Origin of the sequence: Thiofaba sp. EF100, from assembly GCF_039822285.1 — a bacterium.
GTDB lineage: Bacteria > Pseudomonadota > Gammaproteobacteria > Halothiobacillales > Halothiobacillaceae > Thiofaba.
The window spans coordinates 725,860-835,809 of sequence record NZ_JBAJEY010000001.1 but is presented as its reverse complement, the minus strand read 5'-3'; the positions used below and the strand labels follow the sequence as shown (position 1 = coordinate 835,809).

The window sequence follows — 109,950 nt, the reverse complement described above, 5'->3', positions numbered from 1 at the left end:
GGGCTGTGGGCGCTGCATCACCTGGTGCCCGGTCGGCATCGACCTCACCGAGGAGGCGGCGGCGATCTGCGGGGAGGGTGAGGCATGAACCCCTACCTGCCGCGCGAGGCCGAGATCGTCGAGCGGATCCAGGAGACGCCGACCGTGTTCACCCTGCGTCTGCGCCTGGCGGACGGTGCGCCGTATGCCTTCGCGCCCGGCCAGTTCAACATGCTCTACCTCTACGGGGTGGGCGAGGTGCCCATCTCCATCGTCGGTGATGATGCGGGCGAGGGCCTCTTGACCCACACCATCCGCGCCGTGGGCCGGGTGACGCGCGGTTTGGCTGCGCTTGGGGCGGGGGATCGCATCGGCCTGCGTGGACCGTTTGGCCGGGGGTGGCCGCTCACCGAGGCGGAGGGGCGCGACGTGGTGGTGGTCACTGGCGGCCTCGGTTGTGCGCCCTCCGTATCCATCATCCACCGCATCTTGCGCCGGCGCGAACATTACGGTCGCCTGACCATCATCCAGGGAGTGAAGCATGCCGATGACCTGATCTGGCGTGCGCAGTACGAGGCCTGGGCGAAGGCACCCAAGGTGCGGGTGCTGCTCGCCGCCAACGTGGCCCCCCCTGGCTGGGGCGGGCATGTCGGCCTGGTGACGGCCCTGTTCGATCGGCTGGAGGTCGATGCGGGGCTCGCCATGGCCATGCTGTGCGGCCCAGAGGGCATGATGAAGGCCGCAGCCACGGGGCTCATCCGGCAGGGACTCGCGGAGGAGAACATCTTCCTGAGCATGGAGCGCAATATGCAGTGCGCGGTGGGGCATTGCGGCCACTGCCAGTTCGGCCCCCGCTTCGTCTGCAGGGACGGGCCGGTGTTTGCCTGGCCCGAGGTGCGCGACCTGCTCGGTACGAGGGGATTCTGATGGCCAAACCCAGCATCGCGGTGCACAAGTTCTCCTCCTGCGACGGCTGCCAGCTCGCCTTCCTCAACGCGGGCGAGGACCTGCTGACCCTCGCCGGACTGGTCGACATCTCCCACTTCCTCGAGGCCGGGATGGACGACGAGGAGGCCGAGGTGGACATCGCCTTTATCGAGGGCAGCGTTTCCACTCCGGAGGAGGTGGAACGCATCCACAAGGTGCGCGAGAAGAGCCGTTTCCTTGTCACCCTCGGCGCCTGCGCGACCGCTGGCGGGTTGCAGGCCCTGCGCAACCTGGATGAGTCCAACGAGGACTGGAAACGGGCGATCTACGCCCGCCCCGAGTTCATCCGCACCCTGGACCATGCCGAGCCGATCCGCGCCCATGTGCGGGTGGACTTCGAGCTCTGGGGCTGCCCGGTCAATGGCCGCCAGGTGTTGGCTGCGGTGCGCCAGCTGCTGTTCGGCGTGGCGCCCGTGGATACGCGCGACAAGGTCTGCATGGAGTGCAAGCGCCAGCAGGCCGTGTGCGTGATGGTCACCCAGGGCATGCCGTGCATGGGGCCGGTGACGCGCACGGGATGCGGTGCCCTGTGTCCGCGCTTCGGGCGCGACTGCTATGCCTGCTTCGGTCCGGCGGAGAACCCCAACACCGCCGCGCTGGCCCGCCGGCTGGAGGGGCTGGGGTTGCCGCCCGCCGACGTCGCGCGCCGCTTCTTGTTCATCAACAGCCAGGCCCCGGCCTTCCACGCGCAGGCGCTGGCCCACTATCGCCCGGGATTCGCCGATGAGTGAGCGCACGGTGTCCATCCACGTCCCGGCCCTCACCCGGGTGGAGGGGGAGGGGGCCTTGCGTCTGATCGTCGAACAGGGACGCATTGCGGAACTGGCGCTCGACATCTTCGAGCCGCCGCGCTACTTCGAGAAGTTCCTCGAAGGCCGCCGCCACACCGAGGTGCTGGATATCGTCGCGCGCATCTGCGGCATTTGCCCGGTCGCCTACCAGATGAGCGCGGCCAGCGCGCTGGAGGACGCCTTCGGTCTCGAGCCGGGGCCATGGGTTCAGGCCATGCGGAGGGTGTTCTACTGCGGCGAATGGCTCCAGAGCCATGCCCTGCACATCCACCTCTTGGCCGCGCCCGACTTTCTCGGCTACGGCAGCGCGGTGGCGATGGCCGCCGACCATCCCGAGGTGGTGCGCCGCGGCCTGTCCTTGCAGGGGCTCGGTAACGACCTGATCCGCCTGTTCGGTGGCCGCTCCGTGCATCCGGTCGGCGCCTGCGTGGGCGGCTTCCACCATGCCCCCTCCATGGCGGAGGTGGAAGCCATGCTGACCAGGCTGCGCGAGGCCCTGCCCGCGGCCGAGGCCCTCATCGGCTGGGCGGCCTCCCTGCCGCTGCCCGAGGATGCGCAGGATTTTGTCAGCGTGGCCTTGCGCCATCCTACGGACTATCCCATGGCGGTGGGGCGGATCGTTTCAAGCCAGGGACTGGATATCGCCCCGGCGGATTTCGAGGCGCACTTTGCCGAGGAACACCGTCCGCACTCGACCGCCCTGTTCGCCCTGCTGCACGGCGAGCCCTACCTGGTCGGCCCGCTCGCCCGGCTCAACCTCAACCTCGATCGCCTGCCGGTGGCCACCCGCGCCCTGCTGGAGGCGACCGGCATCCGTTTCCCCAGCCGCAACATGTTCCACAGCGTGGTGGCGCGCGCGGTGGAGATCCACCTCGCCCTGCTCGAGGCCATCCGTCTGCTGGAGGCCTACAGCCTGCCTGCATCCCCTCATGTCGAGGTGCGGCCGCGCGCCGGGGCAGGTTTTGGCGCAACCGAGGCCCCGCGCGGCATCCTCTGGCACCGCTACCTGCTCGATGCGGCGGGCATCGTCCGTGCCGCGCGTATCGTGCCGCCCACCAGCCAGAACCAGGCGCGCATCGAGGAGGACCTGCGCCGCAGCCTGCTCGCCTTCGGCCTCGATGCGCCGGACGATGCCCTGCGCCTGCGTGCGGAGACGGTGATCCGCAACTACGACCCGTGCATCTCCTGCGCCACCCATTTTCTCGAGCTCGACGTCGAGCGGCTTTGATCTCCTGCGAATGGGGGGATCGTCTCCTATAGTCCTGACTGTGATAACCGAGTGAGGAGATCAGCCATGCATCGCAAGACATTGATCGCGGCGGCGCTGAGCGCCGCCCTTGCCCTGGGTACCGTGCCCGTCATGGCGCAGGATGAGCCGGTGCATATCTACGGCGCGGACCTCATGACGGACCAGGAGAAACAAGACTATCTGCGCGAGCTGAAGGCCTGCCGTAACGCCGAGGAGCTTTCCGCCTTCCGCCTCGAGCATTATCGCAAGATTGCCGAGCGTGCCCGCGCCCGCGGTGCGACGCTCTCGGACTGGGCCGGTTACACCCCGAGCGACGGGGGACGCATCTTCGGCCTGGGGGACATCGTTTACGGCTGGCGTTTCATGACCGATGCCGAGCGGGCGGCCTACATCGACAAGCTGCGCGCCCTGCCCACGGCCGAGGAACAGCTCAAGTTCATGGTGGAGCATCATGCGCAGATGATGGAGCGTGCCAAGCAGCAGCGCGCCCCGCTCGCCGAGACGAGCGACCCATACGGCTACCAGATCTACGGCGCCGATCTCATGACGCCGGACGAGATCGCGCAGTACCGTCAGAAGCTTGCCGGATTGAAGACGGAGCAGGAGCGTGAACGCTTCTACCGTGAGCACTTCCGCACCATCCAGGCGCGCGCCAGGCAACAGCTGGCCGGGATCGCCGACTGGGGCGGCAACTCCATGACCGGTGCGGGCATCGGCCTTGGGGACATGATCTACAGCTGGCGGCTGATGAGCGAGGATGAATACCGCAAGAACGTCGACAAGCTGCGCGCTCTGCCGACCGCTGAAGATCAGATCCGCTTCATCGTCGACCTCCACAAGGAGATGCAGGCGCGCGCACGCGCCCAGGGCATCCGCCTGCCGGATGTCCCGGCGCCCTTCTGGTATTTCGCCGCCGAAAAGGGCAAATGAGCAGGGGGCCAAGGGAAGCGTGCTGACGTGCCCTGAGCCTTCCGGCGGGGAGAGGCGAGCCCTGCGTGTCATTGGTCTGGGCTCGCCCTTCGGCGATGATGCCGTCGGCTGGCGGGTGATCGATCAGCTGCGCGCGCGGCTCCCGTCAGGGGGGGGTGTGGAGTTCCTGGCGCTGGACCGGCCGGGGGTTGGTCTGTTGAACTTTCTGCAGGGCGTGGAGGCCGTGATCCTGATCGACGCGGTGTGCGGCGGTCAGCCCCCCGGCACCTTGTACCGGCTCACGCCCGAGGAGGCGGAACGCCTGCCCGCCGGGCTCTCCAGCCATGGTTTCGGATTGGCAGAGGCCTTGCGACTGGCGCGTGCCCTCCGTGTTCGTCCTGCCAGGCTGGAGATCCACGGCATCGAACTCGGCAAACTTACGGGTGAAGGCCTAAGCCCTGCGGTCGAGGCGGCGGCCAAGCGGCTTGCGGATCGCCTGCTGGGCCAGCTTAAAACAGCGCCCACAGACCGCTCCCAAGCACCCCTGCCCCTGCAAGGCGCGTGATGCCCTCCGGCAGCAGGCGGGCGAGCGTGAGGCCCGCAAGGTGCAGGCCGAGGGTGGTTGCTCCAAGACCGGTCAGGTAGGCGGTGAGGCCATCGGCCGGGCCCTCCGCCCCATGGGCCAGGCCGTGGGTCACGGCGAGCAGCACCAGCAGGGGCGCGGCGAGCAGGGGATGGGGGGTGACACGCATAGCCAGCATCAGGCCGAGGGCCAGCAGCGAGCTGGCGATGCCAGGCTCGATCCAGGGCACCAGGGACGAGCTACCGCCATGGCCCACGGCGGCCGCCAGCAGCATGGCGAGGGTGAAGCCAAGCGGCAGGGCAAGACGGGCCCATCCTGTGGCTGTGCCGGCCCACAGTCCGACGGCGAGGGCGGCCAGCAGGTGATCGAGGCCGAGCAGGGGGTGGATGAGCCCCGCCAGCCAGCCGCCGCCATGGTCGTGCAGGCCGTGGGCCTGGGCCAGCATGGGCAGGAACAAAAGCAGGGCAAGCAGCGGGAGGTGCATGGCAACGTTCTTCGGCTGGGGTCTTGCTACATTATTGTGTAGCAGGCCCCTTGGGGTTGCGAGAGGATGTGTTGTAGGAGGCCCGCCCCCGGGCCGATATCCCGGCGCTTGATCGTGGCGCGAGCCATGGATGGCTCGCGCGAGAATCAATCACAATAAGTGATTGATTCTCGGAGCCCGTCGCGGGCGTGTACCGCGACGAGGCGAGTTTCAAAAGGGCAGGACAGCCCTTTTGAAACAGTCTGGGGGGCGCCGCTCCCACATGGGCCACGCCCATGGAATGCCATGTCAACCGCTCCGTCCTTGTCGTGAGGAATCCTGCCCGGCGTGGTTTCGGAATTTTTGGATTAGACCCATGTGCCTCGCCATCCCCATGCAGATCGTCCGCCTCGAAGGCGATGTGGCCGTATGCCGCGCCAAGGGCGTGGAGCGCGAGGTCAGCCTGTTCCTGCTGCAGGGGCAGGAACTCGCGGTGGGGGACTTCGTCATGGTGCATGTCGGCTATGCCATCCAGAAGGTGGAGGCGGGAGCGGCGGGTGAGGCCTGGGCGCTGTGGCGGGCGATGCGTGAGGCGGGCGATGCATGAGCTCTCTATCGTCCGCGCCCTGCTGCGCCAGGTCGGCCGGGTGGCCGGGGCGCATGGGGGAGGGCCGGTGCGGCGGGTGACGGTGCGTCTTGGCCCGCTCTCCGGGGTGGAGCCGGCCCTGCTCGCCCAGGCCTTTCCCAAGGCGTGCGCGGGCACGGCTGCGGCAGGGGCGGAGCTTGTGATCGAGTCCGTGCCAGTGCGCGTGCAGTGCCGCGCCTGCGGCCATGTGGACGAGGCTGCGCCCAACCGCCTGCGCTGCCCGGCCTGTGGTTGCGCGGAGACCGTGCTCGTGGGCGGGGATGAATTGCTGCTGGTCAGCGTGGATCTGGAGGGGCGTTTGAATGTGTGACACCTGCGGCTGCTCGATCACCCCCGGCAACCGGGCGACCGCCGTCGCCACCCAGGCGGTGCCGGTGCTGGAAGGGCTCTTGGCGGAGAACGATCGCCTGGCCGCGCACAACCGTGAGCATTTTGCCCGACATGGGGTGCTGGCGGTGAACCTGATGTCCTCGCCCGGCTCCGGCAAGACCCTGCTCTTGGAGGCCACGGTTGAGGCCTTGCGCGGGGAGCTGGCCTGCGCGGTGCTGGTGGGGGATCTTGCCACCGACAACGATGCCCGGCGTATCGCCGCGCACGGGGTGCCCGCGGTGCAGATCGGCACCGGCCAGGCCTGCCATCTGGATGCGCACATGGTGCACGACGCCCTGCATGGCATGGACCTCTCCGGCATCGACATCCTGTTCATCGAAAACGTCGGCAACCTGGTCTGTCCGGCGAGCTTCGACCTCGGCCAGCACCACAACGTCGTGTTGCTCTCGGTCACCGAGGGCGACGACAAGCCAGCCAAGTACCCGGTCATGTTCCGCGCCGCCGACCTTGTGCTGATCTCCAAGGCGGACCTCTTGCCGCTGATGGAGGACTTCGATCCGGCGCGTGCGGAAGGGTATCTGCGTGATCTCGCCAGTCAGGCCCCTATGTTGACCCTCTCCGCCCGGCGCGGGGAAGGCATGGCCGCCTGGCTCGATGGGTTGCGTGCGCAGCATGCGGCCTTGCGCCGCCCCCGGCCTGCCGCCGCACGGCCGCATTTCGGCGTGCTCCGCGCATGAGCCTGAGCGCGCGGCAGTGGCTGGATCGCATCCGTGCCCTTCCCGTACCGGAGGGCGGCGTGCGGGTGATGAACGTCTGTGGCGGCCATGAGCGCACCATCACCCAGAGCGGCCTGCGCCACGCCCTGCCGGAGGGGATCGAACTGATCGCCGGACCCGGCTGCCCGGTATGCGTCTGCCCGGAGGAGGACATCCACCACGCCTTGCACCTCGCCCTCGAGCAAGGCGTGATCCTGGCGGCCTTCGGCGACCTGTTGCGGGTGCCGGTGAATGTTGTGAAGGGCGAGCCGCGTTCGCTGCTCGAGGCGCGCGCCTGGGGGGCGGAGGTGCGGGCCGTCGCCGCGCCGCAGGAGGTGTCGGCCCTCGCCCAGGCCCATCCCGGGCGGCAGGTGGTGTTTCTCGCCGCGGGCTTCGAGACCACCACGGCCCCCATCGCTGCCTGGCTCGCAGCGGGCGGGCTGCCGGACAATCTCACCGTGCTGCTCGCTGCGCGCCGCACCTGGCCGGCGGTGGCCTGGCTGCTCCATGGAGGCCCGCCCGGCTTCGACGCCCTCATCGCCCCGGGCCACGTGGCGGCGGTAATGGGGGCGGAGGAGTGGCGCTTCGTTGCCGAGCAGCATGGCCTGCCGGTGGCGGTGGCGGGATTTACCGCCGAGGGTATCCTCGCCGCCCTGCACGCGGTGCTGCTGCAGCGGACCGAGGGGCGGGCGAGGCTGGAGAACCTCTATCCGGAGGTCGTACGGCCGCAGGGCAATCCCATCGCCCGCCGCCTGCTGGATGATGGTCTGCTGACTGAGGACGCGCCCTGGCGCGGGATCGGCGTGATCCCCCGCTCCGGTTTCGCCCTGCCGCCTTCCTGGGCCGAGTTCGATGCCCGGCGCCGCTTTCCCGCGCTCGCGGCGCCGCGCCGGCGCGCAGGCGCGATGCCGCCCGGCTGCGCCTGCGCCGAGGTGGTGCTGGGGCGCACCCGCCCGCAGGGCTGCCCACTCTATGGCACGGCCTGTACCCCCAAGACACCCGTCGGGCCGTGCATGGTCTCGGACGAGGGGGCCTGCCACATCGCCTGGGCCGGGGGCGTGCGCCGGGCGGCATGAGGCAGGCTCGCCGCTTTCGCCTCGAAGGACGGGTGCAAGGCCGTGGCCTGCGCCCCGCCATCGCCCGCCTGGCCCGCGCGCTGGAGCTGGCGGGTGAGGTGGCCAATGTCGGTGGCCGGGTCGAGGGCGTGATCGAAGGGGAGGGGGAGGTCTTGGCGGCCTTTATTTCTCGTCTACGTCATGCGCTGCCCGGGGTCGGCCTGTGGGCCGAGCCGGTGGCCGCGACCGGTCGGGCAGGCTTTCGCATCCTCGAAAGCCTGCCCGGTGGGTGCGACACGGCCTTCGTGCCGCTCGACCTCCCCCCCTGTCCGGCCTGCCTGGGGGAGCTGCGCAACCCCTCCAGCCGACGGCATCGCCACCCCTTCATCGCCTGTGCCGAGTGCGGTCCGCGCTACAGCCTGTTGGCCGACCTGCCGTGGGATCGCGCACGCACCGGCATGGCGGCTTTTACCCTCTGCGCGGCCTGCCAGAGGGAGTTCGATGATCCCAACGAGCGCCGCTTCCATGCCGAGGCCATGGCCTGCCCGGACTGCGGGCCGCGCCTGGGGTTCGTGGACGGACGGGGCAGGGTGGACGGCGATGCGCTGGCACTCGCTGCCGCCGTGGCGCTCTTGCGCGCGGGCGGCATCCTGGCACTCAAGGGCGTGGGCGGCTATCAGCTGATGTGCGATGCGCGTAGCGAGGCGGCCGTCCGCCGCCTGCGCGAGCGCAAGCGCAGGCCAGGCAAGCCGCTGGCGGTCATGTACCCCTGGTCGGGTGCGGATGGGCTGGAACGGGTGAGCCGGGATTTCGAGCTGGATCGGGCCGAGGAAGAGGCTTTGACGTCCAACGCGCGGCCCATCGTGCTCCTGCGTCCGCGCGCCGTTGAAAGGCTCCTCGAAAAGCCATCGTGTGCTAATGGATGGCCCCCCTCCCCCCCCAGGGGGGAGGGCTGGGGAGAGGGGAAGGAGGGGCTTGCCACCCTCTCCCCCGCTTCCCTCAAGGGAGAGGGGAGAGGGGCTTTGGCTCCTTATCTCGAAGCGGGCCTTGCGGAAGGCATCGCTCCGGGGTTGGCCGAAATCGGCGTCATGTTGCCCTCCAGCCCGCTGCATCACGTGCTCTTGGATGATTTCGGCGGGCCGCTCGTCGCCACCTCCGGCAACCGCTCCGGTGAACCTTTGGTATGGGATGAGGCGGACGCCGAGGCGCGGCTCGCTAGCATCGCCGATGCCTTCCTCCACCACGACCGGCCGATTCTCAGGCCGGTGGACGATCCGCTGCGGCGCGTGATCGCAGGACGCGCAAGGCCCCTGCGTCTGGGGCGGGGGGATGCCCCGCTGGAGCTCGACGTACCGTTTGCCTTCGCAAGCCCGAGGCTCGCGGTGGGCGGGCAGATGAAGAATGCCGTGGCGCTGGGCTGGGGGCGCAGGGCCGTGCTCTCGCCGCATGTCGGCGAGCTGGACAGCCCACGTGCCTTGGAGCGCTTCGCGGCCACGATCGAGGGCTTGCAGGCGCTCTACGGGGTGCGGGCCGAGCGCATCGTGCATGACCGGCATCCGGGGTATGCCGCCAGCCGTTGGGCGCAAAGCCAGCCTCTGCCGTGCCTTGCGGTGCAACACCATGCCGCGCATGCCTCCGCCCTGTATGCCGAGCTCTGGCAGGCCCAGGGGGTGGAGCCCGGCGAGATGCTGGTGCTGGCCTGGGACGGGCTGGGGCTTGGGGAGGATGGCAGCCTGTGGGGGGGCGAGGCCCTGCTCGGCCGTCCCGGCCATTGGCGGCGGGTGGCCAGCCTGCGCCCCTTCCCCCTGCCCGGGGGCGAGCGCGCCGCACGCGAGCCCTGGCGCAGCGCGCTCGGGATGGTCTGGGCGACGGGGCTGGAGGTGGCCGGTCTTGCCCCGCCCGGGAGGGAGGTCGGACTGCTGCGTCAGGCCCTTGCGCGCGGCCTGAATACCCCGGCCACGAGCTCCATGGGACGCCTGTTCGACGGCGCGGCCGCCCTGCTCGACCTGTGCCGTGAGGCCAGTCACGAGGGCGAGGCGGCCATGCGTCTGGAGGCCGCCGCCGTGCCCGCCCGCCCGGTGCCGGGCCTCCCCCTCGTCTGGCAGGACGATGCCGAGGGGCTGCTGCGCCTTGACTGGACCCCGCTCGTACCCCTGCTGCGGGATGCCTCGCTTCCCGTGGCCGAGCGCGCCCGGGCCTTCCACGCCAGCCTGGCGAAGGCGGCCCTGGACCTTGCCCGTCGTCTGGCAGCCCCCATGCTGGGGGTGACCGGCGGGGTGATGCAGAATCGCCTCCTGGTCGAACTCATCCACGCGGGCGCTGCGGCGGAGGGGGTGGAGGTCGTCTTCCCATCCAGGGTGCCGGTCAATGATGCCGGCCTTGCTTTCGGCCAGCTGGTCGAGGCCCATTTCACGGAGCATGAGGCATGACGCAGATCACCTTGGCGCACGGCAACGGCGGGCGCCTGATGCGCGAGCTGATCGAGCAGGTCTTTGCCGAGCGGCTGGGCTCCCTCGCCCCGGACACCCGCCTGGATGCAGCGGAGCTGTCCTGGGCAACGGGGCGGTTGCTGGTGTCCACCGACGGCTTCACCGTCCAGCCGCTCGAATTCCCCGGCGGGAGCATCGGCAGCCTCGCGGTGCACGGCGTGGTCAACGACCTTGCGGTCAGTGGCGGGCGGGCCCGTCTCCTCACCCTCGCCGCCATCCTTGAGGAGGGGCTGGCCCTGGTGGTGCTCGAGCGGGTCGTGAATGACCTGGCCGAGGCCGCGCGGGCCTGCGGGGTGCGGGTGGTGGCGGGGGATACCAAGGTCGTGGCGCGGGGGGAGGGCAGCGGCCTCTACCTGACGGTGACGGGGTTGGGCGAGCGCCTGCCGGGGCCCGCACTGGGCCTGGACGCGATCCGTCCGGGGGATGCCGTGCTGGTCAGCGGCCCGGTGGGCGACCACGGCGCGGCGGTGATGCTGGCGCGCGAGGCCTTCGGTCTGCGTGCGGCCTTGAGATCGGACTCGGCCAGCGTGCTGCCGCTCGCCCAGGCAGCCATGGCGTTCGAGGGACTGCGCTTCATGCGCGATCCGACGCGCGGGGGACTCGCCACCGTGATGCACGAGATCTGTGCCGCCACCGGTCTTGGCGTGCGCCTGTTCGAGGAGGCCATTCCGGTGCGCCCTGAGGTTGCCGGGGTGTGTGAGCTGCTTGGCTTCGATCCGCTCTACCTGGCCTGCGAGGGCCGGGTGGTGGCGCTGGTCGCACCGCAGCACGCGCAAGCCCTGCTCGATGCGTGGCACGCCCTGCCGGAAGGCGAGGGGGCGGCCATCATTGGCCGCATCGAGCCTGCGCCTGCCTGGGTGGTGCTGGAGACGGAACTTGGCGAGCGGCTATTGCCGGAACTGGTGGAGGACCCGCTGCCGAGGATTTGCTGATTCACTCATTTCCAAGCCAGATCCACCGCCAGCCCGACGAACACCGCCATGCCGAACCACTGGTTGTTCTTGAACGCCGCGATACAGGCGACCGGCTCGCGTTTGCGGATCAGCCACTGCTGCCACAGGGCAAAGCCCGCGGCGGCCAAGAGGCCCGCGCCGTAGGCCCAGCCGAGCCCCGCACGCAGGCCGACCAGGGCGAGCAGCAGGAGGGTGGCGAGCTGAAGCCCGCCGATGATCAGGCGGTCGAAGCGGCCGAACAGGATGGCGGTGGATTTTACCCCGATCTTCACATCGTCCTCCCGGTCGGCCATGGCATACATGGTGTCGTAGGCCACCGTCCACAGCACATTGGCGGCAAACAGCAGCATGGCGGTGAGATCGAGCGTGCCCTTTTCGGCGGCATAGGCCATCGGAATGGCCCAGGAGAAGGCGATGCCAAGGTGCAGCTGCGGCAGGTGATGCCAGCGCTTCATGAAGGGGTAGCTCGCCGCCAGCAGCACGCCGACGATGGACAGCTTCAGCACCAGCGGGTCGAGCAGCCAAACCAGGCCGAAGGCGGCCAGTGCGAGCACGGCGAACACGGCGAGCGCCTCCCGGGGCTGGATCAATCCTGCGGCGAGGGGGCGTTCGCGGGTGCGGGCGACGTGGGCGTCGAAGTCGCGGTCGGCGTAGTCGTTGATGGCGCAGCCGGCCGAGCGCATCAGCACCACCCCGGCGACGAACACGGCAAGATTCAGCGGACTCGGCAGGCCGCCCGCGGCCAGCCACAGGGCCCACAGGGTGGGCCAGAGCAGGAGCACCCAGCCGACCGGGCGATCCAGCCGGGTCAGCTGGACATAGAGGCCAAGGCGTTGCACAAGCTTCGCAAACATGAGGGCATCGTTCGGATTGGGGGCCTGAGAGGGTATCATCCCGTGATCTTTCTGGAGTGATGCCGATGACCATCCGACGTTTCGAGGGCCACATGCCCACGCTTGAGGCCGGCGCCTGGGTCGATCCCACGGCCCTGGTCACCGGGCAGGTGCATCTCGGGCGGGATGCCTCGATCTGGCCGATGAGCGTGCTGCGCGGTGACATCAACCGCATCGAGATGGGTGATCGGACCAACGTGCAGGACGGCACCATCGTCCACGTCACCCACGCCAGCCGTTTCAACCCGCGCGGTGCGCCGGTCATCGTGGGCAGCGATGTGACGATCGGTCACAAGGCCGTGCTGCATGCCTGCACCATCGAAGATCGCTGTCTGATCGGCATGGGCTCGGTGGTGCTCGATGAGGCGGTGATCCGGCGCGAGGTGATCGTTGGCGCGGGCAGCGTGGTGCCGCCCGGCAAGGAGCTGGAGAGCGGTTACCTCTGGCTCGGCGCGCCGGCGCGCAAGGTGCGCCCGCTGACCGACGAGGAGCTGGAATACCTCGGCTATTCCGCCGACTACTACGTCGAACTGGCCCGCCGCCACGCCTCCGGCGAGGCCTGATGCCGCGGGCCGTGCGGGGATTGGCGATCGCGGCCTACGGGCTCCTGCTCTGGCTGGCCGCGCTGTGGCTCGCCTGGCTGCTGTTGGCGAAGGTCGATTTTCTCTATCCCATGGCCTATCGCCTGATCGACATCCCCGCCACCCTCAACACCTTTGTTCCGCAGAATCGCCATGGGCGGCAGGATTTCATCCGCACCGATGCCGCCGAGCATGCCCGCCTGTTCGCCGCCATCGCCGAGGCCGTGCGCCATGGCGGCCAGGGCTTGGAGGGGCTGCGCTACCATGACCCGCAGGGCCGCGAACTCGGGCGTCTCTTGACCGCGGACGAGGTCACGCATCTTCGCGACGTGGCGCATCTTATCGAGACGGGGGAACGCGCCGGTCTGCTGGCGCTCGCGGGCTGGGGCGGACTTGCGCTCCTGCTCAGCCTTGGGCGCGTTCCCGTTCCGCAGGCGGGGAGGCTTCTGGCCGGCAGTTTGGCCGGGCTCGCACTCCTTGCAGGCGCGCTGCTCGCCCTGGGGCCGGTTGAGGTCTTCTATGCCTGGCACCGCTGGGTCTTCCCGCCCGATCACCCGTGGTTCTTCTACTACCAGGACTCGCTCATGAGCAGCCTGATGCAGGCGCCGAACCTGTTCGGTTTCATCGGTGCCCTCTGGCTGGGCGCGAGCCTGATGCTCTTGTTAGCATTGAACGTCATGGCCCGCCAGGCGGGCCGGATCCTCATGCAAAGGAGATCGTCGTGAAAGCAGCATCCATCCTTGTTCTCGCCACCCTGCTCCTGTCCGCCTGCAACACCTTCGAGGGTATTGGCAAGGACATCAAGAAGGGGGGCGAGGCCATCGAGCGCGCCGCCAAGTAATTCGCCCGGCCTCGTCACTCGCCGCTGAACAGGAAGCCAAGATTCAGGGCGATGATGAGCAGCGCACAGGCCCAGGCCAACCCCACCATCCAGCGCGGGGCGGTCATGTCGCCCATCAGGGCGCGGTTGGAGACCAGGAGGATCAGGGGCAGCAGGGTAAACGGCAGCTGCATCGATAGGATCACCTGCGACAGCACCAACAGGCCGAGGGGCTTGGCGCTCGCGAGGATGGCGATCACCGCGGGGATCATGGTCAACAGCCGAAGCGTCAGGCGCAGCCTGGCGATGTTGACCGGGCGGCCGAGCAGGGGCTCGAACACGATCTGGCCGGCCAGGGTCGCGGTGGTCGAGCTGGCCACCCCCGAGGCCAGCAGGGCGATGGCGAAGGTCAGCGCGGCCGCCTCGCCGAACAGGGGCCCCAGGGTGACATAGGCCTGGTCGAGGTCGGTGATCAAGAGGCCCTGTTCGTGGAAGGCCGCGGCGGCCGTGATGAGGATGGCGGAGTTGACCATCCACGCGGCGAGCAGGGCGCCCACGGTGTCCCACTTGAGGATGCCGTAGATCCGGCGCTTGTCGTGGTTCGCGTCCCGCAGCCGGGTCAGCACCTGCGACGAGTGCAGGAAGATATTGTGCGGCATGACCGTGGCGCCGATGATCCCCAGCGCGATGAACAGGGCCGTGCTGTCGGTGATGGTGGCGTTCGGCAGGAAGGTGTGGGTGGCCACGGCGGCCATGTCGGGCTGGATGATGAGGAGCTCCACCACATAGCCCAGGCTGATGGTGGCGACGAAGGCGATGATGGTCATCTCCACCCAGCGGAAGCCAAAGCGCTCCAGCCACAGGATCAGCAGCACATCGAACACGGTCAGCACCACCGCGATCGGCAGCGGGATGTCGAACAGCATGTTCAGCGCCACCGCCACTCCAAGAAATTCCGCAAGATCGGTCGCCATCATCGCCAGCGCCGCGGTGGCGAGCAGCCCCTTGGCGCGCCAGCCTGCGTAGCGTTCGGCAATCAGCTGGGCCAGGTTCCGCTCCGTGGCTACCCCGAGCCGTGCGGCCAGCAGTTGCACGAGGATGGCGATCAGGCTGGCCAGGGTGATGACCCATAGCAGGGCATAGCCATAGCGGCTGCCGGCCTCGAGGGAGGTGGCCCAGTTGCCCGGATCCATGTAGCCCACGGACACCAGGAAGGCGGGCCCGAGATAGAACCAGAAGGGACGAACGATCGGGCGGTCTTGGACGCAGGGGATGTCGCTCATCAAATTAGGTAAGGCTAAAAATGGGATTTGGACAATCTAGGGCAAGCCGACGCGCCCGGTCAAATGCAGGAAAGTGATAAGGTTCATGCATTCTTCCTATCGTTGCCCTCCATGAGCAGCCGTGCCCTCCAGGACTATCTCAAGGCCATCTACAAGCTTGCCGGGGATACGGCGGAGCCGGTCTCGACCTCCGCCCTGGCCGAGCGGCTGAAGGTGGCCCAACCCTCGGTGAGCGGGATGGTCAAGAAACTGGCCGCCGAGGGGCTGATCGAGCACATCCCCTACCAAGGCGTGCGCCTGACCGCGACCGGGCGCCGGGTGGCGGTGGAGACCATCCGCCGCCATCGCATCGTCGAGCAGTTCCTGGTGCAGGTGCTGGGGCTGTCCTGGGACGAGGTGGACGCGGAGGCGGAGGTGCTGGAGCACAGCGTCTCGGAGCGGGTGGTCAACCGCATGTGGGAGGTGCTCGGCCGCCCGGCAAGCGACCCCCACGGCTCCCCCATCCCACCGCCGCATGAAGACCTGCATGAGCTGCGGGTCCTCTGCGCGCTGGTCGATGCCCCGCTGGGGCTATGCCTGCGCGTGGCCCGCCTGCACGAGCGACGGCCGGAGGAGTTGCGCTATCTCGGCGGGCTCGGGCTCGTGCCCGAAGCCTTGGTGTGGGTGGAGGAACGTGCGCCCTTCCAGGGTCCCTTGATGATCCGGGTCAACGGCGCCCTGCACGTCCTGGATGCCGGACTGGCCGCGGCGATCCTCGTCGAAGTGAACGACCAGGAGGAGGGTGCCGTGGAGAAGGCGTGAGTCCTTGGGGTGTGCTGAATCCCGTTAGAGCGCCACCGTCGTGACGATGGCGTGGATCAGGATCGACGGCGGCTCCTGGACGACCGGCCAGGCGACCGGCTCCACCGGCCTGACCTTGGCGCCGGTGGAGCCGTTTCCATGCCCGCGTCAGCCGCGCGCCTTCAGGAAGGCGACCTCGGAGGCATCGGTCCAGGGCTTGACCCGGTCGCGGAAGGCGATGAAGGAGTCGTAGACCTTCTTGGTCAGCGGGTCATGCTGGGCCACCTCGGCCAGCACCTCGGCGGAGAGCTTCTTGAGCTCCGCGATGACATCATCCGGCAGGTTGCGTACCTGCACGCCATGCTCGCGCTTGAGCGTTTCCAGCGCCTGATTGTTGCGTGCCATGAATTCGGCCAGCATGTCGGCGTTCACCACCTTGCAGGCGTTGAGCACGATGCTCTGCAGGTCTTTGGGCAGGGCCTCGAGGGCCTGCTTGTTGATGATCGCCTCCATGGTGCTGCCCGGCTCCTGCCAGCCCGGTGCGTAGTAGTACTTGGCCGCCTTGTACAGGCCGAAGGCGAGGTCGTTGTAGGGGCCGACCCACTCGGTCGCGTCGATGGTGCCGGACTGCAGCGCGGTGAACAGTTCGCCGCCCGGCAGGTTGACCGGGGTGCCGCCGGCGCGGCGGAGCACCTCGCCGCCGAGGCCCGGGATGCGCATCTTCAGCCCCTTGAGATCGGCAAGGCTGTTGATCTCCTTGTTGAACCAGCCGGCCATCTGCACGCCGGTGTTGCCGCACGGCATGGGGATGAGACCGAAGGGGGCGTAGACCTCCTGCCACAGCGCAAGGCCGTCACCGTAGAACAGCCAGGCGTTCATCTCCTGCGCGGTGAGGCCGAAGGGTACGGAGGTGAAGAACTGGGTCGCCTCGTGCTTGGCCTTCCAGTAGTAGGCGCCGCCGTGGCCGATCTGCGCGGTGCCGCGCGCGACGGCATCGAACACCTCCAGTGCCGGCACCAGCTCGCCCGCGGCGAACACCTTGACCTCGATCCGCCCGCCGCTCATCTCGTTGATGAGCCGGGCGAGGTTCTCGGCGCCGGTGCCGAGGCCGGGGAAGTTCTTCGGCCAAGTGGTGACCATCTTCCATTTGATCACCTCGGCGGGCTTGGCGTCGGCGTGACCGGCGGTCTTGGACTTGTCGCCGTTGCAGCCGGCGAGTGCGGCGGCGCCGGCGCCGAGGGTGAAGGTGCGGATGAAGTCGCGTCTGCGCATGGAGTCACTCCCTGGGGGCTCGATTCGGATCGGCGCAGTATCGCATGAGGGACGTTCAACCCAGAGGGGCCATGGGCGCTTCGGGTTCAGTCGTCCTGCCGGCGAAGCTCGTCCAGAAGGTCGAACAGCGCGTCGCGGTGGCTGAGCAGCTCGGGGATGAGTTGGCGCGCATCGTCCTGGCGATGGGCCTGCATGTGCTCCAACATCGCGCTGGCGGTGCGGTGGACGTCGTGATGCACGTCGTGCAGGCGGACAAAGGCCGGATGACGGCCATAGCGCGCTAGCCCCGGGCCGCCGTACCAGCGGCCGAAGGAGCACTGGCGGGGGTCGAGGATCACGCTTTGGGGCGGCGGCGCCCCTGGGGCTGATTCGACCCAGCCGAGCAGTTGATCCAGCCAGTTCTCGTGCGCCTGGCGGGCAAAAAGCAGGCCGAAGTGGCGGTCCGTCGTCGTGGCGGGGATGTCGGTCCGCCAGGCGGATGGACGCCGCCAGGTTCGGATCCAGTCCGGCAAGGCCCCGGCGGGCATGGGGCGGGCGATGCCATAGCCCTGGCCGCAGCGGCAGCCGAATTCGAGCAGGCGGTTGGCCAGTGGTGCGTCTTCCACGCCTTCCGCAATGACCGGCAGATCGAGCAGGTGCGCCATGTCGATGATGCCCTTGGCGATGGCGGCGTCGTTGGCATGCTCAAGAATGTTGCGCACGAAGCTGCGGTCGATCTTCAGGCTCTGTACTGGCAGCTGCTGCAGGTAGATCAGCGAGCTGAAGCCGGTGCCGAAGTCATCCAGCGAGAAACCGACGCCCATGGTCTGGCAGGCCAGGATGATCTCCCGCGCGCGCTGCAGGTCCGCCATCGCTGCGGTTTCGGTGATCTCCAGCACGATCTGGCCGGGATGGACGTTGCCATGCTGGCGCAGCAGGGCGCCGAGTTCCTCCACGAAATGCGCATCCAGGAACTGGCGCGCAGCGACGTTGATGCCGAGCTTGAGTCGCAGGCCGTGCTGGTTCCATTCCGCGAGCTGGCGCAGGGCGGCGCGGAGGATCCAGTGGCCGAGGCGCACGATCAGGCCGCTTTCCTCGGCCAGGGGGATGAACTCGCCCGGCATGCGCAGGCCATGGGAGGGGCTGTTCCAGCGGACCAGCGCCTCCGCGCCGGTGACCTCGCCGCTGACCATGTCGACCTGGGGCTGGTAGTGCAGTTCCAGTTCGTCCTGCTCGATCGCCGCCTCGAGTTGGGTGAGCAGTTCGTGGCGCTGGATGAGGTTCTCCTCCATCGCCTTGTCAAAGAACAGGTAGCGGTTGCGGCCGAGGGACTTGGCCTGGTACATGGCAATGTCGGCCTGCCGCAGCAGGGTGTCGAGGTCGGCGCCGTCGTCGGGGAACAGGCTGATGCCGATGCTGGCCGAAACCCGCACGAAGTCGTTGCCGATGGCGATGGGCTCTGCCACGGAGCGTATCAGCGCCCCCATCGGGCGCTGGAGGTCGTCCTCCTTGTGGGCATGGGAGTGGACCCCTGAGAGCACGAGGGCGAACTCGTCGCCCCCCATCCGGCTGACGATGTCGCTGCCGCGCAGGTTGGCAGTCAGGCGCGCGGCGATGACCCTGAGCAGCTGGTCGCCGGCTTCGTGCCCCATGCGGTCGTTGACCTCCTTGAAACCGTCCAGGTCGATCAGGGCCACGGCCAGCCGTTGCTTCTGGGCCGCGGCCTGGGTGAGCTGCCTGCCCAGGCGCTCGCGCAGTAGGCGGCGGTTGGGCAGGTTGGTCAAGGGGTCGTAGTAGGCGAGGGATTCGATCTCGCGCGCCTGGCGGATGGCATCCTCGGCCGCCTGCAGTTCGGTGATGTCCTGGATGAAGGCCGCAAAGCGGTGCCGGCCCTTGAGTTCAAAGCTGGCGAGGCCGATGCCGATGGGGAAGCTGGAGCCGTTCTTGCGCACGCCCATCACGGTGCGGCCGATCAGCGGGCGGTCGCCATGGCGGGCACTGAAGTCGGCTATGTAGCGGTCGTGTTCGGAGGCATAGGTGGAGGGCATGAGCATGCTGACGTTCTGGCCGAGCATCTCTTCGGGGGGGTAGCCGAACATGCGCGCCGCCGAGGGGTTGACGGTCAGCATGATGCCGCGCTCGTCGGTGGTGATGATGCCTTCGGTGGAGGTCTCGATGATGGTGCGCAGGTAGGCTTCCTGGTCCCGAAGTTCGATATTGCGCTGGATCACCTCGGCGCGCATGGCGTTGAAAGCCTCGCCCAGTTCCCGCATCTCGCGGCTGCCGCTGTGCGGCACGGCGGGGGTGATGTCACCCTTGGCGAAGCGGCGTGCGACCCGGGCCAGCTGCCGCAGGTCACGGCTGAGGCCGCGCGTGGTCAGCAGGGCCAGCAGCATTCCGAGCAGCAGCAGCGCGGCGCTGATCGCCATGCTGAACCAGAGCGAGGCGCGAAGCGAGCCCATCAGCGTGCCCATGGGCTGGACGGCGAACACGGACAGCGTCCGGTCCGGCCAATGGGGGTGCAGCTCGACGCGGCGCGCGCCGATCAGATGCTCGTGGCCGAGAAGGATGGGCTCGCCCCGGCCCTCGAACCAGGGGGCGAGTTCGGGGTGCTGGTCCTGGATGAGGTGACGCTGGCCCAGGTCGAAACCGAAGGTCAGGTCCCGCTCCGGGGCCAGGAGCAGGTCGCCCTCCTGGTTGGTGACGTAGAGCTGGGTTCCGCGGGGGGCGAGCGTGGCGAGGCGATCGAGCACGGGCCCGTAGGCCAGGTTGACGACGAGTATCCCGAACAGGGCGCCTTGGTCGGAATAGAGCGGGGTAGCCATGCGCAGCACGGGCGTGTGGGGCACCTCGATCCTGCCGTGTTCCTGGTTGAGGTCGACCCGGGACAGGTAGAGGGCCCCCTTGGGCAGGGCCAGGGTGTCGCGCACGTAGGGGCGGTCCCCCTTGGCCTGTAATTCGGTCGCGGGGATGCGTATGACCTGGCCGTCGCGGCGGTCGAGCCGCAGCAGCTCGCGCCCGCCTTCCGCCTGGCCGATCAGGCGGACCTGGATGTATTCGGGGTGGGTGCGCAGCAGGGCATCGAAGATGGCGGCCAGGTTCTCCAGTGCCGCGCAAGGTTCGTTCGGCCCCGGCTCTTTGGTCTGGCAGGCCCCGTCCGCCACCATGCGAGCAGAACGCACCTCGGCCAGCAGCAGGGTGTCTCCCCCCAGACCCTTGACGGAGTCTCGGATCACGTCCGCCGCACGGTCCAGCAGCGCTTCGAGGTCATCCCGCTGGTGGGCGAGCAGGTCCTGGCGCTGGACATGGTAGAACGCCGCCCCCGTGGCCAGCGAGGCAAGCAGCAGGAAACCGCCCAGCAGCAGCATCGTCTGCTGACCGAGGCTCAGGGGGCGCTTGGCGGTCCGGGCTGGGGTGGGCATCGGTGGGGCGTGGTGGCGACTCGGCAGGGGGTACGGGCTATATGGGGGCTGCCTGCCCGGAAGAATAATGAAAGTTTAGCCCTGGAATCGGGGTATGCACGCCCCCGGGGATGCCGTGGGGCGGCCTTGGTCAGAGTGGTGTGAGATTGGCATAGGCCAGCACCAGCCACTTGCTGCCCTGGCGGCCGAAGTTGACGTGCACCCGCGCCTGCGGGCCGGCGCCCTCGTGGCCGATGATCACGCCCTCGCCGAAGATGGCGTGCTGCACCGTCTGGCCAAGGCGCAGGCCGCTCTCGGCGGCGTCCATGGCGCGCACATGCTGCGGGGAGAGGCCCATCGGCCGCACCACCTGGGCGCGGGGGCGCACGTCGCGCAACAGGTCCGGGGGGATCTCGCCGAGAAAGCGCGAGGGCTGCGGGTAGAGGTCCTTCCCGTGCAGGCGGTGGCGCTCGGCGTAGGTGAGGACCAGCTGCTCGCGCGCGCGGGTGATGCCCACGTAGGCCAGCCGGCGCTCCTCCTCCAGCTTGGCGGGGTCCTCGCGCGACATCTGGTGCGGGAACAGCCCTTCCTCCAGGCCGACGATGAACACCAGCGGGAACTCCAGGCCCTTGGCGGCATGCAGGGTCATCAGCTGCACGCAGTCCTGGTGCGCCCCGCCCTGGGTCTCACCCGACTCCAGCGCGGCATGGCCGAGAAAGGCCTCGAGCGGGGCGAGCCCCAGGGCCTGATCCTCCTCGCTCAGGCTGAAGCCGCGCGCAGCATTGATGAGTTCCTCGATGTTCTCTGCGCGCATCTCGCCCCGGTCCGCATCCTTCTTGTGGAACTCCATGAGGCCGCTGGCTTCGGCTACGTGGGCCACCTGCTGCTCCAGCGGCAGGTCCTCGATGGCCGCCGCCATGGCGTCGAGGCCGAGCACGAAACCGCGGATGGCCGCAGCGGCGCGACCAGTGAGCTTGCCATCCGCCAAGAGCGCCAGGGCGGCCCCCCAGAGAGAGAGCCGCTGCGCACGGGCCGCCTCGCGCACCTGCTCCAGGGTTTTTTCGCCGATCCCGCGCGGGGGGACGTTGACCACGCGCTCGAAGGCGGCGTCGTTCTCGCGGTGCCGGGCGAGGTTGAGGTAGGCGAGCATGTCCTTGATCTCGGCGCGCTCGAAGAAGCGCAGGCCGCCAAAGATGCGGTAGGGCAGGTCGAAGCGGATCAACTGCTCCTCCAGTACGCGTGACTGGGCGTTGGAGCGGTAGAGGATGGCCACGTCCTGCAAGGGGTGCCCGGCTTCGTGCCAGGCACGGATGCGCTCGGTCACGAAGCGCGCCTCGTCCTGCTCGTTGAAGGCGGCATAGACCTGGATCGGCTCGCCCTCCTTGCCGTCCGTCCACAGATTCTTGCCGAGCCGCTCGTCGTTGTGGGCGATGACCGCATTGGCGGCCGCAAGAATGGTGGCGGTGGAGCGGTAGTTCTGCTCCAGGCGCACCAGATGCGTGCCGGGGAAGTCGCGTTCGAAGTGGCGGATGTGCTCCACCCTCGCCCCACGCCAGCCGTAGATAGACTGGTCGTCATCCCCCACCGCGAACACCTGCCCCTCACGTCCGGCCAAGAGGCGCAGCCAGCCGTACTGCAGGGCATTGGTGTCCTGGAACTCGTCCACCAGAAGGTGGGTGAAGCGGCGCTGGTAGTGTTCGAGCAGGGTGGGCGTGTCGCGCAAAAGCTCCAGGGCGCGCAGCAAGAGTTCGGCGAAGTCCACCAGCCCGCTCTGGCGGCAGAGCTGCTCGTAGGCCTCGTACAGCTCCAAGAGCTGGCGGCTGGCCGGGTCGAAGCCGGGCTGGATGGCGGAGGGACGCAGCCCCTCCTCCTTGCGGCCGTTGATGTAGCCCGCCACCATGCGCGGCGGCCAGCGTGACTCATCCAGGCCCCGCTCGCGCAAGAGGCGCTTGATCAGTCGGGTCTGGTCGTCACTATCGAGGATCTGGAAGCCCTGCGGCAGTCCGGCCTCCTGCCAGTGCGCACGCAGCAGGCGGTGGGCAATGCCATGGAAGGTGCCAATCCACATGCCGGAGGCCGCGTGACCGAGCAGCTGTTCGACCCGGCCGCGCATCTCGCCCGCGGCCTTGTTGGTGAAGGTGACGGCCAGGATGGCATAGGGTGAGACGCCCATCGCCTGCACCAGCCAGGCGATGCGGTGGGTGAGGACACGGGTCTTGCCGGAACCGGCCCCGGCGAGCACCAGGGTGGTGCGGGCGGGGCTGGTGATGGCTTCGCGCTGGGCGTCGTTGAGCGGGTCGAGGATGGCTTGAAGGTTCATCGCGGCATTCTACCGGGCATTTCAAGCGCGCGGGAAATGGCTTTAAATAGGCTTTAAATTCTTTTTATGAGGATGGCTTCCCATGGTTTCCATGCAACGTCGCGTGTTCGTCCTGGGGTTGGTCGGGGTGGGGCTGGCTGCCTGCGGGACGCCGCCGGATGTGCTGCCCAAAGGGTCGCCCGAGCAACAGGCCGAGGCGGTCCATACCACTTTGCAGCGTGTGGTCGAGGGCCTGGCGGCAGGGCAGGCGCGTGCCTTGATCGACCAAGGGTTGGTCTTTCTGCCCCTGCGCTGGCGCAGGCAGCAGAAGGAATATCAGGAGCTCGAAGAGCTGGGCAAGCAGCTTGCGGGGCGTAAAACCCTTGTGCTGGGGGATGTGCATGTCGATGGCCGCTGGGCGCTCATCGAACACGTCCTGGCCGATGGCGAACGGGTTGGGCCGGCCGATGCCCCGTGGTTTCTGCTCTATTTCAGCGGCCAGTGGCGCTGGCTGCCCGCCAGCATCATGAAGGATCAGGCCATCACCGGGATGATGGACAGCCATTTCGACCGCCTGTGGGCGGGCTGGCAGGCGGCGCATCCCAAGGCCTCGAGGCCGGGTGGTGGGTGAGCAGCCCCGCTGGCGACGATCGGAGCCTGCACCCTGCGAGGGGGTAGGAAAGCGCTGAACAAATGCCTCTCCCCCCTCTCCCTAACCCTCCCCCACCAGGGGGGAGGGGACGTGCCACATTCCAGGTTTCTCAGCATTTCCTTAGGTCCGGCCTCCGTGCAAATACCGCGCCTCGATCTCCTCGGGCGGTAGCGGCCGGGCGAAGTAGTAGCCCTGCACGAAGTCGCAGCCCAGCCGTGTGAGGGCTTCGGCCTGCTGGGCATCCTCCACCCCTTCCGCCAGGGTGGAAAAGCCGAGTTCGCCAGCCATCTGGATGATCAGGCGCGCCACGGCGTCGCCCTTGCCCGACTGGGTGACGGTGTCGACGAAGCGCTTGTCGATCTTGAGGATGTCGATCGGCATGTCAGCGAGGTAGCCGAGGTTCGAATAGCCGGTGCCGAAGTCGTCCAGCGCGATCTTGATGCCCAGGCCCCGCAGGCGGTCGAGGTTGCCGCGCACCATGGGGTTGTCGGTCATCATCATGCTCTCGGTGACCTCGATCTCGAGGGCTTCCACGGGCAGGCCGCTCGCGTTCAGGGCGCGCTGGACGATCCTGATGCAGTGCTCGTTCTCCAGTTGGGCGATCGACAGGTTGACCGCCACGCGCCAGCTCACGCCAAACGCCTCGCGCCAGGCCTGCATCTGCCGGCAGGCGGTGCGCAGCACCCAGTCGCCGATGCTGCCGATGACGCCGATCTCCTCGGCCAGTGGGATGAACCGTCCCGGAGGGATGGGGCCAAGCTCAGGATGCGGCCAGCGGAGCAGCGCCTCGGCGCCGATCACCTTGCCGTCGCGCAGGCTCAGCTGCGGCTGGTAGGCCAGTTGGAACTGCTCCCGCTCGATGGCCTCGCGCAGGGCTTGCTCCAGACGCAGGCGCTCCTCCGCATGGCGGGTCATGCTTTCGGTATGGAAGCGGAAGGCATTGCGGCTCTGCTTGGCCTGGTACAGGGCCACGTCGGCGTGGCGCAGCAGGTCATCGGGGTTGTCGGCGTCCTCGGGGTAGAGGCTGATGCCGATACTGGTGGTGATGTGCATGCTGCGCCCGGCGATCTCGAAGGGGGCGAGAAGGGCCTTCAGGATGGTCTGTGCGCGACGTGAGGCATCGTCGGCATCACCGCGCACCAGCATGACGAATTCGTCGCCCCCCATGCGCGCCACCGTGTCGATGGCGGGGGTGAGCTGGCGTAGCCGGTCAGCCACCTGCACCAGCAGCTGGTCCCCTTGGATGTGTCCCAGGGTGTCGTTGATGTGCTTGAACATGTCCAGGTCGATGAACAGCACGGCCAGGCGTCCCTGGCGATCGCGCGCATGTTCGAGGGCGATGTTCAGGCGGTCATGCAGCAGCACGCGGTTGGGCAGGTCGGTGAGGGCGTCGTGGTGGGCGAGGTGGGCAATGCGCTCCTCCTGCGCCTTGCGTTCGGTGATGTCGGTGAAGACGCCGATGTAGTGGGTGACCTCGCCGAGGTCATCCCGCACGGCGCTGATGGCCAGCCACTCGGGATAGACCTCGCCGTTCTTGCGGCGGTTCCAGATCTCTCCGCGCCACTGCCCCGCCTCCTTCAATGCGGCCCACAGCCTCTCGTAGAAGGTGTCATCATGCACCCCGGACTTGAGGCAGGAGGGGCGCTGGCCGATGCATTCGGCTGCGGCATAGCCGGTGATGTTCTGAAAGGCGGGATTGACCCGCAAGATGCGGCCTTGCGCGTCGGTGATCATGATGCCTTCGTGGCTGTGCTCGAAGACCTTGGCTGCCATGCTCAGTTCGGCCCGCTGGTGGTCGAGCGAGCGCAGCATGGTGTCGAGGGCGTCGGTCAGGCGCATGACCTCGCGCGTGCCAGCGGCCTTGGGCAGGGCGTGGATGCTGGCACCGCTCGCGATGGCCTGGGCATGGCTCGAGATGCGCTCAAGCGGGGCGGTGATCCGCCGAACCTGCAGGGTGAGCAGCAGCAGGAACAGGGCGAATCCCCCGGCGGAGGCTGCCAAGATGGTGTGGCTGAGCCGGTCGGCGACCGCATAGGCTTCCTCGACCGGCTCGCGGGCGAGGATGATCCATTCGGGGTTGGGCCAGCCTTGGGCGGTCTTGGTTTGGGCGAAGGCGGTCACGTAGCGCCGGCCATCCGGCCAGGTCTCCACCCGCGAGCCGGTGTCGCCGAGCATGGCGAGCTGCACGCTCTCGAAGTTCAGCACGCGTGCACTGGGCGGCTCCTCCGGCGTGCCGACCAGGATATTGCCCATCTTGTTGAGCACGAAGATGTCGACGTGATCGTCGTGGCCGAACCCCGACCCCTTCATCAGCGCGTCGCGTATCAGGTACGACCAGTCCCAGCTTAGGTGGCCGCACAGCACGCCGATGGGCCTGCCGTCGGCATCGTGGACCGGGCTTGCGATGTCGGCCAGCCGCAGGGGGAGCGGGTCGATCTTGGGTTTGGGCAGGATCTTCGCCAGCAGCACGGCGTCATGCACGTCCCCGACATGCGGCCCTTGCAGCCCCTCAAGGAACCAGGCCCGCTTGGCCACGGTCTTGCCTTCGAGCAGCCCTTCGCTGCCGGCGATGACGTTGCCTTCAAGGTCGGTGAGCCCAATCCACGCGTAGAGCGGATAGGCGCGCTTGAGCTCGTCGAGCAGCACCCGCTTTTCCGCGGCGGAGGCGTTCGGGTCGCGCAGTTGGGGGAGGCTTGCGATCAGCCCGATCTCTCGCGAGCGCTGGTTCAGGCCGCTGGCCAGCTTGTCCGCCAGGTGATTGGCGCTGTTCTGCAGCAGCCGGTCGCGGCAGCGTTCGACCACGGCTCGGCCCTGTTCGCTGGTCCACCAGCCAAGCACGAGGAGGAGCAGGGCAGCCGCGAGCGTGAGGCTGATGAGAAGCTGATGGCGCAGGCTCAGGTCGCGCCAGCGTTGGATGATTGCGGGCATTTCGGCGGCAGGTGCGAGGGAAGGGTTGGTGTGGAGGGAAGGTACATTGTAGCAAGAGCACTCTGCTGTCATGGGAATAGGCGGTCCGGCCCGCAGCTTCTGCAGCCGGTTTGTCCCATGTCCGACAGGCGCTCAGGCCATCCAGCACAGGCCCAAGGTCAGGAGCATGGCCGTGATGGCGAGTAGGGTCAGCTGCAGGCCGATGCGGCGTGCACGTTCCATCGATCCCCGCAGGGCGCGGAGTTCTTGTGCCTGGCGCTCCAGCAGTTCCGCCTGTCTCTTCTGCGCGCTCAAGGCCTCGTGGGTCAGGCGCGGCAGCTCGGGAAGCAGGGCGAGCGCGCGCGGCAGTTCCTCGCGCAGCGTGTTCAGCGCCGCCTTTGGGCCGATCCGCTCGCGCATCCAGCGCTCGATGAAGGGCTTGGCGGTGGTCCACAGGTCAAGGTCGGGATAGAGCTGGCGACCAAGGCCCTCCACGTTCAGCAGGGTCTTCTGCAGCAGCACCAGCTGCGGCTGGACTTCCATGTCGAAGCGGCGCGCGGTCTGGAACAGGCGCAGCAGGAAGTGGCCGAAGGAGATCTCGCGTAGCGGGCGCTGGAAGATCGGCTCGCTGACGGTGCGGATCGCGGCCTCGAACTCGTTCACCCGGGTGTGGGGCGGCACCCAGCCGGATTCGATGTGTAGTTCGGCCACCCGGCGGTAGTCGCGGTTGAAAAAGGCGTGGAAGTTCTCCGCCAGGTAGCGCTGGTCCTCCGGGGTGAGGGTGCCCATGATGCCGAAGTCGACCGCCATGTAGCGCGGTGCGGCGGGCGTTTCGGGGGAAACGAAGATATTGCCCGGGTGCATGTCGGCATGGAAGAAGTTGTGGGTGAACACCTGGGTGAAGAAGATTTCCACCCCGCGTTCGCCCAGGGCCTTCATGTCGATGCCCGCCGCGCGCAGGGCGGCGAGGTCGCTGATGGGGATGCCGTGGATGCGCTCCTGCACCATCACGTTCGGCTGGGTGTACTCCCAGTACACCTCGGGGACGTACAGCAGGTCCGATCCGGCGAAGTGGCGCGCCAGCTGGCCGCAGTTGGCCGCCTCGCGCACGAGGTCGAGCTCGTCGTGCAGGGTCTTGTCGAACTCGTCGACCACGTCCACAGGGTGCAGGCGGCGCGCCTCGCGCGAGGCCTTCTCGGCCAGGGTGGCGAGGGTGTGGAGGATCTCGAGGTCGCGCTCGATGATGGGCAGTATATTGGGGCGCACCACCTTGACCACCACAGCCTTGCCGTCCGGCAGGCGTGCCGGGTGCACCTGGGCAATGGAGGCGGAGGCGAGCGGAGTCTCGTCGAACTCGAGGAACAGCTCGCCGACCGGCTTGCCGAGTGCCTTTTCGATCAGGGCACGGGCCTGCGTGCCGGGGAAGGGCGGCACCCGGTCCTGCAGCTTCGCCAGTTCGTCGGCCACGTCCTCGGGCAGCAGGTCGCGGCGGGTGGAGAGGGCCTGGCCGAACTTGACGAAGATCGGTCCCAGTTCCTCCAAGGCCTGCCGCAGGCGCTCGCCGCGCGAGCGGCGGGTGCGACCGAGAAGGCGCCAGGGTGAGAGCCAGAGCATGAAGCGCAGCGGCTTGAACCAGGGGGTGGCGAACAGCAGTTCGTCCAGCCCGTGGCGCATCAGGGTCCACTGGATGACGGTCAGGCGGATCAGGAGGCGGGGGCGGATCATGCGCTCGTCTCCATGCGCGAACGTTCGAACCCTTCTTCCAGACGCCGGAGGCGCGCCTCCAGCGCGTCCACCCCCTCCCGCATCCGGTCGACGGCATCGAACCACGGTTCCAGTTCGGCGCGGTGGGGGGCGAGGCCGGTTTCGTCGCGCAGGTCGTCGGCCGTATCCTGCAGGCGGTGCTCGGTAAAGCGGTGCAGTTCGTCGTTCACGCCACGCCACACACGGCCGAGCTGATGGGCGAGCAGCATGCCGACATGCGGGGTCAGCGCCACCTCGAGGTCAGGCGCGAGTCCGCCGAGGAGGCGGGCGGTGCGCACGGCAAGGTGAGGGTCGCCGGTCAGCTCGATGTCGCCATGCATCAGATCGCCGCGCATCCGTGCGCGCAGGAAGCCGAACGGCGAGGCGCGCAGCACGGCATCAGGGGCATCCGGTCCGGGACCGGCCACGATCAGCGCATCGCTCTGGGGCAGCAGGTCGAGGTCGAACAGGCCTTTCAGCTCGATGCGGATGCGCCTGCCGGCCAGCCCGCGGAGCTCCTCCCGGGTGGCCGGGTCAGCCTCGAGCGCGGCGTTGCAGGCCCGCTCCAGTACAAGGCGCGCCAGCTCGGCGATTTCGGGGGTCACGCCTTGAAACCCCAGTGCAGGGCGACGATGCCATCGCTCATGTTGAGATAGTCGCAGCGCATGAACCCCGCGGCTTCCATCATGCCTTTGAGGGTGTCCTGGGCCGGGTGCATGCGGATCGACTCGGCCAGGTACTGGTAACTCTCCGCATCCCCCGCGACCAGCTTGCCCATCAGCGGCAGGGCCTTGAAGGAGTAGAGGTCGTAGAGCTTCTTCATCAGGTCGTGGCGCGGGTGGGAGAACTCCAGCACCAGCGCGCGTCCGCCGGGCTTGAGCACCCGCAGCATCTCGGCGAGCGCCTGCTCCTTATGGGTGACATTGCGCAGGCCGAAGCCGATGGTGACGGCATCGAAGCTGTTGTCGGCGAATGGGATCATCTCCGCGTTGACCTGTGCGCTCTGGGCCTCGGCGCCGAAACCGTCGTTGATCAGGCGATCGCGGCCGCGGATGAGCATCTGGGCATTGATGTCGGACAGCACCACCAAGCCCTCGCGGCCGACCTGCCGGAGCATTCCGGCGGCCAGATCCCCGGTGCCGCCGGCAAGATCAAGGGCGCGCATGCCGGGCCGCAGGCCAGTACGCGCGAGGGTGATGCGCTTCCACAGGCGATGGATGCCGAACGACATCAGGTCGTTCATCAGGTCGTACTTGCCGGCCACGGAGTCGAACACCCCGCGCACAAGTTTCGCCTTCTCCTCCACCGCCACGCGGCGGAAGCCGAAATCCGTCGAGTCTTTGCTCATCATGCGTCCCGTGTCTTGCCCGCCGCGTTCAGCCGTTCGAGATAGCGCGCCCAGTGGGCGTCGTGGTCCCGGCCGAGGGCGTAGAGAAAGTCCCAATCATACAGCCCGCTGTCGTGTCCGTCGTCGAAGATCAGCTTCACCGCGTACTGGCCGACCGGTTCGATAGCGTCGATGTTGACCTCGCGCTTGCCGCTGACCAAGAGCGGCTCCGGCAGGCCGTGGCCGCGGACCTCGGCGGAGGGGGAGAACACGCGCAGGTATTCGCAGGGCAGGGTGAAGGTGCTGCCATCGTCGAAGGCGACTTCGAGGGTGCGGCTTTGGCGGTGGAGGGTGATGGCGGTGGGGTGGTGGAGGGACATGGTTTTTGGCGGGGTGGGCGGTGTTTGGGAAGTGAAGGTTTTTTGGACTCCCCTCTCCCTTTGGGAGAGGGGCTGGGGGTGAGGGGCGAATTCCCCCTTGGGGTCGCCATGGCCGGGGCTGTGGAGACCGGGTGAAAGGGCCATGGATGGCCCTTTCAGTCCCGCCGCGACAGGAAGTCGCGTCGGGACGGCCCGGTCGGAGCAGCCCCGGCCATGGCTTGCCCGAAGGGCGACCCCGCGGGGGTGCCCTTTCTTTGGTGCCTTTCTTTGGGCAAGCAAAGAAAGGCACTCGCCCGCGTGCGATTCAAGCAGTTCGGAGCGCGCCGCTTGAGGCGGGCGAAACGGCCCGCGAGCCTGTCTCAAAGCGGCGTTGAACAACCGTTGAAGTGGTTTTTCGCCCGCTTTGAAGCTTGTTTCTTCGAACATGCACCCGTGCAAGCGGGCGAGTTACTTTTCTTGCTCGTGCAAGAAAAGTAACCCAAAGAACACGCCCCCGCGGGGCCGGCCCTTCGGGCAAACCCTGGCCTGATCTGCTCCAGCCGGGCCGCCCCGACGTGACCTCCTGTCACGACGGGGCTGAATGGGCCATCCATGGCCCATTCACCCGGCTTCCACAGACCAGTCCAGGGCGGCCCCGAGGGGGAGTCACCCCTTCGTTCCACGCTGGAATGTCCAGAAAACCTTCGTTTTCTGGACAGCAGCATCAAAGGATATACCGGCTCAGATCCTCACTCTTCACCAGCACCCCAAGCCTCTCGTCCACATCCGCGGCATCGATCGTCACCGTCTCCCCCGCCCGGGCCGGGGCCTCAAACGCCAGATTCTCCAGCAGCCGTTCGACCACGGTGTGCAGACGGCGGGCGCCGATGTTTTCGGTGGTGGCATTCACCTCGAAGGCCACCTCCGCCAGGCGGCGGATGGCCGCGTCGGTGAAGTTCAGGGTCACGCCCTCGGTGGCGAGCAGGGCCTGGTACTGCTTGAGCAGGGCGGCGTCCGGCTCGGTCAGGATGCGCACGAAGTCGTCGGCGGTCAGGGCAGTCAGTTCCACCCGGATCGGCAGGCGACCCTGGAGTTCGGGGATGAGGTCCGAGGGGCGGGCCAGATGGAAGGCGCCGGAGGCGATGAACAGGATGTGATCGGTCTTGATCATGCCGATCTTGGTATTGACCGTGCTGCCTTCGATCAGGGGCAGCAGGTCGCGCTGCACGCCTTCACGGGAGACGTCGGCACCGCTGTACTCGCCCTTGCGGCAGACCTTGTCGATCTCGTCGATGAACACGATGCCGTGCTGCTCGACCATCTCACAGGCCTCCTGCTTGATCTCCTCGTCGCTGACCCGGCGCGCGGCCTCCTCCTCGGTGAGCTGGCGCAGGGCCTCGGCGATGCGCATCTTGCGCCGCTGGGTGCGCTGGGTGCCGAGGTTCTGGAACAGCCCCTTGAGCTGGCTGGCCATGTCCTCCATGCCGGGCGGGGAGAGGATGTCTACGCCGAGCCGCGGCCCCTCCAGCTCGATTTCGATCTCCTTGTCGTCGAGCTGGCCCTCGCGCAGGCGGACGCGGAATTTCTCGCGCGTGTTGGCGTAGGCCTTGTCGGTGTGCTCGTCCGCCCCCCAGGGGTTGGCATCGCGCGGCGGGGGAAGCAGGGCGTCGAGCACGCGCTCTTCGGCGGCCTCGCGCGCCGCCTCGCGCACCCGCTCCTGCGCCACGGCGCGTACCATCTTCATGCTCACATCGGCAAGATCGCGGATGATGCTCTCCACATCACGCCCTACATAGCCCACTTCGGTGAACTTGGTTGCCTCCACCTTGAGGAAGGGGGCGTTGGCGAGCTTGGCCAGGCGGCGGGCGATCTCGGTCTTGCCCACCCCGGTGGGGCCGATCATGAGGATGTTTTTGGGGGTGATCTCCGAGCGCATGGGCTCGTCCACCTGCTGGCGCCGCCAGCGGTTGCGCAGGGCGATGGCCACGGCGCGCTTGGCGTCCTTTTGGCCGACGATGTGCTTGTCGAGTTCGGCGACGATGTCCGCGGGGGTGAGGGTGTTCATGGGCCTTCCGGAATTCATGTAGGAGCAACTGTCTTGTTTGTTCTGGGGTTTCACCCTCTCCCCCGCCCCTCCCCCTCAAGGGGGAGGGGAGAAAGGGGTAGGAGCGGCGCCCCCGCCGCGATCAGGGTGACCTTGAGCGTGGCCTCGTTCCTGGGGCGGATCAGAGCTCTTCGATGGTGAAGTTGCGGTTGGTGTACACGCAGGTCTCGGCGGCGATGGTGAGGGACTGCTCGACGATCTGGCGCGCATCCAGCGCGGAGTGCAAGAGCAGGGCGCGGGCGGCGGACTGGGCGTAGGCGCCGCCGGAGCCGATGGCGAGCAGGCCGTGCTCTGGCTCGAGCACATCACCAAGGCCGGAGATGGTGAGCATGGTCTCGCGGTCGGCGACGATCAGCATCGCCTCCAGGCGACGCATGGCGCGATCCGTGCGCCAGTCCTTGGCCAGCTCCACCGCCGAGCGGACCAGATTGCCGCCGTGCTTGACCAGCTTGGCCTCGAAGCGCTCGAACAGGGTGAAGGCATCGGCCGTGCCGCCGGCAAAGCCGGCGATCACGCTGCCGTCGTGCAGGCGGCGCACCTTGCGCGCATTGCCCTTGACGATGGTGGGGCCGAGCGAGACCTGGCCGTCGCCGCCGATGACGGTGCGCCCGTCGCGGCGGACGCAGAGGATGGTGGTGCCGTGGAACTGTTCCATGGGGGTGTCAGCCGGTTGAGGAGGGCTGAAGTTTAGCATCCGCGGCGTAGGGTGGCTGACCTTGGGGTACGGGGTGCCCTCCCCCCTGATGGGGGAGGGTTAGGGAGAGGGGGATTTTCAGCGCTTGAGCACCCTCTCCCCCAGCCCCTCCCCCTCAAGGGGGAGGGGAGAATCTGTGTTTCAAGCCTTGTCCCGCCTCGCCCGCGGGTGGGCGGCGTCGTACACCCTCGCCAGGTGCTGGAAGTCGAGGTGGGTGTAGATCTGGGTGGTGGCGAGGCTGCTGTGGCCCAAGAGCTCCTGCACCGCGCGCAGATCACCGCTGTTCTGCAGGAAATGACTGGCGCAGGCGTGGCGCAGCATGTGCGGGTGCACCCGGCCGGCGAGGCCGTGCTTGCGCGCAAGGCGGGTGAGTCGCCCCTGCACCGTACGCGGGGCGATGGGCCGGCCGAGGCGGCTGAGGAACAGGGCGGTCTCCCCCGGCGGGGCAAACAGCGGCCTAAGCGGCAGCCAGTGGCACAGGGCGGCGAGGGCGGCCTGACCGACCGGCACGATGCGGGTCTTGCCGCCCTTGCCGAGCACGCGGGCGGCGCCTTCGCCCAGGTCTAGATCAGGCAGGTTCAAGCCGCAGACCTCGGCCAGGCGCAGGCCGCTACCGTACATCAGCTCCAGCATGGCGAGGTCACGGGCCTCGAGAGCATCGTCCGCGGGTTGGTCGAGCAGGTGGTTGAGCGGCTCGGGCTCGAGGGTCTCCGGCAGGCGGCGGTCGGCGCGCGGCAGGCGCAGGCCGAGGCTGGGGTCGTGCTCGATCATCCCCTCGCGGCGCAGGGCGCGCAGCAGGGCGCGCACGGCGGCCAGGCGGCGGGCGAGGGTGCGGGGGGAGAGTCCTTCCGCATGCCGTTGGGCCAGCCACAGGCGCAGGTGGTGGGGCTGGGTTTCCGGCCAGTCGGTGAGCCCTTGCGCGGCGAGGGAGGCCCAGGCATCGGCCAGGTCGCGCGCGTAGGCCGCGCGGGTGTGGGGCGAGGCGTTGTTCGCAGCCAACTGGGCGAGGAAGGCGTCCAGCCGGGGGGGGCTGTGCCGCCCCTCCGCCGGGCCGCTCATCGGGCGTGGGCCAGTGCGGCGCTGACCAGGTCGCCGATCTGCTCGAGGAACAGGGTGCCCATGTCCGGGGCAAAGCCCTGCGGTTCGCGCTTGACCAGCAGCATGGCGCCGGCAAAGCCGCGACCGCGCAGCGGGATCGCCGCGACCGAGGCGGTTTCCGGCAGGCCGTGGGCGACCAGCAGCTCGCGCAGGGCGGGGCTGGTGCGCGGCATCTGCGGTGCCTTGAGGGCAAACAGGGCGGGCCACAGCTCGCCCTGGGCCGGTGCCAGGCAGGGCGTGACGAGGGGGTGCCCCTCCTCCAGCCCGATCAGTACACCGGCCAGATCAAAATCCGTGCACAGGCGGGTGCGCGCGGCCTCGAGCACCTCGCAGGGGCTGCCGGCTGCAATCAGCGCGAGGGCGAGCTGGTGCATGCGCGCGGCCAGGCGCTCGTTGGCATGCGCCTGGGTGTGCAGGTCACGCAGGGTCTTCTCCAGCGTGCCGACCCGCTCGCGCAGCAGGGCCGCCTGACGTTCGACCAGGGACACAGCGCCGGGGGCGGTGTGCGGCAGCCGCATGGCAAGCAGCAGGGTTTCGTGGCCGACGAAGAAGTCCGGGTGCTCGGCCAGGTATTCGGCCACAGCCTCCTCGCCCAAGGTGACGAAGGCGTCGCTCACAGCGTGATCCTCCCTTCGAACACCCGGGTGGCGGGGCCGGTCATCAGCACGTGCCGGCCCTCGCCCTGCCAGTGGATGGTCAGGCGGCCGCCGGGCAGGTCGACCTTGACGGTATCGACCAGCCAGCCGTGCAGGCGGCCAGCGACTACCGCCGCGCAGGCGCCGGTGCCGCAGGCCAGGGTCTCGCCCGCACCGCGCTCGTACACGCGCAAGCGGATGTGGTCGGGGGCGAGGACCTGCATGAAGCCGACATTGACCCGCTTGGGGAAGCGCGGGTGGGATTCGATCGCCGGGCCGAGGGTCTCGACCGGGGCGCTGTCCACGTCCTCCACCCGCAGCACGGCATGCGGGTTGCCCATCGACACGGCGCTGATGACGTGCATCTCGCCGTGCACCGCCAGGGGGTAGCTCATCGCGCGGGCCGGGGCCTCGAAGGGGATCTCGGCGGGTTCCAGGCGTGGCACGCCCATGTCCACCGTCACCTCACCATTGTCCTCCACGTGCAGCACGATGCGCCCGGAGGCGGTCATGACCGGGATGGTGGTGGCGTCGGTCAGGCCCTCGTCGCGCACGAAGCGGGCGAAGCAGCGCGCGCCGTTGCCGCATTGCTCCACCTCGCCGCCGTCGGCATTGAAGATGCGGTAGCGGAACAGGGTGTCGGGGCTGGGGGCGGGCTCGACGAGCAGCAGCTGGTCGCAGCCGATGCCGAAGTGCCGGTCGGCGAGGAAGCGGACCTGTTCGGTGGTGAGGCGGATCGGCTGGCGCACGCCGTCGAGCACGACGAAGTCGTTGCCGAGGCCGTGCATCTTCACGAAGCTGAGTTGCATGGGCTGACGCCTTTTCTGGGAGGACCGCGGTCAGGTGGAGGGCATTATAGCCGGAGGGGCGGGCGTGGTCGGGCTCGCCCCATCGCCGAGGAAGTCGTCCAGCGGTCGGGGTGGGCTGACGCCGTAGCCCTGGGCGAAGTCCACCCCCATGCCGCGCAGGATCTGCTCGGTGGCCGCGTTCTCGACGAATTCGGCGATGGTCTTCAGGCCCAGGGTGCGGCCGACCTGATGGATGGCCTGGACGAAGCTGCGGTCGTGGGTGTCGCTCTCGATGTCGCGCACGAACACCCCGTCGATCTTGAGGAAGTCCACCGGCAGGACCTTGAGGTAGGCGAAGGAGGACAGCCCCGAACCGAAGTCGTCGAGCGCGAAGGTGCAGCCGAGGGCCTTCATGCGCTGGATGAAGGCGAGCGCCTGGTGCATGTTGCTGATGATCGCGGTCTCGGTGATCTCGAAGCAGATCAGGCCGGGCGGGAAGGCGTAGCGGCGGACCTCATCTTCGACGAAGGTGAGCATGCCCTCATCGGTCAGCGAGTTGCCGGAGAGGTTGATGCCGACATGGCGAAGGTTCCTGCCGGCGGGCGTATCCAGGGCCTGGTGCAGACGCTCGAGGGTGGTGCTGACCACCCAGCGGTCGATCGCCTGCATGAGGTTGTAGCGCTCTGCGGCGCTGATGAACAGGCCGGGGGCGATGAGCTGGCCGTGGCGGTCGAGCATGCGCACCAGAACCTCCAGGTGCAGGCCGTCGTCCAGGCGCGGTCGCTCCAGGGACTTAAGTGGCTGGGCGTAGAGGACGAAGCGGGATTCACGTACGGCGAGCTGGATCTGCGAGGCCATCCCGAGTTGCTCGACCTGGCGTGACATGGTCTCGTCCGCCGCCTCATACACGTGGATGCGATTGCGCCCGCGCTCCTTGGCCGCATAGCAGGCGATGTCGGCGGCGCGCAGGATCTCCTCGGCGGCCCCCCACTGCGGGTCGATGGTGACGATGCCGATGCTCACGCCCACGTTGAAGACCCGGTCCTGCCAGTAGAAGCTGAAGTCTTGCACGCTCTCGCGCAGCTGGTTGGCAATGCGCTCGGCGACCTCGGTCGAGCAGTTGGGCAGCAGGGCGGCGAATTCGTCACCGCCGAGGCGGGCAATCATGTCGTCACGGCGTACCCCGCTGCGCAGCAGGTGGGCGATGTTCATCAACAGCTCATCGCCGGCATGATGGCCGCAGGTGTCGTTGACCACCTTGAACTGATCGAGATCCATGTAGAGCAGCGCATGCCGCTCACCGGCCGTCCGGGCGCCTTCCAGCAGGCTCCTGAGCCGCTCGCCGAAGGCCGTGCGGTTGGGCAGGCCGGTGAGCGGGTCGTGGCTTGCCTGCCAGCTCATCTGCTCCATCAGGCGATGGGTTTCGCTGACGTCATGCAGGATTAGCACCAGGCCCTCGGCCCCGCCCGCGCCGAGCATGGGGGCGGCCTTCAGTTCGATCTCGACGAAGGATTCGATCGCCCCGCGGCGGGCGAGGCGGGCGCTGATCTCCTGGCGGCCTTTCTGCATGAGCTGGTGCACGGTGGCACCATCGAGCACATTCGCACTGTCCTCGGTCATGAGCTGGGCCACCTGCTCGAGGGGGCGAGTCTTGGCCTCGTTCAGCGTCCAGCCCGTCAGCTCTTCGGCCACAGGGTTGAGGAATTCGATCCTTCCCTCGGGATCGGTGACGATCACGCCGTCCGCCATCGACATGAGCACGACGCGCAGCCGCTCGCGCTGCTCATCGAGGCTGTGCTCGAGCTCGATCCGCGCGGTGATGTCGCGGTACATCCACAGGTGCCCCTGGAGGACGCCGTCGACCAGGATGGGGGAGTAATCCCGCTCAAGCACCCGCCCGTCGGCCATTTCGACGATGTCGCCGAGGGCCGGCTCATGGCGTGCGATCAGGGTCTCGATGCGCTGGACGAAGCGGGTACCGTCCTTGATCTGGGGCAGGCTGGCGCGCGCGGCCTCGGCGCAGTCCGTGCCCACCAGGGCCTCCGGGGGGGCGGGAATGTGGAACATGTCGCAGAAGGCCTGGTTGGCCAGGGCGATGCGCCGCGACGCGTCCTCCACCAGCACGGCGGAATGCAGATTGGTCAGCAGGCTGGCCAGACGCGAGCGCTCGATGGCCAGCCGGCCCTCGGTCTCTTTGAGTTCGGTGATGTCCGTCAGGGTGCCTACCATGCGCTGAGGCTGGCCTTGCGCGTCGCGCAGGGCACGGCCCCGGCTGAGGATCCAGCGCCAGCCGCCATCCTTGTGGCGCATGCGGTGGATGACCTCGAACGCCGGGGTTCGGCCTGCGAGGTGGTCCTCCACGGCACGCATGGCGCGCTCGGCATCGTCCGGATGGAGGCGCTTCGACCATTCGGCGGTGGTAGTGCCGATCTCGTCCTCGCCGTAACCCAGCATCGCCTTCCAGCGTGGCGAGAAGTAGACCGCATCACGCGTGAGGTCCCAGTCCCACAGGCCGTCGTTGCTGCCCTGCAAGGCCAGCTCCAGCCGCTCGCGCGTCTCCCGCAGGAGCTGCTCATCCGCTTCCAGCCGCTCCAGCATGTGGTTGAGGCCGTGCATCAGATCGCCCAGCTCGTCCTCGCGCCCCACTTCGATGCGCTGGTCCAGTTCGCCCGCGCTGACGCGCAGGAACAGGGCCTTGACGCGGCGCAGGTCGCGGGTGAGGTCGGCCGCGATGAGGAGGGCGAGCAGGGTGCCGAGGAGGATGGCGGCCAGGGTGTACAGCAGGCCGTCGCGGAGGACCTTGCCGAGGGCCGCCTGGGTTCGCTCGGTGTTCATGCCGATGCGGGCCCAACCCAGGATCGTGCCCGTTTTCCCCTGACCGTTCGTGGGGGAACGCTCGGAGACGATGGGGGCGATGCCGTCGATGAGCGTGGGGAGGTTCTGGATCAGTCGCGGTTCGGTCTCGTGGTGGCGCAGCGCGGCAAGGCTGACGGGGTCGCTGACGTAGCGCCCGACCTGCGCCGGGTCGCTGTGGGCGAGGACACGACCCTCGTGATCGAGGATCATGGCGAACTCGATGTCCGGGTCGTTCGCCAGCGGCCGGATCAGCTCGCCAAGGCCCGCAAGGTCGCGGGAGAGTGCCCATTCAAAGCTGGAACGGGCGAGCAGGGCGGTGGTCTTGAGGGCGGCCTGCTCCGTGTTCTTGATCAACAGCTGCTGTTCGCGCAGGCTCAGGTCGAACACGAAGATGGCCATCATCAGCGCGTGAATCAGCGCGATGCTGACGGCCAGCCGGCGGCGCAGCGAGGTGCCGAACAGGCGGCGCAGGGTGAACCTTGGGCGGCTCATCGGGGAAGCCCCCCAAACCGTATTCGATAGCGCTCTAGGAAGGCCCGCACCGGGGCGTAGGTGGCATCGTCCGCAGCCTCGAAACCCTGGATCTCGGCCTGCCGCAGCCGCCGGCGGCCATCCTCACTCTCCGAGAGGGCGAGCAGGGTCGTGCGGATACGGGCGACGAGGGCGGGGTCCACATCGTCCCGTGCCACGAGGCCGATATTCGGCAGCGAAGGCGTTTCCCAGCGCACCTCCAGCTGGCGGGCGAGCTCCGGATGTTCCTTCTGGAAGGCGCGCCAGGGGGGCGGCCAGGTCGATCCGGCATCGGCCAGGCCGTGAACCACGGCAAGGATGCTGGATTCCTGCGAGCCGACGGCGATGACCTTCAGCTCCTGGCTGACGTCAATCCCCTGCGTCATCAGGTAATCCAGCGGCATCATACAAGCGGCCAGGGCCGTACGGGCGGGGCAGCTGAGGGTCTTGCCGCGCAGATCCTCGACCTCCCTCGGCGCGTCCGGCTCCCGGCGGACCAGGATCAGGCCATGGAAATCCTCATCCCCCTTGACCTTGGCGAAGATCCGGTAGCCGTGCTGGGTGGCGGTCACGGTCTGATAGGGATTGGGCAGGGCGAGCTCAAGCTCGCGCTGTTCCAGCTTGCGTTCAAACTCGGTGTAATCGCGCGAGGCCTCGAGCCGGATCTCCACCTCGGGGATGGCCTGGTTCAGGGCGTCGACGATGGGGCCGTAGGTCTCCAGAAGCTTGGCCGGGTTGTGCAGCGGGTGCACCCCGAGCACGAGCACCGGAACCAGCGGCTTGGGTGGGGTGGCGCTGTAGGTGGGCAGGACCGGGGCGGGGCTCTCACTGCCGCAGGCGGCCAGGAGCAGGGGCAGGACAAGGCACAGCAGCCTCCTGCGGCCCAGGAGGGCGGTCTGATTTCGGCTGGAGGAAGAGGCTGAGCGCATGTGGGGCTTTATACCCCGGCTCCGGGGTCTTGTCTGCACAGCCACGAGAAGAACATGGTGGGCCCAGCAGGATTCGAACCTGCAACCAAGGGATTATGAGTCCCCTGCACTGACCGTTGTGCTATAGGCCCTTTGAGGAAAGGCCCGGGGAGACCGGGCCTTGAAGGATAGATCAGTGCTCGGCTTCGAGGAAGCTTCGCAGCAGCTCGGAGCGCGAGGGGTGGCGCAGCTTGCGCAGGGCCTTGGCCTCGATCTGGCGGATGCGCTCGCGGGTGACGTCGAACTGTTTGCCGACCTCCTCAAGGGTGTGGTCGGTGTTCATGTCGATGCCAAAGCGCATGCGCAGGACCTTGGCCTCGCGCGGGGTGAGGCTGGCCATCACTTCGCGCACGGCCTCGGCGAGGCCGGCATTGGTGGCGGCATCCAGCGGCGAGATGACGCTGGTGTCCTCGATGAAGTCGCCCAGATGCGAGTCCTCGTCGTCGCCGATCGGGGTCTCCATGGAGATGGGCTCCTTGGCGATCTTCAGCACCTTGCGCACCTTGTCCTCCGGCATGGCCATGCGCTCGGCCAGTTCTTCCGGCGTCGGGTCGCGCCCCATCTCCTGCAGCATCTGGCGGGAGATGCGGTTGAGCTTGTTGATGGTCTCGATCATGTGCACCGGGATGCGGATGGTGCGGGCCTGGTCCGCGATGGAGCGGGTGATGGCCTGACGGATCCACCAGGTGGCGTAGGTCGAGAACTTGTAGCCGCGGCGGTATTCGAATTTGTCCACCGCCTTCATCAGGCCGATGTTGCCCTCCTGGATCAGGTCGAGGAACTGCAGGCCGCGGTTGGTGTATTTCTTGGCAATCGAGATGACGAGGCGCAGGTTAGCCTCGACCATTTCCTTCTTCGCCTTGCGCGCGCGGGCCTCGCCCATCGACATGCGGCGGTTGATGTCCTTGAGCTGGCGCACGCTGAGGGCATTGTCGCGTTCGATGTGGGCAATGCGCTTCTGCAGGCGCTCCACTTCGCTGCGGTAAGCCTGGAGGCGTTCGCCGAACTTCTTGTCGCTGATGTGCTCGTCCAGCCACTCGGCGCGAGATTCATTGCCGGGGAAGGTCTCGATGAAGCGCTCGCGTGGCATACCGCCCTTGTTGACGCACAAATCGAGGATCTGGCGCTCGATCTGGCGCACGCGGTTGAGAGTTTCGCGCAGGTTGTTGACCAGGCGGTCGGAGAGTTGCGGATTGAGCTTGAGTTCGAGCAGGCGGGCCTCCAGCTCGGGGAGGACCTCCTCACCGGACAGGCGGCGGGCATGCAGGTCGCGCAGGATGGCCATGTGCGCGCGCACGGCCTCGGGATCGAGGGCGGTGTCGGCAACCTCGTCGGCGTCGTCGGTGGCGGTGTCCTCCTCCTCGTCCTCGTCGACGGCTGCGGCATCGACGGCGTCGTCGGCGACGGCCGCTTCTTCCGGCAGTTCCTCGGCCTGGGCGAAGCCGACGACGATGTCGGCCAGGCGCATCTCGCCCGCATCGAAGCGTTCGAAGTCGGCCAGCAGCTCGGAGATGGCCGGCGGATGGGCGGCGAGGGCAGTGAGCATGTCGCGCAGGCCGCTCTCGATGCGCTTGGCGATCTCGATCTCACCCTCGCGGGTTAAAAGTTCGACGGTGCCCATCTCGCGCATGTACATGCGCACGGGGTCCGTGGTGCGGCCCACGCCGTCGTCGACCGAGGAAGCCAGCGCGGCGACAGCCTCTTCCGCGGCGTCCTCGTCGGCAGCCACGGCATTGTCGGACAGGGTCAGCTCGTCGGCGTCGGGCGCCACCTCGAAGACCTGGATGCCCATGTCGTTGATCATGCCGATGATGTCTTCCATCTGATCGGCTTCGACCATGCCTTCCGGCAGGGCGTCGTTGATCTCGGCGTAGGTCAGGTAACCCTGCTCTTTGCCACGGACGATGAGTTCTTTAATGCTGGACTGCGGATCTTCGAACATGGCCGAATACGAGCCTCGGGTCAAATCAAACAAAAAATTATAGCAACAAAGAGTGAATTATTCACGGCTGGATTGGAGTGTTGTCAGCCGCAAAAGTTCCTGTCGCTCAAGGGGTTGCAGCTCGGCAAACGGCCGTTCGGTCAGCTGCCGCAGGCGCGCCCGGTTGTGGGTGGCGGCGATGTGCTCGAGCATGTCGAGCCACATGCGCTCGCGGACCTCGATATCCTCGCTCTCCCGCGGCGGTGGCAGCCGGCTGATCGCCTCTAAGACCCGAGCGTGGGGGCTGGCACGGAAGTGTTCAAGGGTCACGCCCATGGGGGTGGGGCGGCTGCGCAGGTGGTCGATGAGCAGCGCCAAGAGCGGAAGGCCAGGGACGGGGGATTGTGCCCAGGCCGGATCCGGTGCCCTGCGGGCGGCCAGCTCGGGATAGTGCAGCAAGAGGACGATGGCCTTGCGCAGGGCCGTGGCCCGGCCGGGTTCGGCGGGCCTGACGGGGCGCTCGTGGGCCTGAGGGCGGGGGGCGAGCCGCTCCTTCGAGGGCAGCAGCCGGTCGATACTCACCCCGACGCGTGCGGCCAGCTTGTCGAGCACGAGATCCTTGAGCACCCCGGCGGGCATCCCCTGGATCAGCGGCAGGGCGAGGGTCTTGAGCCTTGCCCGGGCGGCTGGGGTGCCGTCGTCCTCCGCCTGGCGGGCCAGTTCCTCCAGCAGGAAGGCATCGAAGCCGAGAGCCTCGTGCCCGATGCGGGCGCGGAAGGCCTCGGCGCCCTCCTGCCGCACCAGGCTGTCCGGGTCCTCGCCCTCGGGCAGAAACAGGAAGCGCGCATCGAGCCCGTCGCGCAACTGGGGCAGGGTGGCCTCCAGCGCGCGCCAGGCGGCGCGGCGGCCGGCCTCATCGCCATCGAAGCAGAACACCACCTGCGCAGTGTGGCGGAACATCAGGTCGACCTGCTCGCGGGTGACGGCGGTGCCGAGCGTGGCGATGGCCTCGCGCAGGCCGTGCTGGGCGAGCATGACCACGTCCATGTAGCCCTCGACCACCAGCAGGCGGTCGGGACGGCCGAGGGCCTTGCGCGCCTCGAACAGGCCGTACAGCTCGTGTCCCTTGTGGAAGAGAGGGGTCTCCGGCGAGTTGAGATACTTGGGCTTCTCATCGCCCAGCACCCGCCCGCCAAAGGCGATGACGCGGCCGCGCCGGTCGCGGATGGGGAACATGACCCGTTCGCGGAAGCGGTCGTACAGGCGGCCGTGCTCCCCCTCGCTCAACATGCCCGCCTGCTTGAGCCGGTCGATCCCCTGCCGATCCAGCCGCAGTGCGCGCTCCAGGGTGTCGAAGCCCGGCGGGGCGTAGCCAAGTCCGAAAGTGGCCGCGGTCTCGCCACTCACCCCGCGGCGCTTGAGGTAGTCGATGGCGCGTGGGGTGCGCTTGAGCTCGGCCTGGTAGAAGCGGGCGCAATCCTCCAAGATGGCGAGCAGCGGGGCATGGGGATGGGCCTGCGGCGTCTCTCCGCCCTCCCGGGGGACCGTGAGGCCCAGCTGCCCGGCCAGGGTCTCGACCGCCTCGACGAAGTCGAGCCGCTCGAAGGCCATCAGGAAACCGAGCACGGTCCCGTGCGCCCCGCAGCCGAAGCAGTGGTAGAACTGCTTGTCCGGGCTGACGAAGAACGAAGGCGATTTCTCGTGATGGAACGGGCAGCAGGCCGCATATTCGCGCCCCTTCTTCTTCAGCGGCACACGGCTGCCGATGACCTCGACGATGTCGGCGCGGGCGACCAGGTCGTCGATGAAGCTTTGCGGGATGCGGGACATGCTGCGTGGAGGGGGAGCGAGAAGAAATCAGTGTAGTCCACAGGTGGAAAAAACAAGGCCCCGCATTGCAGGGCCTTGTCGGGTTTCAGCGTGTGGGCCGGGTCAGGCGGCCGAGGCCAGGGTGTCCAGCAGCTGGGACAGCTCCGCGGCCTTGGGCTTGATCAGCCAGAACTTGCCGATCCACTCCTCGAAGCGGGCAAGGATATCGCGCGCCCTCGGACTGCCGGTCTCCGCCAGATGCTGCTCGAGGATGCCGCGCAGGTGCTGGCGGTGGGCCTCCATCTGCGCCGGGACGAGGCGGTGGATGTCGATCAGTTCGTGGTTGTAGCGGTCGACGAAGTTGTTGTCCTCGTCCAGCACGTAGGCGAAGCCACCGGTCATGCCCGCGCCGAAGTTCACCCCGGTGCGGCCGAGGATGGTGACGATGCCGCCGGTCATGTATTCGCAGCCGTGGTCGCCGCAGCCCTCGATCACCGCGAAGGCCCCGGAGTTGCGCACCGCGAAGCGCTCGCCCGCGGTGCCAGCAGCGAACAGCTTGCCGCCGGTGGCGCCGTAGAGGCAGGTGTTGCCGATGATCGGGGTCTCATGGCTCGGCAGGCTGGTGCCCTTGGGCTGGAACAGGACCAGCTTGCCGCCGGCCATGCCCTTGCCAACGTAGTCGTTGGCGTCGCCCTCGAGGATCATGTTCAGGCCGCCCGCATTCCACACGCCGAAGCTCTGGCCGACGGTGCCGGTGAGCCTGATCGTGATGGGGGCCGCTTCCATGCCGAGGTTGCCGTGGCGCTTGGCGATCTCGCCGGAGATGCGCGCACCGATGGAGCGATCGGTGTTGCGGACTTCGAAGCTGAATTCGCCGCCCGACTTGGTCTCGATGGCGGGCAGCACGGTCTGCACCATGCGCTCGGCCAACAGCCCCTTGTCGTACGGGTCGTTGTGCTGCACGGCGCAGCACAGCGGCTTGGTGTCACGCAGGCCCATGTCGGAGAGGATCGGCGACAGGTCGAGCTTCTGCTGCTTGGGCGTCGTGCCGGGCAGGATCTCGAGCAGGTCGGTACGGCCGATCAGGTCCTCCATGCGGCGCAGGCCGAGGTGAGCCAGGTACTCGCGTACCTCCATGGCGATGAATTTGAAGTAGTTCATCACCTTCTCGACATCACCCTTGTAGTGCTGCATGCGCAGCACCTTGTTCTGGGTGGCGACGCCGGTGGCGCAGTTGTTCAGGTGGCAGATGCGCAGGAACTTGCAGCCCATGGCGATCATCGGACCGGTGCCGAAGCCGAAGCTCTCGGCGCCGAGGATGGCGGCCTTGATCACGTCCAGGCCGGTCTTCATGCCGCCGTCGGCCTGCAGACGCACCTTGTCGCGCAGGTCGTTGGCGCGCAGGGTCTGATGCGCCTCGGACAGCCCCAGCTCGAACGGGCTGCCGGCGTACTTCACCGAGGTCAGCGGCGAGGCGCCGGTACCGCCGTCGTAGCCGGAGATGGTGATCAGGTCGGCATAGGCCTTGGCCACGCCGGCGGCGATGGTGCCGACGCCCGGTTCGGCCACGAGCTTGACGGAGATCAGGGCCTCGGGGTTGACCTGCTTGAGGTCGAAGATCAGCTGGGCGAGGTCCTCGATCGAGTAGATGTCGTGGTGCGGCGGCGGGGAGATCAGGGCGACGCCGGGGCGCGCGTAGCGCAGCTTGGCAATCATTTCGTTGACCTTGTCGCCCGGCAGCTGACCGCCCTCACCGGGCTTGGCGCCCTGGGCGATCTTGATCTGCAGCACCTCGGCATTGACCAGGTAGTGCGGGGTGACGCCGAAGCGGCCGGAGGCGATCTGCTTGATCTTCGACATCTTCACGGTGCCGTAGCGCGCCGGATCCTCGCCGCCCTCACCGGAGTTGGAGCGCGCGCCCAGGCGGTTCATCGCCTCGGCCAGGGTCTCGTGCGCCTCGGGGGAGAGGGCACCCAGCGACATGCCGGCGGAGTCGAAGCGCTTGACGATCTGCTCGATCGGCTCGACCTCGTCCAGGGCGATCGGCGTGGTGCCGGAACGCAGCTTGAACATGTCACGCAGGGTGGCGATCGGGCGCTCGTCCACGTGTTTGGCGTATTGCTTCCAGATGCTGTAGTCGCCGCTGTTGACCGCCTTTTGCAGGGTCTGAACCACGTCCGGATTGTAGGCGTGGTATTCGCCGCCCCAGACGAACTTGAGCAGGCCGCCCTGACGCGGCAGCTTGCGCGGGTTCCAGGCCTCGCGGGCCAGGGTGGCCTGGTCGGCCTGCAGCTCCTCGAAACCGGCGCCCTTCAGGCGGCTGGTGGTGTCCTTGAAGCACAGTTCGACCACCTCGTCGGCCAGGCCGATGATCTCGAACAGCTGCGAGCCACGGTAGCTGGCGATGGTGGAGATGCCCATCTTGGAGAGGATCTTCATCAGGCCCTTGTCGATGCCCTTGACGAAGTTCGCGGCCATCTTGGCGGAGGTCATGCCCTCCTTCATCTCGCCCACGCGCTGCATGCCCGCAATGCTCTCGAAGGCGAGGTACGGATAGACGGCGGTGGCGCCGTAGCCGATCAGGCAGGCGAAGTGGTGCGGGTCGCGTGCGGTGCCGGTCTCGACCACGATGTTGGCGTCGCAGCGCAGGCCCTCGGCGATCAGGCGGTGGTGGACCGCGCCGGTGGCGAGCAGGGCGTGGACCGGCAGCTTGCCGCGGGCAATGCTGCGGTCGGAGAGCACGATCACGACCTTGCCGGCCTTCACCGCGGTGACGGCCTCATCGCAGATGGTGCGGATGGCCTGCTCGAGCGGCAGGTTCTCATCGCGGTTGAGTTCGATCACGCTGTGGGCATAGGCCGCATCGTCCACCGCCAGCAGGGCCTTGAACTTGCCCTCGGTCAGGACGGGGGACTCCAGCAGTAGGCGGTGGGCGTGCTCGGGGGTCTCCTCGAACAGGTTGCGCTCGGCGCCGATGCAGGTCTCCAGCGACATGACGATCGTCTCGCGCAGCGGGTCGATCGGCGGGTTGGTGACCTGGGCGAACTGCTGACGGAAGTAGTCGTAGGGCGAGCGCTCGATCTGCGAGAGGACCGCCATGGGGGTGTCGTCGCCCATGGAGCCGACCGCCTCCTGGCCGGCCTCGGCCAGCACGCGCAGGATCTGGTCGCGCTCCTCGAAGGTGACCTGGAACATCTTCTCGTAGACGGCGAGTTGGTCGTCGCCCAGCGGGGCGGCGGCCAGCAGGTCGGCCTCGAGTCCGGACTCCAGGCGGCGGGCGTGCTGCTTGAGCCACTGGCCGTAAGGCTTACGGCCCTTGAGCATGGCATCCACGTCTTCGGGCATCAGCAGGGTGCCGGTGGCGGTGTCCACGGCCACGATCTGGCCCGGCTTGACCCGGCCCTTGCGCACCACGTCCTCGGGCGCGTAGTCCCATACGCCGATCTCGGAGGCGAGGGTGATATGGCGGTCTTTGGTGATGACCCAGCGCGCCGGGCGCAGGCCGTTGCGGTCCATGCCGCAGGCGACGAAGCGGCCGTCGGTCATCACCATGCCGGCCGGGCCGTCCCACGGCTCCATGTGCATGGAGTGGTATTCGTAGAACGCACGCAGCTCCGGATCCATGTGCTCGATGTTCTGCCAGGCCGGCGGCACGATCAGGCGCATGGCACGCAGCATTTCGATGCCGCCGGCGATCATGGCCTCGAGCATGTTGTCCATGCTCATCGAGTCCGAGCCGGTCTCGGTGACCAGCGGGCGCACGTCCTCCATGTTCGGGATCAGCGGCGTCTCGAACTTGAAGGCGCGCGCGCGGGCCCAGTTGCGGTTGCCGCGGATGGTGTTGATCTCGCCGTTATGCGCCAGGTGACGGAACGGCTGGGCCAGGCGCCACTCGGGGAAGGTGTTGGTGGAGAAGCGCTGGTGGAACACGCACTGAGAGGAGGCCAGGCGCGGATCCTGCAGGTCGAGGTAGAAGCGCGGCAGGTCCTCCGGCATCATCAGGCCCTTGTAGGACAGCACCTGGCTGGACAGGGTCGGGATGTAGAAGGTGGCGTCGTCGGCCAGCTGCTTCTCGGTACGGCGGCGGGCGATGTAGAGCTTGGTGTCGAACAGGCGCGCGTCCATGCCGGCCGGGGCGTTGACGTAGGCGTGTTCGATGACCGGCAGCTTCTCCAGAGCCTGGCGGCCGAGCTGGGTGGGGTCGGTCGGCAGTACGCGCCAGCCGAGGAAGTCCAGCCCCTCCGCGCGGATCTCGCGCTCCAGCGTCTCGCGCGCCCGGGCGGCGAGGGCCTTGTCCTGGCTGAGGAACACGACGCCCACGGCATACAGTTCGCCGAGCGCATAGCCCAGCCTGGCGGCTTCCGCGCGCATGAAGGCATCGGGCTTCTTCAGCAGGATGCCGCAGCCGTCACCCGACTTGCCGTCGGCGGAAATGCCCCCGCGGTGCGTCATGCGCGCGAGCGACTCGATGGCGGTCTCCACCAGCCAGTGGCTGGGTTGGTCGTCCATCTGGGCGATCAGGCCGAAACCGCAGTTGTCGCGTTCGAATTCGGGGGAGTAGAGGCCGGAGGCAGGCAGGGTGTTCATTGCAGGGTGTGTCCAACTCTCGCTTGGCAGGGGAAGATCGGCGCCCGGCGGGGGCGGTCGATGTCCTTGCCCGGGTTGTCAAGGGCAAAATGGTCGGACATTTTAGACGCCGGAGCCGCCCGGGACAAGGCAGGACGCCCCGGGCGGCTGGCCGTTACGGCTGCATGATCTTGCGGATATCGTCGATCCTGCGGGGGAAGGGCTTGCCCGCCCGCGCCTTCTCGGGCAGCTTCGCGGCGGCCTGGCTGGCCGCGTCGCGGCTGGGGTAGAGGCCGCAGGTGAGGGTGTGCAGGGTCTGCCCGTCGCGCAACTGGCGGAAGCTATGGCAGTCTTTCAGTCCGTTCTGCTTGATGAAACGATCCACTTCCGCCTCCGACTTGAGGCTGACCACCTGCAGGACGTACTGATCAGCCTTCTGCTGGGCATACCAGTTGGTTGCCTTTTTCGCCGGCTGGGCGCTCGGTTTGGGCGCGGCTAAGCTCGGCTTCGGCTCCGCTGCGGGCATGGCTGCCGGAGCACTGGGTTTCGGCTCCGCCATAGCGACGGGCGCACTGGGCTTCACCTCTGCCGGAGGGGGGGCGGGCAGCACGGGGGCAGGGGGGGGCGGCGGGCTTGCGGGTGAATCGGTCAGCTGGTGGCCGATGGGTGCGGGGGCGGCGGGCACGGCCGGTTCGCCAGTGACGGCCCCGGGCGTCGGTGCCGGAAGGGGCGCAACGGGCAGGCTCGCGACCGTTTCGCTCTTGAGCGGGACGCTGACCTGCTGGTCTTTCGCCACTTCGGGCTCGCCAGGCCGCATCAGCAGGGCGATGGCTACGGCAAGGGCGAGGGAGGCGGCGACACCACCGATGAGCAAGGCGCGCCCGGGGAGGGTGGGGGCCTCGCCGCCGCGCGGCGCGGGGCGCTCGAAGGCGGGAGGCGCATCGCCCGGGACGCTGTTCGCCATGTCGGCAAAGGCCTCGGCGGGAGGCGGGGTGAGATGGAGTGCGTAGACCTGGCCGCCTGTCTCCAGACTCTGCATGTGCTGGAGCTGGCCGGCCAGATTGGATCCGCCGAGCAGCGCCAGCCGTACCCGGCCACCCGTCTGGTCATCGAGGCGTTGCATGAAGCCGATGAGTTCATCGAGGGCCTGGGAGGGCAGGCGCTCGACATCCTCGATGATGGCTACGGCCCGGCGAGGCTCGGGCAGCCGTTCGGGGAGCCGCTGTTCGATGGCCTGCATGGCCGATTCGCCGAGATTGAGTTCGATCCCCCATGCCTTGGCGAGGTCGGTGGCCACGTCTTCTGCATTCAAGGCAAGGTCGGGGTGGACCCGCGCGATGAGCAGGCCTGCCCCGCCTTCCTTGATGAGCAGGTCGGTGAAGGTGTGGAGCTCGTCCGTGGCCGGGCTCATGATGGCGAACAGGCGGTCACTGAACTTGAGCAGGTGGACGATCAGTTCGACCCGCTCATGCAGCGGATGGGGGGTGTCCATGGGGGCATCGGTCGTGTTCATCAGCGGGGCTCCGCGGAGGAGGTGAATTCATCGAGACAGGTGATCAGGTTGGCAGGCGAGAAGTCGCCGGTCACCCTCGCCTTGCCGATGTGCTCCAGCAGGACCAGGCGCAGCTTGCCATCCAGCACCTTCTTGTCGATGCCCATCAGGTGCTGGAACTGCTCGCGGGTCATGCCCTGCGGGGCGTGAGTGGGTAACCCGGCGCGTTCGATGATGGCGCGGGTGCGGGCCACATCCGCCGCGCTGATCCAGCCCTCCAGCTCGGACAGGCGCGCGGCCATGCACATGCCCGCGCCCACCGCCTCGCCGTGCAGCCAGTTGCCATAGCCGGTGGCGGTCTCGATGGCGTGGCCGAAGGTGTGGCCGAGGTTGAGGATGGCGCGCAGGCCGCTTTCGCGCTCGTCCTGGCCGACGACTTCGGCCTTGATCTCGCATGAGCGGCGGATGGCGTAGGCGAGAGCCTCAGGATCGCGCGCGCGCAGGCGCTCGATGTTCGCCTCGATCCAGGTGAGGAAAGGCTCGTCATAGATCAGGCCGTACTTGATGACCTCGGCCAGCCCTGCGGAAAGTTCACGGTCGGGCAGGGTGTTGAGCGTGTCGGTGTCCGCAATCACCGCAAGCGGCTGCCAGAAGGCGCCGATCATGTTCTTGCCGCCGGGGTGGTTGATGCCGGTCTTGCCGCCGACCGAGGAGTCCACCTGGGCCAGCAGGGTGGTGGGGATCTGGATGAAATGCACCCCGCGCTGGTAGCTCGCGGCGGCGAAGCCGGTGATGTCGCCGATCACCCCGCCGCCGAGGGCGATGAGCGTCGTGTTGCGGTCGAAGCGCCCCAGCACCAGCGCATCCCAGATCGTCGTAAGGCTCTCGATCGACTTGTAGGCCTCGCCATCGGGCAGCACCACCGTCTCGACCCGCAGTCCCTCCAGCGCCTGATCCAGCCGGGAGCGGTAGAGCGGGGCGACGGTGGTGTTGGTCACCACCAGCGCGCTCTTGCCGGGAATGTGCCGGCGCAGCAGTTCGGGTTGGCCGAGCAGTCCCTGGCCGATGTAGATGGGGTAACTGCGCTCGCCGAGGTCAACGTTCAGGGTGTGCATGACGGGTTCGGATGAGAAAGGTGGAGAGATTGTAACAAGGTCCGCGCGTAAGCCGCCCCCGTGGGAACGGAAGGCGGCTCTGAAGCCAGGTCAGGAGCGCCCGTCCAGTCTCAGTCCGCGGATAATGCGCTGCACCACGGTCTTTGGCGCGAGGCCGTCGGTTTCCACCACGAGATGCGCGGTCTCGCGGTAGAGCGGCTCGCGGATCTTCATCAACTCTTCCAACTTCCCGCGCCGGTCCGGTGTTTGCAGTAGCGGGCGGTTGCGGTCGTGGGCTGTGCGCTCCATCTGGTGGTCGACGGATGCATGGAGGTAGACCACCTTGCCACGCGAGCGCAGCACCTCGCGGTTCTCGGGTGCAAGTATCGCCCCGCCGCCGGTGGCTAGCACGATGCCAGCCTCTCGGGTCAGATCATCGATCACGGCGCGCTCGCGGGCACGGAAACCGGCCTCGCCCTCCAGTTCGAAGATGAGCGGAATGCTTGCGCCAGTGCGCTCCTCGATCACCTTGTCGCTGTCGATGAACGTCAGCCCCAAGGTACGCGCCAGGAGTCGCCCGGAAGTGGATTTGCCGGCTCCCATGGGGCCGACGAGGAAGATGCTTGGTGTCATGCGCGCTTTATGCCAACGGTAGGGCCATAAAGCAATAAGCCCCGCGCAGTGCGGGGCTTATGCTTAGAGCGTGCCCTAGCAGGGAAGGGCTTACGATTCGGTCACTTGAACCGTTGCAGTCGTGATACGTCCTCCTGGCGTCGTCACCTTGACCGTAACAGTGCCACTCCCGCTTGAGCCCGTTCCTTTGATGGTGAAACTGTGGCTTGATGCATCCCGACTCGGGGTGTTGGGGACCGTGTAAGAGGAGTCGCCCTCAATGGTGCCGTAGGTCGTGGAAACCTCGATCTTGGTTCCCGCAGGCATGACTTGATCTGTAGTTTGTCCACGGGCAGTGACGGTGAAGGTCGCCGCTACGCCTGTAATCGTGATGGCTTTGGGGTCGACGGTTATGGCCGCGAAGCTCTCGGCCATGACGATGATGCCCCGATCAAAGATGTTCACTGCACGATTCGTGGAGCAGCGGGTGCTGTCATCACACAGCCAGCCATTGAACTTCCCGTCCCCGTGATCCCATGTGCCATTCCGGTTGAAGTCGACAAAGTACTCCCCGGAATTCCAGATGCCATCCTCGTTGTCGTCGCGGAAGGCCTCGCCCAGATCCTGCGAAGTGAGGTCGAATCTGTCGGCAGGGCCGAACCGGCCATCACCATCGACTTCGGTGTAGCTCTCCTCACCCAAGGCATAGGCCAGCAGGGTTACGCGACCATCCGCAGGACGGGGGCTTTGCGAGGTCCACTTGACCGAGCACGCTCCGCTAAGCGTCGTGCAACTGCCCACAATGCTGCCACCCTCGGTGGTGAACACCACCTGGGTGCCGTCGGGCGCGGGGTTGTTGTAGCGATCCGCAAGGCGGGCGGTGACGTCGACCTGCACGCCATCCACGTTGTAAGCCTCGGGGTTGAAGGTGCTGAGGGACAGCGAGAAGCTGTCTTGATCAGGTACCCCCGTGGTGATGACCAGTTGCGAGGATTGTGTCGAATATTTGGTTCCGGCAACCGTGGCGATGACCCGCACCGGGGTGTTGACTGAGCCGGAAATCACCGAGACAGATACCGTGCCATCCGCCCCTGTTGTGCCGGAGTTGGCGCTGAGGTGGGTGCCCCCAACCTCGGTACTCAATGCGAATTCGACGTTCTGATTCGGGACGGGCGTGCCCTGCGCATCCACGACCCTGAAGGTGATCTTGCTGGTCTGGCTCAATCCAGCCTGACCGACGCCCTCCATGGTCAGGGTTGCCGGTTCGGCGCTGACGAACTCAATCGCCGCGGCTGCGCCCGCGATAACGGTTCCCGGTGCCGTTGACGGCGGCGCCTCGAAAAGGCCGCCTCCACCGCCCCCTCCGCAGGCCGAGAGCATGGCCAGTGGGGTGGCGAGAGTCAGGGTCAGGAGGGTTTGGCGTGTCCGCGTCCGCATGGCTTGAGAGTCCTTAACTTAGTTGTTCGAAGTGACCATGACGCCGTTTTCGACGATGCGCGGCGTAACGAAAATGATCAGCTCGAATTTATTGTTCTTGGTGCCGTTGGTCTTGAAGAGATTGCCCAGGATCGGCAGGTCGCCCAAGAACGGAATCTTCTGGATCTGGTCGGCGCTGCTGATCTCGTAGATGCCGCCGAGGACGACGGTTTCTCCATTCTTCACCTGGACCTTGGTTTCGACCTCGCGCTTGTCGATCGGCGGGACGCCGTTGACGGAGCGGGTCCAGTCGGGCTCGTCCTTCTGCACCTTGATCTCCATGATCACGTTGTTGTTGGGCGTGATCTGGGGGGTGACGTCGGTGGCGAGGACGGCTTCCTTGAAGGCGATGTTGGTGGCGCCGCTGGAGGTTTGTTGCAGGTAGGGGATTTCCTTGCCCTGCTTGATCACGGCCTTCTGTCCGTTGGCGGTGATGACGCGTGGGCTGGAGACGATCTCGCCCTTGCCCTCGACCTGGAGGGCCTGCAGTTCGAGGTCCACCAAAACGTTGGAACCAAGCACGGCCAACCCCAGGCCGCCGGTAACGGGTTTGCTGGTGAAATTGCCTGCGGGCATGTTGACGTTGAAACGATTGTCCAGCGCGGGCACTCCGGGAGCATTCCCACTGGCATAGTTGTTGACCATGCCAGTGGTGCCGGTGGCGTTGCCGCTGAGGAAGACCGGGTCGCCGCTGCCGTTGAAGGCCCCGGTGACGCCCCATTTGAGCCCCAGCTCACGCGAGAAGTCGTCGGTGGCAATGACAATGCGCGATTCGATCAGCACCTGCTTGATCGGGGTGTCGAGCTTTTTCACCAGGTCGCGGATCTTGTCCAGGCTCTCCGGTGTGTCGTTGATCAGCAGGGTGTTGGTGCGCTCATCCACGGTGAGGGTGCCGCGCGGGGAGAGGAAGCCGAGCGGGCGGGCGGCAGCCGTGGTGCCGGTGGGGACGGGGGCGGGCATGGGCGCGCCGGTCGCACCTGCGGGGCGGTAGTAGGGGTTGAGCAGGCGGGCGATGTCCGCGGCCTTGGCGTAATTGACCTGCATGAACTCGGAGACCAGTGGGGTGAGGTCCTCGGTCTGCTTGCGGGCCTCCATCTCGGCCTTCTCGCGTGCGGCGATCTCAGCGGTGGGGGCGACGAAGATGACGTTGCCGTTCTTGCGCTGGGAGAGGCCCTTGGTGGTGAGGATCAGGTCCATGGCCTGATCCCAGGGCACGTTCTCCAGCCTCAGGCTCATGCGGCCCTGGACGCTGTCGCTGACGACGATGTTGTTGCCGGTGAAGTCGGCCAAGAGTTGCAGGAGGGGCCGGATCTCGATGTCCTGGAACTTGAGGGTGAGACGCTCGCCCTTGTATTCCTTCGGCCCCAGGCCCGCGGCGGTCGCGGGCTGCTCCTTGGGCAGCGGGCGGACTTCGACGGTGAGCTGGTTGTCGGCCTGGTAGGCCAGTTTGTCGAAGGGGGCGCTGGTGTCAATGACCAGGCGCGAGCCGGTGCCTTGCGGCTGCACGCTGACCTTGCTCACCGGGGTGGCGAAATCGGCCACGTCGTATTGCTGCGCGGTGAGGCGGGTTTGCGGCAGGTCGACGATGAGGCGGCGCCCTTCCGCCTTCATGGTCATCGGTACGTTGGGGCGGGCGAGGTTGACGATCAGGCGCCCCTCGCCTTGGCTGCCGCGGCGAAAGTCCACTTCGGCGGTATCGATCGTATCTGCCTGGGGCTGTGGGCTGGCGGCTTCCATGTTTGCCGGGCGGTGGTCAGGACGAAGGGTGAGTATGATCGCCTGGCCTTCCGTCTTCACGTCATAGGCGGTATACCCCTTCAGGCTGATGACCGCGCGGGTACGCCCCCCCGCTTCGGCGAACCGGACATCGTTCACTGCGCCGCTTTCAATGGCCTGGAAACGCTTGTCCAGGCCGAGTTTGGTGTCCTGGAAGTCGAGCGCGATGCGGGCCGGCTGCTCAATGCTGAAATGCGTGGGGGCCGCCTTCGGAGGCTCCGCCATGGTGAACCGGATTTGCATGCTGCCGTCGGGGGTGTTGACGACATTCATGTCCTGGATGACGTTCTCCGCCCAGGCGGCGTTCAGGCCTAGCCCCAGGGCGAGGGCCATGGTGCGTGCCAGAGGATGCTGGTAAAGAGTGGGCTTTTTCATGGCTGGTTACCCTGGGTTCCTTCTCTCATGGCGATGGATGCGGGGCGTTCGATCCACCCCCCTGCGCCATCGGGAATGATTTCGGTCAGATCGACCCGGTCTTCTTGAATGCTGGTGATGCGGCCGTAATTCTGGCCGGCGTAGTTGCCGACCGCGACCTGATGGATCGTGCCATCGCTGGAGCGGATGAGCGCGAGGGTGCGCTTGTTCTTCTCGATGACGCCCATCATGGAGAGTCCGTCCAGCGGGTAGAGCTCCAGCGGCTCCTTGCGGCGCTCGGTGTCCGGACGTAGGCCGTTGCCCTTTTCGTCCTGGGCCGCCTGCGGGGCGGTGAACGGATCGCGCAGGTCGAAGGCGGTATAGGTGAACGGCTCGTAGGTCTTGATCTCTGGCATGGGCTCGATGGGCCGGGCCGGGCGCTGCTTGACCTCGGCAACGAACTGCTGCAGGTCGTCCGTGCCCTGCGTGCAGCCGGTGTTCAGCAAAACGATGGCGAGGCCAAAGGCCAGAGGGAAAAGGGAGGAGCGCCGCGTCATGACTTGCCCTTCGCTTTGGGTTTTTTGGGATCCGGCTTGGGCATCTCGCTCTCCTCAAGGTAGCGGTATGTCTTGGCGGTGATCTCCATGTTCAGCTCGTTGCCACCCTTGGGGTCGCCCAGCGAGGCGGTGAAATTGTGCAGGGTGACGATGCGCGGCAGGGCTGCGGTGTCGCTGGCGAACTTGGCCAGTTGGTGGAACCCGCCCTGCAGGCGCAGCGTGTAGGGCAGCTCGGCGTAGAAGTCGTGGATGATCTCCTGGCCGGGCTGGATCTGCTGATTCTTCAATCCATTGGCGAGCGAGGTCTGGGCCACGTCGACGATGAGGTTCTCCGCCTCCTTCTTGTTGGGCAGCTGGCGCAACAGGTTGCCGAAGGTCTTTTCCATGTCGGCCAGCTGGGCCTTGTAGGCGTTGAGGTTGGCGGCCTGCTGCTGCTTGAATTCGACCTGCTGCTTAAGCTCGGGCTCCTTGGCGCGGATCATGTCGCGCTGCTCGATCAGGTCGCGGATGTCGAGCTGGTAGCCGGCAGCAAGGGTAGCGGCCACGATCATGCCGATCAGCGTCAGGCGGACAGCCAGCGGTGCGCGGCCGATGTTTTGCAGGTCGATGTCACGAAGGTCCTGGAGGTTCATGGCTTCCTGGCCTCCTCGCCGTTGGCGCCGCCCGCGGCGGCGGGCGGGCTGAACTGGGCCGTGATGTTGAAGGCGTACTCGCCCTTGACGCCCGGGGCGGGTTTGGCGCCGGTTTTGGCGGCATCCTGGGCGAGGATGCCGGTGCCGACGATGGAGGCGTTGCTCAGCCATTGGGTGCGGTTGAGGTTGCGCAGGTAGTCGGCCACCCGTGCGGCGGTATCGCTGATGCCGTTGATCTCGAGCTGCTGGTCGTTCTTCAGTGCGACCTTGGTCAGGATGATGCCCTCCGGGACGGTGCGCGCAATCTCGTCGAAGGCGTGCACCACGTAGGAGCGGGTCTGCTGCAGGCGTTCGATCACCTCCATGCGGGCCACCAGGTTGGCGCGGGTTTCCTTCAGTGCCTTGATCTCCGCGATCTGTCGGTCGAGGTCGGCGATGGTTTGGGTCAGGAAGGCGTTACGCTGTTCCTGGTTGTCAATCTGGCCCTGCACGACCACATGGCCAAGGACGACCGTGCCGAGGGTCAGGGCGAAGGCCAGCCCCGCGTGTTTGACGAAGGTGCGTTGGCGCTGCTTGCGCAGGTTTTCGCGCCATGGGAGTAGGTTGATGCGTGGCATTAGTCGAAACCCCTCAGGGCCAGGCCACAGGCGATCAGCATGGCTGTGGCGTCCTCGTTGACGACGCGGTTGGAGACCCGCGGTGCGCGGCTCATGCCAATGAACGGGTTGGCGGTCGAGGTTTCGATCCCCGTGCTGTGGGCGACACGCTCGTTCAGTTCCGGAATGGCGGCGACGCCCCCGCCCAGCAGAAGCCGCATGACATGGATATTCGGATGGGCGGCGTAGAAGAATTGCAGGAACCGATTGAGCTGCTGGGTGGTCAGTTCGATGAACGGCTCAAGGACCTCCCCCACATAGCTCTCCGGCAACCCGCCCTGGCGCTTGGCGCGGCTGGCTTCGGCGTGAGTCATCTGGTAGCGGCGCATGATTTCGTCCGTGTGCTGGCGACCGCCGAAGGGATGCTCCCGGGTGTAGATCATTTTGCCCTGATGGAACACGGAGAGGCTCGTGACCGTGGAGCCGATGTCGAACAGGGCGACAGCCATCTCGGGCGTGATGTCCGAAAGCTTCGGGGCCAGCAGTTCGAAATAGGCGTTTTCCAGCGCGAAGGGCTCGATGTCGACGATCTCCACCTGCAGTCCGCCCAGTTCGGCGGCCGCAACCCGGGATTCGAGATTCTCGGAACGGGTGGCGGCGAGGAGGACATCGATGGTGCCAGGGTTGCCGGGGGTGGGGCCGAGGACTTCGAAGTCGAGGTTGATCTCCTCCAACGGGAAGGGGACGTGCTGGTCGGCCTCCATGCGGACCTGCACTTCCAGTTCCATTTCGCTCAGGCCGGCAGGTAGGGTGACCACCTTGGATACGGCGATGGAACCGGGAACCGCGATCGCGGCGCGCTTGGACCGGGTGCCAGAGTCCTTGACCGCCTTGCGGATCGCGGTGCCAACGGCTTCCGGGTCCATGATGGCTTTGTCCTGGATGGCGCGCTCGGGCAGGGGCTCGATGGCCAGGGCCTCGACGCGGTAGGCATCGCGGGTTCGGCTGAGCTCGATCAGCTTGACCGCGGTCGAACTGATATCCAGCCCGAGCAAGGGTTGTTTTTGGCTTCGGCGAAACACGGCGGCTTTCCTCTATCGCACCCTTTTGCGTTATTGTGGCCTGCGGCTTGATCAAGGTCGCAAAGGATGCGCGAGCCTTGATTCAAACGATCTATCCATCTGCCCCGAAGTCATGCGCGCCGGATGGCCCGGATACTTATGAACCTTCTAAAGCTTCTTTTCAAGTCCATTTTCTATCTCGTTGTTCTTGTGGCATTCCTTGCGCTTGGTGCGTGGGGTGTTGCGTACCATGTTTATAGTGAGGAATTGCCTGATGTCAACGCCCTGCGGGACACGCAGTACCAGGTTCCGTTACGGGTTTATGACCGCCATGGGGGGTTGATTGCGGAATTCGGTGAGAAACGACGCATCCCCATCTCGATCGACCAAGTGCCTGAATTGGTTGAAAAAGCCTTCCTTGCTGCGGAGGACGACCGCTTCTATCAGCATCCGGGCGTGGACCTGCAGGGGCTGTTCCGCGCTGGGTGGGAACTGTTGCGCACAGGCCACAAGGGGCAGGGCGGCAGCACCATCACCATGCAGGTGGCGCGCAATTTCTTCCTCAGCAGCGAGAAGACCTACAGCCGTAAGTTCAGAGAGATCCTTCTTGCGGTCAAGATCGAGCGCGAGCTGACCAAGCGCCAGATCCTCGAACTCTATTTGAACAAGATCTATCTCGGCAACCGGGCCTACGGTGTCGCGGCAGCTGCGTCGATCTATTACAACAAGCCGCTCGACGCGCTGACCCCCGCCGAGGCGGCGATGCTGGCGGGGCTGCCCAAGGCCCCCTCCAAGTTCAATCCGGCGGTCAATCCCGAGCGGGCCAAGATCCGCCGGGATTACATCCTTGGCCGGATGAGCGAACTGGGCTGGCTGGCCGATGCGCAGGCGAAGGCGGCACAGCTGGAGCCGGTGCAGACCACGCTGTTCCTCGGCGCTGCGGCCGAGGTCAGTGCCCCGTATGTGGCCGAGATGGTCCGCTCGCGCATGGTGGAGCAGTTCGGCGAGGCGGCCTACGAGATGGGGTTGCGTGTTTACACCACCCTGGATCCCGAGCTGCAGCGCACGGCGAGCCTTGCCCTGCGCAACGCCTTGCTCGATTACGATCGCCGGCATGGCTGGCGTGGGGCGGAAGGCCGCGTCGAATTCCCGGCGGGGGATGCCGAGGCGGCGGCCGGTCATGCGCGTGCTCAGCGACCGGTGGAGGGGCTCATCGCGGCGGTTGTGCTGGAGGCGGGGGCGAGGCAGGCCACCGTGGTGGATGGGCAGGGGCGGCGGCATGTGCTGGACCTTGAGTCCCTGCAGTGGGCGCGCCCTTATCTTGGCGAGGATGCGATGGGGCCCCGTCCGAAATCGGTGACCGAAGTTCTCTCACCGGGCGACATCGTGCGTCTTCGCCAGGGGGAGAAAGGCTACACCCTTGCGCAACTGCCTCAGGCAGCCGGGGCCTTCGTCGCTTTCGACAGCGCGAGCGGTGCCCTGCTGGCCCTCGAGGGGGGGTACGACTTCGTCCTCAGCAAATTCAACCGCGTCATTCAGGCCCAGCGCCAGCCGGGTTCGTCCTTCAAGCCCTTCCTCTATTCGGCGGCGCTGGAGAACGGCTTCACCCTGGCCAGTGTGATCAGTGACGATCCCCGGGTTTACGAGAAGGCTGCGGCCAACGAGGAGGACTGGCGGCCGCAGAACTACGAGGGGAAATCCTACGGGCCGACCCGCTTGCACGAGGCCTTGGTGCGTTCGCAGAATCTGGTCTCGGTACGGCTCATGGAGGCGATCACCCCTGAGGTGGCGCTGCGTCACGCCAAGCCCTTCGGGCTGCCGGTGGGACAGTGGCAGCCCACACTCTCGCTGGCCCTCGGCAGCTATGCCCTCACCCCTTGGGAGCTGGCCTCGGCCTACATGGTGTTCGCCAACGGCGGCTACCGGGTCGAGCCCTATTTCATCCAACGCGTCGAAGACGTCGGGGGGCATGTCCTGTTCGAGGCCATGCCGCAGCACTTCTGTGACAACGAACTCGCCCTCTTGCCCAAGGGGGCGGGGCAGCTCGGGGAGGGGATAGTGAGTCCGACGACCCTCCCCTCTGGCCAACGTTGCCAACCGGGGGTCTTGGGCCAGGCGCCGCGCGTGATCTCGCCGGAGAATGCCTGGCTCGTGCAGGTCATGCTGCGCGATGTGGTGAAGCGCGGTACCGCAGCCTCGGCCGGTCGGGCGCTCAAGCGCCCGGATGTCGGCGGCAAGACCGGCACGACCAATGACCAGCGTGATGCCTGGTTCAGTGGCTACGGTCCGGGCGTCGTGGCCACGGCGTGGGTGGGTTTTGACGACTACCGCCCGCTCGGCAGGATGGAAACCGGCGGCAAGGCCGCCGTGCCGATGTGGGTTGATTTCATGCAGGTGGCCTTGAAGGACCGGCCGGTGCAGGAGTTGAAGCCCCCGCCGGGGATCATCACCGCCAGCATCGACCCTGGGACCGGTCAGATCGTCCCTTCGGGCACACCCGGCGCGATCAATGAGTATTTTGACGTCCGTTATCCGCAGGTGACCACCGCCGTCATGCCCGAATACCTTCCCTCCCAGGCGGTTTCCGAGGCGATCGGGGACCGTCAGGTGGTCGAAGAGCTGTTCTGATGGACCGGCGCGCGCAGTGGGCCGAGCAGGCCGCGAGGCTGATGGCCGAGGGGCAGGGGTTGGACTGTGAGTCGGCCAAGCGCAAGGCCGCTGCCGAAATCGGCTGTGTTCCCGGGCGGGATGAGCCATCGTGCGATGAGGTGGAAGAGCAGCTGCGCGGTTACCAACGCCTGTTCCGTCCCCATCAGCCCGAGGTGCTGCGGCGGCTGCGCCAGGAGGCCGTCAAGGCCATGCGCTTTCTGAAAGATTTCGAGCCGCGCCTGGTCGGTTCCGTGCTATCCGGTACGGCGGACAACAACAGCCCCATCACCCTGCACCTGTTCGCGGATACCCCGGAGCAGGTCATGTTTCATCTTCTGAATGCCGACGTGCCTTTTCGCGAGGGGCAACGCAACCTGCGTTACCGGGATGGCTCGGTCAGATCGTATCCCCTGTTCTCGCTGCTGGCGGGCGGGCAGGCCGTGGATCTGGTGGTCATGCCGCCCAAAGCCCTGCGTGAGCCGCCCGCGGGTTACGGCGAGGGTGGGGTGATGGAGCGGGCGCCCCTGCGCAAGGTGGAGCGCCTGCTTGCGGCGATGGAGGAGGGGGCGACGCCTGCGGGGAATCAGCCCGCCGCGTGATACGCCGGGCTCAGTTCCCGTACCGCCTGCACGAAGGCGGCGACGTGCGCGGGGTCAATCCCGGGATGGATGCCATGGCCGAGGTTGAAGACATGGCCGCTGCCGGGCCCAAAGGCCGCCAGGATCTCCGCCACCTCGGCACGGATGCGCTCCGGGGAGGCATACAGCACGTTCGGGTCCATATTGCCCTGCAGGGCTACCTTGTCACCGACGCGACGGCGCGCCTCACCCATATCCGTGGTCCAGTCCAGCCCCAGCGCATCGGCGCCGCTGTCGGCCATCGCCTCCAGCCACTGGCCGCCGCCCTTGGTGAACAGCACCACCGGCACCTTACGCCCCTCGCTCTCACGGGTGAGCTGGGCGATGACCTTCTGCATCGGTGCAAGCGAGAAGCGCAGGTAGTCGCGCGGGGTGAGCATGCCGCCCCAGGTGTCGAACAGCATGACGGCCTGCGCGCCGGCGGCGATCTGGCCATTGAGGTAGCTGGCGACGGACTGGGTGATCTTGTCCAGCAGGCGCTCCATCAGGTCCGGGCGGTCGAACATCATGGCCTTGGCGCGGGAGAAATCGCGGCTGCCCTCGCCCTCGACCATGTAGGCCGCGAGCGTCCACGGGCTGCCGGAAAAGCCGATCAGCGGCACGCGGCCGTTCAGCTCGCGGCGGATGGTGCGCACGGCGTCCATCACATACCTCAGCTCCCCCTCCGGGTCCGGAATGGGCAGGCGGTCGATGTCGGCGGCCGAGCGTACGGGATGGGCGAAGCGCGGGCCCTCGCCCTCGAAGAAACCAAGGCCAAGGCCCATCGCATCCGGCACAGTGAGGATGTCGGAGAACAGGATCGCGGCATCCAGCTCGAAGCGATCCAGGGGCTGCAGGGTGACCTCGCAAGCCAGCTCCGGGCTCTTGCACAGGTTCATGAAGCTGCCGGCCTTGGCGCGGGTGGCGCGGTACTCGGGCAGGTAGCGGCCGGCCTGGCGCATGATCCACAGCGGGGTGCGATCCACGGGCTGGCGCAGCAGGGCGCGCAGGAAACGGTCGTTCTTGAGTGCGTTCATAGCGGTCCGTGTATATGAAAAAGGCGCCCGAGCAGGCTGTTTCAAAACTCTTTGAAACAGCCCGAGAGTCAATCACGTCAAGTGATTGATTCTCGGAGCCCGTCGCGGGCGTGTACCGCGACGAGGCGAGTTTCAAAAGGGCAGGACAGCCCTTTTGAAACGATCTGCGAAGGCGCCTTTAGGGGGCTCAAACGCCCAGGTAGTCGAGGATGCCCTTGGCGGCTTCGCGGCCTTCGAACACGGCGGTGACGACAAGGTCGGAGCCGCGCACCATGTCGCCGCCGGCAAAGACCTTCGGGTTGGTGGTCTGATGGGGCCGAGAGCCGTGGGCGGGGGCGATCACGCGGCCGTCCTGCTGGGTCTGGATGCCGAAATCCGCCAGCCACGGGGCGGGGGAGGGGCGGAAGCCGAAGGCGACCAGCACGGCATCGGCCGGCACGATCTCCTCTGAGCCTGGCACGACCTCGGGGCTGCGGCGGCCACGCGCATCGGGGGCGCCGAGGCGGGTCTGCACAAACTTGACCCCCTCCACGCGGCCGTTGCCGACGATCTCGACCGGCTGGCGGTTGAATAGGAACTGCACGCCCTCTTCCTTGGCGTTGGCGACCTCGCGCTTGGAGCCAGGCATGTTGTCTTCGTCGCGCCGGTAGGCGCAGGTCACCGCGACTGCACCCTGGCGGATCGAGGTTCGGGTGCAGTCCATCGCGGTGTCGCCACCGCCCAGCACGATGACACGCTTGCCCTTCATGTCGATGAAGTCCGAGGGGCTCTTCTCGACGTTCATCAGGCGGTTGATGTTGGAGATCAGGAAGGGCAGGGCATCGTACACGCCCGGCAGATCCTCGCCCGGGAAGCCGCCCTTCATGTAGGTGTAGGTGCCCATGCCGAGGAACACGGCGTCATATTCGTCCAGAAGTTGCTGGAACGGGATGTCGCGGCCGATTTCGGTGTTCAGGCGGAACTCGACGCCCATCTCTTCCATGATGCGGCGGCGGGTCTCGATGACCTCCTTCTCCAGCTTGAACGGCGGAATGCCGAAGGTCAGGAGACCGCCGATCTGCGGATAGCGGTCGAATACGACCGGCTTGACGCCATTGCGCACCAGGATGTCCGCACAGCCGAGGCCCGCTGGGCCGGCGCCGATGATGGCGACGCGCTTGCCTGTGGGGGTGACGCCGCTCATGTCCGGGCGCCAGCCCTGCTTGAGCGCCTCGTCGGTGATGTATTTCTCGATGGCGCCGATGGTGACGGCCCCGAAGCCGTGCCCGAACTCGGAGTAACTGTCGGTGTTGAGGGTGCAGGCGCCCTCGCACAGGCGATCCTGCGGACAGACGCGGCCGCAGACCTCGGGCAGGGAGTTGGTCTTGTGCGACATCTCCGCGGCCTCGAACAGGTTGCCCTCGGCGACCAGCTTCAGCCAGTTGGGGATGTAGTTGTGGACCGGGCACTTCCACTCGCAGTACGGGTTGCCGCAGGACAGGCAGCGGTCAGCCTGCTGGGCGGCGGTCTGCGGATCGAACTGGCCGTAGATTTCCCCGTAGAAATGCACGCGCGCCTCGGCCTTGGCCTTGGGCGGGTCCTGGCGGGGGACATCGAGGAATTGAAAGACGTTACCCATGACGGCGTCTCGCGTAGGTCGATTAGATGGAAAAGCCTCGCGCCCATGTCACAGCCGATGGGGCGAGGCTTTGAATCTGTGCGGCTGGAAAGCGTTCGCGGTCAGCCGCCGAGGGCGGACTTGATGCGGGCACTTACCTGGGTCATGTCCGCGCGCCCCTGAATCTGCGGTCTGAGCTTACCCATGACCGCGCCCATCTCCCGGACACTGGTGGCGCCGGTGGCCGCAACGGCCTCGGCGATGAGGGCATCGATCTCCGCATCGCTCAACGGGGCAGGAAGGTAGGACTGAATGACCTCCAGCTCAAAACCCTCCTGCTCCGCCAGATCCGCACGGCCGGCCGCCTTGTACTGCTCGATGGACTCGCGGCGCTGCTTGCCCATCTTGTCGAGCACGGCGATGACGTCAGCATCGCTGAGGGTGATGCGCTCATCCACCTCTTTCTGCTTGAGCGCGGCGGAGATGAGGCGGATCACGGCAAGGCGAGATTTGTCGCCCGCCTTCATCGCCGCCTTCATGTCGTCAAGGATGCGTGCCTTGAGGGCGGAGCTTGCCTCGCTCATGCCGACGATCCGCTCGGTCAGTAGAGGCGGGTGCGGCGAGCGGCTTCCTTCGCCAGACGCTTTTGGTTGCGCTTGACGGCGGCAGCCAGCTTGCGCTTGCGCTCGGTGGTCGGCTTCTCGTAGAACTCGCGGGCGCGCAGTTCGGAGATGATGCCGGCCTTTTCACAGGTGCGCTTGAAGCGGCGCACGGCGACTTCGAAGGGCTCGTTCTCTTTGACGCGGACGGAAGGCATTGGGACTCCAATAATAAAAAGGTCTGAACCGGTTCATGCCTGTCCGGCCGACCAGTGGCACGGGCAGGGCTTGCAGAAAGGCCGGAATTATACGACCTGGGGCAAGCAATGCAACAATAGCCCCCTTTTGAAGGCAATGAAGTCTGGCATGATCGTTGTTGGAATCGAAACCTCGTGTGACGAGACGGCCTGCGCGCTGTATGCCAGCGAGGGCGGGCTGCTCGGGCATCGTGTGCGCACGCAGGATGTGCACCTCGAGTATGGCGGCGTCGTGCCCGAGCTCGCCTCGCGCGACCATGTGCGCTGGCTCCTGCCGATGGTCGACGACCTGCTGGTGGCGGCCGGGGTCTCGCGGGCGGCGATCGGTGGGGTCGCCTACACCGAAGGGCCGGGGCTGCTCGGTGCCCTGCTGGTGGGGACCGCCTTCGGTGCGGGGCTGGCCTGTGCCCTCGGTGTGCCGGCCATCGGTGTGCATCACATGGAGGGTCACCTGCTGGCGCCGATGCTCGACAACCCCGGGCTGCGCCCGCCATTCGTCGCCCTGCTGGTCTCCGGTGGACACACCATGTTGGTGGCGGTGCCCGAGGTGGGACATTACGAGGTGCTTGGCGAGACCCTGGACGATGCGGTCGGCGAGGCGTTCGACAAGATCGCCAAGCTGATGGGCCTGGGCTACCCCGGCGGTGCGGCCCTGGCACGGCTGGCCGAGCGTGGGCGGCCGGGCGTGCATCGTTTCCCGCGGCCGATGACCGACCGGCCTGGGCTCGAGTTTAGCTTCAGTGGCCTGAAGACCCGTGCGCTGCTGGCCCTGGAAGGGGTGGAGGACGAGCAGGGCAGGGCGGACATTGCCCATGCCTTCGAGGAGGCTATCGTCGAGACCCTGGCGATCAAATGCGAGCGGGCGCTCGAGCAGACCGGCATGCACCAGCTGGTGGTCGCCGGAGGGGTGGGGGCGAACCGGCGCTTGCGCGCCGCCCTCTCGGCCATGCTGCAGGCGCGCGGTGGGGAGGCCTTCTTTCCGCGTCAGGAATTCTGTACCGACAACGCCGCCATGATTGCCTATGCCGGCTGGCTGCGCCTTGCCGCCGGACAGGGTGGTGCGGCGGCGGCCTTTGCCGCGCGGGCGCGTTGGCCGCTGGGTGAGCTGACGGGGCTGGCTTAAGCGCCCTTCTTCGCGCCGATGCGGCTCTCGGTGCCCGCCAGCAGGCGCTGGATGTTGCCGCGGTGGCGCGCAATCAGCAGGGCGCTCATGAAGGTGACGCCGATGATGGAGGGGACGCCGAGCCCCAGACCCCAGGCGATCACCGGAGCGGTCGCGGCGGCGATCAGCGCCGCGAGCGAGGAGTAGCGCAGGGTGACGGCCACGAGCAGCCAGACACCGAGCACGGCGAGGCCGAGCCAGGGGGCGAGGCCAAGCAGCACGCCCAAGGCGGTGGCCACGCCCTTGCCGCCGCGGAACTGGAAGAAGACCGGGAAGATGTGTCCCAAGAAGGCGGCCAGGGCGGTGGCGATCAGGGTGATCTCACCCACCTCCAAAAGGCGGGCCAGCGCGACCGGCAGCAACCCCTTGAGCATGTCGCCCAGCAGGGTGGCGAGCGCGGCGCCCTTGCGTCCGGTGCGCAGGACGTTGGTGGCGCCGGGGTTGCCGGAGCCCATGGTGCGCGGGTCGGGCAGGCCGAGCAGACGGCTGACGACGATGGCGGTGGCCACGGAGCCGAGCAGGTAGGCGCAAAGCGGCAGGGCGAGGTCGAGCCAGGTCATGGGGTTCAATCAATCAAGGGGATTCGAGAGCGCGATGATACGTGGGCAAGGTGGCGGCGCCAAACCGGTGTTGCCGGTGGTATGGGTGCATGGCTGGGGCATGAGTTCGGCGATCTGGCGCGCGGTGCCGGCCTTCGCGGCGCAACCTTCGCTGGCGCTCGACCTGCCGGGGCACGGCGGCCGGTCGTGGGATGCTGGCCTTGGGTCGGATGCCGGGCGTTGGGCGGAGGATCTCCTGGCCCGAGCTCCGCAGCGAGCCGTGTGGGTGGGGTGGTCGCTGGGCGGTCTGCTGGCCCTGGAGGCGGCCCGGCGCGCACCCGGGCGCGTGGCGCGCCTGATCCTGCTCGCGGCCACGCCGCGTTTCGTCGCGGTGGGCGATCCGTCCTGTGGCATGGCGGCCGACACCCTGGGGCAGTTCATGGCGGGACTGGCTCAGGATCAGGCCCTCACCCTGCAGCGTTTCCTCGCCCTGCAGGCCGTGGGTGCGGAGGGGGCGCGCGAGATACGCGCCCGGCTCGTGGAGGTTGTTGCGGAGTCGCCCCCGGCGTCCGAGGAGGCCCTGCGGGCGGGGCTGGCGATCTTGCGTGACACGGACCTGAGTGCCTCCCTGGGCGGACTGGATCTCCCCGTGCAGGTGCTTCTCGGCGAGCGGGACCGCATCGTCCCCCCCTGTGTGGCGGAGATGTACCGTCAGGCCCTGCCACACGCGGAGATCCGCATTCAGGCCGGAGCGGGGCACGCCCCGTTCCTGCATGCCCCCGACCTCCTCGGTCGCTGGCTTGATCAAAGATGAAGAAGATTCGCTATGCGTGAGTATGAGCTGGAAAAGGCGCGTGTCAGGCGATCATTCGACCTTGCGGCATCGAGCTATGACGAGCACGCCCGCCTGCAGCGTATCGTGCGCGAGGAGATGCTCTCCCGTCTCGAATGGCTGAAGCTGTCGCCCAAGGTGGTGGTTGATCTCGGTTGTGGTACGGGGGCGGCGCTGCGCGCCTTGCGCAAGCGCTTCGCGCGCGCCCGGTTGCTGGGTCTCGATATTTCGCGCGGCATGCTGGAGGAGGCCAAAAGGCATCAGCCCTGGCTGCGCAAGCCGGATCTCGTCTGCGCCGACATGGAACGGCTGCCCCTGCGCGACGCGAGCGTCGACCTGCTGTTCTCAAGTCTGACCCTGCAGTGGAGTAACGAGCCCGAGCGGGTGTTCCGGGAGGCGCGCCGGGTGCTCCGGCCGGGCGGGGTGTTCCTGTTCGCAACCCTTGGGCCCGATACCCTGCACGAGCTGCGCGACGCATGGCGGGTGGCCGATCCTGGGCACACCCATGTCAATCTTTTTTATGACATGCATGACCTGGGCGATGCGCTCGTGCGTGCGGGGCTACGCGACCCGGTGATGGACGTCGAGCGCATCCGGCTCGACTACCCTGACGTGCAATCCATCATGCGCAGCCTCAAGGGCATCGGCGCGCACAATGGCACCCTTGGGCGGGCGCGTGGCTTGACCGGCAAGGGGCGGCTGGGGCGTATGCGGGCCGCGTACGAGGCGCATCGCAATGCGGAGGGGATGTTGCCGGTGAGCTACGAGGTCATCCATGGCCAGGCCTGGGGTGGGGAGGCTGGGCGCTATGTGGTGGATGCCCAGGGGGAGGTGCGTATCCCTCTGGGTTCCCTCAGGCGCTGATCAAATATTTTGATCGGTGCATTTCTGGTGCTTTTGATTGTTTGAAAACACGTTGAAATACTGCGTGTTTTTTGAATATCCAAGGGAAAAGCCCGGAAAAATAAGGAACTTTAGAGGGGCCTAACGTTGCAGTAACATGCACCGGCCAGCAAAGGGTATGGGGAAGGTCCGCCTTCCGGGGCCCCGAGCAACAAGCATTAACCTTGGGAGGAGACTCGAGATGTCAACGAGCACGGCCGTTGCCACAGAGCAGTACAACTACGACATTGTGAAGAAGTTCGCCATCATGGCGCTCGTCTGGGGCGTCCTGGGCATGACGGCGGGAACGTACATCGCCAGTGAACTGGCGTGGCCGTTCCTGAACTTCGATATCGCCGAAATCACCTTCGGGCGCCTGCGTCCGGTGCATACCACGCTGGTGATCTTCGGTTTCGGCGGCAGCGCCCTTTTTGCCACGTCCTACTATGTGGTGCAGCGCACCTGCCAGACCCGTCTGTGGGGCGGCCCGCTGGCCGAGTTCACCTTCTGGGGTTGGCAGATCGGCGTCGGCGCCGGCATCGTGCTCTACATGCTGGGCTACACCCAGGGCCGCGAGTACGCCGAATTCGTCTGGCCGCTGGACCTTGCGATCGCGGTGGTCTGGGTGAGCTACGCCCTGGTCTATGTGATGACCCTGCGCAACCGCAGCCAGCCGCACATCTATGTGGCGAACTGGTTCTACATTGCCTTCATCCTGGCCGTGGCCCTGTTGCACATCTTCAACAACCTCGCCGTGCCGGTCAGCCTGACCAGCCTTGAGTCCTACAGCCTGTTCTCCGGTGTCCAGGATGCGATGACCCAGTGGTGGTATGGTCACAACGCCGTGGGCTTCTTCCTGACCGCCGCCTTCCTCGGCATGATGTACTACTTCGTGCCGAAGCAGGCTGGCCGTCCGGTCTACTCCTACCGCCTGTCCATCGTTCACTTCTGGGCGCTGTCCTTCCTGTACATGTGGGCGGGTACCCACCACCTGCACTGGACCGCGATTCCGGACTGGACTTCCACGCTGGCGGCGACCTTCTCCATCCTGCTGCTGCTGCCGTCCTGGGGTGGCATGATCAACGGCATCATGACCCTGTCCGGTGCATGGGATAAGCTGCGCACCGACCCGATCATGCTGTTCATGATCACCGCGCTGTCCTTCTACGGTATGTCCACCTTCGAAGGTCCGCTGATGTCGCTCAAGAGCGTCAACGCGCTGTCCCATTACACCGACTGGACCGTGGGCCACGTACACTCCGGTGCGCTCGGCTGGGTTGCCATGATCACCTTCGGTTCGTTCTATCACCTCATCCCGCGTCTGTGGGGTGCGAAGGAGATGTACAGCAGCAAGCTGATCTACACCCACTTTTGGCTGGCGACCATCGGCATCGTGCTCTACATCGCCTCGCTGTGGGTGGCGGGTATCGGCCAGGGCCTGATGCTGCGTGCCTTCGATGAGTACGGCAACCTCGCCTACACCTTCATCGAGACCGTGACCTTCATGCATCTGCCGTACGTCGTGCGTGCCATTGGCGGCATGTTCTTTGTCGCTGGCATCCTGCTGATGGTTTACAACGTCTACATGACCATTGCCCAGGCCAAGCGCGGCGTTGCCGTCGAGGTGTCTGGCGCGGCGGCCGTGGCGCGCTGATTAAGGAGTTGGGTCGATGAAGCACGAAAGCATCGAAATCAATGCCGGCCTCCTGATCGTCCTCACCCTGGTGGTGATCAGTATCGGCGGCCTGGTCGAGATCGTCCCGTTGTTCCACATCAAGAACACGGTCGAAGAGGTCAAGGGTGTACGCCCGTACACCCCGTTGGAACTGCGTGGCCGGGATCTGTACATCCGCGAGGGCTGCTATGCCTGCCACTCGCAGATGATCCGTCCGTTCCGTGACGAGATGCTGCGCTACGGTCACTACTCCCTGGCCGCCGAGTCGAAGTACGACCATCCGTTCCAGTGGGCCTCCAAGCGCACGGGGCCGGACATCGCCCGCCTCGGCGGCAAGTACTCCGACGAGTGGCACACCCAGCACCTGATCCGCCCGCAGAACGTCGTGCCCGAGTCCATCATGCCGGCCTATCCCTGGCTTGCGCAGAACGAGCTCAAGTACGACGACATCGAGAACCGCATGAAGGCGCTCAAGATGACTGGCGTGCCGTACTCCCTCACCGAGGAGGAGTACCAGGCTAATGTGGCTGAGTATGGCAAGGAGATGGCGGACAAGCTGCACATCCCGAACGCCAAGGCTACCCTCGAGGCGGAAGCCAATAGCCGCAACCGGGACGGCGACAAGTCGCGCATCACCGAGATGGACGCCATGGTCGCCTACCTGCAGATGCTGGGCACCCTGGTGGACTTCAAGCAGTACGAAGAAGGCTACTTTGCCAACTTCCGCTGATTGGGCGGTCATTAAGACTTCTGGAGCACGACATGTCTGAAATCTGGGCTTGGTTGGGTGATCTTGGCAACAGCAAGGTGCTGGCCTTGCTCATCTTCTTCACCACCTTCGTCGGCATCGTGCTCTACGTCTATACCGGCAAGCAGCGTAAGGAACGGCTCGAGTCCTACAAGAACATTCCGTTTATCGACGACGAGGACAAGAAGCCTGCGTCGAAACAAGGGGATAAATAGTCATGGCGAATCCCGCTAACAAGTCCAAGCAGGTCGAAACCACCGGTCACGTCTGGGATGGTGATCTGCGCGAGTACAACAACCCGTTGCCCAATTGGTGGCTGTGGTCCTTCTACGCCACCATCATCTTCGCGGTCGTCTACTGGATCATCTATCCGGCGTGGCCGGTCGGTAAGAGCTTCACCCGCGGTATCGCAACCGTCACGGTGGAAGAGAACGGCCAGACCAAGGAGATGCCCTGGAACTCCCGCAGCCAGCTGATCGCGGAGATGCAGAGCAGTCCGGCGGCGGTGAAGCAGCGCGAGTACATCGAGAAGGTCGGCGCTGCCTCCTACGAGGAGATCCTCGCCAACCCTGACATGATGGCCTTCGCGCGCTCCATGGCTAAAGGCTACTTCGGCGACTACTGTGCCGCCTGCCATGGTCAGGGCGGTCAGGGCAACCTGCCGTTCTTCCCCAACCTGGCGGATGACGACTGGCTGTGGGGTGGCAAGGTCGAGCACATTCAGGCCAGCATCAGCTCGGGCCGCAAGGGCAACATGCCCGCCTTTGCCAACGTCCAGGGCCAAGCCCTCGATGACCTCGCCAGCTACGTGCTGAGCCTGTCCGGTGAGGCCGTGGATGCCGCGGCGGCCGAGCGCGGCAAGCAGGGCTATGCCATGTGCATGGGCTGCCATGGTGCCGAGGGCAAGGGCAATCCGATGCTGGGTGCGGCCAACCTGACCGACAAGGCCTGGTCCGTGATCAATATCCCGGCTGCGGGCTCCATCGAGGAGAAGAAGAAGCTGGTCGCAGGCGTGATCAACAAGGGCATTGCCCGCGAGATGCCGGCCTTCGGCAGCCGCCTCAAGCCTGAGGAGATCAAGATGCTGACCGTGTATGTGCACGAACTGGGCGGCGGCAAGTAACTGCTTCCTACGCGTTTCGCGCTTGAAAATGCCGGCTTTGCCGGCATTTTTTTTGCGCGGGCCAAGACCCCGTCTGTTGTATGATTATCAGCATTCGATAATGAATCCACAGGAGCCCGAGGCATGTCCGTCGAGACGGAAGAAAAGCTCTACCAGGAACGCGTCGCCATTCATCCGAAGTCGGTGAAGGGCGCCTTCCGTACGTTCAAGACGGGGGTGCTGGTGCTGGCCTATGCCGTCTTCTTCCTCCTCCCTTGGTTGCGTTGGGATCGTGGTGACGGGCCTTCGCAGGCGGTGCTTTTCGATATCCCGGGCCGCCGTTTCTATATCTTCGATCTGATCGTCCATCCGCAGGACATCTACTGGCTGGCCGGCGCGCTGATCATCTTTGCCTGGCTGTTGTTTTTCGTCACTGGTGTGGTCGGCCGGGCCTTCTGCGGCTATTTCTGCTTCCAGACCCTGTGGACTGACGCGTTCATGTTCATCGAACGCTGGGTTCAGGGGGATCGGCAGAAACGCATCAACATCGACAAGATACCCTGGAATGCCGAGAAGATCCGCAAAAAGGGCCTGACTTGGGCCGCATGGTTGGTCTTTGCCTGGATCACCGGCTTCACGTTCACGGCCTACTGGACGGATGCCCCGGGCCTGCTCGGTGACTTTTTCACCGGCCATGCGGCATCGGCGGCCTACATCACCATCGGCCTGCTGACCGCCATCACCTTTGTCGTGGCCGGCTTCGTGCGCGAGCAGGTGTGCATCTACATGTGCCCCTATTCCCGCTTCCAGACGGTGATGTTCGACAAGGAGACCCTTATCCCCTCGTATGACTACAAGCGTGGCGAGGGCGAGACGGGGCGCGCCCACCTTGGGCGTGGACTGAAGACCCGGGAGGAGCGCCAGGCGGCAGGGCACGGGGACTGTGTCGATTGCGGTCTTTGTGTGCAGGTCTGTCCGACCGGCATCGACATCCGCAATGGCTTGCAGATTGCCTGCATCAACTGCGGCCTGTGCATCGACGCCTGCAATGAGATCATGGACAAGCAGGGCTGGGAGCGCGGTCTGATCCGCTATGCCTCCGAGCAGGAAATTGAAACCGGGGTCAAGCCACGGGTTTTCAAGCCGAAGACGATCGGTTACGGTCTGGCGATCCTGGTGGTCATCGGGCTCCTGGCCTACGGCGTCCTGCATCAGGCACCGATGGACTTTTCCGTGAACCAGGTGCGCAACCCCCTGGCGGTGACCCTGGCCGATGGCCGGGTGCAGAACAGCTACGAGATCAAGATCAACAACAAGGTCCCCCGCCCGCTCCGTCTTGATCTTGGCGTTGAGGGGCTGGCCGACGCGGAGATCGAGATTGCCGGGGGCAAGAAGGACATCGAAGTGCCCTCCGACAAGCTGCTTCGTCTCTTGGTGAGGGTGAAGCTGCCGGAAGGCGCCAAGGGCACGCAGCAGAACTTCCGCTTCGTGCTGACCGACAAGGATGGCCAGATCGAACCCGTGGCGATGAATGCCACCTTCAACATGCCGCGTTGATCACGAGTCATGTCCATCCTGATTTCACTCGGTGCAGGCATCCTGCTGATCGTGATCGCCTTCCTGGTGCTGAACCGCCTGGTTCGCCTCGGGGGGCGTCAGTCGGCGGTCATCCTCGCCATCCTCACCCCAGGCTTCTACCTGCCGTTCGCCCTGCTGAACTGGCCCGGTGCCGATGTGCTGGCCATTCATCTTGCGGTCTACCTGGTGGTGGTCTTCATCCTTGGCGTGCTAGCTCATCAAGGGGAGCAGCAGCGGCGGGATGATGGGCGCAGTTTCCGCTGGGGGCCGGGGCTGATCATCGGCTTCTTCGCGGTGATCATCGCTCTGGATGCCGTGTTCGTCACGGTCGCCACCGGCGGGCTGGACAGCCGCGTCAGTGCCTGGCTGCTGCCCAAGCCCAAGCAGGGGGAGGCGATCAGCTCGTACTTCCCCGGGGTGACCTCGCACGACTACCAAAAGAAGGAAGCGCTTTACAACGACTACCTACGCCGGGTTGAGCTGCAGAAAGAGCGCGGCTGGCAGGTGGACTATGGCTGGCTCGAGGAACCGGTCAAGGACCGGGAGGCGTCGTTCCAGGTGCGGGCGCGCGATCGCCATGGCTCACCCATCAGCGGCGCCGAGGTCAGCGCGCGCTTCCTGCGTCCCTCCAACCAGCGCGAGGACTTCAGCCTGGTCCTGCATGAGGTCGAGCCTGGCCTCTACCGCGCCCAGACCACCCCGCCCCTCGCCGGTTTCTGGCAGGTGGTGATCCTCGTCCAGCGCGGTGAGGATATCCATGAGGTGCGGGCCGCGACGGATGTCGCGGCCCCCTGAGAGGCGTCTCTTGAGCCATGTCTGATCTGCGTCCTCTGCCCGGGGAGGGCGAGTGCTTCCATTGCGGCCTGCCGATCCCGCCCGGGGCGCACTACGCCGTGCGCATCCAGGGGGAGGAACGTTGCATGTGCTGTCCGGGTTGCCAGGCCGTGGCCCAGGCGATCGTCGATGGCGGCATGGAGGATTACTACAGCTACCGCACCCAGCCGGCCGATCGTGGGCATGAGCTGGTGCCGCAGGAGCTCGAGGGCTTGCGGTTGTATGACAGCGAGGCCCTGCAGCGCAGCTTCGTCAGCGGTGAGGGGGACATCCGCGAGGCGGCCTTGATCCTCGAAGGCATCACCTGCGCCGCCTGCGTCTGGCTGAACGAGAAGCATGTGCGCGCCCTGCCTGGGGTGCTCGCCTTCAACATCAATTACGCCACCAAGCGGGCCCGGGTGCAGTGGGATGCGCGCCAGATCCAGTTGAGCGAGATCCTGCGGGCGATCACCTCGATCGGCTACCAGGCTCATCCCTTCGATGCCGGACGTCAGGAGGCCGCCTTCAAGCGCGAGCGCGCCCAGGCCCTGCGTCGCGTGGGGGTGGCGGGCCTGGGCATGATGCAGGCGATGATGATCGCCATTGCCCTGTATTCGGGCGACTTCCATGGCATGGAGGAGGGGCTGCGGCAATTCCTGCGCTGGGCAAGCCTCGTCATCACCCTGCCGGTGATCTTCTACAGCTCGCTCGGCTTCTTCACCTCGGCCTGGCGCGACCTCAAACAGAAGCGGCTGGGCATGGACCTGCCGGTGAGCCTCACCCTCGCCCTGACCTTCCTCGCCAGCGCCTGGGCCACGGTGACCAACAGCGGCGAGGTGTACTTCGACACTGTCACCATGTTCGCCTTCCTGCTGCTGGCCGGGCGTTACCTGGAGATGCTCGCCCGGCACAAGGCCGGCGAGGCGGCCGAGGCCCTGGTGAAGCTGTTGCCGAACATCGCGGCCCGGATCGATGAGGACGGAGTCGAGCAGATGGTGGCCGTGGCCGAGCTGCGCCCGGGGGACCGGGTGCGGGTGCGCCCCGGCGAGAGCATCCCGGCCGACGGCGTGGTGCTGGAGGGGCACAGCAGCGTGGACGAGTCGCTCCTGACCGGGGAGAGCGTGCCGCGCGGGCGGGGCCCCGGGGATGCGGTGATCGGCGGGGCGGTGAACGTCGAAAGCCCCCTGCTGGTGCGGGTGGACAAGGTGGGCGAGGAGACGGTGCTCTCCTCCATCCTGCGCCTGCTGGACCGCGCCCAGGCCGAGAAGCCGCGCATCGGCCAGCTGGCCGACCGTGCGGCGCAGTGGTTCATCCTCGGCCTGCTCGTGGTCAGCGTGCTGGTGGCGCTCTGGTGGTGGCTGCACGAGCCCTCCCGGGCGTTCTGGATCACCGTGTCCCTGCTTGCGGTCACCTGCCCCTGTGCCCTCGGCCTCGCCACCCCCGCCGCCCTGACCGCGGCCACCGGCAGGCTGACCCGCCTCGGCCTGCTGGTGACCCGCGGCCACGCCCTCGAGACCCTGGCCCGTGCCACGCATGTGGTGTTCGACAAGACCGGCACCCTGACCGATGGCCGCCTCTCGCTCGAGCGCGTGATCCCCTTGGGGGCGACGAGCGAAGCCGAGGCGCTCCTCTGGGCGGCGGCACTTGAGCGGGCCTCCGAACACCCCGTGGCGCGCGCCATCGTCAGCAAAGCGGGGCATGGGGTGGCCGCGGAGGAGGTGCGCGCCGTACCGGGACAGGGCATGGAGGGGTGTGTCGGCGGCCGCCGCTTGCGCATCGGTGTGGCGGACTTCGCCATGGCCCTGTCCGGTCAGTCCGTGCCGATGATCCCGGAATCGGCTGGGACGGTGGTCCTGCTGGCCGACACAGGCGGAGCGCTGGCCTGGTTCGTGCTGCGCGATGCGCCGCGCGAGGAGGCCGTCGGCGCAATCCGTGAGTTACGCGAACTGGGGCTTGCGGTCAGCCTGCTGAGCGGGGACCGCCCGCAGGAAGCCGAACGGGTGGCGCGCGAGCTCGGCATTCCCCATGCCCATGGCGGCCTGCTGCCCCAGGACAAGCTGAACCACTTGCGCCGGCTCCAGGAGCAGGGCGAGGTGGTGGTGATGGTGGGAGATGGCGTGAACGATGCGCCGGTCCTCGCCGGGGCCCAGGCTTCGCTGGCCATGGGAGGAGGTACCCAACTGGCTCAGGCCTCGGCGGATATGATCCTGCTGTCCGAAAACCTGAGCCACATCCCGGCCGGGGTACGCGTCGCGCGCCGGACCATGGCCATCATCCGCCAGAACCTCGCCTGGGCGCTGGGTTACAACCTGATTGCCGTGCCCGCGGCCGCCGCCGGCTTCGTCCCGCCCTGGCTCGCGGCGATCGGCATGTCATTAAGTTCGATTATCGTGGTATTGAATGCCTTGCGCTTGCGCCGTTGAAAGGGAACGGGTAGCTTGCGCCAATAAACCGGGTAGGTCTGTGGACATTCTCTATTTCCTGATCCCTCTCAGCATCGTGGTGATGGGGGTCATGATCTGGGCCGTGGTGTGGACCGTGCGCAGCGGCCAGTACGACGACCTCGAGGGGCCGGCGCATCGCATCCTTATGGATGACGACGACCCGCGTATTCCCAGGCCGCAGGAGCCTTCCGCGGAGCCGCGGCAAACGCCACCGGCAGACACACAACCAAAACACTAACGACAGGAGCACATTCCATGGCCAATATGTTCAGCTTCCAGAACGCCGCTTTTACCTTCGTCATCGGCCTGATCATCTTCTCCTGGCTGAGCTTCCTGAGCGTGATCTTCAGCTGATCGTCTTGCCGGTCGGCAGGGAAAGCTCCCCGCCGGCAGAAAACGGAAAGGCCCGCACATGTGCGGGCCTTTGGCTATGCAGGGGGCGGAAAACGAGCCTTCCGTCCCGGCTTATTCCACGCTGATGGCCTGGCGCATCTTGCGCATGGCGGCCTGTTCGATCTGGCGGATGCGCTCGGCAGAGACCTGGTACTCGGCGGCCAGCTCGTGCAACGTTGCCTTCTCGCCCTCGACCAGCCAGCGGCGGCGGACGATGTCGCGGCTGCGGGCATCGAGCGCTTCGAGGGCGGATTCGAGCTGTTCCAGGCGGAAGCCCTGGCTGTCCATCTGCTCCAGCGCCTCGGCCGGATCGCTGTCCGGGGCCTCGAGCCAGGCAAGCGGGGCCAGGTGCGCCTCCTCGTCCTGCTCCGGCTCGATGGCGACGTCGCGCCCCAGCAGGCGGGACTCCATCTCGAACACCTCTTTGACCGGGACGTTCAGCTCCCCGGCAATGGCTTGGGCCTCGTCTTGGCTCAGCCAGCGCTCGCCGTCGCGCATGCCGCGCAGACGGAAGAACAGCTTGCGCTGGGCCTTGGTGGTGGCCACCCGCACCATGCGCCAGTTGCGCAGGATGAACTCGTGGATCTCCGCCCGGATCCAATGCACGGCGAAGGTGATCAGGCGCACCTTGCGGTCCGGCTCGTAGCGGCGTACCGCCTTCATCAGGCCGATGTTGCCTTCCTGCACCAGTTCACTCAGCGGCAGGCCGTAGCCCGTGTAGCTGCGCGCGATGTGCACCACGAAACGCAGGTGTCCCATCACCAGCTGCCGCGCGGCATCCAGATCTTTGTCGTCGCGCAGGCGAACCGCCAAACGGTATTCGTCCTCGGCAGCGAGCAGCGGGATCTGGCGAACCTCGGCCAGATAGGCGGCGAAGGCCTCACGCTGGGCTGGCAGGGCGGAAAGGTGGGCAAGTTCTTGCATTGGTCGAACCCCTGGGGATTACCCGGATGAATTTAGCACTCGTTTGGTTCGAGTGCTAATCCGCAAAAAGGTTCCCAAGGCTCAGGCGCGGTTCAGGCCGGACGGATGCGACGGATCTGCAGCGCGCTGGCCAGCCAGGCGGCCACTATCCCGAGCGCCATGCCGACGGGGATGAGGATCAGCAGAAGGTAGGGCGGCACGGTCGGGAGGGCGATCTGCCAGCCACTGTGAGCCGCAGCACTGAGCAGCAGGCGCATGGCCAGGCCCGCGAACAGCAGGCCAAGCAGCGTCCCGCCAAGGCCGAGGATGGCCCCGGCGTAGAGTAGCGGGCGACGGATGAAGGCATGGGTGGCGCCAATCAGCTGCAGCAGGCGCACTTCCTCGGTGCGCCGTTCGAGTTCCAGGCGGATGGTGTTGCCGACGGTGATCGCCAGTGCGGGGGCGAGGATGAGGAGGAAGATCAGGGTCAGTTGCTCACCGGCATCGATCAGTCCACGCAGGCGCTGGACCGCCTCCGAATCCATCCGCACCGTGTCGACCTCGGGTCGGCCGGCCAGGCGCGTGCGCAGGCCCTCCAGGTCCGTGGCCGAGTGGGGCCGGAGTTCGATCACGGCCGGCAGGGGGTTGTCCTTCAGTTCACCCAGCAGCCCGTCGAGCGCGTGGGCGCGGGCGAGCATGGCCAGCCCTTCCTCCGGGGTGATCAGGCGTGCCTCCGCGATCGCCGGATCCTGGCGGAGCGAGCGCAGCAAGGCTTCGGCCTCGCGGCCGTTCGCCGCCGGCTTGAGGAACAGTTGCAGCTGGGCGGCCTCGCTCGACCAGCCCGCGAGGCCGGTGCGGGCGCCGTGCAGGGTGGCAAGGAGGGTGATCGGAATGGTCAGGCTGACGGCGATGACCAGCATGCTGAGCAGGTGGCCGAAGGGGCGGCGTTTGAGGCGGCGGAGGGCGTCGCGCAGGCTTTCACCGTGATGGGCCAACCAGGCATGGAGGCGGGCTTGCGCGGTGTGACCGCGCTGGGCGTGGTGGCGGCTCATGCCTCCTCCATGCGCAGGCGTCCCTCGCGCAGCATCAGGCGCGGGGCATCGAACTGATTGATCAGCCCCAAGGCATGGGTGGCGATCAGCATGGTCACGCCAGCGGCATTGAACTGGGTGAACAGGCGCATGATCTCGAACGCGAGCTCGGGGTCGAGGTTGCCGGTCGGCTCATCCGCCAGGATGATCGAGGGCTTCGCGACCAGGGCGCGGGCGATGTTGACGCGCTGCTGCTCGCCGCCGGAGAGCTCCTGCGGGCGAGCCCTCTCGCGGTCCAGCAGGCCGACCTTGTCCAGCGCAGCGCGCACCCGGCGGGCGGTCTCCTCGCGCGGGTAGTGTTGCACGCGCAGGGGCAGGGCGATGTTGTCGAAGACGCTCAATTCGGCCAGCAGGTGTGGATCCTGGAAGATCAGGCCGATGCGGCGGCGCAGGTGCGGGATGCGCCAGCCTGCCAGCCGGCCGATATCGGTGCCATGGATCAGCACCTTGCCTGAGCTTGGGCGCTCGATCTGCGGGATCAGCTTGAGCAGGGTGCTTTTCCCGGCGCCGGAGGGGCCGGTGAGGAAGGCCATGCGGCCGGCCGGCAGGCGGAAGCTGACTTCCTGCAGTGCCGCCTGGCCGTTCGGATAGGTCTTGCTGACCCGGGAAAACTCGATCATGGCCGCCCTCCGGGCCTTACGACTCGTGGTCGAGCAGGGCGTCGACGAATTCACGCGCGGCGAAGGGGCGCAGGTCCTCGGCCTTCTCCCCCACGCCGATGAAGCGGATCGGCAGGCCGAGTCTGCGGGTGATGGCGAACACGATGCCGCCCTTGGCCGTGCCGTCGAGCTTGGTGATGACGAGTCCGGTCACGCCCAAGGCCTCGTTGAATTGTACGGCCTGGTTCAGCGCGTTCTGGCCGATGCTCGCATCCAGCACCAAAAGCACCTCGTGCGGGGCGCTCGGGTCAAGCTTGGCGAGCACGCGCTTGACCTTCTTGACCTCCTCCATCAAGCCGCCCTGGGTATGCAGGCGGCCGGCCGTATCCGCGATCAGCACGTCCGCGCCGCGCGCTCTGGCCGCCTGCAGGGCATCGAACACCACCCCGGCGGAATCTGCGCCCTGGCCCTGGGCGATGACCTGTACGCCGGTACGCGCCCCCCAGGCCTGCAGTTGCTCGACGGCGGCGGCGCGGAAGGTGTCCCCTGCCGCCAGCATCACCTTGTGCCCGGCCTGCGCGTAACGCTGGCCGAGCTTGCCGATGGTGGTGGTCTTGCCCGCGCCGTTGATCCCGACCACCAGGATCACATGCGGTTTCCTGCCCGGGTCGATGACCAGGGGCTGGGCCACCGGTTCCAGCAGGCGGACCATGTGCTCGTACAGGGCCTCGAGCAGGGCCTCGGGGTCCTTGAGTTCCTTGCGCGACACGCGCCGGGTGAGGTCGGCGATGATCTCCTGTGTGGTCTCCATGCCGACATCGGCAAGCAGCAGGCGGGTCTCGATGTCCTCCAGTAGCTCATCGTCGATCTGCTTCTTGCCCAGCACGAGGCTCGCGAGCCCCTCGGTCAGGCCGGCGCGGGTGCGGGCGAGCTTGCTGCGCAGGCTGGACCACAGCCCGCCGGCCGGCGGCTCGGTAGGCTCCCCCCCCTGGGGCGGTGAGGGCGGCACCGGCTCGATGCTGGGCTGGGGGGACTCCTGCGCGAGGGCAGGGGGCTCGACAGGCTCGGCTTGGGGTTCGGTGAGGGGCTCGGGGGCGATCGGTTCGGCCTGGGACGCTTCGATGGCCTTGTCGTCCCGCCGGAAACGGCGCAGGAAACCAAACATGGAATGCTCTTGTCGCACGCTAGGGATATCCCTGTATCGTATCATCCACGAACTTTTTGGCCCGAACTTTCACGGAGACCTGTCATGCCGCGATGGATCTTGTTGTGCGTCGGCTTGTGGTGCGCAAGCCTCGCGCAGGCCGCTCCCAAAGTCTTCGAGGATCACCTGCCCAATGGTCTGCGCATCCTCGTCCAGCCGGATCATCGCGCTCCGGTGGTGACCTCGCAGGTCTGGTACAAGGTCGGCTCAAGCGACGAACCCGGCGGGCTGACGGGCATCTCGCACGTGCTCGAGCACATGATGTTCAAGGGCACGGCCAAAGTGCCCGCCGGCAAGTTCTCCGAGATCATCGCCGCACACGGCGGGCAGGAGAATGCCTTCACCAGCCGCGACTACACCGCCTACTTCCAGACCCTGGCGAAGGAGAGCCTCGATGTCGCCCTCAAGCTTGAGGCCGACCGCATGCGCAACCTGCTCCTGCGTGAGGAGGACTTCCGCAAGGAGGTCGAGGTGGTCAAGGAGGAGCGCCGCATGCGCACGGAGGATGACCCCAACGCGCGCCTGTACGAGCAGTTCCAGGCCATCGCCTGGCCCAACGGTGGTTACCATCACCCGATCATCGGCTGGATGGATGATCTCGAGCGGCTCCGGGTCGAGGATCTGCGCCGCTGGTATCGCGCCCACTATGCTCCGAACAACGCCACCCTCGTGGTGGTGGGTGATGTGACGCCTGGGGAGGTCAAGCGGCTGGCGCTCAAGCATTTCGGGCCGCTCAAACCTTCCAGTCTTGCCCCACGCGAGCGCAGCCAGGCCTTGGAGCAGGCGGGGGAGCGGCGCATGGTGCTGCGCGCCCCGGCCAGGTTGCCGGCTCTGCTCATGGGGTACCGGGTGCCGGTGCTCCTGGACGACGTGCCCGCCTGGGAGGCCTACGCGCTGGAGGTCCTGGCCGGGGTGCTGGACGGCGGCCAGAGCGCGCGCCTGCAGCAGAGGCTGGTGCGCGAGTCGCGCCTGGCCGGCGAGGTGAGTGCGGGGTATGACGCCGACAGCCGGCTGCACGACCTCTTCCAGATCTCTGCGGTGCCCTCCGAAGGGGTATCGGTGGGCCAGCTCGAGCAGGCCCTGCGCCAGGAGGTCGCCCGCCTGCGTGAGGAGCCGGTCAGCGCCGAGGAGTTGGCGCGGGTCAAGGCGCAGGTCATCGCCGCCGAGGTCTACGGGCGCGATTCGGTGTTCTACCAGGCCATGCGCCTTGGGGCCTATGAGACGGTCGGTCTGGGGTACCGGCGCCTGAACGAGCTCGTGCCCGGCATCGAGGCGGTGACGGCCGAACAGGTGCAGGCCGTGGCGCGCAAGTACCTGATCGACGACCGGCTGACGGTCGGCGTGCTCGACCCCCTGCCGCTCGAACCCGGGGTGAAGTCGAAGCCTGCGGAAACGATGGGAGGTATCCGGCATGTACGCTGATGTGTTGCGCGGTCTGCTGCTTTTGCTCCTGGCCGTCCCCGCGTGGGCCGGCCTGCCCATCCAGCACTGGGAGACGTCTGGCGGGGCCCGGGTGCTGTTCGTCGAGACCCACGCCCTGCCGATGGTCGACATCCGCGTCAGTTTCGATGCCGGAAGCGCGCGTGATGGCGCGGCGCATGGCCTGGCTAGTCTGACCGCTGCGCTGCTGGACCAAGGGGCGGGCGAGAGGGATGCGCAGGCCGTGGCTGAGGCCTTCGAGAACGTCGGCGCGCGCTTTGGTGCCTCGGCCAGTCAGGACGCCGCCACCTTGAGTCTGCGCAGTCTGAGTGAGCCCGCCCGGCTTGATCCGGCCCTGGAGACCTTCGTCGCCGTCATGGGGCGGCCGCGCTTTGCCGAGGAGGACTTCCGTCGCGAGCGCGAGCGCGCCCTGCTGGGCCTGAAGGCCGGCGAGCAGCAGCCGGGGGAGGTGGCGCGCCGCGCCTTCTACAAGGCCCTCTACGGTGACCATCCGTATGCCTTCCAGCCGGAGGGCGAGGCGGGCAGCCTGCAGGCGCTCAAGGTCGAGGACGTGCGCGACTTCCACCGCCGCCACTACGTCGCCGCCGGCATGGTGATCGCCCTGGTGGGCGATTTGAGCCGCGCACAGGCAGAGCAACTGGCCGAACGCCTGGCCGCCGCTGTCCCCCAGGGCGAGCCCCTCCCGCCGCTGCCCAACCCCGAGGAGCCGGTCGAAGGCAAGACCGTGCGTATCCCCTTCCCTTCCACCCAGGTGACCATCCTGGCGGGGCAGGTGGGCATGGCGCGCAGTGATGCGGACTACTTCCCGCTCTATGTCGGCAACCACGTGCTCGGTGGCAGCGGTTTCTCCTCCCGCCTGATGGAGGAGATTCGCGAGAAGCGTGGTCTGGCCTACAGCGTGTACAGCTATCTTTTGCCGATGGCCGTTCCGGGCCCGTTCCAGATGGGGCTCCAGACCCGGCTTGACCAGGCGGGGCAGGCGGAGGCCCTGCTGCGCGAGAATCTGGCCCGCTTCGTCAAGGAGGGACCGACCGCGGCGGAGCTCGATCATGCCAAGAGGAACATCGTCGGGGGCTTCCCGCTGCGGCTCGACAGCAACCGCGAGATCGCTGACTGGCTGTCGATCATCGGCCTCTACCGCCTGCCGCTCGACTTCCTCGACCAGTACCCGAAACGGGTCGAGGCCGTGCGCGTGGACGACATCCGTACCGCCTGGCAGCGCCGCATCCATCCCGACCGGCTCATCATGGTGATCGTGGGTGGCCCGCAGCAGTAACGTGGTGCGCATCATCGGCGGCGAGCACAAGCGTCGCCAGCTCAAGGTGCTCGACCGGCCCGGCCTGCGTCCGACCCCCGATCGGGTGCGCGAGACCCTGTTCAACTGGCTCGCCCCCTTCCTGCCGGGCGCGCGGGTGCTCGACCTGTTCGCCGGCAGCGGGGTGCTCGGCCTCGAGGCGCTCTCGCGCGGGGCGGCCTGGTGCGACCTGGTCGAAAAGGACGGCGGGGCGGCGCGCCTGCTCGAGTCCAACCTCGACGTGCTGCGCCTGCTTGACCGGGCGCGGGTGCATCATCAGGATGCGCAGGCCTTCCTGCGCCAGCCCCCCTCCCAGCCCTACGACGTGGTCTTCCTCGACCCGCCCTACGCCAGCGACCTGCTGGAGAAGGCGCTGGCCGCCATCGACGGGGCGGGCTGGCTCGCGCCGGACGCGCGCATCTACGTCGAGCGCCCCGCGCGCCTCGGTCCTCCGGATGTGCCGGGAGGGTGGGAGCGGCTGCGTCAGGGTGAGGCCGGCGAGGTGGGGTACTATCTCTTCGGTTTCCATCCTTGAAAACAGCCATGACCGCTGCCATCTATCCCGGTACCTTCGACCCGATCACCCTCGGCCACATCGACGTGATCCGGCGCGCCGCCTCGCTGTTCGGCGAGGTGGTGGTGGGGGTCGCGGCGCACAGCACCAAGACCCCGGTGTTCGATCTTGAGGAGCGCACGGCCATGGCGCGCGAGGCCCTGGCGGGCATCCCCGGGGTGAGGGTGGAGCCGTTCCACGGCCTGTTGGTCGATTTCGCCCGCGCGATGGGGGCGCGGGCGGTGATCCGCGGCCTGCGCGCAGTGTCGGACTTCGAGTACGAGATGCAGCTCGCGGCGATCAACCGCCGCCTTGACCCCGCGCTGGAGACGGTCTTCCTCACCCCAGCGGAGAGCTACAGCTTCCTCGCCTCCACCCTGGTGCGCGAGATCGCGAGGCTCGGCGGCGATGTCACACCCTTTGTGCCGCCGAACGTGCAGGCTGCGTTGAAGATCAAGTTTGGCTAATATTTCGGCCCCGAATTTTCTGATTCCAACCGGGAGGCATCATGGCCCTGCTGATTACCGACGAATGCATCAACTGCGACGTATGCGAGCCGGAGTGCCCGAACGGCGCCATCTCCCAGGGGGATGAGATCTACGTCATCAACCCGGATCTGTGCACCGAGTGCGTGGGCCACTACGACACGGCCCAATGCGTCGAGGTCTGCCCGGTGGACTGCATCATCCCGGACCCGGAGCACAAAGAGACGCGCGAGGAGCTGGAGGCCAAATACCATCGGATCAATGGTTGAGCATGTCGTCCAAATCCGACTAGACTCATCGGGCTTCTGACCCACCAAGGCAACAAGGAGAACCTCCATGGGCGTACTCGTCGGCCGTCAGGCCCCCAACTTCACCGCCGCCGCCGTACTCGGCAATGGCCAGATCGTCGAGGATTTCCGTCTCGATTCCGCCATCCGCGGCAAATATGCGGTCATCTTCTTCTATCCGCTCGACTTCACCTTCGTCTGCCCCTCCGAGCTGATCGCCTTCGATCACCGCATCGAGGAGTTCAAGAAGCGCAACGTCGAGGTGATCGGGATCTCCATCGACTCCCACTTCACCCACAACGCCTGGCGCAACACCCCGGTCGAGAAGGGCGGCATCGGTCCGGTCCGTTACACCCTGGTGGCCGACATGAACCACGCCATCTGCAAGGCCTACGACGTGGAAACCCCGGACGGCAACGTGGCCTTCCGCGGCACCTTCCTGATCGACAAGAGCGGCATCGTGCGCCACCAGGTGGTCAACGACCTGCCGCTGGGGCGCAACATCGATGAAACCCTGCGCATGGTCGATGCGCTGCAGTTCACCGAGCAGCACGGCGAGGTCTGCCCGGCGGGCTGGAAGGAGGGCGACAAGGGCATGAAGGCCAATCCGCAGGGCGTGGCCGAATACCTGGCCAGTGAGGCCAGCAAGCTCTGATTCCAGCCCGGATAGGGCCACTGAAGAAGCGCGGCGGGTCCGCGCTTTTTTGTTTCGTGCGTCGCTGGCGGGTCATGAAGCCAGGCCACGTCTGGCATACCATGAGCCCGTTTTTCCTTCCCGAACGACTGTCCGCATGCCAGCCTTCGCCCGTTCCCAGCCCCTCGCCCATCCGAGCCTCCTGGGCCTTGCCGGCCTGCTGCTCACCGTCCTGACGGCCTGCCAGAGCGTGGCCTCAAGCCAGTTCGGCGGAGCCGAGACCCGGCTTGATCCGCGCGTTGACGAGGCGAGCGGGCTGATAGCCTCCCCCCATCACGCCGGGATCTATTGGATCCACAATGACAGCCGCGCCTTCTTCGACAGCCAGCCCACCGAGCCGCTGCTGTACGCCATCGACATCGCGGGCCGCGTGCGCGGCGAGCTGTGGGTGGAGGGGCTCAAACCCTACGATTGGGAGGCGATCAGCGCCTTCCGCTGGAAGGGCAGGGCCTATCTTTTGATTGGCGATCTGGGCGACAACCGGGCACGGCGCACTCGCGGCATCCGCCTGGATGCCATCGAGGAGCCTGGGCGGATCGAGGGGCGGTGGCAGCTCAAGCCGGCCTGGACCCTGCGCCTGACCTATCCCGACGGCCCGCGCGATGCCGAGGCCATGGCCGTCGATGGCACCGAGGGGGCCGTCTACATCCTCAGCAAGCGCGACCTCCCCGCGCGCCTCTACCGTGCCCCGCTGCTCGCGGGCAAGGGTGGAACGCGCACGCTCGAGTATCTGGGCGAGATCACCGCGTTCGACGCCCCACTGACCACGGGCATGCCGAGCGAGCTGAAGGTGCTGCCCTTCACCCACCAGCCCACCGACATGGCCTTTGCCCCGGATGGGGGCGAGGTGGCTGTGCTGACCTATGCCCACCTGTACGTCTTCCCCCGGCAGGCCGGGCAGTCCTGGCTCGAGGCCCTGCGCGGCACGCCGAAGGTTTACGATCTGCCCGGGGCCAGGCAGTACGAGGGGTTGAGTTACAGCCACGACGGCAAGGCCTGGGTGATCGTGCAGGAGGGGGAGGGTAGCCCGGTGTTGGTGCTGCCCAGGAGCAAGCCCGTCAACTGATGGTCTGGTGCGCGGTGGGGATGGCTTCGGGACGCCAGCGGGGGATGGCCCAGGCCACGATCTCCTCTGGCCGAGCCTCTGCCAGCCCCGGCTCGGGGGCCTGGCCGAGGAAGGCGAGGGCGCGAGTAAGCTGCGCTGCGGCCGTCTCCAGCGCAAGCGCCGGGGCGAGGTTCTGCTTGGACAGCTTCTGACCATTCGGCGCCAGCGCGAGCGGCAGGTGCAGGTAGCGCGGGGTGGGCAGACCAAGCAGGCGCTGGAGCCAGATCTGGCGCGGGGTCGATTCGAGCAGGTCGGCGCCGCGAACCACATCGGTCACCCCCTGCCAGGCATCGTCTACCACCACCGCGAGGTGGTAGCTGGCGATGTCCTCCACCCGCCAGATGACGAAATCCCCCAGGGCGTTGCCGATGTCCTGCTGGATCGTCCCGAACAGGCGGTCGGTGAAGTCGATCACCGCGCCACGGGTGTCGAGCCGCACGGCATGTGGGCGGCCGGCCAGGGGAGGGTGCATGCGGCAGGTGCCGGGATAGATCGGCCCTTCGCACCCCATGCGCGTGGCCTGGGCACGGATGTCGGTGCGCGAGCAACTGCAGGGATAGGCCAGGCCGAGCCGGCGCAGGACCTCCAGCGCCTCCCGGTAGGCCTCGGTGCGGGTGCACTGGAACACCACCTCCCCATCCCACGTGAGCCCGTGGGCCTCAAGCTGGCGCAGGATGGTATCCGCCGCGCCGGGCATGCAGCGCGGCGGGTCCAGGTCCTCGATGCGGACTAGCCAGCGCCCCCCGTGGGCGCGGGCATCGAGCCAGCTTGCCAGGGCGGCAATCAGGGAACCGAAATGGAGCGGACCGCTCGGGGTCGGGGCGAATCGGCCGGTGTACATGGGCTAAAATTGTGATGCAATCGGCGCGAAAGTCCATCCGGACGGATGGCAACGCGATGCCGACCGAACCCCATCCCTCCACAGGAGCGCCCTCGGGCGCGGATGCCTTATGCGTTTGTCTGCCGGCCCACTGGTTGTTGCCCTGCTTCTCGGCGGTGCCATACCCTCCCCCGCATGGGCGGGGGTGGAGGATGATCGCCTTGTCTTCCGCGAGGCGCTCGCGGCCCTCCAGGCAGGCCAGCGTGACACGGCATGGGCCCGGCTGGACGCACTGCGGGACTACCCGCTGAAGGACTACCTGCGCTACCTCGATCTGCGCGCCCGGCTGGAGTCCGCCCCGTCCCAGGAGGTCGCCGCCTTCCTGCGTGACGTGCCGGACAGCTTCATGGCCGAGGACCTGCGCAAGCGCATGTTGCGCCTGTTCGCCGATACGGGCGATTGGGCGTCCTATCTCGCCTTCGATGATGCCGCGCTGGAAGGCTTTGAATTCCGCTGCCAGCGCATGGTGGCCCGCGCTGTGGTGCAGGGTGGGCGCCCCCAGCCGGGTGAGGTGCTCGCGCTGTGGGAGGAGGGCAAGCCGCTCCCGGAGTCCTGCCAGCGGATCGAGGACTGGCTGGCAGAAGCAGGGTTGTTGACCTCCGAGCGACTGTGGAAGCGCATCGAGCAGGCCATGGAGGATGGCCGGACCAGCGAGGCGCGCCGCCTGGCCGCGCGGGTTGGGGCTGAGGGGCGCATCCCCGTGTGGGTGGAGGCGCGCAAGTCGCCCGAGCGCTTCCTCGAGCGGCAGAAGGGCGCACGGGGTGATGCGGTGCTGCACCTCATGCTGGTCGATGCCATCAAGCGCGTCGCGCGCAAGGATGCAGGCGAGGCGCGCGCGCTCTGGCTTGGCCTGGCGGCGCGCGGGGCCATGTCGGCCGCGGCCCGCCACGAGGCGGAAGGGGGGATCGCCATGGCGGCGGCCCGCCAGCACCGGCCCGAGGCCTCCGACTGGTTCGAGGGCGTGCCCTCCCGTGCCCTCGACAAGGAGGGGCGTGCCTGGAAGGTGCGCGCGGCCCTTCGCACCCAGCGCTGGGAGCGGGTGCTCGCCGCCATCGAGGCCATGCCGGCGGAGGAGCAGGCCGAGGAGGAGTGGCGCTACTGGCGCGCCCGGGCGATGGAGACGCTGGGGCAGGATGATGCCGCGCGGCAGATCTGGCGGGACGTCGCCCGGGGCGTCAGCTACTACGGCCTGTTGGCGGCGGACCGTGCCGGTATCCGTTACGAGCTGGCCTACGTCGACCTACCCCCTGACGAGCTGGTCCAGCAGGTGGCCGCCCGCCCGGCCGTCCGCCGTGCGCGCGAGTTCCATGTCATGGGCCTGGCGAGCGAGGCGCGTAAGGAATGGCAGGTGGCCCTGCGTGACCTGGACCCGTCGAGCCTGCGCGCAGCCGCGCACCTGGCCGCCCGCTGGGGCTGGATGGATCGCGCTGCCATCACCATGGGCAAGGCGCGCCATGCCGGCCTTGAGGACCTCGAGGTCCGTTTCCCCCTGCCGTGGCGGGACGACGTCGAGCGTTTCGCCCGCGAGACTGCGATCGACAGTGGCTGGATGTTCGGTGTCATGCGCCGCGAGAGCGCCTTCATGCCGGACATCGGCTCCAGTGCCGGGGCCCAGGGGTTGATGCAGCTCATGCCTGAGACGGCCAAGTACGTGGCGAAGAAGTTCGACCTGCCGGCTCCAGGAAGCGGCGATCTGCACGACCCCACCGCCAACATGCGCCTTGGCAGCGCCTACCTGCGCTACGTGCTGGACAAGTTCGACGACAACCAGGTCCTCGCCACCGCCGCCTACAACGCAGGTCCCGGGCGGGTGAAACAGTGGCTGCCGAAGGCCGAGACCCTGCCGGCGGACATCTGGGTCGACACCGTCCCCTTCACCGAGACCCGCGAGTACTGCCGCGCCGTGCTGCACTATGCCACCGTGTTCGAGTGGCGCCTCTACGGCGAGGCACGGCCGCTCTCGGCGCGCATGCCCTTGATTTCCGGCGGCTGAGCGCTCGCTCAGAACTCCAGCGGCTCAGCCCCGCGTCGGACGCGCAGGGCATTGACGGCCCGAAGCAGCGCCGGCCTCTGGATGAGCCAGCGCTCCAGCCGGTATTTGCCCGGGTAGTTCATCAGGATCAGACCGGCCAGGAGGGTCAAAAGCCCCTGGCCGGGCATGAACAGCATCAGCATGCCGGCGAGCAGGAGCAGCAGCCCGACCAGGTTGCGCAGGATCAAGAGGTCCCAGCGCAGCACGGGGTGCGTATGGGCAAAGCGCGAGCGCTTGCGGTGCGGTGGGGCGAAGTAGTCGGGCGGGATGCGCGTGATCAACCAGGGCAGGGCGATGAGCGTGCCGATGAACATCAACACGCTGAACACGCTCAGGCCGATGACGATCCGCGGGTGGGCCCCAAGCCAGACGAGCCCCTCGGTCAAAATATCCATAAACCTTAGTTTAGGCGGCCTCCGGCGCAAGGACACCCATTTGAACAGCATCCTCTGGTACGACTACGAGACCTTCAGCGCCGATCCTGCGACCGGCCGCATCGCCCAGTTCGCCGCCATCCGCACCGACGAGCAGCTGCAGCCGGTTGGGGAGCCGATCGAACTGTTCTGCAAGCCCTGCCACGACTGCCTGCCGGACCCGGTAGCCTGCCTGATCACCGGGATCACCCCGCAGCAGGCCGAGGCGCGCGGCCTGCCCGAGCCCGAGTTTGCCGATCGGGTGCGGGATGCGATGGGACAGCCCGGCACCTGCATCGCAGGCTTCAACAGCATCCGCTTTGACGACAACTACACCCGCTTTCTGTTCTGGCGTAACTTCATCGACCCCTACGCGCATGAGTGGGCCCATGGCAATAGCCGCTGGGACCTGCTGGACGTTGCCCGCTACACCTATGCCCTGCGTCCGGAGGGGATCGAATGGCCAACCCGGGAGGACGGCGCGCCGAGCTTCAAGCTCGAGCACCTGACCCTCGCCAATGATCTGCCGCATATCGACGCCCACGATGCCCTCGCCGACGTGCGCGCCACCATCGCCCTGGCGCGCCTGATCCGCGAGCGTCAGCCGCGTCTGTTCGACTTCGCCTTCCGCCTGCGCGGCAAGGCCGCGGTGCGCGAGCTGCTGGTGAAGGAGCAGGGCAAGCCGCTTTTGCACACCTCCGGCATGTTTCCAGCCCGGCAGGGTCACACCACGGCCATCGCGGTGCTGGGCGAGCATCCCCGCATCCCGAACCGGCTGATCGTGGCCGACCTGCGTCAGAACCCGGAGCGGCTGCTGGATACCCCGGCCGAGATCCTGCTCGAATGGCTCTACACCCCCGCCGCCGAACTCCCCGACGGAGCCGAGCGTCCGGCGATCAAGGAGCTGCATCTCAACCGCGCCCCCCTGCTGGCCCCCTTCCGCGTGCTGGACGAGGCAGGGGCGGAGCGTCTTGGACTTGACCTCTCTGCCTGCCAGCGCCACTTCGACTTCATCCAGACCCATCGCGACGCCTTCGCAGCCCTGGCACGCGGCCTGTATGCCGCCGAACCCACCCCCCGGGCCATGGACGCCGAGGCGGCGCTGTACCAGGGCTTCATGCCGGAAGGTGATCGAAGGCAGCTGACGCACCTGCGCCAGCTTCCGCCGGAGCGCCTGGCCGATGTGCAGGGCATGCTTCAGGATACCCGCCTGCGTGAGCTGATGTTCCGCTACCGCGCGCGCCACTTTCCGGCGACCCTTGCGGCGGAGGAGCGCGAACACTGGCACGACCTGCGCGCCTCGCGCCTGCTGCACGAGGAGGGCGGGGCGGGGATGTGGGCGGAGCGGTTCTTCACCAGCATCGAGGCTCTGCGCCTGGACCCCGCATCAACCGGCCGTGAATGGCTTATTCTCGATCAAGTGGAGGCGTGGGGCCGCGGCCTTTTGAACGAGGCCGGTTTGGGCTATCCCGCGTAAGGCCTGGCCGGGCTGGCGCACGGCAGGCATCCTACCGAGCGAGGCACGACATGGCCATCATCGTTCACGGCCCCGGAGTCCATGATCCCTACCCCCTTGAGCGCCTGACGCAGGAAGGCGGGCCGGCCGCCACCCAGCCGACGGCGGCGATCCGGCCGGTTCAGGAGGAGGCCGGTGCCGCCTCGCAGGCCGCCGCGCGGCTGCGGGCGGCGATCCGCGCGACGCGGGAGCGGGCAGGGGAGGCGACCCGGGCCTTGCGTGCAGGCGAGCTGATGCAGGATGGGACGTATATCCTGATGGCCTCCATGCCCTTGGGCGAGGCCCGCGAGGCCCTGCACCGCTGGGGCATCGAGCAGGCCATGGTGGTGGACGAATCGGGAGGGCTGATCGGTCTGCTGGAGATTGGGGGGGTGTTGCGGGCCGTCTGGCCGCCGGGCGAGTCGCCGCGCGCTCGGGTGGAGCCGCTGACCGTGGGGGAGGTGTGCCGCACGCCGGTGGACGCCGTGCGCGAGGATGCGCCGCTCGAGCTCGTCGCGCGCCTGATGCTGGATCACGACTATCCGGCCTTGCCGGTGGTGGATGGCGAAAACCGGCCGGTGGGTCTCATCCGCGTGGCCGACCTGCTGCGCGTCGTGCTCGGCACGGTCCGCCTCGAGGTTTGGGCCTGAGGCCATGCCGTAGGCCGCCCGTGGCCGGACGGTAGCCGAAGGCGGTCAGGTGGCGGCTTGAGCCCCGATCTGCTGGCGGGCGAGCTCCAGGCAGTGATCCTCCATCACCTTGCGGAACAGGCCGTGCAGACTGCTGAAGAACATGCTCTGCATTTCCTCGATCTCGGCGTAGACATCCTCGCCGATGGGGGTGCCTTCGCGCCTCTCCAGCAGGGCATCGCGCATCAGCGCATGCATCTGCTCGTGCAGCTCGTTGAGCTGTTCGACCATCTCGGCGCAGCCCGGCGGGGTGGGAAACCGACCGAGGAAGCCGCCCAGGCGGCAGTGCAGGTGCGCATCCTTGCCGATAAGGTCGTCGCTCGCGCCGTTGCTGAACATCAGGTGGCGAATGCCGCGCGAATACCAGGCAATGTGCCAGTAGATCGCCTCCTCGAACTGGTCGAGGAAATCGGCATAGGGGAATGGAGCGTCAAGGCTGCTCATCGGTCGTCCGTCTTTGGGGGCGGGAGGTTCCTCGCCCTTCATCTGAACTAGGATAATGGCAGATGCCCACCCTGATCATTCAGGGATTTGATGCCATGAATGGCTGCTCTTATCTAGCAGCCAGTTCGCGCAGGAAAGGCATGTCCACGATGCGTGCACCCTCGCCGCCGAACAGGATGTTCGCGGGTTCGCCCGGCTCGCCCAGGTGTTCCAGGACCAGTTCGGCCCCCGTCAGCTCGTCATCGCGGGTGTAGTCATTGATGGTGACCAGGGTGCGCAGGCCGGCGCCCGTGGAGGAGAGCACACCGTTGCGCGAATCCTCGAACGCCAGGCAATGTTCGGGCGCGAGCCCCATGCGCTCCAGCGCCCAGGTGTAGATGGCCGGGTCCGGCTTCTTCTTCGGCACGATGTCGCCGGCGGCGATCACCTCGAACCAGCCGATGCTGTCCGGGCCGAGGGTGGCGGAGAGCAGGGCGGTGACGTTCTCGGGCGTGGTGGTGGTGGCAATCGCCAGCCGCAGGCCCGCGGCGCGCGCCTCCCCGATCAGGCGCCTCACGCCCGGGCGCAGCGGGATCAGCCCTTCGCCCAGCATGCGCACGTAATGGCGGGTCTTGGCCTGGTGCAGGCCGGCAATCCATGCATCCGCGTTGTCCGGGAGGACGAAATCCGGGTTGAAGCGTTCCAGGTAGTAACGGATGCGCTCCTTGCCACCGGTCACGGCCAAAAGCTCGCCGTACATGGGCACATCCCATTCCCAGTCGAGGCCGGCCTCGCGGAAAGCGGCGTTGAAGGCGGGGCGATGGCCGTCGCGCTCGGTGTCGGCCAGGGTGCCGTCGACGTCGAAGATCAGGGCTTGCAGGCTCATGGGGGCTCCGTGGGCGGTTTTGAATTCTGGGAATGGATACGTGCAATGGCGGCAAAGTTCAACCCGTTGCATCCTGAGGTGAATGCAGTGGGCATGAAAAAGGAGGCCGTAGCCTCCTTGGTGCGCCAGGCGGTTGCGGCGACTCAGTGGTGATGGCCGTGCTCGCCGTGCACGTGGCCGTGGGCGAGCTCCTCGGCGTCGGCGGCGCGGACCTCGCGCACCGTGACGTCGAAGTGCAGGGTCTGGCCCGCCAGCGGATGGTTGCCGTCGATGGTGACCTGGTCGCCTTCGACCGCGGTCACGGTCACCACCTCGATGCCGTGGTCGGTCTGGGCATGGAACTGCATGCCGACCTGGATCTGGTCGACGCCGCCGAACATGCTGCTTGGCAGGGTCTGGGTGAGGGCGGGGTTGCGCTCGCCGTAGCCCAGGGCGGGGGCGATGCTGACCTTGAAGGTGTCGCCCGCGCCGCGACCTTCAAGGGCCTGCTCGAGGCCCGGGATGATGTTGCCGTGACCGTGCAGGTAGGCCAGCGGCCCGTGATGCTCGGAGGAGTCGATCACCTCGCCTGCATCGTTGGTCAGGCGGTAATCGATGGTGACGACGGCGTCTTGGGAGATGTGCATGCGGTATTACCTGCGGCCCATGTGGTAGAAGTAGTTGGTGGCGGCGACGAAGCCGCCCACGGAACCGCAGTCGAAACGACGGCCCTTGAATTTGTAGGCCATGACGCGGCCCTGACGGGCCTGCTGCATCAGCGCGTCGGTGAGCTGGATCTCGCCACCCGCGCCCGGCTGGGTCTCGCGCAGGATGTCGAAGATATCCGGGGTGATGATGTAGCGGCCGATCACGGCAAGATTGCTGGGGGCGACCTCGGCGGCGGGCTTCTCAACCATGTGGTCGACGCGAAAGACACCAGGTTCGATCTCCTCACCCGCGATCACACCGTACTTGTGGATCTCGTTCTGCGGCACTTCCTCCACCGCGACCACGGTGCAGCCGTGTCGTTTGTGCACCTCGACCATCTGCGCCAGCACGCCCTGCGAATCGCTCACGCACAGGTCATCGGCCAGGATGACGGCGAACGGCTCCTCGTGGCCGATCAAGGTCTCGCCCGTCAGCACCGCGTGGCCGAGGCCGCGCATCTCAGTCTGGCGGGTGTAGGAAAAGCTGCAGCTGTCGATGATGTGGCGGATGCCGGCCAGCAGGCTTTCCTTGCTGGTGCCGCGCAGCTGGGACTCGAGCTCGTAGTTGATGTCGAAGTGGTCCTCGAGCGCGCGCTTGCCACGACCGGTCACCATGGCCATCTCGCGGATGCCTGCCTCCATCGCCTCCTCGACGCCGTACTGGATCAGCGGCTTATCCACGATCGGCAGCATCTCCTTGGGGATGACCTTGGTCGCGGGGAGGAAGCGGGTGCCGTAACCGGCAGCGGGAAACAGGCATTTTTTGATCATGGCGTCTTACATGTTTATGAGAGATTCCACTATATACCGCGGCTTGCGCCGGGTGAAAGCGGTTCAGCCTGTCGGGGGCGTTGCGCCCAGGCGACGGGCGGTGTCGGCGACGCGGCGACCGAGGGCCTGGCAGAGGGCTTTCTCATCCTCGGTCAGCGGCTGGCGCCCGTCCCCCGAGGTGTGGCTGGCGCCATAGGGCGTGCCGCCGCTTTTCGTGCGCAGTAGGGCCGGTTCGCTGTAGGGTAGGCCGACCAGCAGCATGCCATGGTGCAGCAGGGGGATCATCATGGACAGCAGCGTGCTCTCCTGGCCGCCGTGCAGGCTGGCGGTGGAGGTGAACACGGCGGCCGGTTTGCCGATCAGCGCGCCGGTCAGCCACAGACTGCTGGTCTGGTCGATGAAATGCTTGACCGGGCCGGCCATGTTGCCGAAGTAGGTGGGGCTGCCGAGCACCAGGCCCGCACATTCGGCCAGGTCGTCCACCCGCGCAGCGGGCGGAGCCTCGGCCGCCGCGGCGGATTCGCCCGCATCGATGCGCCGCAGCCGGGCCTGCATGCCGGGGACGGATTCGACGCCGCGCGCCACGTGCCGCGCCATTGCGGCGGTGCCGCCATCGCGGCTGTAGTAGAGGACCAGGATCTCGGCCATGCCAGGATATCGTTGAGTAAAGTGCGAAGGAATTATGCCATGTATCGGGCCGCCGGGCATTGAGGCGTAGGCCGGACACCCCTTAGACTTAGTCCCCATTGATGACCCTCTGCAGGACCGGCCGATGAGCAAGAAGATCGAAATGCTATTCGAGAAGACGCTGTGGGATTTGCGCCTGGTGGTCATCGTGGCCGTCATCGTGAGCGCCCTGCTGAGTCTGGTCATGTTCTACGTCGCCACGGTGGATGCCTGGATCACGGTCACGCATCTGCTCCACTACGCCGACCCCACGCTGGATCAGGCCTCCCGCCTTGCGCTGCGCAACCAGACCGTGACCCACGTGGTCGAGGTCATCGACGGCTTCCTGCTCGCCACCATCATGCTGATCTTCGCCCTCGGCCTGTATGAGCTTTTCATCAGCAAGATCGATCCTGCGCGTACCCAGCTCGAGGAAGGTAAGGGCGAGGCGGCAAGCAATATCCTGGTGATTGCCAGCATCGATGACCTGAAGAACCGCCTGGCCAAGGTGATCCTCATGATCCTGGTCATCAAGTTCTTCGAGTACGGCATCAACATGGGCTTCAAGGAGCCGCTGGATCTGCTGATCTTCGCGGGTGGCATCGCCCTGATCGGTCTTGCCCTGTTCCTCTCGCACAAGGCTGAGGAACACTGATGCGTCGTCTGCTTGCGCTTTTCCTTCTGCTGGTCGCCCAAGGTACGGCCTGGGCGGCGGATGAGCTTGTCCTGAAGGACACGGGAGGCAGGGAGCATGTCCTCTCCGAGCTCAAGGGCAAGTTTGTGGTGGTCAACTTCTGGGCGACCTGGTGCCCGCCGTGCCTGGAGGAGATCCCCGAGCTGATCCGCTTCCACGACACCCACAAGGACAAGGATGCGGTGGTGTGGGGCGTCAACCATGAGAAGGCCGATCCCGCCAAGCTCGCTCGCTTCATCGACGAGCAGATGATCAGCTATCCCGTCCTGCCGCTGCCTCCTGCCCGCCCGACACCCTTCGGTCCCATTCGTGGCCTGCCCACCACGGTGCTGGTCGCGCCGGATGGCACGGTCGCCCGCACTCATCTTGGCGCCATTACCCATGACACCCTCGAACGCTACATGCGCGAGTGGTGTGCCACCCCCGCTGGAAAGGAGAGCAAGGCATGTCGCTGATCCTCGCAAGGCGCCTGATGGGCGCCTTTTTTATGGCCCTTATGCTGGTATCGACTCCGCTGATGGCGGCGGAGGGCGGTTTCTTCGACGAGAACTTCGGCAACCTCAAGGAGGAGCTGGCGAATGCCAAGGCCGAGGGCAAGAGTGGCGTGTTCCTGTTCTTCGAAATGGAGGAGTGTCCCTTCTGCCACAAGATGAAGACCACCGTCTTCAGCCAGCCGGAGGTGCGTGACTACTTCAGGAAGCATTTCCGCATCCTCAGCATCGACATCAACGGCGATGTTGAGCTGGTCAATTTCAAGGGCCAGAACACCACCCAGAAGAAGTTCGCCTTCGAGGAGTACCGCGTGCGCGCCACCCCGGTCATGGGCTTCTTCGACCTGGAGGGCAATCTCGTCGCCAAGTACACCGGGCCGACCAAGGATGCCAAGGAGTTCATGTTGCTCGGTGAATATGTCGTGAGTGGGGCCTACAAGCAGCCGAACATGAACTTCACCGTCTACAAGAAGAGCAAGGGACAGTGAGGGTCATGAAGCTTCGGCATGCACTGTTGCTGGCCGGTGTGCTTGCGAGCCCCTGCCTGGTGGCGGCCCCGCTGCCGCAACCGCTCACGCTTGCGGATGCCCTGCGGCTGGCCGAGGATGAGGGGCACTACGACCTCCAGTTGCGCACGGCGGAGCTTGAGGTGGCCCGCGCCGGCTTGCGCACGGCGCAGGGCGAGCGCGATTTCGTCCTTGGGTTCGAGGGGCGCCTGCGCTACGTCGAACCGCCCGTCCAGAACGTCAACCAGTCGCACAACGACAGCGCGGCCCTGCTGGTGGCGCGCAAGCGCTTGTACGACTTTGGCCGTGGCTCGGCCCTCGAGCAGGCCGCGCAGGCCGTGATCGAGGGCGAGAAGCAGCGCCTGGAGCTCGCGCGCGAGCAGAGGAAGATCGACGTGCTGCGCGCCTTCTTTGATGTGCTGCTGGCCGACATGGGCTACACCGTGGCCAACGAGCGCATGGCGATCGTCTACGTCGATTACGACAAACAGCGGGACCGCCTCGAGCTCGGCCAGATTTCGCAGGTGGAGTTCCTGCGCGTGCAGACCGGTTACGAGGAGATCCTGCGCGCGCGCAACGAGGCCGAGGCGCGCCAACGGACGACCCGGCTCAGGCTGGCCGCGGCCCTCGGCGATCCCACCCAGCTGCCGGCCAAGCTGGTGGAGCCCGAGCTCCGCTCCCTGCCGGAGCGGAAGCCTCCAGCGATCGACGCGGTCCTGGCCGAGGGGCTGGAGAGGAATCCGACCCTCGTGGCCCTGCGTCGCCAGCTCGAAGCGGCTACGGGCCGGGTCGAGGCCGCGCGTGCCCGGCGCCTGCCCGTGCTCGATGCGGTAGTGGAGGGCGGGGTCTACAACCGCGAATATGGCTCCAACGACCCTTTCCGCGCGGGGGTGGTGCTCACCGCGCCGCTCGTCACCGGCGGGGCCGTGGAGGGCGAGATCGCCCGCGCCGAGGCCGAGCGCCTGCGTGCCCAGGCCACGCTCGCCCGCGCTGAGGCCGAACTGCGCCAACGCCTGTCCGAGCTCGCGCTCGACATCGACGTGCTACGCAAGGCCATCGCCGGTGACAAGGTGCGTGAGGGCTATCGCGAACTCTACCTGGACCGCAGCCGCGCCCTGTACGAGATGGAGGTCAGCACCGATCTGGGCGACAGCATGGTGCAGATGTCCGATGCCCATCTGCGCAGCATGCGCACCCTCTTTGCCTTGAGCCTCGCCTGGGCCGAACTGGACGCCCTGCTCGGTCGTCCTGTCGCGCCCTTGGCTGTCGCCACGCTCCCTGAAGGAAAGTCATGATGCGTCAATTCATCGTCCCGGCCGCCCTGCTGGCGGCCGCCCTGTCCCAGCCGCTTGGCGCGGCGGAATTCCAGGCCACCCTCGGCTGGGCGGATCGCACCGCGCTTTCCCTGCCGGTCTCCGGCCTGGTCAAGGAAGTGCACGTCCGTGCCGGACAGAGGGTTCCGGCCGGGGCGCCGCTGGTGTCCCTCGACCCGCGCCCGTTCGAGGCACGCCTGCGTGAGGCCCGCGCCGGGGTCCAGGCGCTGGAGCGCAAGCGCGCCGAGGCCGAGCGCGAGGTCGAACGCGCCAAGGAGCTCTACGCCCGGACCGTGCTTTCCAACGTCGAACTGGAAAAAGCCCACATCGACCAGCAGCAGATCGACGGGCAGTACCAGCAGGCCCGTGCCCAGCTGCAGATGGCCGAGATCGAGCGCGGCTACACCCCGCTCCGGGCCCCCTTCGCGGCGCGCGTGCTGAGCGTGAACACCGCCGCTGGCGAGGCGGTCAGCGCCACCCTGCAGGCCCCCGCCCTGGTCGAGGTGGCGCGTGCCGAGGTCATGGATGCCATCGCCACCTTAAGACCGGAGGAGGCCCAGGGGCTCCGTCCCGGCGGCAAGGCAGAGGTCGAGGTGAATGGTCGCCGCATGGCCGGCGAGATCCTCGCCCTGGAGAGCCCGCGTGAGGGCGGCTACCGGCTGGTGGTGAGGGTGACGGCGGGCGAAGGCTGGCTGGCAGGCTTGCCGGCGAAGATCCTCACGCCCTGAACTTCTCCCGTTTCGCAGGGTGGCCCGGCCTGCCCTGCAGATCCCTGCATTCTTGCCTAGACTCGGTGAACCCCTGCATGGGGGTGTCAGGTTTCCCCTGGGAGGACCGAGTCATGAAAATCACCGTCGAAATCCCCGTCGTCGCCGAGTGCGCCGTCACGGAGTGCAGCTACAACGCCGGGCGTGCCTGCCATGCCAAGGCCATCACCATCGGGGATGGCGTCCATCCTGGCTGCGACACCTTCCTGCACATGAGCCCCCATGCACGCGAAAGGCAGCGGCGCGCCGGGGTTGGTGCCTGCAAGGTCACCAGCTGCCGCTTCAACGACGATCTCGAGTGTGGGGCTGAGGCGATCAGAGTGGGGCGCGCCGCGCAGGAGGTCGCCTGCCTGACCTTCGTGCCGCGCTTGTAGGAGACTGGACCGGCATGAGGCCGGGCCGTCACCGGCCTCCGGCCAATGTCCTTAGGACCTCGGCCTGGCTCAGGCCAGGCCGAGCCGCTGCTTGAGGAAGGCGAGCACGTCGTCCGCGGGGACCATCTCGTTCTCCGCCGCGTTGCGCGCGCGGTATTCGAGCTGGCCTGCGGCCAGGCCCTTGTCGCTGATGACCAGGCGATGAGGGATGCCGATCAGCTCCATGTCGGCGAACATCACCCCCGGGCGCACGTCGCGATCGTCCAGCAGCACCTCCACGCCCAGCCCCTGCAGCTCGGCGTACAGGCGTTCGGCGAGCTCCATCGCCTGGGGCGATTTGGCGGCATTGAGCGGCAGCAGGGCGAGCTGGAACGGGGCGATGGCCTCGGGCCAGAGGATGCCGCGCTCGTCGTGGTTCTGCTCGATGGCGGCGGCCACCACCCGCGAGACGCCGATGCCGTAGCAGCCCATGGTCATGACCTGGGCCTTGCCCTGCTCGTCGAGCACGGTGGCGTTCATTGCCCGGCTGTATTTGTCGCCGAGCTGGAAGATGTGGCCGACCTCAATGCCGCGGCGGATGACCAAGGTGCCCTGGCCATCGGGGCTCGGGTCGCCCTCGACCACGTTGCGGATGTCCACGGCGATGGCCTCCGGCAGATCGCGCCCCCAGTTGACCCCGGCGAGGTGCTCCCCGTCGCGGTTGGCGCCGCAGACGAAGTCGGCCACGTGCAGGGCGGCGCGGTCGGCCAGCACCGGGATGCCGAGCTCGCCCAGGCCCACCGGGCCGATGGAGCCGACGTCGGCGCCGATGGCCGCGCGCACCTCCTCGGGACTGGCGAATTGCAGCGGGCTCGCCACCTGGGCCAGTTTTTCGGCCTTGATCTCGTTCAGTTCGTGGTCGCCGCGCAGCACCAGGGCGACCAGCTGGCCTTCCTCCGCACCGCGCATGATCAGGGTCTTGAGGATCTGCCGCGGCGGATGGCCGGTGGCGGCACTGACCTCGTCGATGGTGTGCGCATTCGGGGTGGGGATGACGCGCATCACTTCACTCGGGGCCGGGCGCTCACCTGCCGGGGCGACGGCCTCGGCCAGTTCGACGTTGGCGGCGTAGTCGGAGGCCGTGGAGAAGGCGATGGCATCCTCGCCCGAGGAGGCGAGCACATGGAATTCATGCGAGCCGGTGCCGCCGATGCTGCCCGTGTCGGCGCGCACAGCGCGGAAGTCCAGCCCCAGGCGGGTGAAGATGCGGGTGTAGGCGGCGTGCATGGCGTCGTAGGTCGCCTGCAGCGAGTCCTGGTCCATGTGGAAGGAATAGGCATCCTTCATCAGGAACTCGCGGGCGCGCATCACGCCGAAGCGCGGGCGCACCTCGTCGCGGAACTTGGTCTGGATCTGGTACCAGCACACCGGCAGCTGCTTGTAGCTCTTCAGCTCGCGGCGGGCGAAGTCGGTGATGATCTCTTCGTGGGTCGGGCCGAAGCAGAAGTCGCGCTGATGGCGATCCTTCAGGCGCAACAGCTCGGGGCCGTACTGTTCCCAGCGGCCGGACTCCTGCCACAGCTCGGCCGGCTGCACGGCCGGCATCAGCACCTCCAGCGCCCCGGCACGGTCCATCTCCTCGCGCACGATGGTCTCGACCTTGCGCAGGACCTTGAGCCCCAGCGGTGTCCAGGTGTAGAGACCGGCGGCCAGGCGGCGGATGAGTCCGGCGCGCAGCATGAGCTGATGGCTGATGACTTCGGCGTCGGACGGGGTTTCCTTGAGGGTGGCGAGGGGGAACTGGGAGAGACGCATGGCGTGCGGGACCTGAAAGGGCAAAAAGGCGTGGCGGGATTGTGGGTCAGAACGTGGCGCCGTTCCAGCCCCAGCGTTGCGCTTCGGCCGAGGCGAACTCGATGTAGATGCGGGCGGGATCGAGCCCAAGCTCGGCTTTGAGCAGGGCGCAGAGCCCGGCCGCGATCCCCGGCATGTCGGCATCCGCAAGGTCAATGCTCTTGAACTCGACGAAGGCGCAGGGGGTGTCATGCCCCGCGAAGGTCATCGTCTTGCCGTCGTTGAGCAGGGTCATGACCCACTGCTCGGGCTTGCGGGTGGCCTCGGCGGTGAAGCGGGAGAGGCGCGAAGCCAGGTTCGCGCGCCGATCGTCATCGAGACGGAGGTTGGTGTTCAGGATCAGGGTGGGCATGGGTTCATTCGCAATAGAGCTGGATGCGCTTGCGCTCCTCGTCGATCATGCGCTGGCGCTCCTCTTCGGGAGCACGCTGCATCTCGCCATCCGGGCCCTTGATCAGGATGCGCGGGCTGGCCTCGAGCTGTTGCAGGCGCTGACGGGCGTTCTGGCATTGCTCGGCCATCTTCTCCGCGGGCATGGTCATGACCTCGCGCGGGGGTGTCTGCTCCGTTGCGGCGGCGGGTTTCTCGGCGGGCTGTCCGGCAGGCGGTGCGGCGGGTGTGGCCGGGGTGGTCACGCGCGGCTGGATCTCCTGGCCCTTGCCGCTGGCGGGCGGCTGCTCCGTGTAGTGGGTCACGCCCTTCTCGTCCACCCACTTGTAGATGGCGGCCTGGCACGGGGTGGAGAGCACGGCGAGAAGCAGGGGCAGGGCGATGATACGGCGCATGTGGGGTCCCTCGGCGCGTTGGATCAGGTGATTATACCGACTCCATGACGGGGCCGCGCTTGCCGGTGAACCGAGCCCGGCCGGCGTGGTCCTAAATCCGGCCAATGGGGGTTAAAATGACCTGAACTTCCCGGGACCTACCGCACGGAGGGCAGACGGTGACCGGAAGGCCTCTCCATACCGACATACCTGATACCTTCTGATGCCCATGCTTCGATTCGCTTCCCTCGTTCTCGCCGCCACCCTGAGCACCGCGCCCGTCCACGCCGCGCCTTCCACGGCTCCTGCCGTCCAGCCCACCCCGGTGCCGCTGGCCCCCGCAGCGGCCATGCCCCTGCCGAGCCCTCCGAGCATCGCCGCCAAGTCGCATCTTCTGATGGACTACCACAGCGGCCGGGTCCTTGCCGAGTCGAATATCGACATGCGCGTGGAGCCGGCCAGCATCACCAAACTGATGACGGCCTACATCATTTACGGCGCGATGAAGCGTGGCGACCTCTCGCCCGAGACCATGGTCAACATCAGCGAGAAGGCCTGGCGCATGCAGGGCTCCAAGATGTTCGTGCGGGTCGGCACCCAGGTGAAGGTCGACGACCTCCTCAAGGGCATGATCATCCAGTCCGGCAATGACGCGACCATCGCCCTAGCCGAACACATCGCCGGCAGCGAGGAGGCGTTCGCCAACATGATGAACCACGAGGCGCAACGCCTGGGCATGACCGGTACGCACTTCGTCAACTCCACCGGTTGGCCGGACCCCAATCACTACAGCACCGCGCGTGACATCGCCACCCTGATGAAGGCGGTGATCCGCGACTTCCCGGAACACTACGTGCGCGAGCGTCAGAAGGAATTCACCTGGAACAACATCAAGCAGATCAACCGCAACCGCCTGCTGTGGCGTGACCCGTCGGTGGATGGTGGCAAGACCGGGCACACCGAGTCGGCCGGTTTCTGCCTGGCGGCCTCTGCCCAGCGTGACGGCATGCGCCTGATCTCCGTCGTACTTGGCGCGCCCAGCGACGAGGCCCGGGCCGAGCAGTCGCAGGCCCTGCTCAACTATGGCTTCAACTTCTTCGAGACCCGCCTGCTGCAGCGTGGCGGCGAGGCACTGGCCGAGCCGCGCGTGTGGAAGGGGGCGAGCAAGACCGTGCGACTCGGCCTGGCTGACGACTTCTATGTCACCGCCCCGCGCGGCCAGTTCGACAAGCTGAATCTGACCGTGGACATGCCGCCGCGCATCGACGCGCCGCTGGCCCAAGGGCAGCCGGTGGGCGTGTTGCGGGCGAAGCTCGGCAATGACCTCGTGGCGGAGGTGCCGGCAGTGGCCCTCAGCGAGGTACCGCAAGGTGGCATCTTCCGCCGCATGGTGGATGGTGTGATCTTGATGTTCAACTGACCCGCCCTCATTTCATCGACAGAACTGGCGGCTCACCGGGCCGCCAGTTCGTTTTTCCGAATCCCGCACACTGGATCGTCCATGGCCGCCACCGTCTACCTCAATGGTCAGTTCCTGCCGCTTGATGCGGCCTGCGTGTCCGTGCTCGATCGCGGTTTCCTGTTCGGCGATGGGGTGTACGAGGTCATCCCCGTCTACAGCGGCCACATGCTGCGCGGTGTGGAGCATATCGAGCGCCTGGGGCGCAGTATGGATGGCATTCGCATCGACCATCCGATGAGCCGGGCGGCGTGGCTGGCTATGCTGGAGCAGCTCATCGAGCGGAACGGTGGTGGCGACCAGGCCATCTACCTGCAGGTGACCCGTGGGGCGCCGCCCAAGCGCGACCATGCCTTTCCGCCGGCGGGCACCCCGCCTACCGTGTTGGCCATGAGCAATCCGCTGGCCCCCATCGACGAAGCCTGGCACCGCCAGGGGGCGGAGGCGGTGACCGTGCCCGACCTGCGCTGGCAGCGCTGCGACCTCAAGACCATCCAGCTGCTCGGCAACGTGCTGGCGCGTCAGCAGGCCGTTGAGCAGGGCGCGGTCGAGGCGATCCTGCTGCGCGACGGGCAGGCGATCGAGGGTGCGGCCAGCAACCTGTTCATCATCAAGGACGGGGCGATCCACACCACGCCGAAATCGGCCGCGATCCTCGGCGGCATCACCCGCGACCTGATTCTCGAGCTGGCGCGCGCGGAAGCCATCCCCGTGCGGGAGGAGGGCATGCCCGAGGCGCTGCTGCGTAGCGCGGACGAGGTGTGGGTCAGCAGCTCCACCCGCGAGATCGTGCCCATCACCCGCGTCGACGGTCAGACGGTGGGCGAGGGCAAGCCCGGGCCGGTCTGGCAGCGCATGCACGCGGCCTATCAGGCATTCAAACAGAAGGTAAGAGAGGGCAAGGCATGAGCTTCTGCGCATTCGACAATCCGCCGCCGCTGGAATTTCCCTGCGACTATCCGATCAAGATCATGGGCGAGGCCTGCGAAACCTTCGAGGCCGAGATGGTCGCCCTGATCCGCGAGCACGCGCCGAACCTCGGCGAAGGCGCGGTAAGTAGTCGACCGAGCAAGGGCGGCAAGTACGTGGCCATGACCATCAGGCTGCGCGCCGAGTCGCGCGAGCAGGTGGATGCCATCACCCTCGCCCTGCGCGCGCATCCCAAGGTGCTGATGAGCATCTGATGGCCCCTCGCCCCTGACCATGCCCGCCGCCCTGCATGTCCGCGATCTCGGCCTGACCCCCTACGCGGACAGCTTCGAGGCCATGCGTGCGTTCACCGCCGCACGCACGCGTGATACGGCGGACGAGCTGTGGTTGGTCGAGCACCCTCCGGTCTTTACCCAGGGGCTGAATGGCCAGCCCGGACACCTGCTCGCGCCGGGGGACATCCCGGTGGTGCAGACCGATCGCGGTGGGCAGGTCACCTACCATGGCCCCGGCCAGCTCGTGGCCTACCTGCTGTTCGACCTCGCGCGTGCCCGTCTCGGTGTGCGCGAGACGGTAGAACACCTGGAAGGGGCGGTGATCGAGCTGTTGGACGGGCTCGGCATCCATGCCTGCGCGCGCCGCGATGCCCCCGGCGTGTACGTGGATGGACGCAAGATCGCCTCGCTCGGCCTCAAGGTCCGCGCCGGGCGCTGCTATCATGGCCTCGCCCTGAATGTGGCGCTGGACCTCGCCCCGTTTTTGCGCATCAACCCCTGCGGCCATGCGGGCCTTGCGATGTGCCAGGTCAGCGACTTCGTGCCGGGGATCGCGATCGATGCGCTCAAGCGCCCGCTCGCCGAACGGCTGGCCGGCCGCCTGGGGTGTGAAGCAAACTTTCTGGAACATCCATGACCGAATCCGCCCGCCCGCCCGTCCGCCCGATCACCCGTGAGATGCGCGGGGAAGACAAGGTCGCCCGCATCCCCGTCAAGGTGGTGCCGCTCGAAGCGCCCCTGCCCAAACCGAAGTGGATCCGCTCCCAGGTCCACGGCAGTGCCGAGGTGCAGCGCCTGAAAGGCATCCTGCGCGAGGCCCGGCTGCACACCGTGTGCGAGGAGGCCAACTGCCCGAACCTGGGCGAGTGCTTTGGCGGGGGCACGGCCACCTTCATGATCATGGGCGGGATATGCACCCGCCGTTGCCCCTTCTGCGACGTGGCCCATGGCCGCCCTGACCCACTCGATCCGGATGAGCCCACGAATCTTGCGCGCACCATTGCCGCCATGGGGCTTAACTACGTGGTCATCACCTCGGTCGACCGCGACGATCTGCGCGATGGCGGGGCGGGGCATTTCGCGGCCTGCATCCGCGCCGCGCGCGAGCACAGCCCTGCGCTGACCGTCGAGGTGCTCACACCCGATTTCCGCGGCCGCGAGGCGGTGGCCCTGGACCTGCTCGCCCAGGCGCCGCCGGATGTCTTCAATCACAACCTCGAAACCGTGCCCCGCCTCTACCGCGAGGCGCGGCCGGGGGCGGATTATGCCGGCTCGTTGCGCCTGCTCGCCGCCGTCAAGGCGCGCATGCCGCAGGTGCCGACCAAGTCCGGTCTGATGCTGGGCCTGGGTGAGACCGACGAGGAGGTCGTCGAGGTCCTGCGTGACCTGCGCGCCCACGGCGTGGACATGCTCACGCTCGGCCAGTACCTGCAGCCGAGCGTCCACCACCTGCCGGTGAGGCGTTACGTCTCGCCGGAGGAGTTCGAGCGGCTCGCGGACATCGCCCGCGGCCTCGGCTTCCGCCACGTAGCCAGCGGGCCGCTGGTGCGCTCGTCCTACCATGCCGAGCATGGGGGATGGTCCATACTCAAACAAGGAGAGACACATGATTCAATGGATGCGCCGAACCCTGCGGCGCAGGGAATGTGAACTCGATGCCGCGCACGGCTGGCTCAAGGATGCCGGCCTGCCCTATGTGCGCGACGTCTTCCTGCCGGATGCCGAGGGTGGGGTGCTGATTCCCCATCTCATGCTTACCCCGGAGGGATTCTGCAGTTTGGAGCTGCAATGCATGAAGGGGACGCTGTACGGTTCCGAGCACAGCCTGCGCTGGTCGCGTTTCGAGCGTAGTCAGCGGCACGACTTCGACAACCCTTTGCTCCATGTCCGCGGCCGGGAGGCCCACCTGCGCCGACTGGCGCGGCTCGACCTGCTGGGCCTGCCGAGCCAGTCGTATCTCGTTGTCTTGGGCGATGTCGGCTTCCACAAGGCCTGGCCCGGGGGCGTGGTGAGTGCTGATGCCCTGCAGGCCATGTTGCGGGGCTGGCGGGGCCTGCCCATCCCTTCGCGTGCCCTGACCGCATGGCGGGTCTTCTTGTCCATGTTCGTGCACGAACCGGTCAACAGTTTCGGTCAGCGGGAGGTAGGAACCCTCTCCCTCCCCGAAGGCGTGGGTGGACATGTCTGAGTCCCCCGTCTTCTCCCCGTGGGAGGCGCTGGTCGCCCTGATGGCGCGCCTGCGCGACCCGGTCGCAGGCTGCCCCTGGGATCGGCGTCAGACCTTCGCCACCATTGCCCCCTACACCCTGGAGGAGGCCTACGAGGTGCTGGAGGCCATCGCCCGCGGGGACATGGATGAGTTGCGCGAGGAGCTGGGGGACTTGTTGTTCCAGGTGGTGTTTCACGCACGCATGGCAGAGGAGGCCGGTCATTTCGACGTCCAGGACGTGGCGCGTGGGCTGGTGGAGAAAATGGTGCGCCGCCACCCGCACGTGTTCGGCGAGGTCCGGCATGAGGACGAGGCCGGCCTGAAGGCCGCGTGGGAGGCGCAGAAAACCCTTGAGCGCGAGCGCAAGCGACCGCCGGACCAGCCCCCCAGTGCGCTCGACGGGGTCGCACTGGCCCTGCCGGCGCTCACCCGGGCGGTCAAGTTGCAGAAGCGGGCCGCGCGTGAGGGGTTCGACTGGCCGGATGCGGAGGCCGTGTGGCCCAAGATCGACGAAGAGCTGGCCGAGCTGCGCGCAGGGCTGGCGGCGGGGGATGTGGCGAACATCGAGGAGGAGGTGGGCGACGTCCTGTTTGCCATCACCAATCTCGCACGCAAGCTGGGTGTCGATCCCGAGGCGGCTCTGCGCGGCTGCAACGCCAAGTTCGAGCGCCGCTACCGTGGCATGGAGGCCGTGGCCGCCGCACGGGGCCTCCGTCTGGCCGACCTGACGCTGGACGAGCAGGAGGCCATCTACCGCGAGGTCAAGCGCGGCGAGGCCTGAAGGGCCTCAAGGGCAAGGCCCCAAGGCATCAGCGGATGATACCCAACACCCATTCCAGCACGATCTTGCTGCCAAAGTAGGCGAGCAGCAGCACGCCGAAGCCGCTGAGGGTCCAGCGCACCGCCGTGCGGCCGCGCCAGCCCATGAAGGCGCGGCCGAGCAGCAGGCCGCCGAACACCGCCCAGGAGATGAGGCTCAGCACCGTCTTGTGCACCAGGTGCTGGGCGAAAATGTCCTCCAGGAACATGAAGCCGGTGATCAGCGAGAGGGTCAGCAGAACGAAGCCTGCGCCGATCAGGCGGAAGAGCAGGATTTCCATGTCCTCCAGGGGCGGGAGGATGCGCGCGAAGGCCCGGGGGCGACGCTGGTGCAGGGCGCGATGCTGGCTCGCCAGCAGCCAGGCCTGCAGTGCGGCGAGGGTGAACAGGCTGTAGGCGAGGATGGAGAGCAGGATGTGCACCTCCAGCGCCGGCTGAGTGCCGACCAGGCTGCGCGGGGCGCTGGGCCAGCCGAGTTGGGCGGTGAGGGCGAGCATGGTCAGAGGCAGCACCGGCAGGGTCAGGTTCTCCAGTGGCTGGCGCAGGCTGGAGATCAGCACCAGCAGCAGGGTGACGAGGCCGGAGAGGGAGAGGGCCTTGAGCACGCCGAGGTCGATGCCCTCCAAGCAGCAGATGTCACTGGCCAGCGCGAAGGCATGCAGCAGCGCGCCGAGCAGCCCCAGGCCCAAGGCGAGCCCCTTGCCCGGCATCTCGCCCGCGCGCAGGCGAGGCAGGCGGCGCCACAGCAGCAGGGTGGCGGTGGCATAGGCGGCGAGGGCGGGAATTCCGAACCAGAGTGCGGCGGGCATGGGGCAATCCTTCGGGGGGCCGTTCAGTCTATGTCGTGCTGCCGTGTCCGGGCAACGGCAGGGTCTTGTCGGCATTGAGGATGCCCGCCGGATCGAACACCTGCTTGATGCCGCGCATCAGCTCGATGGCTGTGTTGCCCAGTTCGCGCCCGATGAAGTCGCGTTTTTCCAGCCCCACGCCATGCTCGCCCGAGAGGGTGCCGCCGAGGGCGAGCACCAGGGCGAAGACCTCGTCCAGGCAGGCATGGGCGCGGGCCAGCTCGCCTGGCGCGTCGGGGTCGAGCAACAGGTTGACGTGGATGTTACCGTTGCCGGCATGGCCGAAGTTGATGATCGGGATGGCGTGTGCGGTGGACAGTCGCTCCAGTCCCTCGATCAGTTCCGGGATGCGTGAGACCGGGACCACCACGTCCTCGTTGATCTTCTTCGGCGCGACCTTGCGCAGGGCGGGGGAGAGGGCCTTGCGGGTGGCCCAGAGCGATTCGACCTCGTGCGCCTCACGCGCCTCGCGCCACTCCAGGAGGCCGTCCACCTCCGCCGCCTGGCGGATGGCGGCGATGGCCGGTTCCAGGCAGGCGGCGGGACCGTCGACCTCGATCATCAGCATGGCGCGCGCCTGCCTTGGGAGGTCGGTGTCGGTGTGGCCGCGGATCATGTCCATCGCCGCGCCGTCGATGAATTCCAGCGCACAGGGGGTGACCGGCTGGGCCATCAGGCGGGCGACGGCGCGAGCGGCGCTGCCCATATCGGCATACAGGGCACGCGCGGTGCGGATGGCCTCCGGCAGCGGGGTGAGCCTGAGGGTGGCCTCGGTGATGACGGCGAGGGTGCCCTCGGAGCCGATCAAGAGGCGGGTGAGGTCATAGCCGACCACGCCTTTGGTGGTGCGGGTGCCGGTGCGTAGCTCCTCGCCCCGGCCGGTGACGGCGCGCAGGCCGAGCACGTTCTCGCGTACCGTGCCGTACTTCACCGCACGCGGTCCCGCCGAGTTGTAGGCGAGGTTGCCGCCCACGCTGCAGAACGGCGAGCTGGTGGGATCGGGCGCCCAGAAGAAGCCATGTTCACGCGCCGTCGCCTGCACCTCGCCATTGGTCACCCCGGGCTCCACCACCATCAGGCGGTCATCCGGATTCACCTCGAGGATACGGTTCATCCGCTCGAAGCTGAGCACCACGCCACCGTGGATGGGCACGGTGGCGCCCGTGGTGCCGGTGCCGCGCCCGCGGGCGATGAGCGGGATGCGGTGCGTGGAGCAGGTGCGCACCACCTCGCGCACCTGGTCGTGGCCGCTGGCGTAGATGACAGCATCCGGTGGGGCGTGGCGGCGGCTGTTGTCCATGCCGTAGGCCCACAGGGTGGCGGGCTCGGTGCTGACATGGTCGGCACCCGCCGCGGCGCGCAGGGCCTGAAGTTGCGCGGGGTCGAGCATCAGGCCAGCCCCAGCAGGCGGTGGTCGAGTGCATCGCACAGGGCGTGCACGGCGGCCAGGGCAGCTTCGTGCAGGCTCGCCGGGCAGGGCGTGTCGAGCCGGATGACCAGGTCGTTTTCCTGGAGGTGGCTGGCCACTCCCTCCGACACGGGGCCGCCGAGGAGGATCAGCCGCATGTCGTGCAGGCGCGCGGTATCGATCAGGGCCTCGAGGCCGTCCGTCCGGACGCCGTTGAAGGCGAGCAGGGCATCCCCCGGGGCTGCCAGGCTGCCGATCTGCTGCATGCAGCCTGCGCCCTCATCCGGCAGGGGGTGCAGCAGGACGACCGGCAGGCCGGGGCGGGGCTGGACCATGCCGCGCAGCAGAAGACTCGCGGCGCGCTCGGCCAGGGCCTGGGTTTCGGGCAGGGGGCAGAGGTAGACCCGGTGCCCCTGCAGGCAAGTGGCAAGCAGGCTTTCGGCAGCGATGGCCAGGGCCGGGGCGGCGGCCTCTAAGGCCGTGCGGACATGTTGCAGGCGCGTCTCGGCATGGTGGTAGAGCATGCGGGACAGTTCGGTTCCTTCGGCGTGGCTTGGGACGGGCATGGCTGGGGTGTCTTCACAAAACGGAGCGGCATGACGCAGGTCACGCGGAGGCTTCAAAGGCGTTGGCTGCCCATTCTAGCGTGGTTCGCT

Annotated in this window: 106 protein-coding genes and 1 tRNA gene (2 of these 107 cut by a window edge); 53 read left to right on the top strand and 54 right to left on the bottom strand. The window is 67.1% G+C overall.

Annotated elements, in window-relative coordinates; translation table 11 throughout:
• From V6D91_RS04160 to V6D91_RS04135, 6 genes are all read left to right on the top strand, one after another.
• Positions 1–88 carry the 3' end of a 4Fe-4S dicluster domain-containing protein gene (locus V6D91_RS04160; RefSeq protein ID WP_347318005.1) on the top strand. 1,016 nt of this gene lie to the left of the window's left edge, so only the last 88 of its 1,104 coding nucleotides appear in the window; its start codon lies off the left edge, out of view; it ends in the stop codon at positions 86–88.
• Positions 85–906, top strand: coding sequence for an FAD/NAD(P)-binding protein (locus V6D91_RS04155; RefSeq protein ID WP_347318003.1), 822 nt, complete (start codon positions 85–87; stop codon positions 904–906). Before V6D91_RS04160 ends, V6D91_RS04155 begins: the two co-directional genes overlap by 4 nt.
• Positions 906–1,697 carry a sulfhydrogenase subunit delta gene (locus V6D91_RS04150; protein ID WP_347318002.1) on the top strand — a complete coding sequence of 264 codons (792 nt, stop codon included), beginning with the start codon at positions 906–908 and terminating at the stop codon, positions 1,695–1,697. Before V6D91_RS04155 ends, V6D91_RS04150 begins: the two co-directional genes overlap by 1 nt.
• Positions 1,690–2,985 carry a nickel-dependent hydrogenase large subunit gene (locus V6D91_RS04145; RefSeq protein WP_347318000.1) on the top strand — a complete coding sequence of 432 codons (1,296 nt, stop codon included), beginning with the start codon at positions 1,690–1,692 and terminating at the stop codon, positions 2,983–2,985. Before V6D91_RS04150 ends, V6D91_RS04145 begins: the two co-directional genes overlap by 8 nt.
• Before the next feature lie 66 nt (positions 2,986–3,051).
• Positions 3,052–3,936, top strand: coding sequence for a hypothetical protein (locus tag V6D91_RS04140; RefSeq protein WP_347317998.1), 885 nt, complete (start codon positions 3,052–3,054; stop codon positions 3,934–3,936).
• Between the two features lie 19 nt (positions 3,937–3,955).
• Positions 3,956–4,480, top strand: coding sequence for a hydrogenase maturation protease (locus V6D91_RS04135; protein WP_347317996.1), 525 nt, complete (start codon positions 3,956–3,958; stop codon positions 4,478–4,480).
• Here V6D91_RS04135 and V6D91_RS04130 read toward each other — a convergent pair.
• Complete coding sequence (locus V6D91_RS04130; RefSeq protein WP_347317994.1) at positions 4,425–4,982, bottom strand: HupE/UreJ family protein; 558 nt, start codon at positions 4,980–4,982, stop codon at positions 4,425–4,427. The genes V6D91_RS04135 and V6D91_RS04130 overlap by 56 nt on opposite strands.
• Before the next feature lie 355 nt (positions 4,983–5,337).
• On the opposite strand from V6D91_RS04130, the gene V6D91_RS04125 reads away from it, so the two are divergent.
• The 6 genes from V6D91_RS04125 to hypE are packed head-to-tail and all read left to right on the top strand — an operon-like array spanning position 5,338 to position 11,168.
• The gene (locus tag V6D91_RS04125; RefSeq protein WP_347317993.1) at positions 5,338–5,568 is read left to right on the top strand and encodes a HypC/HybG/HupF family hydrogenase formation chaperone; all 231 of its coding nucleotides are present in this window, start codon (positions 5,338–5,340) and stop codon (positions 5,566–5,568) included.
• Positions 5,561–5,917: a hydrogenase maturation nickel metallochaperone HypA gene (locus V6D91_RS04120; protein ID WP_347317991.1), complete on the top strand. Its 357-nt coding sequence runs from the start codon at positions 5,561–5,563 to the stop codon at positions 5,915–5,917. The genes V6D91_RS04125 and V6D91_RS04120 overlap by 8 nt, the downstream gene beginning before the upstream one ends.
• Complete coding sequence (hypB, locus tag V6D91_RS04115) at positions 5,910–6,674, top strand: hydrogenase nickel incorporation protein HypB (RefSeq protein WP_347317990.1); 765 nt, start codon at positions 5,910–5,912, stop codon at positions 6,672–6,674. Before V6D91_RS04120 ends, hypB begins: the two co-directional genes overlap by 8 nt.
• A complete protein-coding gene (gene hypD, locus V6D91_RS04110) occupies positions 6,671–7,768 on the top strand; it encodes a hydrogenase formation protein HypD (RefSeq protein ID WP_347317988.1) in 1,098 nt (365 codons plus the stop codon). Before hypB ends, hypD begins: the two co-directional genes overlap by 4 nt.
• Positions 7,765–10,176, top strand: a complete 2,412-nt coding sequence (locus V6D91_RS04105; RefSeq protein WP_347317986.1) for a carbamoyltransferase HypF — start codon at positions 7,765–7,767, stop codon at positions 10,174–10,176. The genes hypD and V6D91_RS04105 overlap by 4 nt, the downstream gene beginning before the upstream one ends.
• Complete coding sequence (gene hypE / locus V6D91_RS04100) at positions 10,173–11,168, top strand: hydrogenase expression/formation protein HypE (protein WP_347317984.1); 996 nt, start codon at positions 10,173–10,175, stop codon at positions 11,166–11,168. The genes V6D91_RS04105 and hypE overlap by 4 nt, the downstream gene beginning before the upstream one ends.
• 5 nt (positions 11,169–11,173) lie before the next feature.
• Here the strand turns inward: hypE and ubiA are convergent, their stop codons facing one another.
• Entirely contained in the window at positions 11,174–12,043 is an 870-nt protein-coding gene (ubiA, locus tag V6D91_RS04095; protein WP_347317982.1) for a 4-hydroxybenzoate octaprenyltransferase, read from the bottom strand.
• 65 nt (positions 12,044–12,108) lie between these two features.
• Between ubiA and V6D91_RS04090 the strand changes: the two genes are divergently transcribed.
• The 3 genes from V6D91_RS04090 to V6D91_RS04080 are packed head-to-tail and all read left to right on the top strand — an operon-like array spanning position 12,109 to position 13,504.
• The gene (locus V6D91_RS04090; RefSeq protein WP_347317980.1) at positions 12,109–12,645 is read left to right on the top strand and encodes a gamma carbonic anhydrase family protein; all 537 of its coding nucleotides are present in this window, start codon (positions 12,109–12,111) and stop codon (positions 12,643–12,645) included.
• On the top strand, positions 12,645–13,388 hold the full coding sequence (locus V6D91_RS04085) for a DUF1461 domain-containing protein (protein ID WP_347317979.1): 744 nt from the start codon (positions 12,645–12,647) through the stop codon (positions 13,386–13,388). Before V6D91_RS04090 ends, V6D91_RS04085 begins: the two co-directional genes overlap by 1 nt.
• Positions 13,385–13,504: an entericidin A/B family lipoprotein gene (locus tag V6D91_RS04080; protein WP_347317977.1), complete on the top strand. Its 120-nt coding sequence runs from the start codon at positions 13,385–13,387 to the stop codon at positions 13,502–13,504. Before V6D91_RS04085 ends, V6D91_RS04080 begins: the two co-directional genes overlap by 4 nt.
• Positions 13,505–13,518: 14 nt before the next feature.
• Here the strand turns inward: V6D91_RS04080 and V6D91_RS04075 are convergent, their stop codons facing one another.
• Positions 13,519–14,766, bottom strand: coding sequence for an Nramp family divalent metal transporter (locus tag V6D91_RS04075; protein ID WP_347317975.1), 1,248 nt, complete (start codon positions 14,764–14,766; stop codon positions 13,519–13,521).
• Positions 14,767–14,877: 111 nt separating this feature from the next.
• On the opposite strand from V6D91_RS04075, the gene V6D91_RS04070 reads away from it, so the two are divergent.
• Positions 14,878–15,567, top strand: coding sequence for a metal-dependent transcriptional regulator (locus tag V6D91_RS04070; protein WP_347317973.1), 690 nt, complete (start codon positions 14,878–14,880; stop codon positions 15,565–15,567).
• Between the two features lie 147 nt (positions 15,568–15,714).
• Here the strand turns inward: V6D91_RS04070 and V6D91_RS04065 are convergent, their stop codons facing one another.
• The 3 genes from V6D91_RS04065 to uvrD form a co-directional block, all read right to left on the bottom strand.
• Positions 15,715–16,818 carry a TRAP transporter substrate-binding protein gene (locus tag V6D91_RS04065; protein ID WP_347317971.1) on the bottom strand — a complete coding sequence of 368 codons (1,104 nt, stop codon included), beginning with the start codon at positions 16,816–16,818 and terminating at the stop codon, positions 15,715–15,717.
• A gap of 86 nt (positions 16,819–16,904) precedes the next feature.
• The gene (locus V6D91_RS04060; protein WP_347317969.1) at positions 16,905–20,219 is read right to left on the bottom strand and encodes an EAL domain-containing protein; all 3,315 of its coding nucleotides are present in this window, start codon (positions 20,217–20,219) and stop codon (positions 16,905–16,907) included.
• Between the two features lie 130 nt (positions 20,220–20,349).
• A complete protein-coding gene (gene uvrD, locus V6D91_RS04055; RefSeq protein ID WP_347317967.1) occupies positions 20,350–22,518 on the bottom strand; it encodes a DNA helicase II in 2,169 nt (722 codons plus the stop codon).
• Positions 22,519–22,600: 82 nt separating this feature from the next.
• On the opposite strand from uvrD, the gene V6D91_RS04050 reads away from it, so the two are divergent.
• Complete coding sequence (locus V6D91_RS04050; protein WP_347317965.1) at positions 22,601–23,128, top strand: hypothetical protein; 528 nt, start codon at positions 22,601–22,603, stop codon at positions 23,126–23,128.
• A 141-nt stretch (positions 23,129–23,269) separates the two neighbouring features.
• Here V6D91_RS04050 and V6D91_RS04045 read toward each other — a convergent pair whose 3' ends face one another.
• From V6D91_RS04045 to V6D91_RS03925, 25 genes are all read right to left on the bottom strand, one after another.
• Positions 23,270–26,077: an EAL domain-containing protein gene (locus tag V6D91_RS04045; RefSeq protein WP_347317963.1), complete on the bottom strand. Its 2,808-nt coding sequence runs from the start codon at positions 26,075–26,077 to the stop codon at positions 23,270–23,272.
• A 132-nt stretch (positions 26,078–26,209) separates the two neighbouring features.
• Complete coding sequence (ubiB, locus tag V6D91_RS04040) at positions 26,210–27,781, bottom strand: ubiquinone biosynthesis regulatory protein kinase UbiB (RefSeq protein WP_347317961.1); 1,572 nt, start codon at positions 27,779–27,781, stop codon at positions 26,210–26,212.
• Positions 27,778–28,404: an SCP2 sterol-binding domain-containing protein gene (locus V6D91_RS04035; RefSeq protein ID WP_347317959.1), complete on the bottom strand. Its 627-nt coding sequence runs from the start codon at positions 28,402–28,404 to the stop codon at positions 27,778–27,780. The genes ubiB and V6D91_RS04035 overlap by 4 nt, the downstream gene beginning before the upstream one ends.
• On the bottom strand, positions 28,401–29,150 hold the full coding sequence (ubiE, locus tag V6D91_RS04030; protein ID WP_347317957.1) for a bifunctional demethylmenaquinone methyltransferase/2-methoxy-6-polyprenyl-1,4-benzoquinol methylase UbiE: 750 nt from the start codon (positions 29,148–29,150) through the stop codon (positions 28,401–28,403). Before ubiE ends, V6D91_RS04035 begins: the two co-directional genes overlap by 4 nt.
• On the bottom strand, positions 29,147–29,506 hold the full coding sequence (locus tag V6D91_RS04025) for a DUF971 domain-containing protein (protein ID WP_347317955.1): 360 nt from the start codon (positions 29,504–29,506) through the stop codon (positions 29,147–29,149). Before V6D91_RS04025 ends, ubiE begins: the two co-directional genes overlap by 4 nt.
• A gap of 703 nt (positions 29,507–30,209) precedes the next feature.
• Entirely contained in the window at positions 30,210–31,550 is a 1,341-nt protein-coding gene (hslU, locus tag V6D91_RS04020; protein ID WP_347317954.1) for an ATP-dependent protease ATPase subunit HslU, read from the bottom strand.
• Between the two features lie 160 nt (positions 31,551–31,710).
• Entirely contained in the window at positions 31,711–32,244 is a 534-nt protein-coding gene (gene hslV / locus V6D91_RS04015; RefSeq protein WP_347317952.1) for an ATP-dependent protease subunit HslV, read from the bottom strand.
• 180 nt (positions 32,245–32,424) lie between these two features.
• Complete coding sequence (locus tag V6D91_RS04010; protein WP_347317950.1) at positions 32,425–33,342, bottom strand: tyrosine recombinase XerC; 918 nt, start codon at positions 33,340–33,342, stop codon at positions 32,425–32,427.
• A complete protein-coding gene (locus V6D91_RS04005; protein ID WP_347317948.1) occupies positions 33,339–33,998 on the bottom strand; it encodes a DUF484 family protein in 660 nt (219 codons plus the stop codon). Before V6D91_RS04005 ends, V6D91_RS04010 begins: the two co-directional genes overlap by 4 nt.
• Positions 33,995–34,825, bottom strand: coding sequence for a diaminopimelate epimerase (dapF, locus tag V6D91_RS04000; protein WP_347317946.1), 831 nt, complete (start codon positions 34,823–34,825; stop codon positions 33,995–33,997). The genes V6D91_RS04005 and dapF overlap by 4 nt, the downstream gene beginning before the upstream one ends.
• A gap of 30 nt (positions 34,826–34,855) precedes the next feature.
• Positions 34,856–38,152, bottom strand: coding sequence for an EAL domain-containing protein (locus V6D91_RS03995; protein ID WP_347317944.1), 3,297 nt, complete (start codon positions 38,150–38,152; stop codon positions 34,856–34,858).
• Entirely contained in the window at positions 38,149–39,099 is a 951-nt protein-coding gene (locus V6D91_RS03990) for a phosphate/phosphite/phosphonate ABC transporter substrate-binding protein (RefSeq protein WP_347317942.1), read from the bottom strand. Before V6D91_RS03990 ends, V6D91_RS03995 begins: the two co-directional genes overlap by 4 nt.
• A 55-nt stretch (positions 39,100–39,154) precedes the next feature.
• A tRNA-Ile gene (locus V6D91_RS03985) sits at positions 39,155–39,230 on the bottom strand.
• A 41-nt stretch (positions 39,231–39,271) separates the two neighbouring features.
• Positions 39,272–41,080, bottom strand: a complete 1,809-nt coding sequence (gene rpoD / locus V6D91_RS03980; RefSeq protein WP_347317940.1) for an RNA polymerase sigma factor RpoD — start codon at positions 41,078–41,080, stop codon at positions 39,272–39,274.
• Positions 41,081–41,137: 57 nt separating this feature from the next.
• A complete protein-coding gene (gene dnaG / locus V6D91_RS03975) occupies positions 41,138–42,889 on the bottom strand; it encodes a DNA primase (protein WP_347317938.1) in 1,752 nt (583 codons plus the stop codon).
• A 102-nt stretch (positions 42,890–42,991) separates the two neighbouring features.
• Positions 42,992–47,455 carry a glutamate synthase large subunit gene (gene gltB, locus V6D91_RS03970; protein ID WP_347317936.1) on the bottom strand — a complete coding sequence of 1,488 codons (4,464 nt, stop codon included), beginning with the start codon at positions 47,453–47,455 and terminating at the stop codon, positions 42,992–42,994.
• 154 nt (positions 47,456–47,609) lie between these two features.
• On the bottom strand, positions 47,610–48,947 hold the full coding sequence (locus tag V6D91_RS03965; protein ID WP_347317935.1) for an SPOR domain-containing protein: 1,338 nt from the start codon (positions 48,945–48,947) through the stop codon (positions 47,610–47,612).
• A complete protein-coding gene (aroB, locus tag V6D91_RS03960; RefSeq protein ID WP_347317933.1) occupies positions 48,947–50,041 on the bottom strand; it encodes a 3-dehydroquinate synthase in 1,095 nt (364 codons plus the stop codon). Before aroB ends, V6D91_RS03965 begins: the two co-directional genes overlap by 1 nt.
• 90 nt (positions 50,042–50,131) lie before the next feature.
• Positions 50,132–50,653 carry a shikimate kinase AroK gene (gene aroK / locus V6D91_RS03955; protein ID WP_347317932.1) on the bottom strand — a complete coding sequence of 174 codons (522 nt, stop codon included), beginning with the start codon at positions 50,651–50,653 and terminating at the stop codon, positions 50,132–50,134.
• 90 nt (positions 50,654–50,743) lie between these two features.
• A complete protein-coding gene (locus V6D91_RS03950; protein ID WP_347317931.1) occupies positions 50,744–52,069 on the bottom strand; it encodes an Ig-like domain-containing protein in 1,326 nt (441 codons plus the stop codon).
• An 18-nt stretch (positions 52,070–52,087) separates the two neighbouring features.
• On the bottom strand, positions 52,088–54,259 hold the full coding sequence (locus tag V6D91_RS03945; protein WP_347317929.1) for a type IV pilus secretin PilQ: 2,172 nt from the start codon (positions 54,257–54,259) through the stop codon (positions 52,088–52,090).
• Positions 54,256–54,795 (bottom strand): pilus assembly protein PilP, encoded by a 540-nt coding sequence (locus tag V6D91_RS03940; protein ID WP_347317927.1) that lies wholly within the window; start codon positions 54,793–54,795, stop codon positions 54,256–54,258. Before V6D91_RS03940 ends, V6D91_RS03945 begins: the two co-directional genes overlap by 4 nt.
• Positions 54,792–55,427 carry a type 4a pilus biogenesis protein PilO gene (gene pilO, locus V6D91_RS03935; protein WP_347317925.1) on the bottom strand — a complete coding sequence of 212 codons (636 nt, stop codon included), beginning with the start codon at positions 55,425–55,427 and terminating at the stop codon, positions 54,792–54,794. Before pilO ends, V6D91_RS03940 begins: the two co-directional genes overlap by 4 nt.
• A complete protein-coding gene (locus V6D91_RS03930; RefSeq protein WP_347317924.1) occupies positions 55,424–56,044 on the bottom strand; it encodes a PilN domain-containing protein in 621 nt (206 codons plus the stop codon). The genes pilO and V6D91_RS03930 overlap by 4 nt, the downstream gene beginning before the upstream one ends.
• Positions 56,044–57,105, bottom strand: coding sequence for a pilus assembly protein PilM (locus tag V6D91_RS03925; RefSeq protein WP_347317923.1), 1,062 nt, complete (start codon positions 57,103–57,105; stop codon positions 56,044–56,046). Before V6D91_RS03925 ends, V6D91_RS03930 begins: the two co-directional genes overlap by 1 nt.
• Positions 57,106–57,474: 369 nt before the next feature.
• Between V6D91_RS03925 and V6D91_RS03920 the strand changes: the two genes are divergently transcribed.
• Together V6D91_RS03920 and V6D91_RS03915 are read left to right on the top strand one after the other, a co-directional pair.
• Positions 57,475–59,712, top strand: coding sequence for a PBP1A family penicillin-binding protein (locus V6D91_RS03920; protein WP_347317922.1), 2,238 nt, complete (start codon positions 57,475–57,477; stop codon positions 59,710–59,712).
• Complete coding sequence (locus tag V6D91_RS03915; protein WP_347317921.1) at positions 59,712–60,332, top strand: hypothetical protein; 621 nt, start codon at positions 59,712–59,714, stop codon at positions 60,330–60,332. The genes V6D91_RS03920 and V6D91_RS03915 overlap by 1 nt, the downstream gene beginning before the upstream one ends.
• Here the strand turns inward: V6D91_RS03915 and hemE are convergent.
• From hemE to rpsU, 4 genes are all read right to left on the bottom strand, one after another.
• Positions 60,317–61,387, bottom strand: coding sequence for a uroporphyrinogen decarboxylase (hemE, locus tag V6D91_RS03910; protein WP_347317920.1), 1,071 nt, complete (start codon positions 61,385–61,387; stop codon positions 60,317–60,319). The two genes, V6D91_RS03915 and hemE, sit on opposite strands and share 16 nt — an antisense overlap.
• A gap of 187 nt (positions 61,388–61,574) precedes the next feature.
• Complete coding sequence (locus V6D91_RS03905; RefSeq protein ID WP_347317919.1) at positions 61,575–63,005, bottom strand: FAD-dependent oxidoreductase; 1,431 nt, start codon at positions 63,003–63,005, stop codon at positions 61,575–61,577.
• Between the two features lie 101 nt (positions 63,006–63,106).
• On the bottom strand, positions 63,107–63,568 hold the full coding sequence (locus V6D91_RS03900; RefSeq protein ID WP_347317917.1) for a GatB/YqeY domain-containing protein: 462 nt from the start codon (positions 63,566–63,568) through the stop codon (positions 63,107–63,109).
• Between the two features lie 17 nt (positions 63,569–63,585).
• Positions 63,586–63,801 (bottom strand): 30S ribosomal protein S21, encoded by a 216-nt coding sequence (gene rpsU / locus V6D91_RS03895; RefSeq protein ID WP_347317915.1) that lies wholly within the window; start codon positions 63,799–63,801, stop codon positions 63,586–63,588.
• 148 nt (positions 63,802–63,949) lie between these two features.
• Here rpsU and tsaD point away from each other — a divergent pair, with 148 nt between their 5' ends.
• On the top strand, positions 63,950–64,963 hold the full coding sequence (tsaD, locus tag V6D91_RS03890) for a tRNA (adenosine(37)-N6)-threonylcarbamoyltransferase complex transferase subunit TsaD (protein ID WP_347317913.1): 1,014 nt from the start codon (positions 63,950–63,952) through the stop codon (positions 64,961–64,963).
• On the opposite strand, the gene plsY is transcribed toward tsaD, so the two are convergent.
• The gene (plsY, locus tag V6D91_RS03885) at positions 64,960–65,562 is read right to left on the bottom strand and encodes a glycerol-3-phosphate 1-O-acyltransferase PlsY (protein WP_347317911.1); all 603 of its coding nucleotides are present in this window, start codon (positions 65,560–65,562) and stop codon (positions 64,960–64,962) included. The genes tsaD and plsY overlap by 4 nt on opposite strands.
• Positions 65,563–65,596: 34 nt before the next feature.
• On the opposite strand from plsY, the gene V6D91_RS03880 reads away from it, so the two are divergent.
• The 10 genes from V6D91_RS03880 to ccoS all read left to right on the top strand — a co-directional run bounded on the left by V6D91_RS03880 (position 65,597) and on the right by ccoS (position 75,853).
• The gene (locus tag V6D91_RS03880) at positions 65,597–66,355 is read left to right on the top strand and encodes an alpha/beta fold hydrolase (RefSeq protein ID WP_347317909.1); all 759 of its coding nucleotides are present in this window, start codon (positions 65,597–65,599) and stop codon (positions 66,353–66,355) included.
• 12 nt (positions 66,356–66,367) lie between these two features.
• Complete coding sequence (bioC, locus tag V6D91_RS03875; RefSeq protein ID WP_347317908.1) at positions 66,368–67,237, top strand: malonyl-ACP O-methyltransferase BioC; 870 nt, start codon at positions 66,368–66,370, stop codon at positions 67,235–67,237.
• Positions 67,238–67,457: 220 nt separating this feature from the next.
• Positions 67,458–68,909, top strand: coding sequence for a cytochrome-c oxidase, cbb3-type subunit I (ccoN, locus tag V6D91_RS03870; RefSeq protein ID WP_347317906.1), 1,452 nt, complete (start codon positions 67,458–67,460; stop codon positions 68,907–68,909).
• A gap of 16 nt (positions 68,910–68,925) precedes the next feature.
• Positions 68,926–69,660 (top strand): cytochrome-c oxidase, cbb3-type subunit II, encoded by a 735-nt coding sequence (gene ccoO / locus V6D91_RS03865; RefSeq protein WP_347317904.1) that lies wholly within the window; start codon positions 68,926–68,928, stop codon positions 69,658–69,660.
• Positions 69,661–69,692: 32 nt separating this feature from the next.
• Positions 69,693–69,893 carry a cbb3-type cytochrome c oxidase subunit 3 gene (locus V6D91_RS03860; RefSeq protein WP_347317902.1) on the top strand — a complete coding sequence of 67 codons (201 nt, stop codon included), beginning with the start codon at positions 69,693–69,695 and terminating at the stop codon, positions 69,891–69,893.
• 2 nt (positions 69,894–69,895) lie between these two features.
• Positions 69,896–70,801: a cytochrome-c oxidase, cbb3-type subunit III gene (ccoP, locus tag V6D91_RS03855; protein WP_347317900.1), complete on the top strand. Its 906-nt coding sequence runs from the start codon at positions 69,896–69,898 to the stop codon at positions 70,799–70,801.
• A 123-nt stretch (positions 70,802–70,924) separates the two neighbouring features.
• Entirely contained in the window at positions 70,925–72,337 is a 1,413-nt protein-coding gene (gene ccoG, locus V6D91_RS03850) for a cytochrome c oxidase accessory protein CcoG (protein WP_347317898.1), read from the top strand.
• 9 nt (positions 72,338–72,346) lie between these two features.
• Positions 72,347–73,153: a FixH family protein gene (locus V6D91_RS03845; protein WP_347317896.1), complete on the top strand. Its 807-nt coding sequence runs from the start codon at positions 72,347–72,349 to the stop codon at positions 73,151–73,153.
• A gap of 17 nt (positions 73,154–73,170) precedes the next feature.
• Positions 73,171–75,594 (top strand): heavy metal translocating P-type ATPase, encoded by a 2,424-nt coding sequence (locus V6D91_RS03840; RefSeq protein ID WP_347317894.1) that lies wholly within the window; start codon positions 73,171–73,173, stop codon positions 75,592–75,594.
• A gap of 40 nt (positions 75,595–75,634) precedes the next feature.
• Positions 75,635–75,853, top strand: coding sequence for a cbb3-type cytochrome oxidase assembly protein CcoS (ccoS, locus tag V6D91_RS03835; RefSeq protein WP_347317892.1), 219 nt, complete (start codon positions 75,635–75,637; stop codon positions 75,851–75,853).
• 227 nt (positions 75,854–76,080) lie between these two features.
• On the opposite strand, the gene rpoH is transcribed toward ccoS, so the two are convergent.
• The 4 genes from rpoH to ftsY all read right to left on the bottom strand — a co-directional run bounded on the left by rpoH (position 76,081) and on the right by ftsY (position 79,766).
• Positions 76,081–76,932 (bottom strand): RNA polymerase sigma factor RpoH, encoded by an 852-nt coding sequence (gene rpoH / locus V6D91_RS03830; protein WP_347317890.1) that lies wholly within the window; start codon positions 76,930–76,932, stop codon positions 76,081–76,083.
• 92 nt (positions 76,933–77,024) lie between these two features.
• Positions 77,025–77,963, bottom strand: coding sequence for an ABC transporter permease (locus V6D91_RS03825; RefSeq protein WP_347317888.1), 939 nt, complete (start codon positions 77,961–77,963; stop codon positions 77,025–77,027).
• Positions 77,960–78,622 carry a cell division ATP-binding protein FtsE gene (gene ftsE / locus V6D91_RS03820; protein ID WP_347317887.1) on the bottom strand — a complete coding sequence of 221 codons (663 nt, stop codon included), beginning with the start codon at positions 78,620–78,622 and terminating at the stop codon, positions 77,960–77,962. The genes V6D91_RS03825 and ftsE overlap by 4 nt, the downstream gene beginning before the upstream one ends.
• Positions 78,623–78,638: 16 nt before the next feature.
• Entirely contained in the window at positions 78,639–79,766 is a 1,128-nt protein-coding gene (ftsY, locus tag V6D91_RS03815; RefSeq protein WP_347317885.1) for a signal recognition particle-docking protein FtsY, read from the bottom strand.
• A gap of 84 nt (positions 79,767–79,850) precedes the next feature.
• Between ftsY and V6D91_RS03810 the strand changes: the two genes are divergently transcribed.
• The 7 genes from V6D91_RS03810 (at position 79,851) to V6D91_RS03780 (ending at position 85,624) form a co-directional block, all read left to right on the top strand.
• Positions 79,851–81,227 (top strand): pitrilysin family protein, encoded by a 1,377-nt coding sequence (locus tag V6D91_RS03810; protein ID WP_347317883.1) that lies wholly within the window; start codon positions 79,851–79,853, stop codon positions 81,225–81,227.
• Positions 81,217–82,521, top strand: coding sequence for a pitrilysin family protein (locus V6D91_RS03805; protein ID WP_347317881.1), 1,305 nt, complete (start codon positions 81,217–81,219; stop codon positions 82,519–82,521). Before V6D91_RS03810 ends, V6D91_RS03805 begins: the two co-directional genes overlap by 11 nt.
• Complete coding sequence (rsmD, locus tag V6D91_RS03800) at positions 82,505–83,074, top strand: 16S rRNA (guanine(966)-N(2))-methyltransferase RsmD (RefSeq protein ID WP_347317880.1); 570 nt, start codon at positions 82,505–82,507, stop codon at positions 83,072–83,074. The genes V6D91_RS03805 and rsmD overlap by 17 nt, the downstream gene beginning before the upstream one ends.
• Before the next feature lie 8 nt (positions 83,075–83,082).
• Complete coding sequence (coaD, locus tag V6D91_RS03795; protein WP_347317878.1) at positions 83,083–83,559, top strand: pantetheine-phosphate adenylyltransferase; 477 nt, start codon at positions 83,083–83,085, stop codon at positions 83,557–83,559.
• A gap of 41 nt (positions 83,560–83,600) precedes the next feature.
• Positions 83,601–83,846, top strand: a complete 246-nt coding sequence (locus V6D91_RS03790) for a YfhL family 4Fe-4S dicluster ferredoxin (protein WP_347317876.1) — start codon at positions 83,601–83,603, stop codon at positions 83,844–83,846.
• A gap of 67 nt (positions 83,847–83,913) precedes the next feature.
• Entirely contained in the window at positions 83,914–84,519 is a 606-nt protein-coding gene (locus V6D91_RS03785; RefSeq protein ID WP_347317874.1) for a peroxiredoxin, read from the top strand.
• 136 nt (positions 84,520–84,655) lie between these two features.
• Positions 84,656–85,624 (top strand): hypothetical protein, encoded by a 969-nt coding sequence (locus V6D91_RS03780; protein WP_347317872.1) that lies wholly within the window; start codon positions 84,656–84,658, stop codon positions 85,622–85,624.
• Here the strand turns inward: V6D91_RS03780 and gluQRS are convergent.
• Positions 85,617–86,504, bottom strand: a complete 888-nt coding sequence (gluQRS, locus tag V6D91_RS03775; RefSeq protein WP_347317870.1) for a tRNA glutamyl-Q(34) synthetase GluQRS — start codon at positions 86,502–86,504, stop codon at positions 85,617–85,619. The two genes, V6D91_RS03780 and gluQRS, sit on opposite strands and share 8 nt — an antisense overlap.
• Positions 86,505–86,613: 109 nt before the next feature.
• Between gluQRS and V6D91_RS03770 the strand changes: the two genes are divergently transcribed.
• Entirely contained in the window at positions 86,614–88,536 is a 1,923-nt protein-coding gene (locus V6D91_RS03770) for a transglycosylase SLT domain-containing protein (protein ID WP_347317868.1), read from the top strand.
• An 8-nt stretch (positions 88,537–88,544) separates the two neighbouring features.
• Here V6D91_RS03770 and V6D91_RS03765 read toward each other — a convergent pair whose 3' ends face one another.
• On the bottom strand, positions 88,545–88,970 hold the full coding sequence (locus V6D91_RS03765; protein ID WP_347317866.1) for a PGPGW domain-containing protein: 426 nt from the start codon (positions 88,968–88,970) through the stop codon (positions 88,545–88,547).
• A gap of 40 nt (positions 88,971–89,010) precedes the next feature.
• Between V6D91_RS03765 and sbcB the strand changes: the two genes are divergently transcribed.
• Positions 89,011–90,465, top strand: coding sequence for an exodeoxyribonuclease I (sbcB, locus tag V6D91_RS03760; RefSeq protein WP_347317864.1), 1,455 nt, complete (start codon positions 89,011–89,013; stop codon positions 90,463–90,465).
• 50 nt (positions 90,466–90,515) lie between these two features.
• Complete coding sequence (locus V6D91_RS03755) at positions 90,516–91,133, top strand: CBS domain-containing protein (protein ID WP_347317862.1); 618 nt, start codon at positions 90,516–90,518, stop codon at positions 91,131–91,133.
• Between the two features lie 45 nt (positions 91,134–91,178).
• Here the strand turns inward: V6D91_RS03755 and V6D91_RS03750 are convergent, their stop codons facing one another.
• From V6D91_RS03750 to wrbA, 5 genes are all read right to left on the bottom strand, one after another.
• Complete coding sequence (locus V6D91_RS03750) at positions 91,179–91,616, bottom strand: CZB domain-containing protein (protein WP_347317860.1); 438 nt, start codon at positions 91,614–91,616, stop codon at positions 91,179–91,181.
• 109 nt (positions 91,617–91,725) lie between these two features.
• Positions 91,726–92,481 carry an HAD family hydrolase gene (locus V6D91_RS03745; protein ID WP_347317858.1) on the bottom strand — a complete coding sequence of 252 codons (756 nt, stop codon included), beginning with the start codon at positions 92,479–92,481 and terminating at the stop codon, positions 91,726–91,728.
• A 143-nt stretch (positions 92,482–92,624) separates the two neighbouring features.
• Entirely contained in the window at positions 92,625–93,107 is a 483-nt protein-coding gene (locus V6D91_RS03740; RefSeq protein WP_347317856.1) for a peptidylprolyl isomerase, read from the bottom strand.
• A 6-nt stretch (positions 93,108–93,113) separates the two neighbouring features.
• On the bottom strand, positions 93,114–93,938 hold the full coding sequence (galU, locus tag V6D91_RS03735; protein WP_347317854.1) for a UTP--glucose-1-phosphate uridylyltransferase GalU: 825 nt from the start codon (positions 93,936–93,938) through the stop codon (positions 93,114–93,116).
• A 63-nt stretch (positions 93,939–94,001) separates the two neighbouring features.
• The gene (gene wrbA, locus V6D91_RS03730; RefSeq protein WP_347317852.1) at positions 94,002–94,586 is read right to left on the bottom strand and encodes an NAD(P)H:quinone oxidoreductase; all 585 of its coding nucleotides are present in this window, start codon (positions 94,584–94,586) and stop codon (positions 94,002–94,004) included.
• A gap of 124 nt (positions 94,587–94,710) precedes the next feature.
• Between wrbA and V6D91_RS03725 the strand changes: the two genes are divergently transcribed.
• The 6 genes from V6D91_RS03725 (at position 94,711) to V6D91_RS03700 (ending at position 98,749) form a co-directional block, all read left to right on the top strand.
• Complete coding sequence (locus tag V6D91_RS03725; RefSeq protein ID WP_347317851.1) at positions 94,711–95,259, top strand: YqhA family protein; 549 nt, start codon at positions 94,711–94,713, stop codon at positions 95,257–95,259.
• The gene (locus tag V6D91_RS03720; RefSeq protein ID WP_347317849.1) at positions 95,259–95,753 is read left to right on the top strand and encodes a TlpA disulfide reductase family protein; all 495 of its coding nucleotides are present in this window, start codon (positions 95,259–95,261) and stop codon (positions 95,751–95,753) included. Before V6D91_RS03725 ends, V6D91_RS03720 begins: the two co-directional genes overlap by 1 nt.
• A complete protein-coding gene (locus tag V6D91_RS03715) occupies positions 95,744–96,277 on the top strand; it encodes a thioredoxin family protein (protein WP_347317848.1) in 534 nt (177 codons plus the stop codon). Before V6D91_RS03720 ends, V6D91_RS03715 begins: the two co-directional genes overlap by 10 nt.
• Before the next feature lie 5 nt (positions 96,278–96,282).
• Positions 96,283–97,590 carry a TolC family protein gene (locus V6D91_RS03710; RefSeq protein ID WP_347317847.1) on the top strand — a complete coding sequence of 436 codons (1,308 nt, stop codon included), beginning with the start codon at positions 96,283–96,285 and terminating at the stop codon, positions 97,588–97,590.
• Positions 97,587–98,336, top strand: coding sequence for an efflux RND transporter periplasmic adaptor subunit (locus V6D91_RS03705; protein ID WP_347317845.1), 750 nt, complete (start codon positions 97,587–97,589; stop codon positions 98,334–98,336). Before V6D91_RS03710 ends, V6D91_RS03705 begins: the two co-directional genes overlap by 4 nt.
• 113 nt (positions 98,337–98,449) lie before the next feature.
• Positions 98,450–98,749 (top strand): DUF1540 domain-containing protein, encoded by a 300-nt coding sequence (locus V6D91_RS03700; RefSeq protein WP_347317843.1) that lies wholly within the window; start codon positions 98,450–98,452, stop codon positions 98,747–98,749.
• A 69-nt stretch (positions 98,750–98,818) separates the two neighbouring features.
• On the opposite strand, the gene V6D91_RS03695 is transcribed toward V6D91_RS03700, so the two are convergent.
• From V6D91_RS03695 to V6D91_RS03685, 3 genes are read right to left on the bottom strand one after another with little or no spacing between them, the layout of a single operon-like run.
• Positions 98,819–100,543, bottom strand: a complete 1,725-nt coding sequence (locus V6D91_RS03695) for a proline--tRNA ligase (protein ID WP_347317841.1) — start codon at positions 100,541–100,543, stop codon at positions 98,819–98,821.
• 46 nt (positions 100,544–100,589) lie between these two features.
• Complete coding sequence (locus V6D91_RS03690; protein ID WP_347317839.1) at positions 100,590–100,934, bottom strand: phenylpyruvate tautomerase MIF-related protein; 345 nt, start codon at positions 100,932–100,934, stop codon at positions 100,590–100,592.
• Between the two features lie 4 nt (positions 100,935–100,938).
• A complete protein-coding gene (locus V6D91_RS03685; protein WP_347317838.1) occupies positions 100,939–101,367 on the bottom strand; it encodes a DUF4124 domain-containing protein in 429 nt (142 codons plus the stop codon).
• Positions 101,368–101,569: 202 nt separating this feature from the next.
• On the opposite strand from V6D91_RS03685, the gene V6D91_RS03680 reads away from it, so the two are divergent.
• The 7 genes from V6D91_RS03680 (at position 101,570) to mazG (ending at position 107,000) form a co-directional block, all read left to right on the top strand.
• Positions 101,570–102,766, top strand: coding sequence for a D-alanyl-D-alanine carboxypeptidase family protein (locus V6D91_RS03680; RefSeq protein ID WP_347317836.1), 1,197 nt, complete (start codon positions 101,570–101,572; stop codon positions 102,764–102,766).
• Positions 102,767–102,847: 81 nt separating this feature from the next.
• Complete coding sequence (gene dat / locus V6D91_RS03675; RefSeq protein WP_347317834.1) at positions 102,848–103,714, top strand: D-amino-acid transaminase; 867 nt, start codon at positions 102,848–102,850, stop codon at positions 103,712–103,714.
• Positions 103,711–103,989, top strand: coding sequence for a DUF493 domain-containing protein (locus V6D91_RS03670; protein ID WP_347317832.1), 279 nt, complete (start codon positions 103,711–103,713; stop codon positions 103,987–103,989). Before dat ends, V6D91_RS03670 begins: the two co-directional genes overlap by 4 nt.
• A gap of 19 nt (positions 103,990–104,008) precedes the next feature.
• Positions 104,009–104,647 (top strand): lipoyl(octanoyl) transferase LipB, encoded by a 639-nt coding sequence (gene lipB / locus V6D91_RS03665; RefSeq protein WP_347317830.1) that lies wholly within the window; start codon positions 104,009–104,011, stop codon positions 104,645–104,647.
• Complete coding sequence (gene lipA / locus V6D91_RS03660) at positions 104,644–105,660, top strand: lipoyl synthase (RefSeq protein WP_347317828.1); 1,017 nt, start codon at positions 104,644–104,646, stop codon at positions 105,658–105,660. The genes lipB and lipA overlap by 4 nt, the downstream gene beginning before the upstream one ends.
• A complete protein-coding gene (locus V6D91_RS03655; RefSeq protein ID WP_347317826.1) occupies positions 105,617–106,198 on the top strand; it encodes a nuclease-related domain-containing protein in 582 nt (193 codons plus the stop codon). The genes lipA and V6D91_RS03655 overlap by 44 nt, the downstream gene beginning before the upstream one ends.
• On the top strand, positions 106,191–107,000 hold the full coding sequence (mazG, locus tag V6D91_RS03650; protein WP_347317824.1) for a nucleoside triphosphate pyrophosphohydrolase: 810 nt from the start codon (positions 106,191–106,193) through the stop codon (positions 106,998–107,000). Before V6D91_RS03655 ends, mazG begins: the two co-directional genes overlap by 8 nt.
• Positions 107,001–107,028: 28 nt before the next feature.
• Here mazG and ccsA read toward each other — a convergent pair whose 3' ends face one another.
• The 4 genes in view from ccsA to V6D91_RS03630 are tightly spaced (at most 40 nt apart) and all read right to left on the bottom strand, a layout consistent with a single transcriptional unit that may run on beyond the window.
• Positions 107,029–107,847, bottom strand: coding sequence for a cytochrome c biogenesis protein CcsA (gene ccsA / locus V6D91_RS03645; RefSeq protein WP_347317822.1), 819 nt, complete (start codon positions 107,845–107,847; stop codon positions 107,029–107,031).
• Between the two features lie 28 nt (positions 107,848–107,875).
• Positions 107,876–109,276 carry an FAD-linked oxidase C-terminal domain-containing protein gene (locus V6D91_RS03640; protein ID WP_347317820.1) on the bottom strand — a complete coding sequence of 467 codons (1,401 nt, stop codon included), beginning with the start codon at positions 109,274–109,276 and terminating at the stop codon, positions 107,876–107,878.
• Positions 109,276–109,860 carry a hypothetical protein gene (locus V6D91_RS03635; protein WP_347317819.1) on the bottom strand — a complete coding sequence of 195 codons (585 nt, stop codon included), beginning with the start codon at positions 109,858–109,860 and terminating at the stop codon, positions 109,276–109,278. The genes V6D91_RS03640 and V6D91_RS03635 overlap by 1 nt, the downstream gene beginning before the upstream one ends.
• A 40-nt stretch (positions 109,861–109,900) precedes the next feature.
• A protein-coding gene (locus V6D91_RS03630) for a YraN family protein (RefSeq protein WP_347317818.1) crosses the window boundary here: on the bottom strand, positions 109,901–109,950 show its end. 319 nt of this gene lie beyond the right edge of the window; 50 of the gene's 369 nt are visible here — the last part of the coding sequence; the start codon falls outside the window, past its right edge; the stop codon is at positions 109,901–109,903.

Excerpts from the sequence above, each read along its gene's own strand:
- V6D91_RS04155 (WP_347318003.1), top strand. The coding sequence starts at position 85 with ATGAACCCCTACCTGCCGCGCGAGGCCGAGATCGTCGAGCGGATCCAG.
- V6D91_RS04150 (WP_347318002.1), top strand. The coding sequence starts at position 906 with ATGGCCAAACCCAGCATCGCGGTGCACAAGTTCTCCTCCTGCGACGGC.
- V6D91_RS04145 (WP_347318000.1), top strand. The coding sequence starts at position 1,690 with ATGAGTGAGCGCACGGTGTCCATCCACGTCCCGGCCCTCACCCGGGTG.
- V6D91_RS04140 (WP_347317998.1), top strand. The coding sequence starts at position 3,052 with ATGCATCGCAAGACATTGATCGCGGCGGCGCTGAGCGCCGCCCTTGCC.
- V6D91_RS04130 (WP_347317994.1), bottom strand. The coding sequence starts at position 4,982 with ATGCACCTCCCGCTGCTTGCCCTGCTTTTGTTCCTGCCCATGCTGGCC.
- V6D91_RS04125 (WP_347317993.1), top strand. The coding sequence starts at position 5,338 with ATGTGCCTCGCCATCCCCATGCAGATCGTCCGCCTCGAAGGCGATGTG.
- V6D91_RS04120 (WP_347317991.1), top strand. The coding sequence starts at position 5,561 with ATGCATGAGCTCTCTATCGTCCGCGCCCTGCTGCGCCAGGTCGGCCGG.
- hypB (WP_347317990.1), top strand. The coding sequence starts at position 5,910 with ATGTGTGACACCTGCGGCTGCTCGATCACCCCCGGCAACCGGGCGACC.
- hypD (WP_347317988.1), top strand. The coding sequence starts at position 6,671 with ATGAGCCTGAGCGCGCGGCAGTGGCTGGATCGCATCCGTGCCCTTCCC.
- V6D91_RS04105 (WP_347317986.1), top strand. The coding sequence starts at position 7,765 with ATGAGGCAGGCTCGCCGCTTTCGCCTCGAAGGACGGGTGCAAGGCCGT.
- hypE (WP_347317984.1), top strand. The coding sequence starts at position 10,173 with ATGACGCAGATCACCTTGGCGCACGGCAACGGCGGGCGCCTGATGCGC.
- ubiA (WP_347317982.1), bottom strand. The coding sequence starts at position 12,043 with ATGTTTGCGAAGCTTGTGCAACGCCTTGGCCTCTATGTCCAGCTGACC.
- V6D91_RS04090 (WP_347317980.1), top strand. The coding sequence starts at position 12,109 with ATGACCATCCGACGTTTCGAGGGCCACATGCCCACGCTTGAGGCCGGC.
- V6D91_RS04085 (WP_347317979.1), top strand. The coding sequence starts at position 12,645 with ATGCCGCGGGCCGTGCGGGGATTGGCGATCGCGGCCTACGGGCTCCTG.
- V6D91_RS04075 (WP_347317975.1), bottom strand. The coding sequence starts at position 14,766 with ATGAGCGACATCCCCTGCGTCCAAGACCGCCCGATCGTTCGTCCCTTC.
- V6D91_RS04070 (WP_347317973.1), top strand. The coding sequence starts at position 14,878 with ATGAGCAGCCGTGCCCTCCAGGACTATCTCAAGGCCATCTACAAGCTT.
- V6D91_RS04065 (WP_347317971.1), bottom strand. The coding sequence starts at position 16,818 with ATGCGCAGACGCGACTTCATCCGCACCTTCACCCTCGGCGCCGGCGCC.
- V6D91_RS04060 (WP_347317969.1), bottom strand. The coding sequence starts at position 20,219 with ATGCCCACCCCAGCCCGGACCGCCAAGCGCCCCCTGAGCCTCGGTCAG.
- uvrD (WP_347317967.1), bottom strand. The coding sequence starts at position 22,518 with ATGAACCTTCAAGCCATCCTCGACCCGCTCAACGACGCCCAGCGCGAA.
- V6D91_RS04050 (WP_347317965.1), top strand. The coding sequence starts at position 22,601 with ATGGTTTCCATGCAACGTCGCGTGTTCGTCCTGGGGTTGGTCGGGGTG.
- V6D91_RS04045 (WP_347317963.1), bottom strand. The coding sequence starts at position 26,077 with ATGCCCGCAATCATCCAACGCTGGCGCGACCTGAGCCTGCGCCATCAG.
- ubiB (WP_347317961.1), bottom strand. The coding sequence starts at position 27,781 with ATGATCCGCCCCCGCCTCCTGATCCGCCTGACCGTCATCCAGTGGACC.
- ubiE (WP_347317957.1), bottom strand. The coding sequence starts at position 29,150 with ATGATGAGCAAAGACTCGACGGATTTCGGCTTCCGCCGCGTGGCGGTG.
- V6D91_RS04025 (WP_347317955.1), bottom strand. The coding sequence starts at position 29,506 with ATGTCCCTCCACCACCCCACCGCCATCACCCTCCACCGCCAAAGCCGC.
- hslU (WP_347317954.1), bottom strand. The coding sequence starts at position 31,550 with ATGAACACCCTCACCCCCGCGGACATCGTCGCCGAACTCGACAAGCAC.
- hslV (WP_347317952.1), bottom strand. The coding sequence starts at position 32,244 with ATGGAACAGTTCCACGGCACCACCATCCTCTGCGTCCGCCGCGACGGG.
- V6D91_RS04010 (WP_347317950.1), bottom strand. The coding sequence starts at position 33,342 with ATGAGCGGCCCGGCGGAGGGGCGGCACAGCCCCCCCCGGCTGGACGCC.
- dapF (WP_347317946.1), bottom strand. The coding sequence starts at position 34,825 with ATGCAACTCAGCTTCGTGAAGATGCACGGCCTCGGCAACGACTTCGTC.
- V6D91_RS03995 (WP_347317944.1), bottom strand. The coding sequence starts at position 38,152 with ATGAGCCGCCCAAGGTTCACCCTGCGCCGCCTGTTCGGCACCTCGCTG.
- V6D91_RS03990 (WP_347317942.1), bottom strand. The coding sequence starts at position 39,099 with ATGCGCTCAGCCTCTTCCTCCAGCCGAAATCAGACCGCCCTCCTGGGC.
- rpoD (WP_347317940.1), bottom strand. The coding sequence starts at position 41,080 with ATGTTCGAAGATCCGCAGTCCAGCATTAAAGAACTCATCGTCCGTGGC.
- dnaG (WP_347317938.1), bottom strand. The coding sequence starts at position 42,889 with ATGTCCCGCATCCCGCAAAGCTTCATCGACGACCTGGTCGCCCGCGCC.
- gltB (WP_347317936.1), bottom strand. The coding sequence starts at position 47,455 with ATGAACACCCTGCCTGCCTCCGGCCTCTACTCCCCCGAATTCGAACGC.
- V6D91_RS03965 (WP_347317935.1), bottom strand. The coding sequence starts at position 48,947 with ATGAACACGACCGATGCCCCCATGGACACCCCCCATCCGCTGCATGAG.
- aroB (WP_347317933.1), bottom strand. The coding sequence starts at position 50,041 with ATGCACACCCTGAACGTTGACCTCGGCGAGCGCAGTTACCCCATCTAC.
- aroK (WP_347317932.1), bottom strand. The coding sequence starts at position 50,653 with ATGACACCAAGCATCTTCCTCGTCGGCCCCATGGGAGCCGGCAAATCC.
- V6D91_RS03950 (WP_347317931.1), bottom strand. The coding sequence starts at position 52,069 with ATGCGGACGCGGACACGCCAAACCCTCCTGACCCTGACTCTCGCCACC.
- V6D91_RS03945 (WP_347317929.1), bottom strand. The coding sequence starts at position 54,259 with ATGAAAAAGCCCACTCTTTACCAGCATCCTCTGGCACGCACCATGGCC.
- V6D91_RS03940 (WP_347317927.1), bottom strand. The coding sequence starts at position 54,795 with ATGACGCGGCGCTCCTCCCTTTTCCCTCTGGCCTTTGGCCTCGCCATC.
- pilO (WP_347317925.1), bottom strand. The coding sequence starts at position 55,427 with ATGAACCTCCAGGACCTTCGTGACATCGACCTGCAAAACATCGGCCGC.
- V6D91_RS03930 (WP_347317924.1), bottom strand. The coding sequence starts at position 56,044 with ATGCCACGCATCAACCTACTCCCATGGCGCGAAAACCTGCGCAAGCAG.
- V6D91_RS03915 (WP_347317921.1), top strand. The coding sequence starts at position 59,712 with ATGGACCGGCGCGCGCAGTGGGCCGAGCAGGCCGCGAGGCTGATGGCC.
- hemE (WP_347317920.1), bottom strand. The coding sequence starts at position 61,387 with ATGAACGCACTCAAGAACGACCGTTTCCTGCGCGCCCTGCTGCGCCAG.
- V6D91_RS03905 (WP_347317919.1), bottom strand. The coding sequence starts at position 63,005 with ATGGGTAACGTCTTTCAATTCCTCGATGTCCCCCGCCAGGACCCGCCC.
- V6D91_RS03900 (WP_347317917.1), bottom strand. The coding sequence starts at position 63,568 with ATGAGCGAGGCAAGCTCCGCCCTCAAGGCACGCATCCTTGACGACATG.
- rpsU (WP_347317915.1), bottom strand. The coding sequence starts at position 63,801 with ATGCCTTCCGTCCGCGTCAAAGAGAACGAGCCCTTCGAAGTCGCCGTG.
- tsaD (WP_347317913.1), top strand. The coding sequence starts at position 63,950 with ATGATCGTTGTTGGAATCGAAACCTCGTGTGACGAGACGGCCTGCGCG.
- plsY (WP_347317911.1), bottom strand. The coding sequence starts at position 65,562 with ATGACCTGGCTCGACCTCGCCCTGCCGCTTTGCGCCTACCTGCTCGGC.
- V6D91_RS03880 (WP_347317909.1), top strand. The coding sequence starts at position 65,597 with ATGATACGTGGGCAAGGTGGCGGCGCCAAACCGGTGTTGCCGGTGGTA.
- bioC (WP_347317908.1), top strand. The coding sequence starts at position 66,368 with ATGCGTGAGTATGAGCTGGAAAAGGCGCGTGTCAGGCGATCATTCGAC.
- ccoN (WP_347317906.1), top strand. The coding sequence starts at position 67,458 with ATGTCAACGAGCACGGCCGTTGCCACAGAGCAGTACAACTACGACATT.
- ccoO (WP_347317904.1), top strand. The coding sequence starts at position 68,926 with ATGAAGCACGAAAGCATCGAAATCAATGCCGGCCTCCTGATCGTCCTC.
- V6D91_RS03860 (WP_347317902.1), top strand. The coding sequence starts at position 69,693 with ATGTCTGAAATCTGGGCTTGGTTGGGTGATCTTGGCAACAGCAAGGTG.
- ccoP (WP_347317900.1), top strand. The coding sequence starts at position 69,896 with ATGGCGAATCCCGCTAACAAGTCCAAGCAGGTCGAAACCACCGGTCAC.
- ccoG (WP_347317898.1), top strand. The coding sequence starts at position 70,925 with ATGTCCGTCGAGACGGAAGAAAAGCTCTACCAGGAACGCGTCGCCATT.
- V6D91_RS03845 (WP_347317896.1), top strand. The coding sequence starts at position 72,347 with ATGTCCATCCTGATTTCACTCGGTGCAGGCATCCTGCTGATCGTGATC.
- V6D91_RS03840 (WP_347317894.1), top strand. The coding sequence starts at position 73,171 with ATGTCTGATCTGCGTCCTCTGCCCGGGGAGGGCGAGTGCTTCCATTGC.
- rpoH (WP_347317890.1), bottom strand. The coding sequence starts at position 76,932 with ATGCAAGAACTTGCCCACCTTTCCGCCCTGCCAGCCCAGCGTGAGGCC.
- V6D91_RS03825 (WP_347317888.1), bottom strand. The coding sequence starts at position 77,963 with ATGAGCCGCCACCACGCCCAGCGCGGTCACACCGCGCAAGCCCGCCTC.
- ftsE (WP_347317887.1), bottom strand. The coding sequence starts at position 78,622 with ATGATCGAGTTTTCCCGGGTCAGCAAGACCTATCCGAACGGCCAGGCG.
- ftsY (WP_347317885.1), bottom strand. The coding sequence starts at position 79,766 with ATGTTTGGTTTCCTGCGCCGTTTCCGGCGGGACGACAAGGCCATCGAA.
- V6D91_RS03810 (WP_347317883.1), top strand. The coding sequence starts at position 79,851 with ATGCCGCGATGGATCTTGTTGTGCGTCGGCTTGTGGTGCGCAAGCCTC.
- V6D91_RS03805 (WP_347317881.1), top strand. The coding sequence starts at position 81,217 with ATGTACGCTGATGTGTTGCGCGGTCTGCTGCTTTTGCTCCTGGCCGTC.
- coaD (WP_347317878.1), top strand. The coding sequence starts at position 83,083 with ATGACCGCTGCCATCTATCCCGGTACCTTCGACCCGATCACCCTCGGC.
- V6D91_RS03790 (WP_347317876.1), top strand. The coding sequence starts at position 83,601 with ATGGCCCTGCTGATTACCGACGAATGCATCAACTGCGACGTATGCGAG.
- V6D91_RS03785 (WP_347317874.1), top strand. The coding sequence starts at position 83,914 with ATGGGCGTACTCGTCGGCCGTCAGGCCCCCAACTTCACCGCCGCCGCC.
- V6D91_RS03780 (WP_347317872.1), top strand. The coding sequence starts at position 84,656 with ATGCCAGCCTTCGCCCGTTCCCAGCCCCTCGCCCATCCGAGCCTCCTG.
- gluQRS (WP_347317870.1), bottom strand. The coding sequence starts at position 86,504 with ATGTACACCGGCCGATTCGCCCCGACCCCGAGCGGTCCGCTCCATTTC.
- V6D91_RS03770 (WP_347317868.1), top strand. The coding sequence starts at position 86,614 with ATGCGTTTGTCTGCCGGCCCACTGGTTGTTGCCCTGCTTCTCGGCGGT.
- V6D91_RS03765 (WP_347317866.1), bottom strand. The coding sequence starts at position 88,970 with ATGGATATTTTGACCGAGGGGCTCGTCTGGCTTGGGGCCCACCCGCGG.
- V6D91_RS03755 (WP_347317862.1), top strand. The coding sequence starts at position 90,516 with ATGGCCATCATCGTTCACGGCCCCGGAGTCCATGATCCCTACCCCCTT.
- V6D91_RS03750 (WP_347317860.1), bottom strand. The coding sequence starts at position 91,616 with ATGAGCAGCCTTGACGCTCCATTCCCCTATGCCGATTTCCTCGACCAG.
- V6D91_RS03745 (WP_347317858.1), bottom strand. The coding sequence starts at position 92,481 with ATGAGCCTGCAAGCCCTGATCTTCGACGTCGACGGCACCCTGGCCGAC.
- V6D91_RS03740 (WP_347317856.1), bottom strand. The coding sequence starts at position 93,107 with ATGCACATCTCCCAAGACGCCGTCGTCACCATCGATTACCGCCTGACC.
- galU (WP_347317854.1), bottom strand. The coding sequence starts at position 93,938 with ATGATCAAAAAATGCCTGTTTCCCGCTGCCGGTTACGGCACCCGCTTC.
- wrbA (WP_347317852.1), bottom strand. The coding sequence starts at position 94,586 with ATGGCCGAGATCCTGGTCCTCTACTACAGCCGCGATGGCGGCACCGCC.
- V6D91_RS03725 (WP_347317851.1), top strand. The coding sequence starts at position 94,711 with ATGAGCAAGAAGATCGAAATGCTATTCGAGAAGACGCTGTGGGATTTG.
- V6D91_RS03720 (WP_347317849.1), top strand. The coding sequence starts at position 95,259 with ATGCGTCGTCTGCTTGCGCTTTTCCTTCTGCTGGTCGCCCAAGGTACG.
- V6D91_RS03715 (WP_347317848.1), top strand. The coding sequence starts at position 95,744 with ATGTCGCTGATCCTCGCAAGGCGCCTGATGGGCGCCTTTTTTATGGCC.
- V6D91_RS03710 (WP_347317847.1), top strand. The coding sequence starts at position 96,283 with ATGAAGCTTCGGCATGCACTGTTGCTGGCCGGTGTGCTTGCGAGCCCC.
- V6D91_RS03705 (WP_347317845.1), top strand. The coding sequence starts at position 97,587 with ATGATGCGTCAATTCATCGTCCCGGCCGCCCTGCTGGCGGCCGCCCTG.
- V6D91_RS03700 (WP_347317843.1), top strand. The coding sequence starts at position 98,450 with ATGAAAATCACCGTCGAAATCCCCGTCGTCGCCGAGTGCGCCGTCACG.
- V6D91_RS03695 (WP_347317841.1), bottom strand. The coding sequence starts at position 100,543 with ATGCGTCTCTCCCAGTTCCCCCTCGCCACCCTCAAGGAAACCCCGTCC.
- V6D91_RS03690 (WP_347317839.1), bottom strand. The coding sequence starts at position 100,934 with ATGCCCACCCTGATCCTGAACACCAACCTCCGTCTCGATGACGATCGG.
- V6D91_RS03685 (WP_347317838.1), bottom strand. The coding sequence starts at position 101,367 with ATGCGCCGTATCATCGCCCTGCCCCTGCTTCTCGCCGTGCTCTCCACC.
- V6D91_RS03680 (WP_347317836.1), top strand. The coding sequence starts at position 101,570 with ATGCCCATGCTTCGATTCGCTTCCCTCGTTCTCGCCGCCACCCTGAGC.
- dat (WP_347317834.1), top strand. The coding sequence starts at position 102,848 with ATGGCCGCCACCGTCTACCTCAATGGTCAGTTCCTGCCGCTTGATGCG.
- V6D91_RS03670 (WP_347317832.1), top strand. The coding sequence starts at position 103,711 with ATGAGCTTCTGCGCATTCGACAATCCGCCGCCGCTGGAATTTCCCTGC.
- lipB (WP_347317830.1), top strand. The coding sequence starts at position 104,009 with ATGCCCGCCGCCCTGCATGTCCGCGATCTCGGCCTGACCCCCTACGCG.
- lipA (WP_347317828.1), top strand. The coding sequence starts at position 104,644 with ATGACCGAATCCGCCCGCCCGCCCGTCCGCCCGATCACCCGTGAGATG.
- V6D91_RS03655 (WP_347317826.1), top strand. The coding sequence starts at position 105,617 with ATGATTCAATGGATGCGCCGAACCCTGCGGCGCAGGGAATGTGAACTC.
- mazG (WP_347317824.1), top strand. The coding sequence starts at position 106,191 with ATGTCTGAGTCCCCCGTCTTCTCCCCGTGGGAGGCGCTGGTCGCCCTG.
- ccsA (WP_347317822.1), bottom strand. The coding sequence starts at position 107,847 with ATGCCCGCCGCACTCTGGTTCGGAATTCCCGCCCTCGCCGCCTATGCC.
- V6D91_RS03640 (WP_347317820.1), bottom strand. The coding sequence starts at position 109,276 with ATGCTCGACCCCGCGCAACTTCAGGCCCTGCGCGCCGCGGCGGGTGCC.
- V6D91_RS03635 (WP_347317819.1), bottom strand. The coding sequence starts at position 109,860 with ATGCCCGTCCCAAGCCACGCCGAAGGAACCGAACTGTCCCGCATGCTC.